Below are 115,343 nucleotides of genomic sequence, written 5' to 3'. Positions count from 1 at the left end.
TGGAGCCGTTCACGGACATGCAGGTGTTCGACCGTTCCGATGGTTTGTGCGCCGTGTGCGGTGGTGCCATCGATGTTGAGGTTGATGTGTTCGATCCGGATGGCTTGTCTTCGCAGTGGCTTGTGCCGGTCGATATGGGAGGGGTGCCGGCGTTGTCGAATCGTGTGCCGGTGCATAGGCGTTGCAAGGGAGGTGTGTCCGATGGCAGGAAACGGAAGAAAGTCGAAGAAGGGCGCGATTCCCGTGCTGAGAAGCGACGGTGAGAAACGCGGCCCTAATCTGCCGTCCACGCGGCCTGACGGAGAGGAATGGTTGGAGCGCACCGTCAAGGAGTATGAGGCGTGGCGGACGAGTCCGCAGGCGCAGCGTATGGGCACCGAACCGGACTGGTATGCGCTGCAGGATCTGATGTTCATCAAGGATCTCTTCTATAGGCGTCCTAGCGCCATTCTGGCTTCGGAGATTCGCATGCGCGAGGCGTTGTTCGGTGGCAGTCCGGCCGCGCGTCAGGCGTTGAAGTTCGATGCGCCGCAGCCTGACGATATGGCCGCGTCCACTGGATTGTCGGACACTCAGGGCGCTCGTAACGAGCGTGTGAACCATGTGCGCGCCGCCGCGTTGGGATTGAGGGTCGTTAACGGAGGTGGCTGATGCATGACCGCATTCCGAACCTTCAAGGCGAGGAACTGTCTCGTTCGATGGGTTGGTTTGCGGTCTGGTGGATCGAGACGTTCTTCCGTGTTGGGCGCGGTGGCGGCGTGGGTTTGCCTGAACGGTTCGACATGGACGAGACGGTGTTCATGCTGAACGCCTACGCGCTGACCAAAACGGGTTCACGCCGGTTCAACCGTGTGTTCTATTCGCGTGCCAAGGGCAAGAACAAAAGCGGTAAGGCTGCGGGCACCGCGGCTTTCGAGGGTCTTGCCCCGTGCAGGTTCGACCATTGGGCCGAAGAGGGCGAGACGTACGAGTTTCTAGGGGAAACATACCATTACCGTCCTGGCGAGCCGGTGGGTCGTATGGTGCAGATGCCCGAGATCATCTGCTTGGCGACCGCCGAGGGGCAGACGGGCAACATCTTCGATTCGATCTACTACAACTGCGACGAAGGCCCGTTGAGCCAGCTCAAGGGCGTCGGCTTGGACGTGGGGCGCACCCGCATCGGTCTGCCGGAGGGCGGCGAGATCATTCCGTCCACGTCCGGCGCGGCGTCGAAGGACGGCGGCTTGGAGACGTTCGCTTGCTGTGACGAAACGCACCTGTACAACACTCCGAAGCTGCGCAACATGTACAAGACGGTGCAACGCAACCTTGGCAAGCGTAAGGGCGATGCCGACCCGTGGATATTGGAGACATCCACCATGTACCGGCCGGGTGAGGATTCCGTGGCCGAATCCTCGTACAAGTACGCTTGGGACACCGCGTCGGGCAAGGTCAGGCATCGTTCGGGCATCTACTTCGACCATGTGTACGCGAACCTCGACATCGAGGATTTCGCCGACGAGAAGAAAACGTTGCGGGCCTTGCAGGTCGCGTACGGCGCTTCGGCGAAAAGCGATGACGGGAAGGATTATCTGATTCTCCCCGACGGGCGCATGACCGTGTTGGATGAGAACGGTTTCGACGCCGAGGGGCATTCGTATTGGGATGGCGAGCTTGGCCCGTCGAAGGACGGGTGGATCGACCTGAACGGGCAGATGGACCAGATCTATCAGCCGGACTCCGATCCGGCCGATTCCATCCGCTACTACATGAACAACCTTTCCAGCGTGCACGACTCATGGCTCACGGAGTCCGACATCCAATCGCACCTGCTGTACAGGGACGAGATGAGCGCAGCTCAGTCGAACTTCAAGCTCGACGACGCTTGGCAGTCCATCATCTCTCCGAAGGAGCCCATCACGTTGGGCTTCGATGGTTCCGTGTCGGACGATTCAACCGCGTTGGTCGGATGCAGGGTGAAGGACGGGATGCTGTTCCTCATCAAACTGCAGCAGTGTCCTGACGGGCCGGAGAAGGCTACATGGCGTGTGGACCGTGATTCATTCGACGGGAAGGCGCGTTGGATGCTTGAGCATTACAACGTGGTCGGTTTCTTCGCCGACGCCGCCCGTTTCGAGAGCATGATCGGCGGCTGGGAGTCGGACTACGACAAACAGCTCAAGATCGGTCCGCGCAAGAGCGGCGACAAGATCAAGTTCTGGACGAACAGTTGGACGCATGACATGCACCGCGCGTTGGAGAACGCGCACACCGGCTTCCGCTACCCGTACGAGAAGCCGACCGGACCGCACGTCAAGGGCGATATAGCGCTTCTGGCGGACCCGCGGCTGGTGAACCATTTCCGTAACGCGCGCCGCCGCGAACGCAGCTTCGGCTATCTCATCTTCAAGGAGACGCCGAACAGTCCCGACAAGATCGACGCGTGCATGGCGGGCGTGCTCGCCTACCACGCGCGATGCAAGTACTTGGAACTGGCCGAGGAAAAAGCGAAACCGAAGGCAGCGCCGCGAAGGCTCTACTAGGAAGGAACGGTCATGGACGCTTCCAATCTGGTCGTTCAGGAGGAATCCGAGGACGCTTTCGTTCTCACGAATCTGGCCCGCCAGCTCGGCCGCAACATTCCGCGTTTCGCCGAATTGAAGGCGTTCAAGGACGGGCGCGAGATGGTGGACGAGTCGAGCGTCCCGCAGGGTGTGGATCCCGATGCGGCACCCGTGTATCAGAAGATACGCCATTTCGGCTCGTTGAATCTGGCCCGCCGCATCAGCGAGGCGGTGACGGACCATCAGCAGCCGAATGGTTTCCGCCGCATAGGTGACGAGGATTCGGAGAGCGAAGCGGTGGACGGCATGTATCGCAGGTGCAGGATGGCGACCATGCTGCGACGCGACACGTTCCCCGACGCCGGCGACTACGGCTGCGCCTACGGATACGTCGGCAGAGGCATGGGAGGTCGGTATATCAGGTCCGTCAGCCCGTGGGAATGCGTGATGAGCGACGACGGAGACAGCGCCGTCATGTATACGTTCGACGCCATGAACCAGCGGGAGTGCATGGACTTGTTCAGGCTCTCCCGCGACGATAGCGGCTATCCGGTGAAAGTGTATTCGCGGACCGCGGTGCGCGAAGCGGAATCCCGTTCCCTGCTCGCCGAATCGGACGATGAGGGGATCGACAAAATACTCGATGACAACAAGGAATGGGACCCCGGCAACGATTGGGAATGGGAAGGCGACGAGAACAACGATTTCGACTACGCGCTCCGATGCGGCTCTCTTCCCATCGTCCAGTATTCGACGCCTGACGGTAAAGGGCTGTTCGAGCCGCATCTTCCCACGTTGAAGCGTATCGACCGGCAGTTGTTCGACCGGTTGTGCATCACGATGATGCAGGCGTTCCGCCAGCGCGCCCTCAAGGGCGAACTGCCGCAGGCGTATGCGGAGGACGATCCGCTCGTATTGTCCGGACAGGTGAACGCAGGCGACCCAATCGACTATTCGAACGCTTTCAGGATGGCTCCCGCGGCGATGTGGAATCTGCCGGAAGGCGTGGACGTGTGGGAGTCGCAGGTCACGGAAACGACCTCTCTGCAGGCCAACATCGTCGGCGACATCAAGCAGCTCGCGGCCACGTCCGGCATTCCGCTGGACGTGCTCAGCCCCGACGTGCAGGGTTCGGCGGCTGGCGCTGACCTGAAACGCGAGGGGTTGAAGTTCAAGGTCGAGAATCTGAACATGCTCGCCGCCGACGCGATCACGCTCATGCTTCGCATGGCCATGGTGCTTGACGGCGACGCTTCGGCCGCTGACGCGGATTTCGAGATGATGTGGAAGCCGGTTGACACGACTTCCCAGCTTGAACTCGCCCAAGCCGCCCAGCTCGAATATTCGACCGGGTTGAAGTCCCGCAAGACGATCCTCACCCACTCGTATGGATTCACGGCGCAGGACATCGCCGAGGACGACATGAACCGTCTGAGCGACCAGTTCAATCTACAGCCCGTCACGACGGGCGCGCAGCCTGCCACGTCGGCGGCGGCGACGCCCGCCACCGGATGGGACGTGGGAACGCTGGGGACGGATGACATGCAGGCCGTTGACGATGGTCTTCCGGAGGCGTTCTGATGGCGTCGGCGACGACACGGTTAGCGCAGCTGAGCGACATGCAGCAGCAGCTGCACAGCCAGCTCGTGGAGACGTACGTGGCCGCATGCCGGAAGATGTGGCTGAGCCTCACGCCGCAGGACTGGTGGAACGACGCGGTGGTCATGGGCGCGGCATCACGCACGGCGATGCTCGAACTGCAGATGGTCGCCGCCGCCCGACGCGCGGGAATCGAATACGCCGACCAGACGCTGCGACTCATAGGCCAATTGCCGCAGGGCGTCGTGCAGCAGCTCGTGTATCCGCGCGTGAACACGGACCCATGGCTCGTGGCCGCGCGTCCGGCCGACTCGTATCGAAGCGAGGCCGTCAAGAATCCGTCCGTAAGACCGGACGAATGGCCCTCCTCGGACGATGCCGCCTATGAGACGGTGAGCGAGTGGATACAGGCCGCGTTGGGCCGCATCGACGCCACGTCGTCAATAGACGTGCAGATGGCCGGAACGCAGGCCACTATAGACCGCTACCGCGGCAGCAAGGTCCTCTCATACAGGCGCGTCCTGCATCCCGAACTGTCGAAGTCCGGCTCATGCGGCCTGTGCATCGTCGCCGCGGACCGGTGGTATTCCACCGCGAACCTCATGCCGTTGCACGTGCGCTGCAAATGCGGCGTCGCGCCGGCCGGCTCAGACGAGGATCCCGGACTCGACCTGAACAAGGCAGACCTCGACCGCCTCTACGCGGAAGCCGGAAGCAACAAGGCCGAAGACCTCGTGAACGTGCGAGTCAAGACGATATCGCACGGGGAACTCGGTCCGGTGCTCACCGCGGCCGAGGCGAGGGAAACGGACAATCCGGTACCCGGCGTCGAATCGAAGGAATGGCGTACGCCCGACAGGGCGACGACCGTCGAACAGCTTCAACGCATGAAAAACCGCGCCATCGAATTCTCCAAACACTACAAGGAGGTTCGCGACGGCGGAAAAGAAGTCTCGTTCAGATACGAAGGCAGAACATACGTGTTCAAACCGTCGTCGCATCTGAACCAAGCGTGGGCGTACCAGCGCTCCATGCTCAACCAAGTCACGGCCCTGCTTGACAAGGCCGCATAACACAAAAGCAAAGGAATACAAATGTCTGGAATCGAAGAACCCGACAAGACGGAAACCGTCGAGAAGGCTGAGCCGGAAACCGGCAACGACGATACCACCCATACCGACGAGCCTGACACGGCCAAGAAGCCGGACCGGTCCGAGGATGCGGAAGGTCTGACCGACGAGGCCGCGAAGTGGCGCACCCTCAGCAGGAAGAACGAGGCGGAGAAGGTCGAGAACAGGAAACGCGCCGAAACCGCCGAAGCCAAGACCGCCGAAGTGGAGTCGCAGCTCGCCGCCGCCAACGCGCGTATCGCACGTCTCGAGGCGCAGGCCGCCTATCCGCAAATCAGCGACGAGGCATTCGAAGCCCTGTGCAAGGAGACCACCCCCGACGGCATCAAGGCGTGGGCCGAAGCGTATTCCCGAATCAATCCCGTCAACGTCGCCGCCGAACCCGAAACGGGCAAGCCCGACGAATCCCACACACAGTCGGGCGACAACCCGTCGCCCATCTCCCAGCGCGTGATGAGCAAGGGAATGCCCCAACCGACTCCGCCCGCAAAGGGCACGGAGAAGTCCGGGTACGACTACGCGGTCAAGCATTGCGCGCCAAACACCAACACTAAGAAGGAGTAAAACCATGGCAGAAACCGCCAACAATCTCGTGCAGTACGAGAACTCCGCCGCCCCCGCGGACAAGCAGGATTGGCTGCTGAACCGCATCACGGATGGGATTCAGGAAGCCACGTTCGACGTGAACCTGTTCCTCGGAGGCGACAACGAAAGCCTGTATTGGGCTTCCCTGACCGACACCGACACCGTTGGCTGGCTGCGTTCCGGCATCCCGGTCGCCCGCGCCGACAGCGGTTATTACGGTCCGTATGATCCGAACGCCACCGACGGCCGTCAGAACGGCGTGGCCGGCTTCCTCGAAAGCCAGCTCAAGGTCGAGTTCGGACGCAAGGGCGTCAAGCAGCCCATCGTGACCACCGGCGTGCGCTACATGGCCGTCATCAACAAGCGCAAGCTGCCCGTCACCCTTGCCGACGGCACCTCCATCGCCGGTCTGATCCTCGACTACGACAAGGAGGCGGGCGGCGCTGTCACCGTGCTTTCCGGTCAGGGAGGCGCTTCCACGGCTTCTGTCACTTGGGATCAGGTGCAGGACAAGCCGACCATCCCCGCAGCCGCGTCCAATGCGACCGCATCCAAGGCCGGTCTGGTGAAGATGGGCGCGAAGGTCGATGACGCGACCTCCGACACGCTGCTCACCCAGTTCAACGCGCTGCTCGCGTCGCTGCGCGCGTCCGGCGCTCTCGCCAAGTAGGCCAGCGAACCAACGTAAACAACCCGCCTTCCATGGCGGGTTTTCTCATATTAGGAAGGAAACACGATGGCCCTTATCAATCAGGACTTCATCACGCCGGCCGAAGCGTCCGGCATCGTGTTGGGAGCCTACCAGACGGTGACGGCCCAGTTGCCGTTCTCTCAGGTGCTTCCCGACATCAACAATCCGACCGGCCTGCGCGTCGATTGGATTCCGAATCAGGCCCGTCCCGAAGAGGACGAGATGCACTTCGGTGCTTGGGACGCCGAGGCCGAATACGGTCAGACCAAGGGCGGCGAGAAGATCGCGTACACGAAGATGCTGCCGCTGCGTAAGCGCATGCGCATCAGTGAATACGACATCGCCGAAGGCAAGGTCGATCTGAACGGAAGCAACGTCGCGGACTCTCTGCGCGAATACTTCCTGCAGCTCGGCAAGGAGCTCGCGTTCCGTTTGGAGCGCGCCCGTGTGACCGTTACGGTGGACGCCGCGCTGTCCGTTGACGAGCATGACGTGAAGGCCACTTGGGACTACCAGCGCGACGCATCCCTGACCGTCACGGCCGCGCAGAAGTGGAACGTCGACGGCGACCCGGTGGCCGACACCCGCCTGTGGGCCGATGTCATCGACGCGGTTGACGGCTACGCGCCGACCGTGATGCTCATGACCCGCAAGGTCATGCGCGCCCTTGAGGCGAACCCCGTCATCATCCGCTACGCGTTCCAAGGTCAGGGCGACACGCTGCCCAACCTCGTCGGCGAGAACGTCGTGCGCAACGTCATGCAGCAGATGGCCGGCATCGACAACATTCTCATCGTCGATGACGTGTACAAGAAGTACGCGCAGGCGCAGAAGATCCAGCTTCCGGGTGGCGTCAAGTCGTTCTTCCCGGAGGACACGGTTCTGCTGCTGCCCGACCTCGGCGGAACCGACATGGGCTACACGGCCCTCGGTCCGACCGCCGAAGCCAAGGCCAAGGCCAACGGCATCAGCCGCGAACACGACGCCGGCCCGGTCGGCTTGGTGACGGACATCGCCGCCAGTACGCCCGGCTACGAGGCGTACGCCACGGCCACGGCACTGCCGGTGCTCATCCAGTCGAACAGCACGCTCAAGGCGACCGTTCTGTAAAAGGAGACGCGCATGGCTGCGAACATCGAAAACATCGACTGGCTCAAGCACATGCGCGTCGCCGCACTGGTCGAACCCGAACTGTTCGACGAACGACTGCCGACCGAATGGGTGTTGCGCGAATGCAGGCTCGCCGCGGCGCTCGCGGTGTCCGAATGTCCGGCGGCGTCGGTGCGTTTGCGTGCCGGGCGGCTCACGGAGGACGAGTTCGCCGGTGTGGTGTGCGACATGGTGATGCGCGTCGCACGCTGGCATCGGATGAAAACCGAATCGAACGGGTCGTACTCGTACACCGAGCATGACCCGCAGTCGAACACTCCGGGCTACGATCCGTCTCCGCGCCTGTTCATTTCCAAGGGCGAACGAGCGTTGTTGAACGGATATTCGGGGTCGTCCGGTCGCATCGGAACCATCAGCATGGGCTTCGACACTGGCTTCGGAGGATAAGCATGGCGGGCGGTTTCCTATACGACGGCGAGGATATGACCTCGTTGGGCGGCGGTGGCCTGTACGACGGTGTGGACGTGCCCGAAACGGTGCCGGACACATTGCTGTACAGGGATCTGATCGTGGTGGAGCTGACCTCGTTCGAGCAGACTCCGTATGGGACGCGGGTCACGCCGACCGGTGAGGTGTTCGGCTGCTACTGCTCGGTGGAGGGCCGCACGCAGAAGAACAGCGTGTTCTCGGATAACTGGGCGCAGGATGATACGCCGACGAGCACGGGCGGTCTGCGTGAGGTGAACATGGTGAAGGTTCTCGCGCCGGAATGGCACGGGGACATCTACACGCGCTTCTGGACCGCTGACGGCTCCTGTTGGCAGGTGGACGGTTCACCCGTGGACATGCCGCATTCGACCGACGTGGCCCGTCATTGGGAGATGCAGGCGCGACGCGTCTACGCGCCCGAATTGGCGCGCAACAGGATCGACCCGCCTGCGATTCCCGAAGGGAGCCGCGTATGGGGTACGTGAAGCTCAAACCACAGAAGCAGTTGAACATCGAGGTCGCGCTGGCGTTCGGTGCCGAGGTGACGCGTCCGAAGGCGTTGAAGGTCGCCGCCAGGGCGAAGGCGTTGGCGGACGCGAAGGCGAAGCATTCGAGCGTGGCCGACCGTATCGACATCAGCGTGCACGGCGTGGGCATCCACCATGCGGTCGTGATGAGCGTCACGGGTCGTGACGGCAGTCAGGTCGCCGGCCATTTGGAGTTCGGCTACTTCAACAAATGGTTGGAGAACAAGTATGGAATCCGCAGCCCGCGCGCTTGGATGCCGGGCTTGTTCATCATGAGCGAGGCGAAATATGCGGCAGTCGGATAGTGACCTCAATGTGGTGCGCGTGGGCGTCGAGACCGTGGATTTGAGCATCCGTGAGGATTTGGACGCGGATGCGCTCGTGTACGACATGCTCCATCGCATCGACTTCGACGCGGCGGGCTTGCCGAACGTGGTCGTCCAGTCCGAAATCGATCCGGCGACGGAATCCCTGCTGCTCGACCATGACGTGGTGTTGTACTCGTGCGGTGCGCCCGAACAGCCCGACTGGAACCTCAAAGCGTGGATATGGCGGTTCACGCTCTCGCTGACCGTGCTCAGCAGCGATCCCATGCGCTGCCGGCGCATCAGCGCCCTGCTGAACCGTCGGATAGCCTCATGGCCGTATGAGGAACCCACCGATCATGGCAAGGTCGGCCGTCTCGTGGACAATCCCGGCTTCCGCAAGATAAGCGCTGGCGACATGACGACCAGCAAGACGATCACGGCGCGGACCAGCACGAAACTCGTTCAGGCCGCGTCCCCCACGAACACGACCATGCCCGCATAGGCGTGGCCCCGATATTCTTTCCCTTTTCCAAAACCACTCTCCGCATACGAAGCCCCGAAACCATCCGACGGTTTCGGGGCTTTCCCATTGCGGCATACCAGAAGGAGTTCATCATGGCAGTCGATCCCATCGGCATCCACGACAACGACGTACTGTCCTCAACGCGAGGCGCGATCTTCATTTCCAAGGCCGGCAACATTCCCGCCGTGTCCCTGCTCAAGCAGTTCGACATCGAGGTGGAAACCCTCGGCACCGACGACGACCTGTGGTCCAACATCGGCCACACGTCCAACGACACGCTGCCCGAGTTCGCTTTGGACGGCGGCGACGCGACGGAACTGTCCACATGGCTCAAGGCCCAGTTCCGCACCCGCTACGACGAAACCACCGGAACGGTGACGTTCAACTCGGTGCAGGGCGACGCGGCGAGCCTCGAACTGATCTACAACGGCGTCGTGGACACCGACGGCGGAGTCGCCCTCAGCTTGGAGAAGTCCAACAACCCGTACGCCGTGCTCATCCTGTTCAAGGACACCAACATCAACAAGAAGTTCGCGATCCTCATGCCCAACGTGGACCTGACGTTCAGCAACCTTCCCGCCCTGAGCAGCGGCGACGACGGCTTCGTGGAATACGGCGTGTCCGGCACGATCAAAACGTCCGACGCGCTGCCGAAGGACAAGTCCGGCAAGACCACTTCCGTCAAGCTGTACCCGCAGACCGCGCTCGCGGCCTGACGGTTCCTGATTCCTCCCACGGCCGCGGCGTTCCTCCATGCGCCCGCCGTGGGATTCCCTTTCTTTCGTTTCATGGAGGATTTTCTTTTCATGGAGGAACAATCATGGTTGCGAAGAACACCGCTAAGAGCACCGAAAACATTGAGAACGTTGAAGCCGTGGAGACGGAGGCTTCGAACACGTTCCCCGAGACGTGGAACGAACTGAAGGGGAATCCTCTGTTCGAGGGCGTGCCGGATATGGTGCAGGCCGCTGATTTCTCGCCGACCGTTTCGGCTCGTTTCGCGGTCATGCGCGCGCACGTGCAGGAGCGCGCGGACCTGCTGGATAAGATGGGCGCGTTGGGCGGCGATCATACCGATTCGTATGATGCGACCGCGGAGGTCATCGCCGTCGCCGAGACCATCGAATACGCCAACTATTTCTACGAGTCCATCGCCGTGAGCGAGGAAGCCTACCATACGTGGGTGAAGGGCCGCACCGCGGTGGACATGTTCTATCTGATGCTGCTGCTGACCCGATTCTATGAGCGCGCACTGGGAAAATCCAGCGCCTCGAAGGTGCGCTTCGAGACTGCCGAATAGAGGTCACGGCGGACTTCCGCCGTTTCTACAATCTCGACCTGCCGTTGATTCTGCATGATTACGACCCCTCGTATCTGTGCGACCTGTTGGACGGGTTGGAGGGGTATGACGGGAGCCTGTATCGGGCGTGGATGATGGAGCATCATCCCTTGTCCCCGAACGGCGGTGGGAACGCCGCGCGTCGTCAACTGGGGTGGCTCGGCTATTCGCAGACGAACATGCTGCTGTTGGATGTGGCGAACATGCTTGAGGTCATCCGCGTGCAGTTGGCCCGGTTGGGCGGCGACGGTAAGACGAAGCCCGACATGATTTTCCCGCCCGGCGTGGAACCCCCGTCGGAGCGTAGGCGTTCGGGCGTGGTCAAGACCGCGGGCATGGGTTTCGACGAACTGTACGAGACGATGCTGGCGATGTGGGGCGGCAACGGTTTGGCCGACTAGCCCCCTTTTCGTTCCGGTTTGAAGCGGTTCCGCAACCACGGTTGCGGGGCTGCTTGGAACCTTTTGGAACGGTTCTTCTCTCTTTCAGCCCCTCGAATTTCGAGGGGTTTTCTCATATTCCCTCATTCTCGCGAAGGCGGTGCTTCCATGGCCGGAAATCTGCTGAGCGCCGGTCAGGTCGGCGTCGATATCGTTCCCGACACGACGTTGTTCTGGGCGCGGTTGAACGGCGAACTCCATCGTCGTAATCCCGAGGTCGAGGTCGGGTTCGTGCCCGACACGACCCGCGTGTCCGCGGAGATGAAACGCATCGACTCGAAGGATGTCGATGTGGATGTGGAGTTCAAGGGCGACAGCAGGAAGATCGACCGCATCATCAAGGACTTGGACGATGCGAAGGTGTCGCCCGAGCTGGACGCGAAGAACATGCTCAGACAGCTCGACAAGGTGTCGAAGGAGCTGGACGAGACGCGCAGCAAGCTCAGCTGGCAGAAGTATTGGGACAAGAACGAGCAGGGCGTCGAGGACTACAACAAGCTGCTCGACAAGTCGAACAAGCTCGCCAAGGAGCAGTCGCGGCTTCTTGAGACGGAGGCGAAGCGCCGCGTCAAACTGTTGGACGACTACCAGCGGGCCATTCTGAGGCTCAAGCCGTTGGGCGCGGACAATCTGCTCGACCAGCAGGCCGCTACCGACATTCGCAAGCGTCTCGACAAGCTCGTGGCCGACTTCAACGACGGCAAGGTGTCCGCCGCGAAGGTGCGTATGGAGTTGGACGATTCGTCCTACCAGCACGTCGCGAACCATCTTGAACGGACGATGCGCGACATCAGGGAGGTGAACAGCACCGCGGCCCGCGTGCGCTTCTATGAAGAGGGCGCTGACCGTCTTGAACGTCGGCTCCGCCGGTTGAACGCCACCCATGTGGACATCCCGGCGAGCATCCAGCTCGATCAGGAAGACCTTATCAAACGGCTTCGCGAGACGGCTGAGATAGTCAGGCGCGATCCCGACTACGTGTTCGAGACGAATCTCGACCTCGACATGCGCCGCGCCGAGGAACGCATCAAGGACTTCCAGAAGAAGAACGACGAGCTGAAGATGGATCTCGATATCGAGACCCTGACGGCGCGCGCGCATCTGGCGTATTTCACCCGCCCCCGCACCATCGATGTCTTCGCCCGCTTCCGTGGTACGGACTTGGGCAAGATACTCAACGGCATCACGTCCGGTGCCACCGGTCTGAAGGGCGTGCAGAACCAGTTCGACAAGCTCGTGAACACGTTCGACAAACTCGACGACGTGGTGCCGAAGCTCAGCCTCGTCGGCGCGGCCATGACCACGTTGGGCGCTGGTGCGCTCAACCTGGGCCGCACCGTCGGCGGCGTCGGCACGAGCCTTGTGAGCCTGAGCAAGGCCGCGCTGGCCGCTCCCGCCGTGTTGGGCGGATTGGCTTCGGCCGGCTACGGCGTGTACGCGGCGGTCAAGACCGCGGGCGACGAGTTCGACATCACGAAGACGAAGCTCAACGGATTGCAATCCGAGGTCGGCACGGCGTTCTGGGACGAGTCGCGTGACGCGATCTACCGGATGGCCGACACCATCGACGGGAAACTGCGTACCGGCTTGGTTAACGTCGCGAAGGCCGAGGGCGAGGCCGCCGCGGGTTTAGCTGACCTCGTGTCGCAGGAGACAAGCCTGAGTCGCTTGGAAGGAATCTTCCAAAATACAGAGAAGGCCGTGGGCGAACTGTCGCCCGGCATCAGTGACGCGGCGAGGGCGATGCTCGACTTGGGTGACACCACGTCGCAGTATCTGCCGAGGGCCGCCGCCTACATGTCCGATCTGGCCGAACAGTTCGCGAACTGGGTGGAGCGCGCGCGTGAGACCGGCGCGATCACGCAGGCCATGGAAGGCGTGATCGAACAGGCCGGCTATCTGAAGTCCAGCATCAAGGACTTGGGTGGCATACTGTCCGGCACGTTCGGCACGCTCGCCGCCGAAGAGAACGGCTTGGAAGGCTTCGCCGACGCGATCCACAAGGCCAACGACGCGGTGCAGTCGGCCAAGTTCCAAGAGACGTTGAAGGCGTGGTCGAAGGGAGCGCAGGACGCGCAGGACAACATGCGCGGCTCGTTTGGCGCTATCGGCGACGCCGCGTATGAGCTGCGGGACGCGACGAGGCAGGTGTTCGGCGATTCGGGCGACATCATCGGCAACGCGGCGAAGAACATCAGCCGCGTGTTGGGCAATTCCGAACAGGGCGTCAGGAACTTCAGTTCCGGCGTGCGCGAGGGCTTCACGCAGGTGTTCGACGCTGTGGGTGACTCGTCCGATATGTTCGACCAACTGTTGACGATGGTCGGCAAACTGTCCAGCACGTTCGGCGGCACGTTCGCGAACACGCTGCGCGCGTCCGCGCCGCTCATCGAATCGTTGGCGACCGCTGCGGGTGCCGTGGCGGATGCGTTCGCTGCGTTGCCCGAACCCATTCAAGCGGCTATCGGCTTGTACGCCACGTTCGGCAAGGCCGGCATCAATGCGTTCGACGCATTGAAAACCGGCATGATGGAGAGCACCCTTCAGTCGATCCAATATCGTAGGGCGTTGGCCGAACTCGGCGTGGACACCACCGACACCATTCTGAGCATGCGGTACGCCGTGGATGGTTTCGTGGCGGCTCACCCGTCTCTGCAGAACGTGACCAACGGCGTTAAGGACGCGACCGGCGTGATGGGCAAGATGGGCGCGGCCGCTAAGGGCGCTGGCAGCGCTTTGCTGTCCGCGTTCGGAGGTGGCGCGGGTCTGGCCATCACGGCCGGTGTGGGAATGGCCATCACCGCGTACGCGGACTACAACCGCAAGGCGTCGGCCACGAAGCAGGCGTCCGAGGAACTGGCTTCGGCGATGCGTGAGATACCCGATTCCGCGCAGGCCGCGGCGGACGGCATCGGCGCTGTGGGCAAGGCCATTCAGGCGAACTTCGAGAACACGGACTTCGGAGAGACCGGTTTTGCATGGTTGAACGACCTGCGCACCGGTTTCGATGATGCCGAATCCGCGGCGAAGGAGCTTGGCTATTCCACGCAGGACCTCGCGAACATCGTCATGGAAGGCGGCACCGCCTACGAGAATCTGCAAGCGCATCTCGCTGACGTGGCTCAGGCCGGAACGTATTACGGCAACACGATTCTCGATGTGATTTTCCCGAGTATGACGAAGCAGGCGAAGGCCGCTGAGAAGCTGTCGAACGCTTTGGCTGAGAACGAGAAGCAGTATCGGGAGAATTGGGAGCAGGTCGCCGTCGCCAACGGCTATACCGCGGAGTACGCGGACGAGCTGATTGATGCGGGTGAGAGCGCCGAAGCGTTGAGTGTGATTCTCGGCACGACGGCGCAGCGTCAGGAGATGCTTTCCAAGGCGCAGCAGATCGCGACGGAATGGAGCCAACGTCAGGCGGACGCTCAGAAGAACCTGCTGAACGCAATGAGCGACTACGGCGAAACCTACTCGAATATGGGCGACGCGATATCGCACGTTCAGGAGCTGGTCGCCAACGGCGAGCACGTGTGGGATGAGACCGCGAACGCCATCAGCGGCGTGACCGGCTCGTTCGACGTGATGAGCGAGGCCGGACGGTACGCTCAGGAGGCCATCGCGAACCTTGGCGAATCCGGGCATGACCTGTTGGAAAGCATGGTCGCGTCGGGCGCTTCGGTGGACGATGTGAACGCGAAGCAGCAGGAACTCGCGAAACAGCTGTACGACACCGCGACCGCGTTCAAGGTGCCGGAAGAAGCCGCCGAACAGTTGCAGAAGGTGTACGGTCTCACCCCGGAAGAGGTGACGACCCTGTTCAAGGCCGAGGCTGAGGAATCGAAGCAGACGCTCACCCAATATTTGAGCTATCTGCGTGCGATATTCCCCGAAGAGGGCAATACGGCCGTGTTCCAGACGGTCCTCGAAGGCATCAACTCGGGGGCCATCGAAAGCACCGAGCAGGTGTACGACGAGCTGCAGAAGCTCACCGGCAAGGATTACGTGACCGTGTTGGACGCCGATGGCGATCAGGTGCGGATCAAGAAGTCCGATGCCGATAAGCTGGGCTTGGAGTTCGAGAACGAAAAGTACACGACCACGCTTGACGCCGAGGATCTCGCTTCAGGCAAGATCGAACAGGTCATCGCGCTCAAGGACAAGGGATTGTCCGACAGGGCGGTCACTCTGCTGCTCAACGCCGACGGCGACGCATTGTGGAAGACGGAGAACGTCGAGAAGAATCTCCAGAAACTCGGCATGAGCCAGAAGACCTACGAATGGCTGCTCAACGGCAGTGGTACCGCCGAAGAGCGGATGCAGAAGGTCCGTGAGGAACTGTCCGAGCTGAATCTGACTGACAAGCAGATTCAGTGGATATTGGACGCGGTCGACAACGCCAGCGAAAAGATGGACACCATTGAGAAAAACAAGGTTCCTCTTGCGAATGGCGTGAGCTTCATCATCGAAGCGGACAACCAGCCCGCGTTCGACAGTATGGATGAGGTGCGCGCCTACGACGGGAAGACCATTGCCGAGCCTTGGACTCGCGTGCAGGGCGAATGGGACGGTGCCAACACGGCCATCCAAGCGTCCGCCGCCTATGATGGCGTGACCGTTTCGGAACCTTGGGCGCGCGTTCAGGGTGAATGGTCGTCCGCCGACCGGGCGATTCAGGATACCGTTTGGTATGACAAGCGCACGATCTCACAGCCTTGGGGCCGCGTGCTGGGCGAGAACAACGGGGCGCGTCAGGCGTTCCGTGATACCGCCGCGTATGACGGGCGCACGATCTCCGAACCGTGGGGTCGCGTCAAGGGTGAGAACAACAGTGCGAGGAAGGCGTTCCAGGATACCGCTTGGTATGACAAGCGCACGATCTCACAGCCTTGGGGCCGCGTGCTGGGCGATGATTCGAATGTGTGGAACGTGTTCCGCAACATCGCGAACACGAACGGAAGCATCCTCGCGACCCGCTACGTGGATATCGTCACCCGTTCGTCGGGCACCGTGCAGGCCGCTACGGGCGGTCGTATCTACGGTGCTGGCACGTCCACGTCGGATTCGATTCCCGCGATGCTGTCGAACGGTGAGGCGGTGCTTCGCGCGGCCAGTTTGAAGAAGCTGGATGCGAAGTACGGCCGCGGCTGGTTCGACTATGTGAACCGGTACGGGGATGTTCCGGATGGTTCGAGGCCGAGCGCGACCGCGCTCTCGTATCGGCGTAATTCCTTCGCGTATGCCGATGGCGGGCGTGTTAAGGCGGTCGAGGGCATGGTGAACGTGACGGTGAATCCGGTGGTGAAGGTCGAGGTTCCGGGTATGGAGCGCGCTTCGACATCGAATTACAGCGTGACGGTGAACGGTGTGGGCGTCGGTTCCGACGCTCAGGCGATGGAGTTGGTCGATCGGCTCGTCGCGTATGTGGGGCGTCAGCGTCGTATGCGCTGACGTGGGACGGGGAGGACGTGTGTTCTCCCCGTTCGTTTTTCTCTTTCTTTTCCGATTGTCGTGAGGAGGCTCGTATGGCCGACGGTTATGGTGCGATTCAATATGGTGCGTGGCGTTTGCATTTGGCGGCGTGGGTCATCGCGTATACGGACACGACGGATACGATTCGAGTCGAGACGCGCTTCCAGTCGGTGAATAACTGGTACCACTCCGGCATGAACTGTTCGGTGAGTCTGAACTGCAACGGGCAGAAGGATTCGTGGAGCGGCACCGCTTCGACGAGCACGAACGGCGAGGCCACTATCCGCCGTTATGATTTCGTGGTCGCGAAGGCCGATACGGACAGGAATGTTTCGGTGAGCGCGTCGATGACCACGACCGGCTATCAGGCCGGTACGAGCTCGGCGAGCTGTCAGGTGTTCACCGGCGCGAAGACCTGCCGCAAGCCCGACGCGCCGAAGAACGTGTCGGTGGCGACTTCGGGCGACACGCAGATCAACATGTCGTGGCAGTCGGCGGCTAACGCGGGCGCGTTCAAACCGTGGGCGAACGTCATGGTCGATATCCAGACGTGCGACGGGGCCGGCAGCCAGAACGGTTGGGGTCATCTGACCACGTTGTCGGGGTCCGCGACGAGCCATAGCTTCACGGGACTCTCCGCGAACCACCGCTACTATCTGGCCGTGTACTCCAAAAACAGGGCGGGCGAGTCGGATCATGTGAATCTCGGCTGGGTGCAGATGACGCCCGCCGCGCCCACGATCAGCGCGACGAAGACCGGCGACACGAGCGTGAAGGTCAGCGTGAAGGGCACCACACGGTGGACGAACACGACCGACATCTACCGCAGCGCGAACGGCGGCGGCTGGACGCTCGTCGCCGGAGGATTGTCCGCGCCCGACGTGGAATGGACCGACAATTCGGCTCCAGGCGGCACGGTGCGGTACATGGCCCGCCAGTATGCCATCAAGTACACGTGGATAGGCTGGTCGGGCGGCAGCGTCCATTCCTCGGACGCGGCGACGGGCAGCATCACGACGACGCTTACGCCGGACCCGCCGAAGAACGTGACGTTCACGCGCGAGTCGGACAGCGCGATCAGCGTGTCGTGGCAGAGTGCGGCGAACGCGGGCGCGTCGAAGCCGTGGAGTCAGATCATCCTCGCGGAGCGGCGTTCGTCGGGCGGTGCGGACTGGGGCCAGTGGGCCGATCAGGGCGGCACGCCCGTCTACCTGTCCGGTACGACCATCAACTACCGGTTCACGAATCTGCAGGCGAACACGCGCTGGCAGTGCGCGGTCTACGCGCGTAACGCGGCCGGCGACAGCACGCACGTCGGCCATGATGTCATCTACACCACGCCGAAGGCTCCGACGGTCACGGCGGTGAAGGCGTCGAACACGAGCGTGCAGGTCGGCGTGAACTGTTCCGGCAGCTACGCGAACGGCTTCCAGATCGAACGCCTCGCGGCGGGCGGCTCGTGGACGCTCGTGCATACCGGCTCGTGGTCTTCGGGCACCGTGCATTGGACCGACACGAACGCTCCGGCCGGTCAGGTCACGTACCGCGCCCGCGCCACACGCCCCATCTACGGCGACGACTCGTCTAAGGGCGTCCTCTATTCGGCGTACACCACGTCGAATCAGGTGATGACGGCGACGCCTCCGCTCGCGCCGACCATCACCGCGCCGGCCAACGGCAGCGCATGGCCGACGGGTTCGACCGTGCGCGTCGCGTGGACGCCGAACCATCCCGACGGGTCGGGCCAGTCGGCCGCGCAGGGCGAGCTGACGAATCCGGACGGCACGACCACGACCATCGACCTCAACGGCACGGCCACGTCCACGACGGTCACGGCCTCGGTGATAGGCAAGTATTCGTTCCGTGTCCGCACGAAGGGCGTGCACGCCGACTGGGGCGAATGGTCCACGCTGACCACGGTCACGGTCGCCGACCCTCCGAACGTGGTCATCACCGGCCCGTTGACGGAGATACAGGAGAGTCCGTTCACGGTCGCGTGGAGCGTGCTCGACGATACGGGCGTTTCGGAACAGTCGTTGGAGATCGTGCGTTCCGGCAATGTGGTGTTCTCCACGCGCGTGGACGCCGGGGCGCGGAGCCTCACGGTCACGTCGGGCATGTTCCTTCCGTTGGATGGGGACCTGCTGACGTTCAGACTGACGGTGCGTGGCGGCAGCACGCTGTCGAGCACGGTGAGTTCCGACGCGCCCGTACTGTTCGTGGCTCCGCCCGAACCGCGCGTGTCGGTCACGTATGACGACGCTTACGCGGCGCATCTGACGGTCCTGTTCGGTTCCGGCGCGGACGTGCCGCCGACGCGGCGCATCCTCGTGTATCGGGTCATGCCGGACGCTTCCGAACTGCTGCTCGACGGGAACCTGTCTGACGGACAATCGACGATCGACCGTCTGCCGCCGTTGAACACGGACTATTCGTATCGCATCGTCGCCCAGGCGGAGTCGGGAGCGGTGAGCGACATCACGCAAGAGGCGCGTGTCGAAGCCCATTACGGGATTTTGAACTTCGGCCGTGACGCGAGCGTGGCCGTGACGCTCGGATTCAATATGAGCGCGCGTCACAATCGCGTGCATGCGTCCAGCGAGATGCATTTCGCGCGCGGCGACAACACGCTGCCGGTCAGCTATTCGATGCGCCAACTGCAATCGACGGCGACGGTGCGCGGATTGTTCGAATGGGATTCGGCGTTGTATTCGCGGCTTGTGGCGACGGCGGACGCCTACACGTACGCATGGTATCGGGAGCCGAGCGGGTTGCGCTGGTATGCGAAGGTCGATCAGGAATGGGCCGTGGACACCACGGAATATAAGGATATCGAGTATGCGGTCGATTTGACGCAGCTCGCATGGGAGGAACCGGTGAGGTAATGGCTGATTGGTCGAAACCGTATGAGGTGGCGTATCGGGTGATGCGCGTGAAGCGTGGCTCGTATGAAGAGACTGCCGTGTTGGACCGTGTGCTCACGGGCGGCAGCATCGAACGCAATCAGGACACGAGCGTCACGGAGTCCGGGTCGATCGTGTACGAGGGTTCGTTGGATTTGGGTACGGATTGGCTGCGCGTGTGGGCCGACTGCGAATGGCATGACGGCAGTGTCGAGTCGGTGCCGTTGGGCACGTTCGAGCCGTCGATTCCGTCGCGTGCGGTGAACGGTTCGGAGAGCCAGTCGCAGATCGAACTGTCCGGGCTGTTGCAGGATCTCGCGGATGACATGTTCGAGAATCCCATCACGATGGGCAAGGGGTTGAAGGCGGTGGACTGCGCGGCCCGCATATGCCGTGAGGCTGGTTTGCAGGTCGCCGCCTATGATCCCGGCTCGTATGTGTTGAAGGAGAATTGGACGTTCGGTTTGCGGTCGGACAAGGATCCCGGCCGGGGGTCGAGCAAGTTGGACGCGGTGAACGATTTGTTGGATTTGGCGGGGTTTTGGAACGCTCGCACGAATCCGTATGGGCAGGTCGTGTTCGCCCCGTATGCGGAGCCTTCGGACCGTCAGCCCGCGTGGAGTTTCGTGGAGGGTGAGAACGCGACGTTTCTGGCGGAGATGACCGACGAGTTGGACACTTCCGGTGTGAAGAACGTCGTGAAGGTCATCTATTACGACACGGACCGTGAGTATGTGGGCATCGTCGTGGATTCCGATCCGAAGAGCCGGTGGAGCACGGTGTCGTTGGGTCGTAGGAAGGGCACGACGGTCGAGTATTCGAGCATTCCGGAGTCGGTCAAGACGGACGCGCAGGGGAAGGCGTTGGCGGAGTCGAAGGCGCGTGAGTTGTTGCGCACGAGCCAGTCGGTCATCCATCGTGTGACGTTCACGCACGCTTACGCGCCTTGCACGATCAGCGACGCGGTGGAGGTCGAGTATCCCACGGGTGGCGTGTCGGGCAAGTATGCGGTTCGTTCGCAGCATATCGAATTGGATGCGGGCATTCCCACGCAGACCGAGGCGCGTATGTATCAGCGTCCCTCATAGGACAAGGGATTTCGTAGGGAGGTTTCATGGTTTCGGATATGGATGTCGCCCGTGCTGGCCGGTTGCTGGCGGAGGAATTGGACGATGAGAACGTGGAGGTGCCGGTCGTGTCGTTGGGCACGGTCACGGCCGTGTCGAACGCGCGTTGCACGGTGAGCGTGCAGGGTGGTTCGTTGGAGGATATTCCGATGACGACCGCGTGTTTGGGTGTGCGTGTGGGGTCGCGTGTGGTGGTCGAGACGAGCCGGCGTATCTCCGTCGTAACGGGCGTTATCGGCTCACTCGCGAACATAGGGCAACTGATATGGCTCCAGGATGGCGTCACGCCGGAATCCGTCGGCTATCACGGCACGTGGGCCATAGCGTACGTCAACATCGTGAGCGCGTACGACCCCGGCTATGCGATCGACATCGAAAGCGCTGTGTTATCAAGCGGGCAGAACATACAGTTGTACGAGTTCAACAACACCGCCGCGCAGCAATGGTGTCTCAGGGTCGGCGACCACACGTACCACGCATGGATACGCACCGCGTGAAATCACAGGTAGTCGTGCGTCTTCCATAGGCCGAAGCCCGTGTGGTAGGTGTTCACGGTGGATATGCCGCTGTAGTAGGTGATTTTGTAGCCGTTGTTGGTGTCCACGTTCAGTACGACCTCGTTCGCCGTTCTGTCGGTGCGCATCAGAACAGGCGGCAATTCGCCGTGCGGGGGCCTCCATCCAACGGGAACGGTCAGGTTCAAGGAATTGAATCCGTCGCCGGTGATGTTGTTCATCGTGGAGTAGCAGCATACGAGGTCGCCCATGCGTCGGAGGTCGAACCGGGCGAACCCTCCGGAGGTTGGATAGCCGGTGAGTGTGGTCTGCCGCGGCATCGTCCAGTCACTACCGATAACGCCCGTTATGTTCCCGCCAATAGGCGGGTTTTTCTTTACTTTTCTTTGAAAGCGAGGGGCAGATGCCGCCTTTCCAGCAATTGTTTTCGTCCAACGAGTTCTGGACCAGCGTCATCGTCGCATTGGTCAGCGGCGGCGGCGTCGGCGGACTGATAGGCGCGTGGTCCAGTCGCAGGAAGGACGCGGCCGATGTGGCGCGCATGGCTACGGACATCCTCACGAAGGATGTCGTGCAACCGTTGCGTGACCAATTGGACTATCAGGAGTCGCAGATCACGCATTTGGAGACCGTGCAGGAGCGGTATTTCAAAAGCGTCGCCTATACGCGGCGCTTGTTCCACTGGCTGCAGGATTTCTGCGAGCTGGTGAATCCGGATTTTCTGGCGCGTCATCCGAAACCGGCTCTGCCTGACGAGCTGCGCGCCGATGTAGCGCCGGAGACGATAGCGGCCGTCCATAAGGACATCCGCGGTAAAGATTCCATTCCCGTTATTAAGGAGGATTAGTCATGACGAACATTCATGTCAGCATCCGCGTGCCTGTTGATGGCGGTACGGAGGCGGCGGTGGGTAGGCTGCGTTTCTCGCCGGTGCGTCGCCATTACGACGCGGCGAAGAACGTGGTCGTCGCCCAGGGTTTCGACATCGCGTTGGCGGATGGTCAGGCGACGGTGGATTTGCTGCCCACGTCGAACAATGGGTTCGTGTGGCGTGTGACGGAGTTGGCGGACACGCCGCAGGCTTACGACCGGTATGTGGAGGTGCCGGAGTCGGAGGCGCTGTTGGAGTATGTGGATCTCGTGGATGTGGATCCGAAGACTCTTGTTCCGTCCGCGTTGGTGGATAATTCCGACATTCTGAAGGTGCGGTATGCGGCGGATTCGGTGGAGGCGGCGGCGTTGAGCGCGCAGTTTCCGAACGTGTTGGTGTTCTTCGGTGAGGATGGCACGGCGACCATGTTGAACGAGACGGTGGCGTTCGCTTTGCGTGCTCGGAGTGAGGCTGAGGATGCTGCCGTGGCGGCGAAGTCGGCCGCGAATGAGTCGCAGACTGTCGCGAATCAGTCCGCGAGCATCGTTCAGAAGACGACGCAGGATGCTGCGGCGGTCGCGGCGAAGACCGATGAGGTCGGGCGTTTGAGCGCGGCGGCGGTGTCGTATGCGCAGACCGCTACGAAGCGTGCCGACGAGTTGGTTGATGGGATGGGCACGCAGGCGGCTTCGGTGGAGACCGCGGCCACTGAGGCGGCGAATCGTATCAGTGAGTCCGTTTCGGATGTGGAGTCGAAGGCTTCGACCGCGGCTGCTGCGATTGACGCGGCGGCGGCGAGTGTGCCGACGGTGCTTCCCGAGACCGGTGAGACCGGGGACGGTGGCGAGACCGGAGACGCCGGTGAGACCGGTGAGACGGGTGACGCCGGGGATGTGACGGTGCCTGACGATGGCGAATCCCAGCCCGAAACGGAAACCGGCTCGAATACCGGAACGGACACCGGCGTGGATACCGAAACGAACACCGAAACAGGCACCGAAACGGAAGGCGACGCGGATGGCGACGCGAACGCCGACACGGATACCAGCGTGGCACCGGACACGGAGGCCGATAAGACCACCGGCACGGACAGTGAGGAAACCACCGACATGAACGCCGATGCCGACGTGAACCCGGACTCCGACGCGACCGCCGCCGAACCCGCCGAAACCGAAACGAAGGACACTACCCCGGCCGACGAGGCTGACGGAACCGATGCGAAGGAGGCGTGATGCCCGCGTATCTCAATGGCAAGCTGATCGAATCGCCGCCCCTGATGAACGGCGTGCAGGTCAACGCTTTGTACAACGGGCTGATGGTGTGGCCGTACCGTTTCCCCGCCTTGTTCATACGGGTCATGGCCCGCGTGGACGGTCAATCGTTGATGGTCGAACAGTCGGTCATGGCGAAATGCCATCGCCGCTATCTCATCACCGACGCCGGTTCCGAACCGATCGTGGAGTATGACACGGTGTGCCGTAAAGCGGACGGTTGGACCGACTGGCCCGAGAGCGGTGAGGTCAGCGGCGCTGAGGGTCAGATTGTGTCGGTGGTGGATTGCACCACGGCGGGCGCGAAGGCGCGAGCCTACGGTACCGCCGTCCTGCCGAAACCCCTGTCCCGCAACCTGCTGCAGTACGGTCCTGTCGCCGAGACCGATGGTGTGACGGTCGGCGTGGACGGTGAGGGCGCGGTCACGCTGACCGGCACCACCACCAAGACATGGCAGACCGTCAAATGGGATCTCGATAAAAGCAAGTTCGTTCCCGGAGGAACGTATACGCTTTCTCAGAATCCGAAGGTTGACGGGTATAGGAATATTCAGACGTGGATTTATGTGGACGGGGTTACTGTCGGCCGGACGGACTTGCTTTCCGGCGAGGAGGCTAAGGAACGCGACACTTTCACCTTGCCCGACGTGATCGGAACCATTTCGCTGAATCTGCGAATGATTAACAACAATACGGACCAAGGTGGAGTGGCCTACAAGCTCCAGCTCGAAGCCGGGGACGTTGCGACCGCTTGGCAGCGTCCGGACGTGACGGATTTGGACCAAGGAGTCATCGCTGCGGTCAATCTCCTGAGCGTCGGCCCTGTCGCTGACGGTGATAAGAGCGTGGCCGTGGCGGCTGACGGTCTGACCGCCACCGGATTGGCTGCGGGCGACAAGGCCGTATGGTCGAATCAGGTGAGCCTGCCGGCCGGCACGTACACGATGGGCAATCTCGCCCCGAGCGGCACGGTGGTATTGTCCGGCACGGGCATGGGCACGGAGATAGTCAACGGCGGCGCGAGCCGCACCATCACCATCGCCGAGGATGTCGCCGACGCCACGGCCGAGGTGCAGTTCTGGAATTTCGGCCAGCCGGTGAAGCCGTATCTCGTGTCCGGCGACACCGCGCCCGCGGAATACATCCGCCCGATTTCGGAAACGAACGGGGGGGGGGCTATTGATTTACGCACAAACCTCCTCCGATACGGAGACGCCACGGAAAACGGTCTGACATGCACGGTGTTGGACGATGGCGGGGTCCATATCACGGGAACCGCTGTCGGTTCGTGGGGCGGTGTGAGATGGTTCCTTGACAACGCTCTCTTTCAACCGGGCGCGACCTATACGCTCTCCGGTGGAGTCTATGACGCTCCGGCAGGCGCATTGCTGGGCAGCATCGTCGTGAAGACCACAAGCGGCGCAGCCGCTGTGGATACGAGTTTCTCATACGAGAGCAGATCGACGCGATTCACGATGCCGGATGACTTCTCGTCCATTGAGTTTCGGATTCGCAGCGGCAGCGCTCCAGCAAGTGTCGATGTGGTTCTCCATCCACAGCTTGAGATTGGCACAGTGGTAACGACGTGGGAGCCGGGCGAGGTCGTCGCGGGGGGGGGGGCAGGCGGTTAGCCTCAATCTCTTCCCCCACACGGATAGTGCCACCGTCAATGGAGTGACGTTCACCGACAACGGCGACGGCACCTTCTCGTCGGGCGGGACCAGCACCAACGGCGACTGGTGGATAATAGTCGCCGAAAGCGAGATAATCACGCTGCCGGCGGGGGATTACGTGCACTACTTCCGCGACATCGACGGACTGGGCCGTAATCCGACGTGCGAGTTCCGCAACGCCGACACGAACGCCGTCATAGCGTATTTCAGCGTCAACGCGCAGAAGATCACGCTCGCCCAGGACACCCGCATGCGCGCGCGGTTCGTCTGCCCTCCGCTCGGCACGTGGCCGGAAGGGCGCTACGAGCCCGTTCTCATTCCCGCCTCGCTCTGGGGGGGGGGCGTTGAGTTCGACGACCATAACCTCTTCCCCGTCGACGAGCTTCCCGACAGAACCGTCGACGGCGTGACGTTCGTCAACAACCATGACGGCACGTGCATGGTCGGCGGCACCAACACGGGCTCGAACCAATACAACGGCGTCGGAACGTTTTTTGCGTTGGAGGCCGGCTGGTATTCCATGGAGGCGACCACGGTCGATGGTGATTATTCCGACACCACGGTCGGCGTCACGGACAACACGAAGTATGCGTGCGAGTACGGCAGGTATAACTCCCGGTCGTGGCTGCCCGCGAACACGTACAACGCCGTGGTCCGCAGGGGCCTTTCCTCCGACGGTGGGGAAGTCACCATCCGGCCCGTGCTGGTCAAGCTCGCCGACGGGCCAAACCCAGAATCGGGGGAGCTTCTCGTTAACGGCGGATTCGAGTCCGGCGACCTGACCGGTTGGACGCAAACTGCCGGCAACGATTCGAACGTGGTCGGCGCTGCAGACGCGGACTGGATCGCCCCGCATTCGGGCGATTGGATGCTTCGTTCCTCGCAGGGTGGGCGTGCGGCGTCCTTCGACCAGACGGTCAAGGTGCCGACGGGTGTGCCCTTGCGTCTTACCCTGTGGTCGGCGCACTACAACTCCGAACGAACACTCGCGGTCGAGGTCGGGCCGGACGTGCAGCATCTCACGCGGATACTCTTCACGTCCGGCGATGGGCTCAACTGGCACGAGAGCATGGTGGACATCCCCGCGCAGGAGGCGGACGTTATGCTCCTGCGCATCATCACGGACAATGTGGTGCGCGTCGATGACGTGAGCCTCACGCAAACCATCCTCTAACCCACGGTCCCGCCCGATCACGGGCGGGACCGGTCTTGTATTCACAGCCCGCCGGCGCAAACCGGTGGGCTAACCCATTTAAGGAGGCATTATGCCGAGGCATTGGAATGGTCGGCGTAAACGTCCGCCGCCGCGGGATGACCCGGTGGAGGATGCCCGCCGTGACCGCTTGTGGGAGCGCTTGTTGTGCGCGCTTCTGGTTCTTCTTCTCACCCTTACGGGGTCCTATGCCGCCGCGTGTCTTATCACGTGGACGGTGTTCACATTATCCACCTGAGTATTTAAGGAGCAACAACAATGAATGTGGATCAGTTCGTAAACACGTATAACGGTCGCGTCGTGGACGTGGACGGAGCCTATGGAGGCCAGTGTTGGGATTTGTGGTCTCGTTATGCGCAGGATGTGTGCGGCGTGCCGCAGTCGGCCACGAACACGATGGTCGGCAGTGGTCTGGCCGATAGCGTCTACTATTCGACATACGGCCGTCAGCCCCAGCTGCAGGCGGCGTTCTCCAAGCTGGGGGCGGGTGAGTCGGCCCGTAAGGGTGATGTGGCGTTCTGGGCGGACAATAGTGCCGCCTATCCCGATTCGCACGTCGCGATCGTGTTGGAGGACAGGGGCAACAGTCTCTACTGTTTGACGCAGAATCCGGGCGCTACGAAGAAGGCGCTGTTGACGAAGAGCGGCCTGCTCGGGTATTTCCGTCCGAAGAAGGACGTGGGCGGAGGCACCACCGCATCCAACGGCAATAGCGCGTCCAGTAATCCGGTGGTCGTCGCCGGAAACTACCGGTGCGTGGTGGACGTGCTGAACGTGCGCGACCAGCCGACCGTGAAGGGTGCGACCGTGGCCCAATACAAGAAGGGCCAGACGGTCAACCTCGAAGGCTGGGGCGTGTACGCGGACGGCTACCTGTGGGGCCGCTACAAGGGCGGTTCAGGCAAGACCCGTTATATCGCCATCGGCACGCAGTCGGGCGAATGGTATCTCGCCCTCAACAAGTAACCACCCATCCATTCGGAACGCTGACGAACCACGTTGATTGAAAGGAACAGATTATGGCTGAGAACGACGGAAATCTCGACATCGAGGACGTCATCACCGGAAGCGAGGCGGAGAGGATCGTCTCATGGGGCAAGGCCGCGTTCGTGCGCGCGGTCAAGACCGCCGCGCAGACCGCGGTCGCGACCATCGGCACCACGGTCGTCGCCATCGGAGACGTGCAGTGGGGCATGGTGGCCGGAGCCGCCGCCCTCGCCGCCGTATTGAGCGTGCTGACAAGCGTCGCCGGCGTGCCCGAGGCGGACGACGGCAAGAGCCCCCTGACCGCGTGAACGCCTGACCGTCTGAACGACATAAACCTCTGAACGATGAAGCCCCTCCCTGAGCATGATGCTTGGGGAGGGGCTTTTCGTCGTTTGTATGGCATCTAGGAGGTAAGATTCAACCGTTCTCCGACTCGCTCCATCGCACGGAGTCGTTCGCCCGATCCCGCATGACGGTAGTGGGCGACCATCGCGTCTGACGAATGGCCGACGATTTCCTTGATGAGCTGGAAATCGACGCCGCATTGGGCGAGCAGCGTCACCATCGCATGACGTGTGCCGTGCCCTCTGTGGAGCTCGGGGTCGATTCCGCTCATCTCCATCAGCCTGTCGAAGCCTGCGCTGTCCTCTTTCGGGCCGAGAGGCGTTCCATCCGGCCGTCTAAATATCAGCCCGTGAGGATTGGGCCAATCACGGGTCGCTTTCTCGTACTGTCGCATCTTCGCCGCGAGCATGGGGATGATCGGCACCTTCTTGCCGGTCTTCGACTTCGGTCGCGCGAGGATCCACCGCCCCTGCAATTCAACGAAGGAATAGTTGTCCGGCAGCCTCCATTGCTTCAAGTCGCAGAACGCGGCCTTCTTGTATCCGCATGGATATACGCCGTCCACGTCCGGCTCACCGCAGCCGTGAACTCTCGCCGCCTCGTTGAGCTGCCATTCGACCGTGTATTCACCGACCGTCATCTTTCGCTTCACCGGTATGGTCTCCGTCGTCGTGATGGTACCCTGTCTGACGATGCCGTTTTCGTCGGTGAAATCGACGGTCTTTTCGACCTCGTGCTGTTCGAGAACGTCCATCGTGTCGGTGTAGGTGCGCAGGTGCGACCATTGCGCTCCCAGTATCTCCATCTGCCTCATGCCTGTGAGCAGACGCCACCACCATATCGCCCCTTGTTCCACCGGCATCCTGTCGGCGATTTGGAGCATCATCATCAGTTCGGCCGCGCTGAACGACTGGGCTTCGGCTTGTCGTTCGAGTTCGTACTGCATGTCTTTCGTCTTGCCTATCGTGATCGCCACGACCGGCGAATGGTTCACGAGACCGTCCCTTACGGCCATTTCGTAGACCTGTTTCACGACGGTAAGAATCTTCTCCTTCAGCGATACGCCCGCAGGACCGTTCTCCGTTCCGCGTTGCGTGTACGACTTCGCGTTGTCGATGAGGCTCTGCACCATGCCGGGCGTGATTTCGTTCAGCGGGTACGGGCGCAGGGGCGTGAGGTGGCGTGCGTTCACCGTCATGTAGCTTTCGTAGGTCTTGCGTCGCACCTCGTTGAACTTGTGTTCCAGCCATCGGTCGGCGTATTCGCCGAACCTTGGTGTGTCTGAACTGTTGACGGGCAGTCCCTTCTTGAGGGATTCCCTGAGTGCGACCATGTTCGTGCGGCATTCCTGTTTGCTGTTGCCGCGCGCGTACTTGTAGCGTTTGCGCCCGTTCGGGTATCTTCCGTTCTCGACGGCCCCTAGCCAGACGCCGCTTTCCGTCTTGAAGGGTTTGTATGCGCCGTTGACGCTTCTCTTCGACATTCCACGCCGCCTTCGATTGACAAATGATTGACAAATACATACCCAGTAAGTATTGGGTATGTACTTTCCAAGTATAGGAAAAGCGTTGGAATTTCAACGTTTCTTTCGCTTAAATGCTGAGTTTTCGAAGTGTGAAAAACAGTGTAGCAGATAATTGTGGTTCAGAAGGTCGCGCGTTCGAGCCGCGTTATCCACCCCACTAGGAAACCCAGTGTTTCCAACGATTAAGCCCCTCTTGGACGATATTCCAAGAGGGGTTTTTCCGTTTTCGATTTGATAAACGTTTGATAAACGATGCGACACGCGTTGCGCGGCAACGTCCTACATCGGATTTAAGACCCACATTTTGTCACTTAACCCGACCCACATTGGTCACTTAGTCCAACCCCTATCTGCGTTACCGGTAGTGGATTTGTGGGGTTGCGGAGGTCGATCTGCGTTAGCGGTAGTGCCTTATCGTTCCTGCCTCATCTAGCAAGCCCGGTATTCTGCGGTTTATACACGCCGCTGGTTCGAAAAGGCACTACCGCTAACGCAGATCGACCTCCGCAAACCTCTTCAGACACTACCACTAACGCAGTTATCCGCCGGCGGCCAGTTTGGATTACGCGAAAGCGTCGAACGAACTATCCGCGCTGGTGGCGGGGTAGAGTTGGGGGAGTGCGATTTCGGGGCGAGAGCGCGAAATCCGGGCGAAAAATACGGACGTATGGATTGGGAGGAGCCCTTCGATGCTGGCTTTTGAGAACGACTATTCGCGCGCGGCGCATCCCGCCATTCTTGAGGCGTTGGAACGCACCTCGGAGAACCTGTATCCGGGATACGGTTCGGACGAGATCTGCGTATCCGCCCAAGAGAAGATCAAAGCGGCGTGCGGCAGCCCTGACGCGGACGTATGGTTCCTGGCCGGCGGCACACAGGCCAATCAAGTCGTCATCGACGCGATCACCCCGGCCTGGGCCGGTGTGGTGGCGGTCGAATCCGGCCATCCGAACGTGCATGAGGCCGGCGCGATCGAATACGCCGGGCACAAGGTGCTCACCCTGCCGCACCACAACGGTCTGATGGACGCGCGCGAGCTCGACGACTACTGCGCCACGTTCTATGCGGACGCCAACCATGAGCATATGGTCTTCCCCGGCTGCGTCTATATCTCCCTGCCCACCGAATACGGCACGATGTACACCAAAGCCGAGCTGGAGGCGCTCGCCGCCGTGGCCCACAAATACGATATGCCGCTGTTCGTGGACGGCGCGCGTCTGGGGTACGGCCTGACCTCCACCGGCTGCGACATCACCCTGCCCGATCTGGCCGCCATCGCCGACGTGTTCTACATCGGCGGCACCAAGGTGGGCGCGATGTTCGGCGAGGCCGTGGTGTTCACGCGCGGCAATACGCCCAAGCATTTCCTCACCCTGATCAAGCAGCATGGCGCACTGCTGGCCAAGGGCTGGCTGTTGGGATTGCAGTTCGACACGCTGTTCACCGACGATTTGTACTTTCGCATCGCCCGCAACGCCAACGTCGCGGCGGACCGCATCCGCGCCGCGCTGCGTGAGAAGGGCTACACGCTCACCTTCGACGCGCCGACGAACCAGATTTTCGTCACCCTCGACCGGCCGACCATCGAGCGTTTGGAGCGCGACGTGCGGCTTGGGTTCATGGAGAAGGCCGACGACACGCATACGGTGATGCGTATCTGCACCAGTTGGGCCACGACCGAAGAACAGGTCGACCAGCTGATCGCGCTGCTCTAGTCCGTCGTCCACGCATGCTGGGTGGTGAACGGTCCACGATGTCCGCTGATCCTGCGTCCCGTCGTCTGTGCATGCTGGGTGGTGAATGTGCGGTACACTCGCGCTGTCTACGCATGTCGGGCGGTGAATGGCCGATCAGACCCGCAATCGCGCGATTCACGTGCGGTGCATGGGTCTCATTGGCTCGTCGCGACGTATCGCAGCCTGCCGGACGTCGGTTGCCGGGCATTGCCGTTCCGTTATTTGGCGGCGTCGGCGATCGCCTCGCGCTCCATGGCCACGAAGCGGCGCACGGAGGACTCCACCGAATAATGCGATTCGGTGTGTTCGGCGTACCGGGCACCCCATGCCGCCAGCTCCTCGGGGTGATCGAACCACCAGTCGATACGCCGGGCCAGCAGGGCCGCGTTGCGCACGGGGAACAACGATTCGTCCAGCAACGCGAACTGGCTGGCCGCGCTGAGCTCGGAGGCGGCAATCACCGGCACCAGGCCGCAGGCCATGGCCTCGATCACGCTCACCGATTCGATGTCGGCGATGGAGCAGTGCACGAATAGGTTGCACGACCGCAGCAGTGCAGGCATGTCGGAGTTCCTATGGAAGCCAATCTGCGCCTTGCGGGCCAGCATCAGGTCGGCGCGGAATTGCAGGTAACGCCGCAACGGCCCGGTGCCGGCGATGATGAGCTGGATGTCGCTGGCGTAGCGGCTCATGGACACGGCTTTGATCAGGGTGATCTGGTCCTTCTCATGGGCCAACCGTCCCGAGGCGACGATGCGCAGGGGCATGCGCACGGCCTCCTGTGCGCTGAGCGGCTCGCGCGCCTCGAAGCGTGGCGAATACCCGTTGGAGATCACATGCAGCGTGCCGCGGTATCCGTGGGAACGCAGCAGGCTCGCGGTCATCTCCGTGGGGGTGTGGATATGGTCGACGCGCCGGTACAGCCACAGGTGGAACAGGCGGTAGAGCAGGTTCTGCATGCCGGGGATGTGGCGCAGCGGCCCGGCCGAATACAGCACGTTCTCGGGTTGCAGATGGAATCCGGCAGTGACGGGGATGCCCATGTCACGCGCGATTTTGGCGGCGCGGCGGCCGAATTTGAACGGCATGTATATATGGACGACGTCCGCGCCGGCGAACGCGGTGCGGAACAGGGTATCGCTCGGCTCGGCGAACTGCATTTGCTGTTTGGCCGCCACCCAGGAGACCAACGGCACTTTGTTCACGCGGGCCGGATATTCCGGTGCTCCGACTCCGACCAGCCGCACATGATGGCCTTGCCGTTCCAGCTCCGAAGCCCATTGCAGGGCCGAGTTCGAAGTGCCGTTGCCCTGGTTGCCGATCGAATCGACCACCAAGGCGATGGTCAGCGGCTGCTCGACATGTTCCGACGCGTTCTTAAGCATTGCTCCATACTACTCCCGGCCTCTCCGCTTCGCTCTTCTCGCCGTCCTGAGCGGAAGAGTGTTACTTTCACCGTCATCCTGAGCGGAGCGCAGCGGAGTCGAAGGATCTCATGACTGTTGGCGGGCTGGCAGGCGTGAGATCCTTCGACTGCGGCTCCGCCTTCGCTCAGGATGACCTGAGAGGGGAGCGGATTCCATTTGAGAGGGGCATGTTGGGGAGACTGTTTTCCCTTACTGCGGATTGGCGTTTCGCGTGATCGCGAGCTATACTGAAAGTGCTGGAAGCGGCAAGGGTAGTACGGCAAAGAGGCCGGGCCGCAGCGGATATACAAGAAGAGCAGAGCAAAGATAACACAGAACAAGTGGATGTGGCGAAACGGAAAATCTCCCTCCTTCCCCGATAGCGGTGGCCCCGGGTGACATGGTCTCCCCGGGGCCACCTGCTGTGTGGGGTTGTGACGCGGTGTTCGATGTGATCGCAGTGTATGACTAGTTCTGCAATAGGGGGTTCTTTACTCGGCATGTAGGGGGTGCTGAGCTGGGATTAAGTGATAAAAACGGCGTCGTTTCAGGTATTTTGCGTGTTGTGTTTTTCGTAGAATCGCCCCGTGATATCGCGACAAGGGGGTATTGTTTTGTTGACAGTATGTCTATTGGCGCACTGCACGGAATGGCGATTGGTAATCGAGGGGCGACTCATGAATACTCGTTGGCTGCGGACTATCGGTGAAGCGGCATGCGTGGTGATGCGCAAGGCGGTGCCGTCCGTATGCGCGCTGGCGATGCTGGCCGGCGTCTTCCAAGGGGCGGTGGTCGCCAATGCCGAGGAGTCCGACGGCAGTGCGAGCGCGCAGACCGAGCAGACCACAGACCAAAACCAAACCGATACGCTTGCGAATGCCGACGAATGGGATCCCACTGACGCCTCGTCGTATACGAAGATTGAGGCAACAGAGATTCGGGAGGATGCCAATGCGGAAGCTACTGCTCCCGCTGATTCTACCGAGCAGAGCATAGCCGCGCGTAAGGAGTTCAGAACAGACACCTCGAACGCGGTGACTGGTGTGCATCTGTGGCTCGACAACAACGAAGCCTACGTCACACGGAACGATGACGGTACCTATTCATTCGCGGTCAAAAGCCCATATGATGGCACCTCGACTCAAACCACCGCATCAGCCAAGTTCGAATGCGGCCGTTTCATTCTGCCGGATAGCGCCAGCGTGTTGGATGCGTATCTGCTGGAGGAGAAGCAAGTCAGTGGCGCTGACGGCGCGTCATGGGTGCTGCAAAACTGTTTTTCATCAGACAATATCACCGATTTGAGCCAGGTCAAGTTGCCATCCACCGGCTATGAATACAACGGCGTGTGGATCACCTATAACGGCCAGCTGCGTACGCGCATCGCATGGATGGGCAAGATTGGCAACGATGTGTATGTGATGCCTTACGACGACACGAAGACGAGCACAGAACACAATTTCGGTACGACGACGCTGGAAACCAACTATTTCAACCAGTGCAAGCCTTGGGTTACTGCTGATGACTCGAACAAGTGCATGTTGACCAGGCTGCCCTCGAAGGACAGCAAGGTGTCCATCGCGGTGTCGTTCTCCAGCGCGGGCACATCGGTGTTCCGATACTGCACAACCGATCCGGATGTCACGGGCATGAGCGCCGAACTGCTGAATGGCTTGGAATTCGTGGGCAGCGGCACCTCCTCGGCGAGGTCGGACGGCAGCATCACCTACACCGTGCGCAAATCCACCGTGGCAAGCACGTTGGAGGTCTATGTCGTGCCCGAAGCGATCGCGGATTGCAGCAACGCTAATGTGAGCGCGTATCTGACTAGCGACAATCTGATTTTCAGTCAGGACACCACGGCCAATGCGACTGTGACCAAGAAGACCACGACCGCGGTCGCAGCCGACGATGGGCTTACGCAGACGCTGACCAGCAGCGCGACAGCAACTGACAGCGCCCCGAACGTTACCAAATGGGATAACACGATGACCATCATCGTGCGCGAAACGATGACCGCAGGCTCTTCGACGGTTACCGTCGGTGCGAAAGTGACGCCTGAGGCAATTGAAACAACCCCTTCAAGCTGGTCGGCCGGGCGAAACGGTGGCGGTTCCCGTGTGTGGGCACGAGCCTATTTGCCTGCTGCCAATACCGGCAACCGCGTCTCTGCCAGTGAGATCAGGGGACTTTATGACGAATTCAATGGCATCACTGCCAGCAATCCCAGCGGAAGTATAACTGAGAGCAGTCGGTATGAGTGGGACGGGCAGAATGCCAATGCCGACCGCAATAGTGAAGGGTTCGTCACTCAGCTTAATGACGCCATCAACGGTGCCGCTCTCGGCAACGGCGCGACATCTGGTACTGCCGTTCGCAATGATTCCGCCAAAACGGGGATGACAACGTCCAATACTGCGACATATCTGCGGACCCAATCTGAGCTTGTTTCAACGACATCGTTGAATGACAGCGTGGGTGTTGGTGGCACGGTGGCTCTGGTCTCGTACGTGGATACGTGGTATGTCGCGAATCAATCTGGCAACAATAAGAATCGACTCAGGCAAGGCTCCACACAGATTATGGCCAGTCTGACCGTATGCGCCCTATCAACTGCGGGTTCCGCGACCAACGCATGCGCGGGAGATGACGTCACCTCGGAGAAAGTCGCGATTCCCTCGTGGAAGGGCCAGCCAGGACAGTCCGGAAGTAATGGACTGCACAGTGGAGAGGTGATGACGTCCGCTGACTGGCAAAACGGCACGCAGTGCGCGACCCAGGAACTGACGACCGGTGCGTTGAGCGGCGCGATCGTTACCGTCTGCGAGATGGCCGCCCGCTGGCGTAATTATTCTCCGCGACTTGGCGGTTATGGTGACTATGACAATACGAACGTGGACAGAATCGCACCCACGAACGCGCTGAGTTCAACGCCATATCTGATCGTCATCGAGAACGTCGGCACTGATATGCAGGTGCAAGTGAACTATGCGTGGACCACAAACCGCGCCGTGCTGCTCGGTGGTGAGTCCGGCGTGTCGGATGTGCAGACCTATTTGAACGACAAGTGGACCCCTACCTCCGGCATCTATAGTGCAGGTTGGACTGCGAACAATGACGTGAAGTATTTCCGTATGAAAACGTTGTCCGGCTATTCGAACCTTAAAATCAGTTTCTCTAAGTATCACCTAGATACAGAGTTGGATTTCAGCTATCCGCAAGACACCTCCTCTTCAATTCAGGCTGCCAAATTTGCAAACGAGGATCCTGGAAACGCTGCTAATGAGAAGGTGTGGCAGAATGCTAGTGGTGATGGGGTTTATTGCGTGCAGGGTACATTCCCGGATTCCACAGTATGGCTGACTTGCCGACTTAGTGTCCAATATATTTCCGGCAGAAATGCGGGTACCGCTAATGACGATTATTATGCCGCATGGCAGCCGTTGACGTTGAATATCACGGCGGATATGGTCACCTATTACGTGCATTACGATGCGCCTGAGAGCGGAGTGGACTCCAACACGGTTCCCAGTGATATGACCTTGGGCTTGGCGGGCGTGGATGTGTCGACGGCATCCATGCAGGTGAATTATCTAAAACCGGAGCGCGCTAGCGACGAAGACGGCGCATGGTATTTCCATGGATGGAACCCCCATTGGTGCAGTTGGAATACCGACACCAGTTCGTGCACCGTGGATCAGGGAGAGGTGTTCACCACAGGCAATGGCTATGCCGGCAATCTGCTGCAGAACGGCGAACGGGTGCCATTGGCCAAACTCATGAGCATGATGCCCGCGAACGCCGACGGCATCATGCTGGTGGCCCAATGGTCGCAAGACGCATCGCTGCAGACCTCCACAGCCAAGTTCGGACGGGCCTACACGCAGACCTACAGTGCGGACGGCGGCTATGGATGGACTGAACTCAGTGACCAGTTGTCGAACTACACCGTGGATATGACGTATATTGTGCCGCTGGCCGCCACCTATGACAAAGGTTGGATAGCCAGTACCTACGACTACACCACGGTGCTTCAAGATGATCTGACTGTCAGCGGTGTCACCTACAAGCTGGTCAGCACCAAAACGTCGGACCAATTGCTCGCCGACGAGACGGATGTGAACAAAGCCGCTTGGAAGGCCATGAACGATCTGAATCGGATGAGCCCCAAGACGGCGACCAATCCGAGCACGGACGGCTACCTGACCTGCGCGATGTACCGGCAAGTGCTGACCGACGAGCAGAAGGTGAAATACAACACGAATAGGGACGGCATAGGATTCAATCAGGTGTCGATTGCGAACCCGAAGCTGGACGCCGCGCAGAGCGTGCAGCACACAGGCAAGTACTTGTATGACAAGTATCAGTTGCCTGCGGCACAGCTATCGGCCAACGCCGTCGAAGGCACGCTCACTTGGACGGTGAAAGATCTGTACAGCACCCAAACCGTCAAGCTTGGCGGCACAGACGGCAAAATCTGGGGCGACGCATCCACCAACCCCACCTCAACATATAATGCCGGGGATCAAGTGGTGATCACCGATGCTGCCGCTGACAAGACGATGTACGCACAGTACACGACGACGGGCTCGATCTATCCGCCGGTGTCGCAGCTGCCGCTGACCGGTACCAAGCCTTGGCTGATGAAGGTGATCGTGCCGTCCCTGCTGGTGGCGGCGTTGGGCGTGGCGGCCTGGCTCAAGCACCGCCGTACCGTCGCCGCATCCGTCAGGTCTCGGTTCTGACCCGGCCTTAGCTCGCCGGTCGGCAGTCGCCTCGGCCGCCCGGCGAGCCATTGTCCGAGGCGCGTGTATCATAGATATTTGTGTGTGCCAGCGGCATGCCTTATGTGACAGGCGTGCGCGTTGGGATATCCCGCCCGTCCGGCGAGAGCCACGCAGTAATGCGGCGGTTGGAGGACAGCGGGCCATCGGGCCGGTGGACAGTGGCTATCTTTTCCGATTCGGACCTATAGGGTCTCGGAGGCAAGGGGAAGTGTGGCTGCGGTGCGGCGGCCTCACGAAGCCAAGAGAAACCACTGAATCGGAGAATTCAAGTTGCCTACGATTGAACAGCTCGTCCGTAAGGGACGTCAGGCCAAGCCGAAGAAGTCGAAGACTTTGGCCCTGAAGGGCAGCCCGCTGCGCCGCGGCGTGTGCACCCGTGTGTATACCACCACCCCGAAGAAGCCGAACTCGGCTCTGCGTAAGGTCGCTCGTGTGCGTCTGAGCTCGGGCATCGAAGTCACCGCCTACATCCCGGGCGAGGGCCACAACCTGCAGGAGCACTCCATCGTGCTCGTGCGCGGCGGCCGTGTCAAGGATCTGCCGGGCGTGCGCTACCACATCGTGCGTGGCGCGCTCGATACCCAGGGCGTCAAGGACCGCAAGCAGGGTCGTTCCCTGTACGGAGCAAAGAAGGCGAAGTAAGAGATATGTCACGTAAAGGACCCGCTAAGAAGCACCAGCTGCTGCCCGATCCGATCTACGGCTCGACCGTGGTGGCCCAGCTCATCAACAAGATTCTGCTCGACGGCAAGAAGTCGATCGCCGAGGACATCGTCTACTCCGCGCTCGATATGGTCAAGGAGAAGACCGACCAGGAGCCCGTGGCCGTGCTCAAGCGCGCGCTGGACAACATCCGTCCGTCCCTCGAGGTGCGTTCCCGCCGTGTCGGTGGCGCCACCTACCAGGTGCCTGTCGAGGTGAAGCCCGCCCGCGCCAACACCCTGTCGCTGCGCTGGCTGACCGACTTCTCCCGCGCCCGTCGTGAGAAGACCATGGCCGAGCGTCTCGCCAACGAGATCCTCGACGCCTCCAACGGCCTCGGCGCTTCCGTGAAGCGTCGCGAGGACACCCACAAGATGGCCGAAGCCAACAAGGCCTTCGCCCATTACCGCTGGTAATCACTCGAACCACAAGTTTAAGGAAAAACAATGGCTGAAGAGGTGCTTTCGGACCTTAACCACGTCCGCAACATCGGCATCATGGCGCACATCGATGCCGGTAAGACCACCACCACCGAGCGCATCCTGTTCTACACCGGTAAGAACTACAAGATCGGCGAGACCCACGACGGCGCCTCGACGATGGACTTCATGGAGCAGGAGCAGGAGCGCGGCATCACCATCCAGTCCGCCGCCACCACCTGCTTCTGGAGCCGCCAGTCCCACGACACCAAGGACAAGTTCCAGATCAACATCATCGACACCCCCGGCCACGTGGACTTCACGGCCGAGGTGGAGCGCTCCCTGCGCGTGCTCGATGGTGCCGTGGCCGTGTTCGACGGCAAGGAAGGCGTGGAGCCCCAGTCCGAGACCGTGTGGCGTCAGGCTGACAAGTACGGCGTTCCGCGTATCTGCTTCATCAACAAGATGGATAAGCTGGGCGCGAACTTCTACTACTCTGTCGACACCATCAAGGACAAGCTGGGTGCCACCCCGCTGGTCATGCAGCTGCCGATCGGCTCCGAGAACGAGTTCACCGGCGTGGTCGACCTGGTCGAGATGAAGGCCTACGTGTGGAACGGCCTCGAGGAGCTCGGCGCCAAGTACGACACCACCGAGATCCCGGACGACCTCAAGGACAAGGCCCAGGAATACCACGAGCAGCTGGTCGAGGCCGCCGCCGAGGCGAACGACGACCTGATGAACAAGTTCTTCGAGGACGGCGACCTGTCCAAGGAGGACATCCGCGCCGGTGTCCGCGAGCTGACCATCAACAAGGAAGCCTTCCCGGTCTTCTGCGGCTCCGCGTTCAAGGACAAGGGCGTGCAGCCCATGCTCGACGGCGTGATCGACTACCTGCCGAGCCCCGAGGACGTGCCCGCCATCCAGGGCTACGATCCGAAGGACGAAACCGTTGAGATCGACCGCAAGCCGGTCAAGTCCGATCCGTTCTCGGCTCTGGTCTTCAAGATCTCCACCCACCCGTTCTACGGCAAGCTCGTGTTCGTGCGCGTCTACTCCGGCGCCGTCAAGCAGGGCGACTCCGTGCTCGACTCCACCCGCTCCAAGAAGGAGCGCGTCGGCAAGATCTTCCAGATGCACGCCGACAAGGAGAACCCGGTGGACGAGGCTTCGGCCGGCAACATCTACACCTTCGTGGGCCTGAAGAACGTCACCACGGGCGACACCCTGTGCGCCCTCGACGCTCCGATCACCCTCGACTCCATGACCTTCCCGGATCCCGTGATCCAGGTGGCCGTCGAGCCGAAGACCAAGGCCGACCAGGAGAAGATGGGCATCGCCCTCGCCAAGCTCTCCGAAGAGGATCCGACCTTCCAGGTCTCCACCGACGAAGAGTCCGGCCAGACGCTGATCGCCGGCATGGGCGAGCTCCAGCTCGACATCATCGTCGACCGTATGCGCCGTGAGTTCAAGGTCGAGTGCAACCAGGGCAAGCCGCAGGTCGCCTACCGCGAGACGATCCGCAAGGCCGTCATGGACCAGGGCTACACGCACAAGAAGCAGACCGGTGGTTCCGGCCAGTTCGCGAAGGTCCTGATGAACTTCGAGCCGCTCGACACCACCGAGGGCAAGACCTTCGAGTTCGAGAACGCCGTCACCGGCGGCCACATCTCCAACGAGTTCATCGGCCCGATCGAGGCCGGTGTCAAGGAAGCCATGGAATCCGGCATCCTCGCCGGCTTCCCGGTCGTGGGCGTCAAGGCCACCGTCACCGACGGCCAGATGCACCCGGTCGACTCCTCGGAAATGGCCTTCAAGCTCGCTGGCTCCATGTGCTTCAAGGAGGCCGCTCCCAAGGCGAAGCCGGTCATCCTCGAGCCCATCATGGCCGTCGAAGTGCGTACGCCCGAAGACTACATGGGCGAGGTCATCGGCGATCTGAACCAGCGCCGCGGCAACATCACCAAGATGTCCGACGCGACCGGTGTGAAGGTCATCGACGCCAAGGTGCCGCTGTCCGAGATGTTCGGCTACATCGGCGACCTGCGCTCCAAGACCCAGGGCCGCGCCATGTTCACCATGCAGATGGATTCCTACGACGAGGTGCCGAAGAGCGTCTCCGAGGAAATCATCAAGGCCCAGCGCGGCGAGTGACACGCGTAGCCGCAAAGGTGGCATCAGTCCCCAGTCAGCGGTAGTATGTTGTACCGCTGACTGGGTTCTGGCACCAATGTGGCACGAAACCCAGAAACCCAGTAAACCTACGAAACGTCCAGGAGGACAAAGTAATGGCAAAGGAAAAGTACGAGCGTACTAAGCCGCACGTTAACATCGGCACCATCGGCCACGTCGATCACGGTAAGACCACCCTGACCGCGGCCATCTCCAAGGTGCTGCATGAAGAGTACCCGGATGTCAACCCGGCTTACGACTTCAACCAGATCGATGCCGCTCCGGAAGAGCAGCAGCGTGGTATCACCATCAACATCGCCCACATCGAGTACCAGACCGCTGAGCGTCACTACGCCCACGTGGACTGCCCGGGCCACGCCGACTTCGTGAAGAACATGATCACCGGCGCCGCTCAGATGGATGGCGCCATCCTCGTTGTGGCCGCCACCGACGGCCCGATGGCCCAGACCCGCGAGCACGTGCTGCTCGCCCGCCAGGTGGGCGTGCCGCGCATCCTCGTCGCCCTGAACAAGTGCGACATGGTTGAGGATGAGGAGCTCATCGAGCTCGTCGAAGAAGAAGTCCGCGACCTCCTCGAGGAGAACGGCTTCGACCGCGACTGCCCGGTGATCCACACCTCCGCCTACGGCGCCCTGCACGACGAAGAGCCCAACCACGACAAGTGGGTTGAGTCCGTCAAGGAACTCATGAACGCCGTCGACGAGTACATCCCGACCCCGACCCACGATCTGGACAAGCCGTTCCTGATGCCGATCGAGGACGTCTTCACCATCTCCGGCCGTGGCACCGTGGTGACCGGCCGTGTGGAGCGTGGCCAGCTGGCCGTCAACTCCCCGGTCGAGATCGTCGGTATCCGCGAGACCCAGAGCACCACTGTGACCTCCATCGAGACGTTCCACAAGACCATGGACGCCTGCGAGGCCGGCGACAACACCGGTCTGCTGCTCCGCGGCATCAACCGTACCGATGTCGAGCGTGGTCAGGTTCTGGCCAAGCCGGGCACCGTCACCCCGCACACCAAGTTCGAGGGTGAAGTCTACGTGCTGACCAAGGACGAGGGCGGCCGTCACTCGCCGTTCTTCTCCAACTACCGTCCGCAGTTCTACTTCCGTACCACCGACGTGACCGGCGTCATCGAGCTGCCGCAGGGCGTCGAGATGGTGCAGCCGGGCGACCACGCCACCTTCACCGTTGAGCTGATCCAGCCCATCGCTATGGAGGAAGGCCTGACCTTCGCTGTGCGCGAGGGTGGCCACACCGTCGGCTCCGGCCGTGTCACCAAGATCCTCGCCTGATTTCCATCAGCGGATCTGACACGCGCTAGAACGTAGCGTTCGCGAGACCCCAGTCCCTTTCGGGCTGGGGTCTCGTCGTATAGCGCCTTTGTGCAAGGCTGCATGAGCGTGGGGCGTTTCACACATACTGGTGATTCATCCACGATGAGGTTCGTTGAGCGTGGGAGAATCGTCACTAACTGTCAATCCATCCATACTGACGCAGTTGTCATTGTGGACCAATCGTGACTCACTGCCATTTCGACCACGCTAGACATATTGAGTGTGGATGATATGGCATTTGCTGTCGATTCGTCCACGCTGACATGTCCTTTATCGTGGACGAATCGTAGATTACTGTCGTTCCATCCACAGTGAGCATGCCGAGCGTGGCCGACATGTTACTTATTGACGATTCATCCACGCTGACGCGACTGTTAGCGTGGATGAATCGCTATTAGCTGTCGTTTCATCCACGCTAAGAGGTATGCGGTGGGGACTAAAGGTTAGCCGGCAGGGTTAGCAAACCGTCAACTGAGGGATACGCCCTCCGCTTGGGATGGTAGGAAGAACGTTCTCCGCTTAGAATGACTGGCCCGGTGGCGGGGCGGTGACGCGGCGCGTGAGGGCGGCGAGTCGGGGATACTCCGGCCGGAGACGAGGAGTTCTAGGGGATATGGCATAATTGGCAAGGCATTTTTTAAGAGGTCGGCCCTATGCGGCCAGTAGATTAAGGTGACTCAAGTGGCACAGACTACCAATGACATCAAGAACGGTTCCGTCCTGAACCTTGACGGCCAGCTGTGGGCCGTCACCAAGTTCCAGCACGTCAAGCCGGGCAAGGGCCCCGCCTTCGTGCGTACCACCCTCAAGAACGTGCTCTCGGGCAAGATCGTCGACAAGACCTTCAACGCGGGCATGAAGATCGACTTCGAAACCGTGGACAACCGCACGCTGCAGTACTCCTACGAGGACGGCGACAACTTCGTGTTCATGGACATGACCACCTACGACCAGGTGATGGTTCCCAAGACCCTCGTGGGCGACCAGGCCAAGTTCCTGCTCGAAGGCACCGACTGCATCGTGTCGTTCAACAACGACGTGCCGCTGTCCGTCGAGCTGCCGGGCTCCGTGGTGCTGACCATCACCCACACCGAGCCGGGCCTGCAGGGCAACCGCTCCAACGCCGGCACCAAGCCCGCCACCGTGGAGACCGGCGCCGAGATCCAGGTGCCGCTGTTCATCAACGAGGGCGACCGCGTCAAGGTGAACACCACCGACGGTTCCTACACCGGCCGCGAAAACGGCTGATCGCCGGTCATCTGACCCACTCGCATCACGCGCCGCGAAAGCGGACGCGCGAACGACCACCGCACGGACGACTACACAAGGAGAAAGCCATTCATGGCACGTTCCACCGCTCGCAAAAGGGCTCTGAACACGCTGTATGAGGCGGACGAGAAGTCGCAGAGCTTCACGTCGCTGCTTGAGGAGCGCATCAAGGAGCCCGGCGCGCAGACGCCGCTTCCCGAATACGCCATCGAGATCGTACGCGGCGTGGCCGAGCACGGCCGCGACATCGACGCCACTCTGGACGAGCATTCCACCGGCTGGAAGGTGCGTCGCATGGCGGTTGTGGACCGCAACATCCTGCGCATCGCCGTGTGGGAGATCCTCTTCAACGAGGAGGTTCCCGACAAGGTGGCCATCGACGAGGCGCTGTCGTTGGCGAAAACGCTGAGCGACGACGATTCGCCGGCCTTCATCCACGGATTGCTGTCCGCCGTGTGCCACGCCAAGGATCATCCCGTGGCCGCTGCGGAGGATGTGGATGACGCGTCCGATGCGTCCGACGCATCCGAACCATCCGATTCGGATGAGCGGACGGACCCGTCCGCATCCGCAGATCCGGTGTCCGAGCCGTCCGAAGAGACGGCCGACTGATTGTTTGTATGAACGCCTCCCCGCAACACGGGAGGCGTTCTTTTGAGCGGTCGCAGCGTCTGCGCCGGCCGCTAGTCTTGGTACGAATACCCGAAATCGACAAGGGGGCTTTGGTGAGCCAGAACGCGAATTATTCGCAGGATGATGCAGTTCTTGTGTTGGAGGATGGGCAGGTCTATGTCGGCGAGCCGTATGGCGCGTTGGGCAGGACCACCGGTGAGATCGTGTTCGCGACCGGCATGACCGGTTATCAGGAGACGTTGACCGATCCCAGCTACGACCGCCAGATCGTCGTGCAGACCTTCCCGCATATCGGCGACACCGGCATCAACCAGGAGGACCCCGAGTCCGCCCGTATCTGGGTGGCCGGCTATGTGGTGCGCGATCCCAGTCCGAATGTGAGCAACTGGCGCGCCACCGGCAGCCTCGACGACGATCTCGTCGCGCAGGGCATCGTCGGCATCAGCCATATCGACACCCGCAAACTGGTACGACACCTGCGTTCGGCGGGCGTGATGCGCGCCGGCATCTACTCCGGCGAGGCGCTGCTCGACGAGTCCGGCGCGCCCAAAACCATCGACGCGCTGCTGGCCGACGTGAAGACCACCCCGCAGATGCAGGGGCTGAGCCTGTACGACGAGGTCAGCACCAACGAGACCTACACCATCGATCCGGCCGGCGAATTCGAAGGCAAGGAGCCGCTGTTCACCGTCGCCGCCGTGGATCTGGGCATCAAGGCGATGACCCCGCACCGCATGGCCGAACGCGGCTGCCGCGTGCACGTCGTGCCGTCCACCATCACCTTCGACGAGCTGGAGGACCTGCATCCCGATGGCGTGTTCTTCTCCAACGGCCCCGGCGATCCCGAGCAGGCCGATCCGGAGGTGGAGCTGCTGCGCCGCGTGCTCGACGCCGGCTACCCGTTCTTCGGCATCTGCTTCGGCAACCAGCTGCTCGGCCGCGCGCTCGGCTTCGGCACCTACAAGCTCAAGTTCGGCCACCGCGGCATTAACCAGCCAGTCAAGGACGTGACCACCGGCAAGGTCGAGGTCACCGCCCACAACCACGGCTTCGCCGTCGACGCTCCGATCGGCGACCCGGTGCCCGCCCCGCACGAACACGGCAAGTACGGCAAGGTGTTCGTCAGCCATATCGACTTGAACGACGACGTGGTCGAGGGCCTGCAGTGCGTGGACATCCCCGCGTTCTCCGTGCAGTACCATCCGGAGGCCGCGGCCGGCCCGCACGATGCCGCCTATCTGTTCGACCGTTTCGTTGATCTTATGAAGAGCAACAAGGAAGGTAAGTGATATGCCGAAGCGCACCGACATCAAATCCGTGATGGTCATCGGTTCCGGTCCGATCGTCATCGGACAGGCCGCCGAGTTCGACTATTCGGGAACCCAGGCATGCCGGGTGTTGCGTGAGGAAGGCATTCGCGTCATCCTCGTCAACTCCAACCCGGCCACCATCATGACCGATCCGGAGATGGCCGACGCCACCTACATCGAGCCGATCGCCACGCCCATTCTCGAGCAGATCATCGCCAAGGAACGTCCCGACGCGCTGCTGCCCACCCTGGGCGGCCAGACCGCGCTCAACGCCGCCATGGCGCTGGGCGAGGCCGGCGTGCTCAAGAAGTACGACGTCGAACTGATCGGCGCCTCGCTGGAGGCCATCGACCGCGGCGAGGACCGCGAGCTGTTCAAGAAGGTCGTGGACGAGGCCGGCGCCGAATCCGCCCGATCCTTCATCGCCCACTCGCTCGAGGAATGCGACCGCATCGCCGACGAGCTCGGCTATCCGCTGGTCGTGCGTCCGAGCTTCACCATGGGCGGCCTCGGCTCGGGCATCGCCCACGACGAGGAGGAGCTGCACCGTATCGCCGGCGCCGGCATCCACTATTCGCCCACCGACGAGGTGCTGATCGAAGAGGGCATCGAAGGCTGGAAGGAATTCGAGCTCGAGCTGATGCGCGACCGCAACGACAACGTCGTGGTCGTCTGCCCGATCGAGAACGTCGACCCGGTTGGCGTGCACACCGGCGACTCGATCACCGTGGCCCCCTGCTTCACCCTGACCGACCGCGAATACCAGAAGCTGCGCGACATCGGCATCGCCATCATCCGCGGCGTGGGCGTGGACACCGGCGGCTGCAACATCCAGTTCGCCATCCACCCGGACACCGGCCGCATCATCGTCATCGAGATGAACCCGCGCGTGAGCCGTTCCTCCGCGCTGGCGTCCAAGGCCACCGGCTTCCCGATCGCGAAGATCGCCACCAAGCTGGCCCTCGGCTACACGCTTGACGAGATCCGCAACGACATCACCCAGTCCACCCCGGCCTCCTTCGAACCGACCATCGACTACGTGGTCACCAAGGTGCCGCGCTTCGCCTTCGAGAAGTTCCCCGGCGCCGACCCCACCCTGACCACCTCCATGAAGTCCGTGGGCGAGGCCATGGCACTGGCCGGCAACTTCCAGGAGTCGCTCGGCAAGGCCATGCGCTCCATCGACAAGCGCCACATGGGCTTCAACTGGGACGGCGAGAAGCCCAACCAGGCCGAGGTCGACGCCCTGCTCGAGGCGATCAAGGTGCCGAACGAGAACCGTTATCTCGACCTGATGCGCGCCATCTGGGGCGGCGCCACCATCGAGCAGCTGTTCGCCGCCACCAAGATCGACCCGTGGTTCTTGAAGCAGCTCACGCTGATCAACGATATGGCGCTCGCCGTGCGCGCCTCCGAAACCCTGGACGCGCGCCTGCTGAAGAAGGCCAAGCTCGCCGGCCTGTCCGACCTGCAGATCGCGCATCTGCGCGGCCTGGGAGACGAGGGCGAGAACACCGTGCGCGAACTGCGCTGGAACTACGGCCTGCGTCCCGTGTACAAAACGGTCGACACCTGCGCCGCCGAATTCGACGCGGCCACGCCGTACTACTACTCCTGCTACGCGGACGAGACCGAGCTCAAGCAGCGCGAGCGCGAGGCCGTGATCATCCTCGGCTCCGGCCCGAACCGCATCGGCCAGGGCATCGAGTTCGACTACACCTGCGTGCATGCGGTGCAGGAACTCGGCAAGGACTATGACACGATCATGGTCAACTGCAATCCGGAGACCGTCTCCACCGACTACGACATCTCCGACCGCCTCTACTTCGAGCCGCTCACCTTCGAGGATGTGCTCGAGATCTACGAGGCCGAGAAGAAGATGGGGCCGGTCAAGGGCGTGATCGTGCAGCTCGGCGGCCAGACCCCGCTGTCGCTCGCCGCGCGCCTGAAGGCCGCGGGCGTGCCGATTCTCGGCACCACTCCGGAGGCCATCGACCTGGCCGAGAACCGCGAGCTGTTCGGCGAGGTGCTCAAGAAGGCGAAGATGAACGCGCCGCGCTACGGCACCGCGCTCAGCCTCGAGGAGGCGCAGACCGCCGCCCACAACATCGGATACCCGGTGCTCGTGCGCCCCAGCTACGTGCTCGGCGGCCGCGGCATGGAGATCGTCTACGACGACGCCCAGCTGGAGAAGTACGTGGAGCGCGCGCTCAACGAGGCCCAGGCCGACACGGTCGTCTCCGGTCGCCTGCCCTCGCCGCTGCTCATCGACAAGTTCCTGCAGGACGCCATCGAAATCGACGTGGACGCGCTGTTCGACGGCGAGGAGCTGTACATCGGCGGCATTATGGAGCATGTCGAGGAGGCCGGCGTGCATTCCGGCGACGCGGCCTGCACCCTGCCGCCCTCCACACTGTCCGACGACCAGATCCGCCGTCTGCGCGAAGGCACCTACGCCATCGCCAAGGGCTGCGACGTGCAGGGCCTGATCAACGTGCAGTACGCCTTCATGGCCAACACGCTGTATGTGATCGAAGCCAACCCGCGCGCCTCGCGCACCGTGCCGTTCGCCTCCAAGGCCACCGGCGTGGCGTTGGCCAAGGCCGCCGCGCGCATCATGGCGGGGGAGACCATCGCCGACCAGCGCGCCAACGGACTGCTGCTGCCCAAGGGCGACGGCGGTGTGATGCACCGCGGCCAGCAGGTGGCCGTCAAGGAATCCGTGCTGCCGTTCAAGCGCTTCCGCACGCCTGTGGGCAAGACGGTCGACGTGCTGCTCGGCCCCGAGATGCGCTCCACCGGCGAGGTGATGGGCTTCGATCGCGACTTCCCGCACGCCTTCGCCAAAAGCCAGCTGGCCGCCTATGACGGGGGCCTGCCGACCAGCGGCAACGTGTTCGTCTCCGTGAACGACACCGACAAGCGTCAGCTGCCGTTGGTGGCCGTGCGCATGATCGAGCTCGGCTTCACGCTGTGGGCTACGGAGGGCACCGCTTCGGTGCTCAGCCGTTACGGCATCGAGTCGAATATCGTAGACAAGATCACCACGCGCATCGATTCCGATCCCGACGCGCCGGTGAAGGTGGAACGCGCCGAGGGCTCCAGCGGCAAGAACGTGGTCGAGCTGATCGAAGAGGGCAAGATCGACATGATCATCAACACGCCCAACTCGCGCGGCTCGCGCTCCGACGGCTACGCCATCCGCGCGGCCGCCATCGCCGCCGACCTGCCGCAGTTCACGACCTTCACCGAATTCCAGGCGGCCTTGCTGGCCATCGAGGCTGTGAAGCATAATGATTATCAGATCATGAGCATTCAGGAACACTCGAAGCAGCTGTTCGCATTGGAAGAGCAGGGAGACTGACATGACCACGGCACCAACCAGTGAGGAGATCCGGGCGCTGCGCTCCGATTTCGGACTGCGTCTGAGCAATTCCATGGCCAAATACGGGCCGCTATGCGTCGGCATCGACCCGCATAGGAAGCTTCTCACCGATTGGGGCTACAACGTCGACGCCGACGGCGCGGAGATGTTCGCGATGCGTATGCTGCAGGCCGCGAACGGACGCGCCGCCGCCGTCAAATTCCAGATGCCCATGTTCGAGCGTTACGGATCCAAAGGCTTCGCCGCGCTCGAACGGGTGCTGTACGCGGCCCGCCAGATGGGCATGATCACCATCGTGGACTGCCTGCACGGCGGCCTGTCCACCACCATCTCCGCCATCGCCGACGCCTATTTCAAGCCGGGCGCGCCGCTGCTGGCCGACGCGATCACCCTGCTGCCGTACTACGGCGCGCGTTCGCTGGCCAATCTGATCGACGACGCGCTCGACAACGGCCGCGGCGTGTTCATCGCCTCCCTGACCTCGAACGAGGAAGGGCGCAGCCTGCAAAGCGCGATCCGCCAACGTGGCGAATACAACGGCAAGACGGTGGCGTTCGGCATCGCCAGCACCGCGCAGAAGCATAACGTCGGCATCGAAGGCATGGGCTCGGTCGGCCTGATCGTGGGCGCGACCATCGGCAAGTGGATCAAGGAGACCGGCATCGATCCGTCGAAGTTCACCGGTCCCATCCTTTCCCCCGGATTCGGGTGGCAGGGCGCCGAGGCCGAGGATCTGAAAACCGTGTTCAAAGGCACCCGCGGCAATGTGCTGGTCACCGTTTCGCGGTCGATCGCCTCGCAGGGGCCTGACATCGCCGATTTGGCCGCCGCCACCGAGTCGATCGCGCTCGACGTGCGTCAGGCGCTGATGGAGGCCATGGACGCCGATGACGAAGCCGCGTCCTCCGATGCCGATACATCCCGTGCCACAGCCTCCGATTCGGTTTCTGGTCCGGCCTTCAGCTCTGTCTCCGGTCCGGTCTCCGGCTCATCCTCCGCTGGAACGCATCGCTGATTGAACATTTATTTCTCCGTCATAAGGTGCCATCATGCGTAACGACAACCAGTCTCTGTCCGACATCGCCGGTCTTTCCCATGCCGGTGGTCGTCTAATCGTGCTGTCAGGCCCTACCGCGGTGGGCAAGGGCACGGTCGAGGCGAAACTGCGCGAGGATCATCCTGAGATTTGGATGTCGGTGTCCGCGACCACACGCGAACCCCGTCCAGGCGAGGTGGATGGCGTGAACTATCACTTCATGACCGAAGACGAGTTCGTCGCCAAGGAAGCGGCGGGGGAATTCCTGGAAACCGCGGTGGTGCATGGCATGGCGCATTATGGCACTCCGCTCGGGCCTGTCGAGGAGCATCTGGCCTCCGGCGTGCCCACGATTCTGGAAATCGACCTGCAAGGCGCGCGACGTGTGCGCGAACGTGCCGCCGAACTTGGATTGGATGTGGTGACCGTGTTCATCGCTCCGCCGAGTTTCGAGGAGCTCAAGCGCCGTCTGATCGGACGCGGCACCGAAACGCCGGAGCAGCAGGCCAAGCGTTTGGAGACCGCCAAGGTGGAGCTCGCCGCCGAACCGGAATTCGACATCGTCATCGTCAACGAGACCGTCGATAAGGCCGCCGCCGATTTATGGAACGTCATCGCCGACGAATACGGCATTCCGCGCGAATAACCGCACGAATAGGCGTCGCGCCACGAGGTAGCGCACCACGAATGGGCGTCGCACAAGCAGGTGACGCACGCGGTTCAGCAGCTTGCGACGAACGCGGAGAAGATCGCGCGGGCGTTGGCGTCGACCCGATGTGAGAACTCTGGATGCCATTGGACCGCCCAAACGAACTGCTTCCCCGGCATATACACTGCTTCGACGAGTCCGTCCGGAGCGTGGGCCATGGCGGCGAGCGACGGCGCGAGCCTGTCGATGCCCTGATGATGGTAGCTGTTCACGGCCAAGGTGTAGGGTGCCGGATGGAATTCATCGAACGGACCGCACTCGCTCTGCTCGTCCTGCTGCCGTTCGGAATCCCGCTCCTTCCAAAGAACGCTGGCCAAAGGCGAATCCGGAACGACCTGCACCGTGTGCACGGGGCGATCATAAGGCGGTTTGCCGTGATGCTCGATTTCGCAGGAGCGTTCGGAAGGCAGATCCTGCCACAGCGTGCCGCCCAACGCGGCGTTGAGGAATTGGATGCCGCGGCAGATGCCCAGCACCGGCTTATCCCGTTCGAGCGCCGCCCGCAGCAGCAGCGTTTCCATGCGGTCGCGGGCGGGGCATAACTCTGTGGTATGCGGCCCCGGAGCCGCGCCATACAGGGCGGGATCGACGTCATGGCCTCCGGTGAACAGAATCGCATCGCACATATCCGCCAGCTGTTCGACGCGTTCGCCGTCATCGGTCAACGGCAGCATCACCGGAGTGCCACCCGCTTCGATAACGCCGTCAAAATATCCGGGCAGCATCCACAAACTGTCCAATCGGTCATCCCACAATGGAGCCACGCCCACAATCGGCAGGGGCCGTTTCGACTGTCGCACAGAGCGCAATGGAAGCTCACCTCTTTTCAGACGGGGGTGTTGCAACCTCTATAGGTTTCGCATCAGTTTATGCGCTTGCTGTTACGGCGCAGGTTCGTCTGCGGACATAACAGAAGAGCCTCGCGCGATGGCGAGGCTCTTCTATACGTCCAGGCCTATACCCAGACCTATGCCCAAGCCTATTCCAGACCTATGTCAGATCTATATCAGATCCATGCAGGCCTATATCAGATCTATAAATCAGACCCATACCAGACTTGGAAGGACGAATCTCATTGTACCAGCTTATGCGAGGCCCGAAAGACGGTTGATCAGTTCGGGGTCGCGGGTGGCACCCTTGTCGGCGGAGCGGGCGAAGGCCGCGTAGGCCTTGAGCGCCTGGCTCACCTGACGGTCGCGATGCGCGCGGTATCCGTCGCCGGCCTCCAGTTCAGCGCGACGCTGGGCGAGCTCCTCATCGCTCAACTCCACATCCACCTTGCGGTTCGGAATGTCGATGTTGATGATGTCGCCGTTGCGCACCAGCGCGATCGGGCCCTTGTTCGCGGCTTCGGGGGCGATATGGCCGATGGATAGGCCGGAGGAACCGCCGGAGTAGCGGCCGTCGGTGAGCAGGGCCACCTCCTTGCCGATGCCCTTGCCCTTGACGAACGAGGTCGGATACAGCATCTCCTGCATGCCCGGGCCGCCCTTGGGGCCCTCGTAGCGGATGATCAGCGCCATGCCGGGCTTCAGGGTGTCGTTGAGAATGACTTCGATGGCCTGCTCCTGCGATTCGACGACCAGCGCCGGCCCGCGGAACGTCCAGATCTCCTTGGGCACGCCGGCGGTTTTCACCACGCAGCCGTCGGGGGCGAGGTTGCCGCGCAGCACGGCCAGACCGCCCTCGGTGACGGCCGGATGCTCGATGTCGTGGATGGCGCCGTTCTCGCGGTCGTAGTCCAGCTCGTCGAACAGGGTCTCGTGCGTCCACGGATCGGGGGAGATGATGTGGCCCGGCGCGGCGCGGTAGAGGTCCTTGGCCTTGTCGGTGCAGGTGTCGCGCATGATGTCCCAGTCGGCGAGCTTCGCCTCCAAGGTCGGGTAATCGATCGAGCTGACGTTGCGGTGCAGCTTGCCGGCGCGGTCGAGCTCGCCGAGAATGCCGGTGATGCCGCCGGCACGGTGCACGTCGGAGATCTCCCACTGGCCGGAGGGGCTGGCCTTGCAGATGCAGGGCACGGTGTGCGAGATGCGTTCGATGTCGTCGAGCGTGAAATCCACGTCGGCGGACTGCGCCATCGCAAGGATGTGCAGCACGGTGTTGGAGGAGCCGCCCATGGCCACGTCCATGGTCATCGCGTTCTCGAACGCCTCCTTGGTGGCGATGGAACGCGGCAGCACCGACTCGTCGTCCTCGTGATAGTAGCGGTTGGCGATATCGACCACCTGCTTGGCCGCGTCCTCGAACAAGCGCTTGCGATAGGCGTGCGAGGCGAGGATCGTGCCGTTGCCCGGCAGCGCCAGACCGATCGCCTCGGTCAGGCAGTTCATCGAATTCGCGGTGAACATGCCGGCGCAGGAGCCGCAGGTCGGGCACACGCTCTTCTCATAGGCGAGCAGGTCCTCGTCGGAGATGGAATCGTCGGCGGTGGCGTACATCACGTCAATCAGATCGGTGTTCTTCTTGACCGTGCCGTCGGAAAGCACAGTGGTGCCGGCCTCCATCGGGCCGCCGGAGACGAACACGGTGGGGATGTTCAGGCGCAGCGCGGCCATCAGCATGCCCGGCACGACCTTATCGCAGTTCGGGATGCAGATAAGCGCGTCGGCGCAGTGCGCGTTCACCTGGTATTCGACGGTGTCGGCGATGATGTCGCGGCTGGGCAGCGAGTACAGCATGCCGGTGTGACCCATGGCGATGCCGTCGTCCACGGCCATGGTGTTGAACTCGCGCGGGATGCCGCCGGCGGCCTTGACGGCCTCGGCGACCAGGCGGCCCACCTTGTTCAGATGCACATGTCCGGGAAGGAACTCGTCGAAGGAGTTGGCAATGGCGATGATCGGCTTGCCGAAGTCCTTGCCGTCGACGCCGGCGGCGCGGTAGAGGGAGCGGGCACCCGCGAATACGCGGCCATTCATGATTTTTGCAGATCGCATTTCCATACCCTCTATTCAATCGCCTCAGCGGGACACGAATCCTCCCCGCGATTCGTATGGCGGGACGGGGCGTATTGCGCGCCATGTGAGATCCCTCGACTCCGCGCTTCGCGCTCCGCTCGGGATGACGAGAAGGGTGCGTTCCTCTCCGTCGTCCCGAGCGGGGCCGAGGGGCGGGTGGCTATTCGTCATCCCGAGCGCAGTCGAGGGATCCCGACTGCTTGTCATGTGCGGGATGGCCGTATATTGCGCGGCGTCGGCCCTCGCGTCTATACTTGCTTCGGATTAGATGGATTCCCTATTGTTTGGAGAATAACACCATGGCTTTTGGCACCGCGCCTACCCCCACCGGACTTGCGAACCCGCCCATCGACGATCTTATGGAGCATGCCGACTCCAAGTACGCGCTGGCGATTTTCGCCGCGAAGCGCGCCCGCCAGATCAACTCCTACTTCACCCAGCTCAACGAAGGCCTGCTGCAGAACGTCGGCCCGCTGGTCGAATACCAGAACCAGGAGAAGCCGCTGTCCATCGCGTTCCGCGAGATCGACGAAGGCCTGCTGGAGGAGACCCTCGGCGAGGACGATCTGTCCGAAGGCAACTGACGCCCGTCGTCTCCGCCTGATAACCGGCTATCGGAACAACCAATAGCATCGGCCGGTGTGCGCCATTGCCAACCGGCCCGATATCGGGTACAACGAGACGTGGAATCTGGAGCGAACAAACCTGAAGGCTCGCGCCAACCTCCAAGGCTGGCACGAGCCTTTTCATATGACGCCCGGCGAACCGTCGCATGTTGGCGCAATCACCCGAGACATAAGGACCCAAGATGAGCGAACCACGACTGATCAGCGCCGAATCGGTGACCGAAGGCCACCCCGACAAGGTCTGCGACCAGATCTCCGACGCGATCCTCGACGACCTGCTGCGACAGGATCCGCAATCCCACGTCGCGGTGGAGACCTCCGCGGCGACCGGCACCTTCCTTGTGTTCGGTGAGGTGACCTCCGAAGGCTATGTGGACGTGCAGGCCAAGGTGCGCGAGGTGCTGCGCCGCATCGGCTACACCAGCTCCGCCATCGGCTTGGACGCGGACTCCTGCGGCGTGCTTGTGGCCATCAGCGAGCAGAGCGCCGAAATCAACCAAGGCGTGGCCCGTCTGAGCGGCGAGCGTGAATCCGCCGCCTCTCGCGAGGAGCGTTACGAGGCGCAGGGTGCCGGCGACCAGGGCGTGATGTTCGGCTACGCGACCGACGAGACCGATACGCTGATGCCGCTGCCGATCTATCTGGCGCATAAACTGTCCTATCGTCTGGCCCAGGTGCGTCATGACGGCACGGTGCCGCATCTGCGCCCCGACGGCAAAACGCAGGTCACCATCGAATACGACGAGAACAACACGCCCCGCCGCGTGGACACGGTGCTCATCTCCACCCAACATGACCCCGAAGCCACCCACGAATGGCTTGAATCCCAGCTGAAGCAGCATGTGATCGATCCGGTGCTTGACGAGGCGTTGGATGCCGGCGTGGAGCACGGCTCCTACCGCCAGCTGGTGAACCCCACCGGCTCCTTCGTGCTGGGCGGGCCGGCCGCCGACGCGGGACTGACCGGCCGCAAGATCATCGTCGACACGTATGGTGGTGCCGCGCACCACGGAGGCGGCGCGTTCTCCGGCAAGGATCCGAGCAAGGTGGACCGTTCCGCCGCCTATGCGACCCGTTGGGTGGCGAAGAACATTGTGGCGGCCGGGCTTGCGCACCGCGTCGAGGTGCAGGTCGCCTACGCGATCGGCGTGGCCGACCCGGTGAGCGTGAACGTGGAGACCTTCGGCACCGAGATCGGCGTGAGCCGCGACCAGATCGCCGCCGCCGTGCGGGCGGTGTTCGACCTGCGCCCCGCCGCGATCATCGACGAGCTCGACCTGAAGCGCCCGATCTACGAACGCACCGCCGCCTACGGCCACTTCGGCCGCACCGACGTGGAATTCCCGTGGGAGCGCGTCAACAAGGTCGAGGAGCTCAAAGCCGCAGTGCGCTAGCGGAGTAACCCCACCGGCGCACCGTGGCATCGCCCCATCCGAGCATCTCGGGTGGGGCGATGCCATGAGAGCGTATGAAAGTCGGTATGAATTCGCATGGTTTCGCGGGCGGAACATCGAATACGCGTGTGCAACGCGCCGGCTGATCGCCATGCGTGCGTGATTGGCGATGCGCGCGCGTTACAGTGGAGGGCATGAGTATGAGCGACGCCGAGCAGTTGGCGCTTGACGGGCTGGCCCCGCGCAAGCGCCGCCGCGCGCCCGCGGAGCACACGCCGGCGGCGCACGACCCCGTCGCCCATGTGGTGCTCGACGTGCAGGCCATGCATCTGGGGCAGACCTTCGACTATCTCATCGACGAAAAAGACTCGGACACGGCCGTGCCCGGCGCGTTGGTGCGCGTGCGTTTCGGCGGCCAGCGCGTCAACGGCGTGATTTGGGACAGAAGCGCTACAAGTGACACGCCGAGGTCCTCCCTGCGCTATCTTGAACGCGTGCTCGGCGGCGACGTGCTGGTGCCCGCCTCGATGCGTGACGACATCACCGCCATCGCCGAAGCGTACGGCGGCACGCGGGCCAATATTCTGCGTCTGGCGGTGCCGCCGCGCGTGGTCAAAATCGAACGCGAACAGCGTCTGGCCGCGTCCTTCAATCGCAGGCCTTCCCCGATTCTGTCCCAGGCCGTACAACGCCGCGGCGAGATGCTGGAGGCCTCATACGGCCAGTGGAACATGTTGCGCGACGCGCTTGCGGGAACGGGTTTCCGTCCGTTCGTCTTCGATTCGCTGCCCGGCATGGGGGAGCAGGCGCGCTGCGTCGCCTGGATGATCGCGCAGTCGTATTTGGCCGGGCATGGCGCGGTGGTGGTGCTGCCCACCATGCGCGAGGTGGGCGATGTGATGCTCGCCCTGCGGGAACTCGGCTTGCGTCCTTTCGGTCCCGCCGCGGGGGTGGGGGACGGCGCGCATGCGGACGACGAGCGGTCGGAACGGGGGATGGGCGCGTGGCGTGGCGACGTGGCGGTGCTGACCGCGTCCACCGCCCCCGCCGACCGATACCGCGCCTATTTCGCCACCGCCATCGGACAGGTGCGCTGCGTGATCGGCACGCGCGCCGCCATGTACGCGCCGGTCGACGGCCCAGCCCTGTTCGCCATCGTCGACGACGTCGCCTACCAGCAGGCCGACGGCATGATGCCCTACGCCCAGGCCCGCGGCGTGCTGCGTCTGCGCGCCGAACGCCACGGCGGCGTGTTCGTCGCCATCGCCAACGCGCGCAGCTCCATCAGCCACGCGGAGGTCGAAGGCATCGGCGCGGCCACCGCCACCGGCGGCCCTGCCACGGCGATCCACGCGCTGCCCACGGTGACCCGGGAACGCATGCCATGGGTGCGTTGGCTCAACCGCGACGAACTGGCCCGACTGGCGGATCCCTCCATCGGCGCGCGCGTGCCGCACACCGCTGTGAACAACATCCGGCAGGCGCTCGACAGTGGCCCCGTACTGTTCTCCATCCCCTCCGACGGCGTGAGCGAGGCGTTGAGCTGCGCCGCATGCCATCGTCAGGCGCGATGCCGTCGCTGTTCGGGCCCTTTGGCGACGGTGGCCGGCAACCGCACCCCCCGATGCCGTTGGTGCGGCGCGGCGGCGGTGAACTGGGTCTGCCCGGGATGCAAAGGCGAACGCCTGCGCGTGGTGCGCGTGGGCGCGGCCGGCACCGCGGACGAGCTGCGCAAACTGTTCCGCGGCGTGCCGATGCTGCTCTCCAGCCCCAGCCAGCCCAAAGGCGTGATCCACGAGATCACCGCGCAACGGATGATCGTGATCGCCACGCCCGGCGCCGAACCGCGCGTGAACCCCGTCACCGACGAGCAGGGCGCGGCCGGGCACGAGTACAGCGCGGTCGCGATTCTCGACGCGTGGACCAGCCTGTATTCGCCCGGCATGGACGCGCGCGTGGACACGTTGACCGCGTGGATGCGCGTGGCCGCCACGTGCGCGCCACGTTCGCGCGGCGGCCAGGTACTGATCCTCGGCGAGACGGATCCCGCCATCGCGCAGTCGATGATGATGTGGAATTCCGCGCTGCTCGCCGCCAAAGACGTTGAGGAGCGTGGCGAGATCGGACTGCCGCCCGTGGTCACCGCCGCCTGCGTGTGGGGGCAGCGCGATGCGGTGCGTTCGCTGCTGCTCAGCATCGGCGCGATGGACGGCGGCGATATGGCCGTATGCACTGCCCCCGACGGCAGGGAACTGCCGGCCGTGCTCGGTCCGGTGCCGATTCCGCCGCCGCGCACGGTGGACGCGCGCGAGCTGGAGGTCACCGCCGACCGCGTCAAAGCGGTGGTGCTGGTGCCGCGGTCGCGTCGCGGGGAACTCGCCCGGCGGCTGCATCTGCAGGTCGCCCGCCATGTGGCCGCCCGCAAGCCCGGCGAGCTGCGCTTCCAGATCGACCCCAAGGATCTGATCTGAGCCGGTTGCGCGAATCGGTTGCGTGAATCAGCTGTACGGATCGATTCTGCGAATCGGCCCCTCGCGAATCATCCTGCGAATCGTCCTCTTGGCATGGGACGATGGTTGCGGATATATGCCCGTGCGACTGAGGAGGAAACCATGAAGGGATGGCCCGGCGAGCCGGATATGGACTATGACGTGATGGTGGAGGATGGCGAGGCCGCGGCGAACGCCGGCAAGCCCGTCACCGACGTGATCTTCGACTTCGGCAATGTGCTGATCTACTGGGATCCGGCGGCCGTGCTGGTGCCCCGCTACAGCCAGGAGACCATCGACCAGTTCCTCGACAACGACATCTCCGGCTTCTACGACGGCAACGACATGATGGACGGCGGCATGACGACCACCGAGGGCATCGAGTGGATGCGCCGCACGCATGGCGACAAGTGGGCCGACATCCTCGAATACTACATCGCGAACTTCCGCGACTCCCTGACCGGCATCGTGCCGGGCGCTCGCGTGCTCGTCAACGATCTGAAAGCCGCCGGAGTGCGCGTGTGGGGTTTGAGCAACTGGGAGAAGGAACTGTTCTCCGTGGCCGAGGAGCAGTGCGACATCCTGCGCGAGCTCGACGGCAAAATCGTCTCCGGCTTCGTCGGCATGCGCAAGCCGCATAAGGACATCTACGAGCGCGCCTTGCAGGAGTTCGGCATCACGGCCGAAGGGGCCGTGTTCATCGATGACAAGGCGATGAACATCGTGGGCGCGAACGAGGCCGGCATCCGCGGCGTGCGCTTCCAGGACCCGGTGAAGCTGCGCGAACTGCTGATCGCCACAGGCGTAGGCATTCCCGCGGTGCGGTAAGGAGAATTATGCTCAGACTGGTGTTCGCCGGCACGCCCGACGTGGCGGTGCCGTCCCTGAAGGCCTTCGCCGCCGACCCGCGTTTCGAAGTGGTCGGCGTGATCACCCGCCCCGACGCCCCCACCGGGCGCGGCCGCAAGCTCATGCCCAGCCCGGTCAAAGCCGCGGCGCTCGAACTCGGCGTGCCGGTAATCGACCTCAAGCCCCGCAGCGACGAATTCCTCGAGGCCTTGCGCGCGTTGAACGCGGACATCGCGGCCGTGATCGCCTACGGCAACATCCTGCCCCGACCGGTGCTCGACGCGGTGCCGCTCGGTTGGTACAACCTGCACTTCTCGAATCTGCCCAAGTGGCGCGGCGCGGCCCCCGTGCAGCGTGCCATCTGGGCGGGCGACGCCACCTGCGGCGCCGACGTGTTCAAAGTCGGCGAAGGCTTGGACGACGGTCCTGTCATCGCTTCGATGAGTGTGGAGCTCACCGGACGCGAGACCTCCGGCGAACTGCTCGACCGTCTGGCGGCCGACGGCGCGCCGATGTACGTGGAAGCGCTGGCCGCCGTGGGGGAGGGAACCGCCGTATTCACGCCTCAGCCGGATGAGGGCGTGGAATACGCGCATAAGATCACCACCGAGGACGCGCATATCGATTTCGCCAACGATGTGGAATCCATCGATCGGCAGGTCCGCGCCTGCACGCCCGCACCCGGAGCATGGTGCGTGCTGCACGCCGATGGCACGGATGGCGAGGATGCCGCGGATGATGGGGATGGCGCGAGTGGCGCGGGCGCGACCCTGCACGTGCTGGCGGCGCGTCCCGCCGACCTGGACAATCCCAACACTCCGGCTGATCTTGCCGCCGGTGCGATTCACGCGGGCAAGAAAAACGTATGGGTCGGCACCGGCACCACGCCGTTGGAGCTGCTCGAGGTCAAGGCGCAGGGCAAGAAGTCCATGCGTGCCGCCGACTGGGCGCGAGGCGCGCGTCTGGCCGACGCCGCCTACTGCGTCTGACCCGCGAGATCGCACACACCGTGCCTGTCATCGAACGTTTTGCCTCCTCCAAACGGAGTCACAACGAGTTTGGTGTGCCGGTTTCGCGCGATCAGACCGATTTCGCACACCAAACTCGAGAATCAATCGTTCTACTTGGCCAAGGCCCAACAGCTCGACACACCAAACTCGAAAAGGGCGTTAATCGAGGTGGTCGAGCACCAGTCGCAGGTCGCGTTCGTTGATGGCGGCGGGCGCGGCGAGCTGTGTTTTCGGCTTGGCGCAGAAGGCGATGCCCAATCCGGCGGCCTGGATCATCGGGATGTCGTTCGCGCCGTCGCCCACCGCCACGGTCTGGGCCATGGGCACGCCGCACCGCCGCGCCCACTCGCGCAAGGCATGCAGTTTGACCGTCTTGCAGACGATCTCGCCCAACACGCGTCCGGTGAGACGTCCGTCCACCACTTCCAGCCGGTTCGCCATCCAATAGTCGATATGAGCCTCTTCGGCCAGATGATCCACCACCTCATGGAATCCGCCGGAGACCACGCCGACCTTCCAGCCATGCTCGTGCAGCGTGTCGATCAGCTCCAACGCGCCGGTGGTGAAGTGGATGCGTTCGCGCACCGCGTCGAACACCGACACATCCAGCCCCTCCAGCAGCGCCACGCGTGCGCGCAACGCCTCGCAGAACTCCAATTCGCCGCGCATCGCCCGCTCGGTCACCTCGGCGATCCGCTCGCCGCAACCCGCCGCCTCGCCCAGTTCGTCGATGACCTCCTCGTCGATCAGTGTCGAATCCACATCCATCACCAGTAGGCCGGGTTTCGACAGCGTAGGGGGTGCAAAGTACTGGTCGGGGGAGGGCGTCTCGTCAACAAACTGCGCATATTCTTCGGACATGCTTTTGATTGTCGGAAAACATTGGGACAATGGCGGGTATGGTTTTTTCCGCTTCCTCAGCTTTCGTCCTCGCCAACGCCACACCGGCCCCGATCTGCACCACGGAAAGCAGCGGCCTGATAGGCGCGATCACCGATTGGCTGGTGGGGTTGATGGAGACGGTCGGAGGCCTCGGCGTCGCGTTCGCCATCGCCTTGGAATCCGTCTTCCCACCCATTCCCAGCGAGGTGATTCTGCCGCTGGCCGGATTCACCGCGGCTCGCGGTTCGCTCAATCTGATCGAGGCGATCATCTGGGCCACCATCGGCTCCGTCTTGGGCGCATGGGCGCTGTACGGCATCTCCCGTTGGGTGGGATTGCGGCGCATCAACCGCGCCGCCGACAAAATCCCCGGCGTCAGCCGCAAGGACGTGGGCAAAGCGAACGACTGGTTCACCAAGTACGGCACCTGGTCGGTGTTGCTCGGCCGTGTGATTCCCGTGGTGCGCTCGCTGATCTCCATTCCCGCCGGCTTCAACCGTATGAACTTCCTGCAATTCACAGGCTGGACGCTGCTCGGTTCGGCCGTGTGGAACACGATTCTCGTCTCGGCCGGATATCTGCTCGGCGACCAGTGGTGTTCGATCCAAGGCGCGTTGGGCGTGTTCGAGGATGTGGTCATCGCCGCCGTGGTTGTGGTCATCGTATGGTATGCGGCGCGCAAAGTGCGTAGTGTGGTGCTGAACAGACGCGCGGCCGCACAGGCCGACGCGACGGAAGGCACCGAGGAGAGCGATGACTGACACCGAAATGGCGGCCGACTACGACCGTCTGCGCGAGAAGAACCACGCATTGGCGCAGGCGCTGAACCGCGCCGGCAAGGAACTCGCCAAGGCCAAGGCCCAGCTGGCGCAGATCGCCCAGCCGCCGCTGACCTTCGCCACCATGGTCAAAATCGACCGCGCCACAACCGACGAGCAGGGCGTCCAGCACGCGTCGGCGGAGGTGATCGCGGGCACGCGCCGTATCGTCGTGCCGGTCGCCGCGAATCTCAACGCCGAACGGTTGCGCTCCGGCGCGACCGTGGTGCTCAACGAGCAGATGGTGCTGGTCGAGCAGCGCGACGTCGATACCGTGGGGCAGATCCGCACGATCCGTGAGATTGTGGACGATGGCCGCATCGTCGTGCAGGATGGCGGCGGCAATCCCGTTGTGGTGCGCCGGTCCAGCGCGTTGGCGAACGCCGCCATGCGGCAGGGCGACCGCGTAATCGTCGACCCGTCCGTGCGTCTGGCGCTGGAACTCCTGCCCGCCGAGGACGACCAGAATCTGGTATTGGAGGAGACCCCGGACGTCTCCTTCGCCGACATCGGCGGCCTCGACGCCGAAATCGAACGCATCCGCGACGCCGTGCAACTGCCGTTCCTGCATCGCGCGCTGTTCGAACGCTACAATCTGCAACCGCCCAAAGGCGTGCTGCTCTATGGCCCTCCCGGCAACGGCAAAACGATGATTGCCAAAGCCATCGCCAACGCGCTGTGCGAAGGCAGCGGCGACGGCACGGGCGTGTTCCTGTCGGTCAAAGGCCCCGAACTGCTCAACAAATTCGTCGGCGAATCCGAACGTCTGATCCGCCAGATCTTCCAACGCGCCCGCGAACGCGCCGCCGACGGACGGCCCGTCATCGTGTTCATCGACGAGATGGACTCGCTGCTGCGCACGCGCGGCTCCGGCGTCTCCAGCGATGTGGAGACCACCATCGTGCCGCAGTTCCTCGCCGAACTCGACGGCGTGGAGAATCTCGCCAACGTGATGGTGATCGGCGCCTCCAACCGCGTGGACATGATCGACCCCGCCGTGCTGCGCCCCGGGCGGCTCGACGTGAAGATCCGCGTGGACCGTCCCGACGCGGAACAGGCGGTTTCCATCATCCGCCACTACCTCACCGACGATCTGCCCCTGCAATCCGGCCTGGACGCGGCCGCGCTCGCCGGCGTGCTGGCGCATGACATCTACGCGCGCGACGAACGCCGCCAGCTGGCCGACATCTGCGACGAACACGGCCAATGGTCCGCGCTGTTCCTCGCCGACGTGGTCTCCGGCGCGATGCTCAAGAACATCGTGGACCGGGCCAAAACACGGGCCGTCAAAGCCTCCATCACGTCAGGCTCCGACGTGGCATTGGATGTGGACCTGCTCGCCGCCGCCGTAGAAGAGGAATTCCGCGAGACGCGCGATTCCGTGCTCGACGCCGACCCCGCGCAATGGGCCCGCGTCAACGGCATGGATGCCGGCCGAGTCTCCCGCATCCGTTCCGTCGCCGCCTGACCTAGGCCTCCGCTCTGTGGAGCGGAGCGGCCCTTCTCCGTCATGCTGAGCGGAGCGTAGCGAGGCGCAAGCATCTCATACTGATTTGTGGCGAAGAGATCCTTCGACTACGCGCTACGCGCTTCGCTCAGGATGACGGGGGTGTGTTGTCTACGGCCTTCGCTCAGGATGACGGTGGGTGGAGAGGTTGTGTGTTCCGCCAGGATGACGCTGGGCGGAGCGGCAGAACCACGTGGGTGATCCATACTTCGTCCTCGTGCGAGGTGTCGAGCGTGCCGCCGAATCGTGCGGCGGCCGACCGGTGCATGTCCAATCCTTTGCCGGACGGGCCGATGACGGCGTGATGCTGCGAATGCCGTAGCGTGTTCATCTGCGTGATGGCGATTGATGCTCCGTCTATGACGATTTCGCAGGAGTAATCCTCCGACGTGTCGCAATGGCGGCGAATATTGGCGAACAGTTCATCGATCAGGCGCAACGCTTCGTCGGCCACGCTACCATCCACCAACGCGTTCCGGTCCCGCGTGGCGGTGAGCGAGTTCGACCCATGGAATCCCAGTCCGTCGAGCTCTGTCGTATTGCGGGCTACTGCTGTGTTCACCTGCTCGATGAATGCTTCCGTGCGGATGGACCCGTCATGGTCGGTTTGACCAGCGGTCCCATCACTAGGGTGCTCGTCTGTGGGCCGCGCCGATGCGGATACGCGCAGCACGTCGATGATGGTATGCGTTGTCGCGAACGATTTGTCCACGCGGTCGATGACGCTCCGCCAAGCCGCCCGTTGCTGTTCGGATTCGGCGTTGTCCATTTCGTTTGCCGCGTGCATGAGCAGGTAGGACAGATCGTTGGACAGCCCGTCATGCAGACGACTGGCGAGCGCCGCGTCCCGTTGCAGACGCGCCAGTCGTTCTTGCTTGACGGCCAGTTCCGCCTTCAGACGGCGGGCGTCGATAACCGCGTGCGATTGTTTGATCGCCAGTCCGACGATGGCCGACACCGATAAGCCCAGAACCGCGAGCAGCACCGACGATAATACCTCGCCGCTCAGAGCGGGATAACGCATGGCGATCACGGCATAGTCGGCGGCCAGTATCAGTGAGGTCGAAGCCAGCACGCCAAACGGATAGGCGACCGGCATGTTGGCGAACAGCAAGGAGACCGCGCTGTACGCGGTGATGGCATAGACCGCGCCATCGAATCTGGGAAGCAGTTGCGCCAGCCCCCAACATATGGCAATGAGCGGGCATACCGCCTTCGGCTTTGCGGGAATCAGCAAGGTCAATATGTCAAATATGATGAGGGCCGCTACGCTCAGCCATGTCTCGAATCCCGCAAGCGCCGCGGAAAGCGTTTGGACTCCCAACAGCGCCAACGCCAGAGCCCAAAGTGTCCCTTTTCCCATAACAACCCCAACTGTGTTCGACGGAAGGTATGTGTCTCGCATGGAAAAGCTATCTTCTCGGTGGGTTGTGCTGTAGCCAAAGGGCGACCAGATGCACGCGGTTGCGGGCCCCTACTTTGCAACAGGCCCGTTTGAGATGCGTGTTCACCGTTGCGGCGTTCATGTCAATCATCCGGCCGATTTGCGATGAAGTGAACCCCTGCCTGCAATACTCCAGAATATCTCGCTCCAAGTGGGTCAATTGCTCAAAGCCGGTTGGCCGGGCGGCAAGAATCCTCCGATGCGCTGCCTGCGCCGTGTCGAACGGAACGGTCGTATCGTGCGAGATGACCGCTTCCCCTCGCGCTGCGGAACGAAGCACCTCGATGATATGTGTGGGGTATCGTTTGGACGCAATGGCTTGGGCTCCGGCGTCGGCGGCGTCCTGCGCGTATTCGGATACGGGGAACGAAGTCATCGCGATGATGACGGTTTTTCCGTCACGCTGCCGGATGTTTCGGATTAGTGAGGGTCCGTCCATATCGGGCATGGACATATCGACGAGGAGGACATCCGCGTTTTGGCGCAAGTGCAGTTCAAGTCCACCGTTTGAGTCGCTTGCGGTCCAAAGGCTTGAGACCGGAACTCGTTTTCTGATGTACGAGGACAGGGCGGCAAGCGCCATCGGATCATTGTCGATAATGCCCAGTCGTGATATCGAACGATTCACAGACATCATCCATTCCATTCCCATCTGACGCATTTCCCAGGACGATTATATGGGCCGTTCGCCGGGTGCAAGCGCCGGTGTAATGAAAATCGTACATCCGCTCATTGGGAGGAACGCATCCGCATTAGTCTGATGAGGCTGTCGGGGAAACGCTTCGATATTGATCGATAAGGAAACGTAATGGAACTCATGGATACACATGCCTCTGCGGCCTTGCGCGTCGCTCCATGCGGATGCCAGGACATGGTGAAGCGCTGGTGGGCCTGATGGGCGGCATCAACGGTATACGTAAACTTTCTGCCCTGTATCGGGCATTTCTTGCCGAGGAACGCAATAATCTCGCTGGATTCGTCATCACCTTGGTTTTGCCGTCGCTACTGTTCGTCATCAACAACATCGCCTATGCGGGTAGGACGGTGGATCCGCTCGCGGTGTTGGACGGACTGTCGGCATATCTGTCGTATATCGTGTTCGTTTCAGTTTGGAACGGCGTCGCGGTTCGCGCGCTGGTATTCAGGGAGGATGGCGCGCTGCAGCGTCTGGCATATGCGTCCGGATCATGGCGTGTGGTGCTGTTCGCCAACGCCTGCGCGCAGGTGACGATACTGGCCGCGCAGACGGTGGTGTTCGTCTGTGTGGCGCAGCTGACCATGCGTGCGCTGGACGGGAGGTTCGTGCTCTTGTCGTTCGTCGGCGCGTTGCTTGGGGTTGCCATCGTTCCGCCTTGCTTGGCGGTGTTGCGTCTGCGTGTGCCGCCGCAGACGGCGAATATGGCCATGAGTGTCGCCATCGCCTGCATGTTCGTGTTGGCCGGTGTTCCCGCGCGAGGCTTGTGGGTGCCGTTGGCGATGATGCTCGATCCCATCCGATGGTTGTGGACGGGTATGGCCACGGTTACGGCGATGCTTTGCGGGATGCCGTTCGCCGTGTCGGATGTGTGTTGGGTCGCGGCGGTTGGCTTGGTATACGCCGTCGCCGGTGCCGTATGCCTGTATGGGATTGACATCAGGCCGATCGCGCGGCATCACTCCGCACCGGCTTCGCTGGTGGACGCGATATCGCGGTGCTTGGTTGGGGATAGTGGAGTCTCGGTGTTGCTCGGCGCCAATGGTGCAGGAAAGACGATGGTGCTGGATGCGTTGGCCGTTCGATCGGCGCGTGTTCCCGATGGTTCGCCGAGCGTCGCCTATCTGACGCAGCGTGCCGATGGATTCGCCGGATTAAGGGTGGGTCAGATGGTTGCGTTGTATCGTGGCATGGCGGCCGGGGAGAGCGAGTCTGAATCCGTTGAGATGCGACGGCTGCGGCAACGGCATCTCACGCCGATATGGGATAGTCCTTGCGCGCGTCTGTCCGGCGGGGAACGGCAGACGACCATGCTCTACTGCACCTGCCTGTTGAGCAGGGACGCGTATCTGTTCGACGAACCTACGCAGGGCATGGACCCGGCCAGCCGCGCCGACGCGATGGCGGTTATTCGTGCGCTGGAACGGCAAGGCAAATGCATCGTCATGGTGACGCACATACAGACGGATATCGAAGACCTCGACAATCCGCGTATCATCGTGATGCGCGATGACGGTTCCATCTGGCCTGATGTCCTGCGCTCAGGATGACCGGGTTATATAGTGTGAGCAGTTGAGTCGGGTGGAGCGGGCCTTGCTGGTCGCATGCTTTGGGAAGGAGGACGCGGGATGAGCGTCAGACGGGTGATGGGCACGGAAACCGAATATGCGGTGTCGCAGCCGGGCGTGGCCTACTATCAGCCGGTGCAGTTGTCGTTCGACGTGGTCAAGGCGGCGTCCAATCCGAACACCGCGCATATCCGCTGGGACTACCGGCAGGAGGATCCGGTCAACGACGCGCGCGGCACCCGTCTCGACCGCGCCGCCGCCCGCCCCGACATGCTCACCGACGAGCCGCAGCTCAACATCACCAACGTGATCGCCCCCAACGGCGGACGCATCTACGTGGACCACGCGCATCCCGAATATTCCGCGCCGGAGACCCGCGACCCCTTCGAAGCCGTGGCGTACGACCATGCCGGCGACCGGCTGATGCTCGCCGCCGCCCAAGCCGCCAGCGTCGCCGCCGAACGTCCCATCGTGCTGCATCGCAACAACGTGGACGGCAAAGGCGCGAGCTGGGGCACGCATGAGAACTACATGATGAGCCGTTCGGTGCCGTTCGAGAAGGTGTCTCGCCTGATGACCCTGCACTTCGTCTCCCGGCAGATCTACGCTGGCTCGGGGCGCGTGGGCCTGGGGGAGCGTGGCGAAACGCCCGGCTACCAAATCAGCCAGCGGGCCGACTACATCCAGTCGAAAATCGGCCTGCAAACCACCTTCGACCGGCCGATCATCAACACGCGCGACGAACCGCACGGTCCCGCGGCCAGCCGCCGTCTGCATGTGATCGTCGGCGACGCGAACCGTATGGAAGTGCCGCAGGTGCTCAAACTCGGTGTCACTTCCATGCTGCTGTGGCTGCTCGAACATGCCGAAGAGACCGGATTCGAACTCGACGCGCTGCTGGACGAACTCGCGTTGGCCGATCCGGTCGCGGCCCTGCATACCGTGTCTCGCGACCTGTCTCTGGCGGCCGAACTGCCGCTCGAATCCGGCGGAACCACCACCGCGTGGATCATCCAAGTGCGGTTGCGTATGGCCGTGTATCAGGCGGCGGCGGTCGCGTACGGCATCGATACGGCCGGAGAGCCGGCATGGCCGGACAGGGCCACCCGCTCGGTGATGGCGATGTGGGGGCAGGCGCTCGCCGACACGGCCTCCATCCGCCATGCCGATGACGACGCACGGCTTGCGATGAGCGACGAGGCCTCGCGTGTGGAATGGCTGCTCAAATGGCAGCTGTTGGAGAAGCTGCGGCGCAAGATTGCGGCATCCTCGACGTCTGTGGGCAGCGGTTGGAATGATCCGCGGATCGCCGCCATCGATTTGAAATGGGCGGCGCTCGACCCCGCGGACAGTGTGTTCGAACGGCTTCGCGCCCGCACCGAACGGGTGCTGACGGACGGCGAGGTGGCGCGTGCGGCGGCCGAACCGCCCGAGGACACGCGCGCCTGGCTGCGTGCCATGATGGTGCGCCGGTATCCCGGGCAGATGGTGGCGGCGAGCTGGTCGCATCTGACCGCACGAGACGAAAACGCCGCGTCGGCGGGCGAATCCTACGGCAATGCCAGCCGCGCCCCGCGCCCTGCCTCGGATCTGTTCTCGTTGGATACCGCCGATCCTGAAGCGTTCACGCGCGCGGATTGTGAGCCTGTGATGGAGCGATGCGAACAGGCCGTGCAGGTCTTGCGCAGGCTCGCCGAGACGCGCGCCTCGACCGTTTAGAACATCACCGGCAGCCGGTAGAATCCTGAACCATGGAAACCAGAGAGGAAACACCCAACGACCTGCGCGCTCTGGCGATGCAGGTCGCGAAGATTCTTGAACAGGCCGGCAAACACGCCCTGCAGGATCAGCTGAACCCCCATGACCTGCATCTGCCCGACATCAGCAACGGCCGCCGCCAGCATGTGGAGACGGACACCCGCGTGCTGCGTTATGTGAGCGCGCGCATCGCCGACACCATGCGTTTCGACGGCTTCTGGAGCGCGCGTCCCGCGACCAGCCGCCCCGGCCAGCGCTACTGGTACATCGGCAAAGTCGACGGCGTGATCAACTTCATCCGCAATATGAGCGAATGGTCGCTGACTACGGCGCTGTTCGAATTCAACGAGGAATGCCGTCCCGTGCCCATCCTCGGCGTCGTGCACGCCCCGGCGTTGGGTCTGACCTATCTGGCGGCCCGCGGCGCCGGCGCCATCCGCATCCGCACCAGCTCGATCGGCGAGAAGCGCGAGAAGGTCGTGCCTTCGGTGACCCCCTCCTTGGACGGCGCCGTGATCAGCTACGGCATGTCGTTCATCCCCGAGGAGTCCAAGCGCGCGCTGGAGACGGTGGTCGCCATGGCCGGACGTCCGGCCGACATCAAACGCGTCGGTCCCGCCTCGCTGGATCTGTGCAAGGTGGCGGACGGCACCTACGACGCCTATTTCGAGCCGATGCTGCACGATTGGGATATCCCCGCCATCGCCGCCGGCACCGTGGTGGTGTGGGAGGCGCAGGGCACCCTGCATCGTTGGAACGGCGACTACATCCACTGGCGTCACGACAACGACGTGGTGGCCACCAACGGCCTGATCTACCGCGATCTCAAACAGTATCTCAGCTGATCTCAACGCTTAAAGAAGAGGCCACGGCGGGAAACCCCTGGAATATGCGGTTCCGTGGCATCCCGTCGTGTGCCTCTCGTCTGAGACGATTCATGCCGCCAACCCGACGGCCGCGCTAGACTTGCGTCACATACCCAGCAGGAATGAGGAGGGCGTATGCCTCAGGAATTTGAACAGGCGCAGACTGCGGCCGAAGCCGCCGCCGAACAGGAGTCCACGGCGGTCGTATCGCAGGAGACAAGCGATCAACTCGACGCGTTGGACGCGGTGCTCGACGACATCGAATCGACCTTGGCCACCAACGCCGAGGAATACGTGAGCAGCTTCGTGCAGAAAGGCGGCGAGTGATGCCGCAGCTGCGCGACAGCTCCACCAGCGCGAACGCACAGGAACCCGTATCATCCGCCGCGATGAACGGGTTCTGCCGTATTTTCGGCGTGGAAACCGAATATGGCGTATCCGTCACCGGTGCGGATAAACCCGTGGACGCGGGGCAGGTGGCGATGACGATGTTCCAGCCGGTCGTTTCGCGTTCGCGCTCCACCAACACCTATCTGACCAACGGGTCGCGGCTGTACCTCGACGTCGGCTCGCATCCGGAATACGCCACCGCCGAAGCGCGCGACCCGATGAACGCGCTGATCCAAGACCTGGCGGGGGAGCGCGTGATGCGCCGGCTCGCCATGCAGGCGCAGGAACGACTACGCGAATCGCATGGCGCGAACGCCGCCATCCACGTGTTCAAAAACAACGTGGACTCGGCCGGTCACGCCTTCGGCTGCCATGAGAACTATCTGGTGCGCCGTTTCGTGCCGTTGGAGAATGTGGAACGCGAGCTGCTGCCGTTCCTCATAACCCGCCAGCTGTTCACCGGCGCTGGTCGGGTCACCGACGAGGGATTGCAGATCACGCAGCGCGCGGATTTCCTCGACGAGGCCGTCTCCTCGGCCACCACGCGCGCCAGACCCATGGTGAACACACGCGACGAACCGCACGCCGACCCGGACAGCTTCCGCCGCCTGCACGTGATCATCGGGGACTCCAACCGTTCGCAGTGGGCCACATGGATGAAGCTCGCCACCACGCATCTGGTGCTGTGCGTGATGGAGCACGCCGCGCGCGCGGGCGAACCGTCGGGATTCGAGCCGATGGCGCTGGCCGATCCGGCCGCGGCGAACCGCGCCGTCAGCCGGTACTTGATGCGCGGCGATATCGCGTTGGAGACCGCCGACGGCATGATGTCGCCGTTGGTCATGCAGCGGAAGTACCTGAGCGTGGTCGAAGCCTTCGCCGCCGACCACGCGGATGAGCTGAACGAAGTGAACGATGCGTCGCATGTGTTGGAGCAGTGGCGCGAAACGTTGGACGTGCTGGAATCCGGTGATTTCGACGCGCTCGCCGACCGTGTGGATTGGGCGGCGAAACGGCGCTTGTTCGCGGCGCTTGAGGCCCGGCATCCGGGAATAGACCGCACGCAGCTGGAACATCTCGAACTGGATTATCACGACGTGGCCAATGGCCGTGTCTACGAGTCGCTGCTCGCCCGCGGCCAGATGCGCGTTCTGGTGGATGATGGGACCGCGTTCCGCGCGATGAGCGAGCCGCCTGCGGATACCAGGGCCGCGTTGCGTGGCGCGTTCGTCGGTGCGGCGCTGAACTCCGGCGCGCAGTTCTCCTGCGATTGGACGCGGCTGACGATCAACGCTCCGGAACGCCACGAGGTCGCGCTGCTCGACCCGTTCCGCGCCGAACCCACCGAGGAATACCTCCGCATGATGCGTTCGTTGGGCTGATCGAAGCCATACCTCGTCATCCTGAGGGAGGTGAAGCCATACCTTCCCTACGTCATCCTGAGCGAAGCACGAAGTGCGTAGTCGAAGAATCTCATAACTTGCAATACCAAAGGTCATGAGATCCTTCGACTCCGGCCTACGGCCTCCGCTCAGGATGACAATACGGAGCAAGGCGTGCGTTGGGCTGAGATCGCCGACAACGGAAAATCCCCCCGAGTCCACATAGAATCGGGGGGATTTTGCTATACGTCAGTAGACGATGCCAAACTGGCCGATCTTACTTGGTGACGGCCTTCTTGAGCAGGGAGCCGGCGGAGATACGGACACCGTAGGAAGCCGGGATGTTGATGGTCTCGCCGGTGCGGGGGTTGCGGCCGGTGCGGGCGGCGCGCTTGACGCGCTCAGCGGAGAAGAGGCCGGTCAGCTTCAGGCCTTCGCCGGACTGCATGGCCTCGACGAACACATCCTGGAAAGCGTTGACGGCGGCTTCGGCCTGGGCCTTGGTCAGGTTGGACTTCTGAGCGATCTTCGAGACGAGATCAGACTTGTTGTATGCCATAAAGCATCCTTCTTTGTTTCCGGGGACCCGCTCTATTCGTTGCAAGGTCCATCGTCAATCAATGATATTAGCGCACGGTCTACCGAAAACCCGCATTGCGTAAGGGTTTTTGCCGCATAATCACAGGTTTTGGCCCCTACATGCCCCTTGAAGGGCAAAATCAGACGAGATTGCGTCTCGCAAGCCACCGCATCGCCAACGCTCCCAACGGAATACGCAGCCAGTAGAACACGACGCGGTACAGCAGCGTGGCCGACAGAGCCACGCCTTGGGGAACGCCCACGGCCACGAACGCGAAGGTCAATGCCGCCTCCACGCCGCCTAGACCGCCCGGCGTGGGCACGGCCGAACCGAGCGCGTTGGCGAGCATGAACACGAACATCGTCTCGATGGGATTCGTGGTGGTGCCGAACGCCAGCAGCGCCGCCCAGAACGCCAAGCCAAGCGCCACATTCTGGATCAGCACGCCGATGGCGCTGCACGCCAGCGCGCGGGGCTGGGAGAGCACATCCCACAACTGACTGGTATACGACTTGACGATGGGCACCAGCCTGCGTGCGATCAACCGGCGAACCGGCGGGATCATCATCGCCACCGAACAGACGATCACCACCACGCCCAGCACGATGATCAGCGTATTGGTGGGGATCATGCCGGAGAGCATGTCACGTCCGGTGAACAGGCCGATGACCACCAGCATCATCACATACACCACGTAATACACCACCAGCACCGCGCTGATGATGGCGGTGGCGGGAGTGTTGCGGTAGCCGCTGCGGCGCAGGAACTGCAGGTTCACGAACGAGGGACCCACGCCGGCCGGCATGGATACGGTAGCGAATCCGGCCGCCACCTGCGACATGAACACGCCCATGACATTGCGTCGGTCGCGGTCGATGAACGCGCCCAGGGACAGCGACGAGCCAAGCCAAGCGACGACGCTGAGCAGCAGGCAGAAGGCGGCCATGGACGGTCGTGCGTTGGTGACCGCGGCGATTACCTCGTCCGGCTTGAGCTGGGTGAACACCACGGCCACGGCCACGATCAGCAGCGCCATCGCGATGAACGAGCGCGGCGAGAAGCGGGCCAGCGCCACGGGTTCCATCGATTCGACCGCCTCCTGCGGGCCCAGCGCGAGCAGCCGCTTGCGCAGGCGGTCGATCAGCTGGCGATCCCACGAGGGCAGCGCACGGGTGTCGGAGGGGACGGCGACCTTTTGGACGAAGGGCGCGAGTTCGACCAGCGTGTCGAGTCCCCAGGCGACCTGCGCGGCCTCGATGGTGCGGTCGACGCCGATCAGCGCGCTCATCAGCGCGAGCATCTGCACCTTGTCCAATGCGACGTTGGCGGGCATCGAGGCGTTGTCGCCGTTATGCCATCCGGCGATGATCGGCGTGCCGTCGTCCAGTCGGGCGAGCGTGTCCGGAGTGATGCGGCGATGCGTGTAGCCGCGGCGGTTGGCGACGTCGAGATAGCGCATGTAGGCGGTGGCGTCGGCGTTGGTCAGCGTGTTGAGATTGCACGGCAGCGCTTGGGTGTTGGCGTCGAGCACCAGCACCGAGGAATCCTCGGTGTCAGCGACGCCGTAGGGGCGTGAGACCGGCAATCCCGCGTGCTCCAGACCCATCAGCATGGCCTGATGATGCTGGGTGGCGTCGCGTGTGGAACGGTCGCGGCGCATGGAGACGCCGGTGAACCGCATCCACTGCCAGAGCTGCTTGAGATAGCCGGCGGTGTGGCGTTGGCCGTCGAGTACGGAGACGAGATAACGTCTGCCGTTGCGGGTCTCCACATCGTAGATGCGCGAACCTTCGACCAGATCGTCGTCCAGAACGGCGGTCAGGGCGTTGCCGGTGGCGACGGGGTCATGGCGTCGCACCAGTGAGACGGGGTTGAGTCCGATGCCTTTAAGCGCGACCACCAGCTGCTCGCCCCACACACCGGTGTTGCGGGTGCCGATGGCGAAGCGGATCAGCATGCCGATCATACGGCCGGTGGCCAGCGCCACCATCATGCCCGTCACCGAATGCCAAGACAGCACCACCATAATCGCGGCCAGCGCGTAGAGCATATTCCACGCCCACTTGACGGTGGAGCGGATGCGGCGCGGGCCGGCGACGGTGAGGAACGCGCCGATGCCCGCGTAGACGTCCGGCAGCAGTCCGATGCCGTATGCGGTCGCCGCGGACGACATCGCGGCGACCAACGTCGGGCCACCGTTGCCGCTGATCAGTGCGGAGATCCCCCAGATTGCGCCATAGCCGGCCAGCATGCCGACGGCCGAAACGGCGGCCTGAAACCATTCGCGCGAAAGCAGCAGTTGCGCGAGCACCATCACCACGATCACGATGGTGGCCAGCTGCTGCAACACGGACGACGGCACGTCGGCCAGCCATTCAATGGCCTGCGCCGCGGTATGCGCGTCGGATTCCACACCCGAGGTGAGGCCGCGCATCGTGGCCGCGCACACCACCGCGACAAGCGCGACGATCACGGCCAGCGCCGCGCGCATCAGATCACCGAAATCGCGGGTGCGACGCGGCGCGATGTCATCGATATGCACGCCGCCCGTGGAACGCGTGGACTGCGGCCCCGCCCCTTCCTCGGGGGATCCGGTCGTTGCCGAAGCGCGTCGATTGCTTGCGATGCCGTTCGTCATGCTGTGAACAGACTGCTCCTTATGCAGAGGATTTCAGATGGGCCGGGTGCGGAAGCCGCGGGCCATAACGCCATTGAGATGCGTGGGGCGATCTCAATGGCGTCGGTTATGCGTGCGGTCGGCGGACGTCAACGGACGTCAGCGGTCGAAGGCGACCAGCCGATCGGCGACGCCGGTGTAGGTGGCGGGGGTGAGGGCCTTGAGATAGGCGGCGGTCTCCTCGTCGAAGGCGAGGGAATCGATGAAGGACTCCACATCCTTCTGGCTGATCTCGTGGCCGCGCATCAGCTCCTTGACCTTCTCGTAGGGCTTCTCCATGCCGGGCAGTCCCTTGAGCTCGCAGGCGCGCATGGCGGTCTGGATCGGCTCGCCGAGCACCTCCCAATTCTCGTCGAGTTCGCGCGCGATGACGATGTCGTTCGGGTGGATGGACTTGAGGCCCCCCATGAGATTGTTCAGGGCGAGCAGGCTGTAGCCCAGCGCGGAGCCGATGTTGCGCTGCGTGGTGGAATCGGTCAGGTCGCGCTGCCAACGGGATTCGACCAGCGTGGCGGCGAGCGTGTCGAGCAATGAGCAGGAGAGCTCGAAATTCGCCTCGGCGTTCTCGAAGCGGATCGGATTCACCTTGTGCGGCATGGTGGACGAGCCGGTCGCGCCCTTGACGGGCACCTGCGCGAACACGCCGCGTGAGATGTACATCCACACGTCCACGCACAGGTTGTGCATGATGCGGTTGGCGTGCGCCACCGTGGAATACAGCTCGGCCTGCCAGTCATGGCTTTCGATCTGCGTGGTCAGCGGATTCCAGGTCAAACCCATGCGGTTGGTGACGAACTCGCGGGAGACGGCCACCCAATCGACGTTCGGCAGCGCGGCCAGATGCGCGCCGAAAGTGCCGGTCGCGCCGTTGATCTTGCCCAGATACTCCTGAGCCTTGAGATGCTTGAGCTGGCGGTTCAGACGGTACACGTAGACGGCGAGCTCCTTGCCCAGCGTCGTCGGCGTGGCCGGCTGGCCGTGGGTGAGCGAAAGCATGGCCTTGTCTTGGTATTCCTCGGCCTTGGCGGCGAGATGGTCGATGATCGCCTCGAAATTCGGCAGCCACACCTGCTCCATCGCGTCCTTGACGCAACGGGCGGTGGAGAGGTTGTTGATGTCTTCGGAGGTGCAGGCGAAATGCACGAGCGTCTTGATGTTCGGCAGCTGCGTGTCGGCACCGAGGGTTTCGGGTGCCTTGTCGAGCTGGTCGTCGATGTAGTATTCCACGGCCTTGACGTCATGGTGGGTCACGGCCTCGTGCGCGGCATGGGCCGCGATGCCCTCGGCACCGAAGTTCTCGGGGATGGCGCGCAGGAACGCGATCTCGGCTTCGGTGAAGGGTTTGACGCCCTCGACGATGGGCTGGTTGCCGTTGGCCTCGAAGCCGTTGGCGAGCAGGATCATCCACTCGACCTCGACGCGCATGCGCTCGCGGTTCAGGGCGGGTTCGCTCAGGTATTCTACGAGATCGGCGGTCTGCGCGTGGTAGCGGCCGTCAAGCGGGGTCAATGCGATTGCGGGGGAGATGTCAGTAAGCTTCATAACTCCCTAGGGTACTTCCAGCCCACGAATTGGAAAAGCGGTCCGTCGTCATCCTGAGCGAAGTCGAGGGATCTCATAATCTTGTGGGAGAGACGTCCTTGAGAGGGTCGGAGGAGACGGCGATGACGGACACGCGAATTCTGGTGGTGGAGGACGACGCGGACATCAATGAGGTGGTATGCGCTCGGCTCGCCCGCGCCGGATACGGCATGACGTCCGCATACTCGGGCTCCGAGGCGCGCATGGTGCTGGAGCGTGAATCCTTCGACCTGATCGTCACCGACCTGATGCTCCCTGGCGTTCCAGGTGAACGACTGATCGCCGACCTGCGGGAGCATGGCTCCGGCGCGCCGATTATCGTGATCTCCGCGCGCGGCACGGTGGGCGACCGTGTGTCCGTGCTGGCGATGGGCGCGGACGACTATCTGGTCAAACCCTTCGATCTCGATGAACTCGCCGCCCGCGTCGAATCCCAGCTGCGCGGCCGATCCTATGCCGTAAGAGGCGCGGCCCCGGGCGCGGCACCCGCGCGAGACGGCGACGGCGGTCGTATGGTCCGCGGACGATGGACGATCGACTCCGCCGCCAGAGCGTTCACCGTCGACGGCGAACCGGTGCCGCTGACCAACATCGAATTCAACATCGTCGAACTGCTGGCCGCCCACCCCAACCAGGTGTTCACCAAACAACAGGTGTACGAGCTGTGCTGGGGCGAATCGTATCTGATCGACGACAACACCGTCACCGCGCATATCTCGAAGATCCGCGCCAAACTCAAAGCCTCCGGCACGGACTCCTACATTCGCACCGTCTGGGGTCTGGGCGTCAAATTGGCCGTCGAATAACCCGATGCGGAGTTTGGTGTGTCGTGGTGCGGAGAAAACGTCTATGTGAACGCTGCCATTGCGACAGCAATCGTTTGATGCGGTTTTGTCTCGAAAGTCAGACACACCAAACTCAAAAAGCGTTCGTTCAGCAGGCTGGAAACATCACACTTTGGTAAGAAAGTGGCGCTGATTGCGCAAGAAACGCACCGTAGCGTGAAACCATCGGCAATGAACGCGATATGAATGGAGCGACGGCTATGGAAGTGGTGGCGATTCGCGCACTCGCCAAGCGATACGCGGGCAGACGGGTGATCGACGGCTTCGAGATGCATGTGCCGCAAGGCGCGATCTACGGATTCGTCGGCAAGAACGGCGCCGGAAAATCCACGGTGATGAAGATGATCGCCGGACTGGTGACGCCGACCGACGGGGAGATCACGCTGTTCGGTGGGCAGACGCCCGACGTGCGGCGCATTGGCGTGCTGATCGAGCATCCGGGCCTGCTGCCGAATCTGAACGCCTACGACATGATGATGACGCAGGCGATCGCGTTCGGCGTGACCAAGCCCAAAACCGCCTGCCGTGATCTGTTGGCGCAGGTGGGACTCGGCGAGACCGGTCGTAAACCGATCAAAGGCTTCTCGCTGGGCATGAAGCAACGCCTCGGTATCGCCTTGGCGTTGTTGGGAGGCCCGGATCTGCTGCTGCTCGACGAACCGTTGAACGGACTTGACCCCGAAGCGGCACGGGCCATGCGCAACTCTCTGGTGGAACTCAACCAGACCCGCGGCATCACCATCGTGATCAGCTCGCATGTGCTCGACCAGCTGGAACGTATGTGCACGCATTACGGCGTGATCGCAAGCGGACGTATGACGCGCGAGATGACCGCCGGCGACGTGGAGCGAGAATGCGGCCAAAGCCTTCGCGTGCGCACCGCCGAACCCGCGAAAAGCCTGGCGTTACTCGAGGATGCGATCGGCGCGGACGGCGTTCGCTTCGTCGCCGAGCCGGACGGCTCCATCATCGTCTCCGGCGCGTTCAGCGCCGATCGAATAGCCGCGATTCTGCACGAACACGGTCAGGAGGTTCGGGAGATGTCGAGGCAGGCCAAAGACATGGAGGACTATTTTGTGTCGCTGATGGAACCGTCGGCGCGGTGAGCGGTCGCGAAGAGAACACGAAAGGAAAGTGGGCAGAGGATGATCAACTTATTCAAATCCGATATGTACCGCCTGATTCACGGACGCAAACTGTGGATGATGACCGCGCTGATCACCGTGATGAATATTGGCCTGACCGCCTTGAGCTTCTATATGGTCCGCCATGTGGAAGGCGAATTCGATGCCGATACCGCGATGTTCGCCACCATGCGCTTCGACAGCCACGTCATGATGCTCAGCGAACTGGGCATCACCACGACCACGCTGAGCTTCCTGACGCTGATTTTCGCGGTGCTGGTCGTCAACGAGGACTTCGAGACCGGCTTCGTCAACAACCTTGCCGCAGGACGGCATATGGGAGGCTACTACGTCGGCAAACTGTTGACGCTGGCGGCGCTGACGGTGTGGCACACGATGGTGTACATCGTATCCGCGGAGATCGGATTCGCCATCTTGGGATTCCGCTATGACCAGCGGGAGGACTGGGGCATCTACTTCGCCTTCGTGGGATTGGTGATGCTGGGCGTGTTCGCGATGGCGACCGTCGTGGCCTTCGTCACCTGGCTGAGCCGCAACAGAGTCGTGGGTGTTTTCGCGGCGATCGCGGTGCAGCCCATGGGGCCTGTGGACATGGTGATGACCACGGCGGCGCAAATGCTCGACAAGCCGGACTCGCCATGGTTCGAGACCGTGCTGGAATGGCTGCCTTCATATAATTTCTCGCAGCTCGCCGCCACTGCCACGATCGGCGGCATGCCGGTGTGGTTGCATGCGCTGATTGCCTTCGCCGGATGGGTCGCGCTCGCCGGCGGTGCCGCGGTGCTGGTCAACCGTCGCCGCGACGTGTGCTGAGATCTCTCGACTCCGCTACGCTCCGCTCGAGATGACGAAGAAAACAGACTGTGTCCATCATCCCGAGCGGAGCGTAGCGGAGTCGAGGAATCTCATGCTGAAGCGGGCGGAATGTCTTGCGGTGGTTAGGATGGGCGTATGGGATATGTGCTGGCGTTGATTGCGGGAATCGCGTGCGGCGTGCTTGGCGTGGCGGCGGTGGTCGCCCATGAGCATCGGCGTGCGGCGCGGTTCCTCGCGCATCGCCCGTCCGACGGCAACGCCCGTCTGGATGTGCGTATGCCGGGAAAATCATGGAGCGATCTGGCCGCTTCGATCAATGCCGCACTCGATGAGATTCAAGCGGAACGTATCCAATCGATCGGTGAACGGCAGGAGTTCCAGCGGGGCATGTCGGCCCTCGCCCACGATGTGCGCACGCCGCTGATGGGCGCGCAGGGCCATATCCAACTCGCGCTGGATGATCTTGCCGGCAAGCATTATGCCGTTTCGTCCCATGGAGACGCAATCAAACCCGATTCCGTCGAACGAAGCGAAGACGCGACGGTGACGCTCCGTAATGATGACGATAGTCCTGCCGGGTTCGTGAATATGTCGCAGACCGGTCGGCATTTGACCGCGGCTCTCAACCGTCTGGGCGATATGCGTGATCTGCTTGACCAGCTGTTCTCCTATGCGCGCGCCAACGACCCCGATCGGGCGCTCGACATCGCATCCGTGGCCGTGCATTCACTGGTCGCCGACGTTCTGGTGGGGCATTACCCCGAATTCGAGGAGCGCGGCTGGGAACCGGTCGTGGATTTCGCGGTCGAGGCGTTCGCGGTCGAGGCGGACAGGGCCGCGCTGGTGCGTGTCGTCGATAATCTGGTCGTCAACATGTTGCGTCATGGCGTGGGCGCGCCGACGATCGTCCAGCGCGGGGGAGTCGTCTCCTTCTCCAACGCCGTGGATGGACGGGCTGCGGAGAATCTTGACCCGGACCGGTTATTCGCCCGGTTCTACCAAGCCGATGACGCCCGTTCGTCCGGTGGTTCCGGATTGGGTCTTTCGGTCGCCCAATCGCTGGCCCAATCCATGGGGATGTCCCTGACGGCGCGGCTGGAGCGCGAAGGTGGCGACGGCGCTGGCGCGGACGCTCCGCCCCAGTTGGTGATCGACCTACGCGTTCACTAATTGGTGCGCGCGTTGGCGGGATACGCCGAGGATGTCGCCGATCTGCTGCAATGCCAGTCCAAGTCCGTGCAGCTCCTGCACGGCGGCTCGGGTTTCGCGGGCGGCGGCCGCGCGGGCTTCGGCTTCGCGTTCCCTCAATCGTTGCGCCTCGTCCAAGTGATGCCGCACCGACTGCGGCAACCGCATGGTGAATTCCAATTCGACATCCGTCGCAGCCGATGTATCCGTCGCATCGGTCATCACCGCGATGAGATCGCGCGCCATCGTCTCGATTTCCCGACTGGTGCGCGCCTGGGTGACGCCGACGCCGGGAATCTCAAGAATCCAATACTTCTCACCAGGGCGTACGGTGACCTGATAGCTGCTCATGGACGTTTCCATCCTTTCCAATTTCGTCATTGTAATGTCAACTCTTTTATTGACAAAATTGGCAAGTGTGGGATTGACGGTTTGGTGGGCGGGGCTTAGGCGGGGGAGTCGGATTCGGCTGGGGCTAGGGTGGCGGAACGGGTCATGCGGCCTTCGAAGTAGCGGGTCTCCTTGAGTTCGCCGGCGATGGTTTCTTGGAAATGTTGTTCGTGCCGTTGCAGCGCGGGCGAGCCCAAGTCGGTGGCGTTCTGGTAGGCCGCCTGATGGTATTTGAGCCAATGGCTCAGTTCGCGTTGCGTGGTGGACCCCAAGACGGGTGCCGCGTCGAACGGCGTCGACCCGGCGACCGGCGTGGAGCCCGGCGTGCACGACCCGTTCTCGTCGACGCTCGCTTCGGTTGCGGCCGGCGCAAGGGAGACGGTCCCGCGCACGGTCAGCCAGTTGTCGGTGGCGGGATTCTCCGCCCCGTCCAAGGCGGCCACGAGCTCGTCGTCGACTTCGATGCTGGTGACCCATGTGTGCTCGCCGATGGGATGGTTGGCCACCGGTGAACCGGCCGTCACCACATGCTGGATGTTGTAGTCGTCGGCCTTGTCGGCGGCGATGGCAGCGGCCACGATGCCGCCCTGCGAATGTCCAATCAGCGCCACCGGTTCGTCGGCTCCGATGCCCGCCTGCTCCATCGCCTCCACGACCATGCGGGCGCTGTCCGCGCGCATGCGCCGCTCGGCGTCGGCACTCATCAACTCCACGTTCTGCGCCCATCCGAACGGCGAATCCGGCTTCCCATCGGTGCCGGGGATCGTGACCAGCCAGGCGTTCGACCCGTCGGCCCGCTCATAGCGCTGGATGGCGATGGTGGCGTATTCGAGTCCGCTGTCGAGATCCACCTTGCCCAGCCGCTCCTCGGCGAGCCTCCGCAGATTCTCCAAGGATTCGCCCACCGACGCGCTGGCGCGCACCACCGGCGTGCGTGAGGCGACCTCGCGCACATGCAGTCGGTCGCCTTGGGCGAGGTTCTTCACCGGTGCGGATACGCCGGCGATGCGCCCCGCCGCCGTGTTGACCTCGTTGGTGCGGGCCAGACCCATGCCGACCGGCACGCCGCCGACCTTCGCGCCGATGCCCGACATCACGCCCTCCTGGAACCGCGAGGTGGTGGTGGACATCCATGCGGGATTCGGCCTGCCTTCAACGGCCCATCCGGCGAGCAGTCCGCCGGCCGCCAGCGCGCCCGTGCCGGCGGCCGCGTAGCCGGGTTTGAGTTGGGTGCCCACCTGCACCACTTCGGTGAGGATGCGGCGCGAGGCGAGTTCGGCATCGGCGTACAGTGAGTGGGCGCGGATCAATAATTGCGCCATATCGGCCAGGGTGTCGCCCAAGCGCCGGCATTCGACGGCATGGTCCGAGCAGCGCGCGGCCAAGGTCGTGAAGGGCAGTGTCGTATGCCGCGCGTCCACGACCGTGATATCGCCCGAGGCGAGCGTGGGGCACATCGGCGCGCTGGCGCGATGCGAACCGAGCTGCACACCCGTGGAACTCCATGAGGCCGACAGCGCACCCAACGCGCAGGCCTCGCTGTCCAACGCGCGGGCGATGCGGGCGTATTCCTCCACGGTGGCGGGCGCGAAGCCTTTGCCGCCGTAGATATGCGAAGTGACTTGCCAGCTCATGGCGCACCCGCCGACAGCGAAATCCGTATGGTGGCGTCTATTTCGTCCGATAGCGCGGCGGCCTCGCGCGCCACGCTATCGAGCCGCATGCGGAACAGCGTGGCCGCGTGGCCCTGCCATGAGATGTCGCGTGATTGCGCGATGGCCGTCGCGGCGCGTTCGATCGCGGCTTCTGTGGAGCGCACCGCGACGGCGATGAGATCCCGGCTGGACTGGACCGCCGCATGGCACGGGCATGAGGAGTCGAAGGGCGTCACCGTGTTGCCTGCGAGTCCCGACCAAGGCGAATACGACTGGGGTATGGGTAAGGCGTTCATGATTCCAGTCAAAAGGGAAACGGGTGCCGTTGTCCAGCCGGAACGGGTTATGTGGTCCGAGCCTCGAAGTTATCCACATCGTCGCCATGACGTACTGTCACGCGTCTTGGAATTGCGTGAGCGGGATCATCCCCAATGCTTCGGCGCGTATGGTGTTGGATGAAAGATTGAACGCATGAAACATCAATCCTCAGCAAGGCCACGAAACGCGGTTTTCGTATGGATGTTGACGTTAACATCATCAACATGTTAACGTCAACATCAATGGAAGGGACGATTCTTCCAAGGGAACGGGGAACTCCGTGGTCGTGGTTGATCTCTGCGGCGTTCCCGCCGCAGCGTTCCATCCGAATAATCGAGCATTCAAAGGAGAAGATGAAAGTCCGTCAATGGCAAAGCGATTATCGCAGCGGCTGCGACGGCATTTTCGGCATCCCGCGGAATCGGGCGCCGATCGCCGCATGGTGCCGTACCGGCATCCTCGAGCGGCGTGGCATCGACATTCCGACCACATGAAAGGCTTCATAATGACAACAGTGACCATGTCCGGCGTCCGTCTGGCGCATGACGACCGTGGGGAGGTCGCCCAGCTCCACGGTTTGGGCATCCAACGGTTCGGCGACCTGTACTACGCCTACGGCGAGAACAAGGTGAAGGGCAATCTCTTCCAAGGCGTCGTCTGCTACACCTCGCCGGACTTGCAGGATTGGACGAATCGGGGCATCGTGCTGCCGGTTCGTGACGAGGGACTGCTTGCGGCGGACACCATCGCGGAACGTCCCAAAGTGTTGCGGTGCCCGTCCACCGGCGAATACGTGATGTACGTTCACGCGGAACGCCATGACTACAGCTACGCGCATGTGGCCGTGGCCGTGGCCGACGATCCGCTCGGTCCGTTCCGATTCCTGTTCTCGATGCAGCCGTTCGGCAACATCAGCCGCGACATCGGTGTGTTCCAAGACGAGGGCGGCGAAGGCTACCTGTTGTCCGAGGACCGCGAACACGGCACGCACATCTATCGTCTGTCCGCCGACTACCACAGCGTGGTCGAGGACGTCGTGTGCCTCAAAGGCACCGACTATGCGTTTGGGTACGAATCTCCGACCATGATCCGCCATGAAGGGCTGTACTACTGGTTCGGCTCGCAGCTGACCGGCTGGGATTGCAACGACAATATGTTCGCCACCGCGCCGGCCATTGAAGGCCCGTGGAGCGATTGGAGGCCGTTCACTCCGGAAGGCTCGCGCACTTTCGACTCCCAATGCGATCTGGTGCTGCCGTTGCCCGATGGGCAGTTCCTGTACATCGGCGATCGTTGGAATCCCGACGATCTGGGCAATTCTCCCACGCTATGGCTGCCGATTCGCATCGGCGGCGGCAATGCCAGTCTCGAATGGCATGACGAATGGCATTACGAGGCGTGACGCGTCATAGACCTTGGTGCGCATGATGCCGTGGGCGACGGGCGCCCGTCATCCACGGCATCATGCTATGCGGGTGAAATCACGACATCGAGTGCTCACCATGGCTTGGCGGTTTGCGTGCCGGTGGTGCCGTCGGTCTCGTCGGATGAGCCGTCGGAATCCGAAGCGTCTGAATCCTGGGATCCGCTGGACGACTGATTGGATTGCAACAGCTCCTCCACCTGGGCCCGCTGCTCCTCGGTCAGACCGCCGCCCTGATTGGTGCTCGACGAGTCCTGATCCGACGAGTCGGTGTCGGCATCGTCGGAGGAGCCGTTCTGCTGCTGGTCGAGCTGCTCGCGGGCGTGGACCGTCAGCGCGTACGAGGTCTCGCTGTTCGCGTCGATGGCCTCGCGGATCTGGCTGAGCAGCAACGGACGGAAGGTGTTCGCCTCGTCGAATTGGGCGTCGGTCTGCTCCTGCAGGGCGCTGAGCGTGTCGTAGTCGACCGTCTCCTCGGAGGCCGAGGCGAGGTTCTCCTGCAGGCTGCGGGTGGCCGCGTTGAAGGTGAGCACGGCGGCGAGATTCACCGCGGCCACGCAGGCGGCGACGGCCAGCACCGCCGCCGCCGCGATCAGCGCGATGCGTACGCCCAACGGAGCGCGGGACACCTGCGACGCACGGGACGCCTGCGACTCACGCTGCGAAGGGGAAGAGGACTTGCCCATATGGCTCATATCAGCCTCCTTGAGGTGGCGATCCACGCGCCGGCCTCCATGGCCAGCAACGCCAGCAGCACGATCGCCTCGGGCCACACCACCGGAGTGGTGCGCAGGCGCTCCTTGGTGGTGCTGGTGACGCGCCACTGATCCGACGCTTCCGCCGAAACGCCGTTCGCCAATGTCTGCTCGGCGGACAGGATGATGACGCTGCCGCTCATCTCGTCCGCGAGTTCGGCGAGTGTGGCCTCGTCCATGGCGGAGATGCCGGGCTCTCCCGTATCCGGGTCGGTGACCCAGTTCTCAGTATCCGAATCGACGTCGCCCACGCCGTCGGAGACCAGCGGGATGCGCCCGCCTTCGGTGGATCCCACGCCCACGGCGAAGGCGTCGTCCAAATATTGGCGCAGCGACGAGAAGGTGCGTCGGGTCGTGGTCGAGGTCTGCTCGCCGTCGGTGATGAGATACAGGATGATGGCGTCATCGGGATGCTGGTCGTGAATCGATTTCAACGTGAGCAGCAGCTGGTCGATCGGCGCGTCGAGACTGGAACCGGCCGAAACCGAAGTGGATTCCACCGACAGAGTGTCGGCCCAGTTGTCGATCGCCAGCGAGTCGGGCGTCAGCGGCACGTCCAACGTCGCGGACGCGCCGAACCGCAGGGCCGCGAAGCTCGCGTCGGCATACTGTTCGGTCAGGTCATGCACGGCCTGTTTGGCCGCGTCCAGCCGGCTGACCGTCTCGTCGGACCCGTAGTGCGCGTCCGTGACGGCCATGGACCCGGTCACATCGACGGCGACCACCACATCGGTGGCGTTCACCGCGCGGCTGGTGGTGGAGGAGACCACGCTGGGGGTGAGCACCATCACCGCCAACGTCAGGCAGATCAGCACGCGCCGCACGCAGGCGAACAGCGTCTCGTCGCTGTCCTTACGCCGCACATGCAGCGTCACCTGAACCACGGCCATCACGCACAGCAGCGCGACCAGCGCGATCGCGACCGGCCAGCCGAGCGCGGGGGAGAAGGTGAACTGACTCATCGACGCAACCTCCAAGCCGCCAGCAGCCACAGCACGACCATCACCACCAGGGCCAGCACCCACCAGCCGGGCGCGTCGACCATGGCGGCTTTGCTCGCCTCGTCGCTTTGGGCGTCGCGGCGCTGCTGGATCTCACGCACCAACTCCTCGACCGAGGAGCCGTTGGACTGGGTGAGGAACACGCCGCCGTGCGCTTCGATCTGCTCGCGCATGGCGAGGGTGTCCTCGTCGCCTTCGCTGGAGCTCGGCCCGGAATACAGGCCGTCGACCGTGATATCCGCGCTGCTGGTCAGATCCAGCGCCTGCTCGAGCGTGTAGGTGGGATCTCCCGACACCACATTGTCGGTGGCGAGCACAATCGACGCGGCGCGCTGGCGTTCGGCGTTCGTCTCGTTCGCCTCGCCGTAGGCGAATCCGGGCAGCATGGCCGCGCAGGAGACCACGCCGTCGCCGATCAGCGAGGTGGCGTTCTGCTTGTTCTGCGTGCCCTCCAGCCAGTCGGCGACGCTCTGGTATTGGCTGTCGGTCATCTGATCGATGTCGTCCTGCGACTGCACGCCCTCAAGCACTTCGCTCGCCTTGGTAAGTTGGTCGGTGACCAGTTCGTAGTCGTCGGTCAGCGGGAACACGGTGCGCGAGGTCGAATTGAAAATACTCAATCCGATGCGCTCGCCCTCGAAGTTCTCCACCAGACTCAAGTAGGTGTCGATCACCTCGCGGTCGTAGGGCAAGGTGGATCCGGACACGTCCAGGCACAGCACGATGTCGCGCCCGCTGGTCTGTTCCTGCCCTTGGTCGACGCGCAAGGGGCGCGCGACCAACACAACCGCCACCGCGATCATCATGGCGAGCAGTGCGACGCCGATCCGGCCGAGCAGGCGCCATTGACCCATCAGACGCGAGGCTTCGTCGGTGGCGAGATCGTCGTCCAGCGAGAACACCGCATCGTCGTGCGCGTCGTCGGGTTTCGTGCGCGTGGCGAACACCACGGCCAGCACGATGACGGCCACGGCGGCCAGTACGGCGGCCAGCGCGGCCCACGGCCACTGCCATTGCATGCTCATCGCCGCCACCTTTCCACCAGATTCGACACCCAACCGGCGGCCTCGTCCACCTCGACGCCGCGCGCGCGGCTGTTCACCGCGGCATCGGCGAATTCGGGCGGATACAACGCCTCGATGGTCTGGCGCAGCAGTTGCAATCCCTCACGCGCGGAACCGGCGCGTTGCACGGCCAGATCGGTCAGCGTGCTCGCGACCAGGTCACGGCCGCTGGAGAAGGACGCGAATTCACGGGCGATCTGCGCCAACGACACAAACGCCTCCTCACGAGACAGCTCGCCCGCGTCATACGCACGGGTCACCTCGTCGATGCGTTTGCGCCACTCCGCCTTGTCCGTGGCGTGGGTGTGCGCCCCGCGGGCGGATTTCGCCGTGGCCCGGCGTGGGCGCGACAGCACCACCGCCGCAACCAGCAGCACGGCGGCCGCCAGCAGACAGGCCATCAGAGCCGCCAGCAGCGGCGCGGTCAGCGACAATTCGCCGACGGTGTCGAGTTCGTTCAGATCCGCGGCGACGACCCTCATGCCCGACCTCCCGATGTGACGGCCGCGCCGGCCAGATTCAGCGCGGGTGCGGCGTTGAGATGGTTGCGCGTGGAATACGACAGCGCGCGGGACATCATCGCCACAAATGCGGAGAACATCTGCTCGCTGGAGACGGCGCGGATCATATGCGATCCCGTTTTGCGCAGTTCGCGCTCCAACGCCGCGGCCATATACTCGCGATGCGTGTCGACCTCGCGCGCCGCCCGGGCGTCGCGCAGAAACGCGGGCACCCGACGTCCGCTTGTGCCGTCCAACGGAGACTTGCGGCCCTCGTTTAACGGTTGGAAGGGATTCATCGTGGCCACGTCGATCAGCACGATCGGATGCGTGCGCGCGATGCGGCGGATCTGCTCCAGATGGCGTTCGGCCAGCGCGTGCTCGTCGGTGGCGAACACCACCAGCGCCTCGCGGTCCTTGATGCGGCGCGCGTAGTCCAGCATCGCGTCGATATTGCGCCCATGGTTCCACTCGCGGTCCAGCGCCTGGTCCAGTGTGCGTTCGAATTGGGCGAATCCGCCGTTGAACGGCATGCGGGTGATGCTCGCCTCATGGCATACCACCAGCGACACCTCGTCGGATCGGCGCAACGACAAGGCCGCGAACATGCGCAGCGCGTTGGCCGCCACCTCGTAGGCGCGTTCGCCCGAGGCGCAGGTGCCGCGCATCTGGACCCCCACATCCAGCAGCAGCCACACATGCGAGGTCGAGGGCCTTTCGCGCTGCACCACCATGGGGCGGCCCATGCGCGCGCTCGACTTCCAGTCGATGAGGCGGGATTCGTCGCCGGGCTCATAGACGCGCACATCCAGCGCGTCGTCCGCGCCGCCGCGCTGGTCGGAGGAATGCTCGCCCTCCAGCACGCCCAACGCCCGTCGGACCGTGGGCAGGCTCAGTTGGGTGCCGAGGGCCTCGATCTTCCTGCGGATCGGGTCGTCGTTACCGGTTGGACTCATGGAACGGGAACCGTTTCGACGATGCGGTCGACGATCTGGTCGGTGCTTACGCCGTCGGCCAGCGCCTCGAAGGTGAGTATGATGCGGTGGCGCAGCACCTCGTGGGCGAAGGCCTTGACATCCTCCGGCACCACATAGTCGCGTCCTGCCAGCAGCGCGTTGGCCTGGCCGATGCGCGTGAGCGCGATCGAGGCGCGCGGGCTGGCGCCCAGACGCACCAGCGACGCGAGGCCTTGAATCGGGCGGGATCCCGCGCCGCGCGAGGTGGCGGCCAGATCGACCGCGTAGCGCATAATCGCGTCGGAGACGTGCACGCGTCGGGCCGCCGTGCGCAGGAACTCCACATCGTTCAGGGAGATGCGCTCACCGGTGATGGTGTCGGGGCCGATCATGTCGGATCCGCGTCGGGTGAGCATCGCCAGCATGCGCGCCTCGTCCTCGGCGGAGGGGTAGGTCATGACGGCTTTCATCATAAAGCGGTCCATCTGGGCTTCGGGCAGGTTGAAGGTGCCCTCCTCCTCGATGGGGTTCTCGGTGGCGATCACCATGAACGGCCGTGGCAGGGCGATGCGCTGGCCTCCGACGGTGGTGGCTCCTTCGGCCATCGCCTCAAGCATGGCGGACTGGGTTTTCGCGTTGGATCGGTTGATCTCGTCCAACAGCACGAAATTCGCGTGGATCGGGCCGATCTGCGTGGTGAACTTCTGGGTGGAGAAGTCGAATACCTGTGTGCCCACCAGGTCGGATGGCATCAGGTCGGGCGTGCACTGCACGCGCTTGAACGTGCCGGAAACGCATGTGGCCAGCGTCTGCGCCGCGGTGGTTTTGGCCAGACCGGGAACGGATTCGATCAGCACATGGCCGCCGGCGACCAAGGTGACGATCAGGGACTCTCGCAGACTCGTCTGTCCGACCAGTGTAAGCGCGAAACGCGAGCGGATCGTGTCGGCCAGCGCGCGGGCTCGTTTGACGTCGGCGGGGGTAAGCGCGGCGGCGGTTTGCGCCGCGGGCGCGGGGGCCGGTGCCGCGACGGCCGGTTTCGGGGGCATCTGCGGTTGCGTGGGGAATAAAGCCATGCCCACCACGGTAACAAGTCTTGCTGACGGAAGCTGAAAAATGGCGGAATACTACCGTTTCAGTCCGTTCTGCGGGCGCTTCAGGCGGCCGGCAGCGACCAGTCCACCGGTTCGGCTCCCATGGCGGCCAGCGCGGCGTTGGCGCGTGAGAACGGCCTGGATCCGAAGAATCCTCGCGAGGCCGACAGCGGGCTCGGATGCGGGGATTTGATGATGGCGGCATTCGTCAGCAACGGTTCGAGACTTTGCGCGTTGCGTCCCCACAGGATCGCCACCAGTGGGCGAGGGTGTCCCTGCTCGTCGACCCGGGCGTTCAACGCGCGGATCGCGGCCTCGGTGACCTCCTCCCATCCCTTGCCCTGATGGCTGTTGGGACGTCCGACTCCGACGGTGAGGCATCTGTTGAGCAACATCACCCCGCGTTCGGTCCATGGCGTCAGATCGCCGTTGGCGGGCGCGGGCAGCCCCAGGTCGGCGTCGAGCTCCTTATAGATGTTGATCAGGCTTTTCGGCAGCGGCCGCACGTCGGGGGCCACGGAGAAGCTCAGCCCCACCGGATGGCCGGGGGTGGGGTAGGGGTCCTGGCCCACGATCAGCACCTTGATCGAGTCGAGGGGGATGGTGAACGCGCGCAGGATATTCGAGCTCGCCGGCAGCCAGGGGCGTCCGGCGGCGGTCTCCGCGCGCAGGAAGTCCCCCATGCGGTGCACCGTGGGTTCCACGTCGGCCAGGGCCTGGGCCCAGCCCGGTTCGATCAGCTGCCGTAACGACTTGACATGCGCGTTCATACGCTCCACTGTAGAAGAGGCATCGGGCAAAACGTGCATATCCGGTGCATGCCGCGTGCCGTGAGATGATGATTTCGGCCAAGCCGGTTACACTCGTGGATAGTTTGAACGGAAGGGTGACGATTATGGCACGCACTGATAAAACGACGTATGAGGACTACAACAGGGACGCGTTCGACAATCCGCCGAAAGGTCCGGTCGGCGTGCACCGCGGGCCGCGTTCGTTGGCCTCGCGCGTGATGCCGTATCTCATCGTCGTGCTGGTCGCGGCTCTGTGCGGCCTGGGCGCGTGGGGCGTGTTCTCGGGCGAGCTGGCGAATGTGCGCTTCCCATGGCAGTCGGCCGACACTTCGCAGACCGCCGATGACCAAAGCGACGCGGATTCCTCGAACGACGCGGATTCCTCGGATGCCTCGGACACCACGGACAGCACGGACTCGAGCACGACCGGAACGGACACCGACTCCTCCGACGACGCGCAGCAGGACCAGTCCACCACCGATGACCAGACCCAGGCCACGGTGAACAAAGACACCGCCGTGAGCGTGGTCAACGCCACCGGCATCCAGGGATACGCCGCCCAGCAGGCGGCCGTGCTGCAGACCGCCGGATACACCAACGTCACCGCGGAGAATCCGTCGGGCACGGTTCCGGCGTCCACGGTGGTGTGGTACCAGAACGAAACCGACCGCGCCACCGCCGAGGATGTGGCGGCCACGCTGGGCATCTCCACCGTCGAACAGGCCGACGGCCTCGCATCCCCCATCGCCGTGATGCTGCTGAGCTGAGGCCTCACGCAAGGGGTCCCGCTCCCGTTTATCCCGACACGCCCGAGGTTCGTCATTAATAAGTGAGCGCGTAATCGTTGTTCGTTTGTCGTAATGGGTGAGCGCGAAACGGTGCCTGCGATCTATTTGTCGTTTTGTCCGGCGTCGGCGCGCATGCGTTCGATCGCCTTTCCCAAGTATCCCATGTCCAGGCCGGCGCGGCGGGCCATCGCCTCGGTGCGGTCCCGGCTGACGCGTTCGAGTTCGTCCTGGATGACGGCGATCTCGCGGTTGAGGCGGGCGGGGTTGGTGGCGGCGATGATCCCCTCGATGCGGCGGCGGGCGTCGTCGACGACGTATCCGCCGCCCCCGGCGGCGCGGTCGGCGGCGTCGTGCTCCAGCACGCGCGCCCACGGGGTGCGGGGCTCGTCGTACACGGTCTTCCTGCGCCCGTCGCGCCCCTGGTCGACGCGCACGGGCTTGCGGGTGGGCGTGAACAGGTTCAGCAGCACGTAGGTCTTCGCCCACAGCCGGTTGAGCAGCTCGCGCTGCTGCGCGGTGTCGTAGCGCCAGTGGAACGCGTATTTCCTGACGACGTGGTTGTTGCGCGACTCGACGGTGGCCTGGTCGTTCTTCCTGTACGGGCGGCTGCGGGTCTGTTCGATGTCCTGTTCGAGCAGCCAGTCGACGAGCTCGTCGTTGATGAACTCGACGCCGTTGTCGGAGTCGAAGCAGGTGACGGGAAACGGGAAGAGCGGCAGGGCGGTGGCGACCGCTGCCTTGATGTTGGATTTGGCATTGTTGCGGGCGGTGACGTTCACGGTCCAGTTCGTCGCGTAGTCCACCATCGTCAGGGTGCGGGCGAACTCGCCCTTCATGCTGGGCCCGCAGTGGGCCACGGTGTCTGCCTCGGCCAGGCCGGGAACGCGGATTGTCTCGTCGGTGCATTTGCGGATCCTGATCGAGTTGCGCATGTGCTCCGCGGCCGGCCGGGTCAGCGACGCGCCCTTCGGCATGGCGGCCTGTTTGAGCGGTCTGAGCCGCCGGTCGATGGTCGACGGACTCATCGCCAGCACCTGGTCCAGCGCGTCGCCGTCGATGCCGTCGAGCTCGCCGTTCGCCAGGAGCGCGGGAATCCACTGGTCGAACATGGCCTTCATGTACGGGCCGCACGGCATGCCCATGAGCAGCCACAGGCGCTCCAGCAGCCGCTGCGCGCCCGCGTCGTACTTCGGCCGCCTGCCCCGCGCCGCGCCTTTCACGGGTTTCTCCCTCTCCGCCTGCGTGAGCAGCCGCCGGGCGGTGGACCTGCCCATCCCGACGGCCTCGAGGCGGTCGAGGATCTCGCCCTTCTGTTTCTTGTCGCCCTTGGCGTACTCCGCCTTGAACCTGTTCGTCAGCCGTTTTCTCGTGGCCATGTCCAGTCTGCCTTCCATAAGGCAAGCATCCCCGCGAACGACGCGGGCCGCGCGGGATTTCGCGCTCATTATTTATGACGAACGGAATCCAATTTCGCGCTCAAACATTACGACGAACGTCGCGCCCGGTGATGCGTCATGAGACACGCTACAATGGGGCATCAGTCGCGAGGTAGGGGGAGCGCGATGCGGTTCTTTCTACGTTCCCTGACATTGGTCGCGCAACATGGGAACGAAGGAAAGATCAACTATGACGCAGGGAACCGTGAAATTCTTCCTAGCCAAGAAGGGGTTTGGATTCATTCAGCCTGACGACGGCGGCGAGGACGTGTTCGTGCACTACTCGGAAATCAAGGATGACGGCAGCGACAATAGGTTCAAAATGCTCTACGAGGGCGACCGCGTGGAATACAAGCCCGCGGCCGGAGGCAAAGGCACGCAGGCCGAGGACGTCGTCAAAATCGGGTCCGCCGAAGGCTCTCAGCTCTGATCGTCGGTTGTTCTCGACGGATATGGACTTTTTGTATGGTCCCGGTTCGCGCGAAGGCGGGCCGGGACCTTTCTTTTCCGGCGTTTTCATGCCCTCGGCGCAATCGCCGTCGGCGATGTTGGCACTCGAGCATCGAGAGTGCTAATCTCCTCAATTAGCACTCGAGGCGTGAGAGTGACAACCGGCAGCTGACGGTCGGCGGCCACGGCCCACGGTCCATCGGGTGAGAACCAGTCCATCAGCCATTTGGAGGAACAGACACACCATGGCAAAGATCATTGCGTATCAAGAGGATGCCCGTCAGGGAATGCTCGCGGGCCTCGACAAGCTCGCCGACACCGTGAAGGTCACGCTGGGACCCAAGGGCCGCAACGTCGTGCTCGACAAGTCCTACGGCGCGCCGACCATCACCAACGACGGCGTCTCCATCGCCAAGGAGATCGACCTGGACGACCCGTATGAGCGCATCGGCGCCGAGCTGGTCAAGGAAGTCGCCAAGAAGACCGACGACGTCGCCGGCGACGGCACCACCACCGCCACCGTGCTCGCCCAGTCCCTCGTGCATGAGGGCCTGAAGAACGTGGTCGCCGGTTCCAACCCGATCGCGCTGCGTCGCGGCATCGAGAAGGCCACCGAAACCATCGTCAAGGAACTCGTCGCCGCCGCCAAGGACGTCGAGACCAAGGAACAGATTGCCGCCACCGCGACCATCTCCGCCGCCGATCCGGAAGTCGGTGAGAAGATCGCCGAAGCGCTCGACAAGGTCGGCCAGGATGGCGTCGTGACCGTCGAGGACAACAACCGCTTCGGCCTGGACCTCGACTTCACCGAGGGCATGCGCTTCGACAAGGGCTACATCGCCCCCTACTTCGTGACCAACGCCGAGGACCAGACCGCCGTTCTGGACGATCCGTACATCCTGCTGACCTCCGGCAAGGTGAGCTCCCAGCAGGACATCGTGCACGTGGCCGAGCTGGTCATGAAGTCCGGCAAGCCGCTGCTGATCATCGCCGAGGACGTCGACGGCGAGGCGCTGCCGACCCTGATTCTCAACAACATCCGCGGCACCTTCAAGTCCTGCGCTGTCAAGGCCCCGGGCTTCGGCGACCGCCGCAAGGCCATGCTGCAGGATATGGCCATCCTCACCGGCGCCCAGGTGGTGTCCGACGAGCTGGGCCTGAAGCTCGACTCCGTCGACGTCTCCGTGCTCGGCTCCGCCAAGAAGGTCATCGTCTCCAAGGATGAGACCACCATCGTCTCCGGCGCCGGCTCCGCCGAGGACGTCGCCGCCCGCGTGGCCCAGATCCGCGCCGAGATCGAGAACACCGACTCCGACTACGACCGCGAGAAGCTGCAGGAGCGCCTGGCCAAGCTGGCCGGCGGCGTGGCCGTCATCAAGGTCGGTGCCGCCACCGAGGTGGAGGCCAAGGAGCGCAAGCACCGCATCGAGGATGCCGTGCGCAACGCCAAGGCCGCCATCGAGGAAGGCCTGCTGCCCGGCGGTGGCGTGGCCCTCGTCCAGGCCGCCAAGAAGGCCGAGTCCGATGCCGCCGTCACCTCGCTGACCGGCGAGGAGGCCACCGGCGCCGCCATCGTGTTCCGTGCCGTCGAGGCCCCGATCAAGCAGATCGCCGAGAACTCCGGCGTCTCCGGCGACGTGGTGTTCAACAAGGTGCGCGAGCTGCCCGAAGGCACCGGCTTCAACGCCGCCACCAACGAGTATGAGGACCTGCTGGCCGCCGGCGTCGCCGACCCGGTCAAGGTGACCCGTTCCGCCCTGCAGAACGCCGCCTCCATCGCAGGCCTGTTCCTGACCACCGAGGCCGTGGTGGCCAACAAGCCGGAACCGCCGGCCGCCGCCGCCGCTCCGGGCGCCGATATGGGCTACTAAACCCCAAGCGTCTGCCATGCCGTGCGGTTGTGCGACGCGGCGTGGATGAACGAATGATGAGGCCCGCCTTTGCCGTTTGACGCAAAGGCGGGCCTCATCGTATCCGGCGGAGGATCCGGCGTCGGACGGCCGTCTTCACACGGGCCGTTCGCCTGCGGATCATCCGACCGTGAACAGGCGCGAGGCCTGGGTCTCCGCGTCGGCGTATACGGCGGAGGCTTGGGTGAGCGCGCGTTGGATGGATTCCAGCGAGGTCTCCATCTGCTGTTGTGCGGTACGCCATTGCGCCGCCACGGCGGTGAACTGCGTGGCCGCCGAGCCTCGCCAGACGTTCTGCAGTTCGTTGAGGTTGGCGTACATGCCGCCCACCGCCTGTCTGATCTGCGCGATCGAGGCGTAGACCGCCGCCGATGAGGATTGGATGCGTTCCGAATCCACCTGATACTGGGGCATGACCGTTCCTTTCCGTGCCAAAGGTCGTTTTCGGCGGCCGGCGTTGGCATCACCGGCCGCTAAGGTGGAGGATATGACAGAAACGATTCGCACGGTGGAAAAAACGACCATGGTGGTTCCAGCCTCGCCCTTCGGCGTGTCCCGTCAAGGCTCGGGGGCTGCGAAATGGCTGTATATGGCCGTTTGCGCGCTGTTGGTGGCGCTGCTGTGTATGTGGATAACTCCCGGCGCACTCGCGGACGAGTCGACGGAGGGCACGGAGGGGTCGGAGGACGTCCAGAGCGGCATCACGGTGACGGAGAACATCACCGATACGGGAAACCTTTTGGGCTCGCATGTGGCCGAGGTCACCGACGCCATCGCGCAGGTCAAGGAAACCACCGGCGTGACGGTGCGTCTGATGTACCTGTCGAGTTTCAACAGCGAGGAGGATCCCGCCACCTGGGCCGGCGATGTGCTGGAATATCTCGATCCGGACCCCAACACGGTGATGCTGGCCGTCGCCTCCAACGACGGCAATCTCGTGGTGGCGGTGTCGTCCAACTCGGAGGATTGGCTTAAAAACCAGACCTCCGTGGACGCGCTGTCCGACGCCGCGCAGCAGCCGCTGATGGAAAGCACACCCAACTGGTCGCAGTCGGCCATCGCCATGATGGATGAGATCACCGTTCTGTACACCAGCAAGTCCAATGAGCCGATCGTGCTCGGTGTGGCCATCGCCGCGTGCGTGGTGGCGGTGCTGGCGGTGGCGGTCGTGGCCGTCGTGCTGGTGCGTCGCCGCAATGCGAAGCGGAGTCGCCATTCGGCGAAACGCCGCCGTCATTCGGCGAAGCGGCATCGGGGGAGCGGCCGGAGCAAACACGGCGAACGGAAGGAGCGGGAGGATTCCATACCCCCGTCCGGCGATGCGGGATCGGACGTCAAGAAGGAAGATACGGAACTTCAAGACGGCATTCAGGAAACGCTCAGTCAGACGGACCACTCTTGATTCCATGAGCAAGCCTATTGAAGCATCGATTGTAGTTGTAGACGACGAGCCGTCCATCCGTGAGCTGCTGGTGGCCTCCCTGCATTTCGCGGGATTCGAAGTGAGCACCGCCGCCTCCGGTTCCCAGGCCATCGAAGTGATCGAGAAGGTCCAGCCCGACCTGATTGTGCTCGACGTGATGCTCCCGGATATCGACGGATTCACCGTGACCCGCCGCATCCGCCAGGAGGGCATCGACGCGCCCGTGCTGTTCCTCACCGCGCGCGACGACACCCAGGACAAGGTGATGGGCCTGACCGTCGGCGGCGACGATTACGTCACCAAGCCGTTCAGCCTTGAAGAGGTTGTGGCCCGCATCCGCGCCATCCTGCGCCGCACCCGCGAGCAGATCGAGGACGATCCGATCATCCGCGTGGCCGACCTGGAGATCAACGAGGACTCGCACGACGTGACGCGCGCCGGCCAACCCATCGACCTGAGCCCCACCGAATACAAGCTGCTGCGCTACCTGATGGACAACGAGGGCCGTGTGCTGTCCAAAGCCCAGATCCTCGACCATGTGTGGCAGTACGACTGGGGCGGCGACGCGGCCATCGTCGAAAGCTACATCTCCTACCTGCGCAAGAAGGTCGACGGCGTGGAGATCACCGACGACAACGGCGAAAAGCGCAAGGTGACTCCGCTGATCGAAACCAAACGTGGCATCGGCTACATGATCCGCGAACCCAAGAGCTAAGGCGAGCACCGTGACGACGCCGCAGCAGCAGCCAACTCCGGACGAGGCGACCAAGCAGCGGCCGCGCACGCCCAACTGGTTCCAGCGTTTGTTCCTCGGCCATTTCGACCGGGTGTCGCTGAGCACCAAGCTTGTGGTGTGCACGGTTGTGGTGATGCTGGTCGGCATCTCCGTCATCACGCTGTCGATCCGCACGTTGGTCGGCAGCTACGTGTTGGAGCGCACCGACCGGCAGTTGGTGCAGCAGCGCGATCTGGTGTTCCGCAACATCGATCTGCTCAGCCAATCCAGCAGTGGCACCAGCGGTCTGAACTCGTATTTTCTGCAGATCCAATACACCGACGGCACCGTGGATGACAACGGCAATCCCAAAACGGTGATCGCGCTGCTGCCCCGCCTGAAGGACGATATCGTCTCCATGCCGTCCCTGCCGAGCAACGGCGACACCTCCGGCATCACGCTCGGCGAGCCGTTCACCACCTCGGCGATCGTGCAACGCATCATCTTCCCCGGCACGGACACGGACGAATCCGACAGCGAGACGGACGGCACCGAAAGCTCCAATCTGCTGACCAGCGTCCTCGGCTCCGTGGACCGCTCCACCCTCAACGCCGCCAGAGCGCCATGGCGCGTGCTGGCCATGCAATGGGTGGAGAACAATCAGGTGCGCGGCATCGTCTACATCGGCCTGTCCTTAAGCGACCAGATCGACACGATGAACACGCTCACCCGATACTGCGTGATCGTCGGCATCGCGGTGATGCTGCTCGGCGGATCCATCGCCACGCTGGTGATGCAACGCACGATGGCACCACTGAAGCGCATCGAGAAAACCGCCGCGAAAATCGCCGCCGGCGACTTAAGCCAACGCGTGCCCGAAGCCCCGGAGAACACGGAGGTCGGCTCGCTCTCCGCCTCGCTGAACACCATGCTCACCCGCATCGAATCAAGCTTCCGCGAGCAGGAGGAGACCACGGAGAAGATGAAACGTTTCGTCTCCGACGCCAGCCACGAGCTGCGCACCCCGCTGGCGGCCATCCACGGTTACGCGGAGCTGTACACCATGCAGCGCGACCTGCCAGGGGCGTTGGAACGCGCCGACGAATCCATCAGCCATATCGAAAAATCCAGCGCGCGTATGACCGTGCTCGTCGAGGACCTGCTATCACTGGCCCGTCTCGACGAAGGCCGCGGCATCGACGTGACCGGCACAGTGAACCTCACCTCCGTGGTGGGCGACGCCACCGACGATTTGCATGCCCTCGACCCCGAACGCGGCATCACCCTCGGCTCGCTGCGCCTGGACACGACGGAGGCGGGGAAGAAAGCGCATCTGGCGTTCGACGAGGGGACGATGCCCCAGGTGACGGTGCCCGGAGACGCCTCGCGTCTGCGCCAGGTCGTCACCAACATCGTGGGCAACATCCATCGCTACACGCCGGCCGATTCCCCGGCCGAGGCGGGATTGGGCGTGCTCGCGGCCGCCATCGACCCGGAGCAGCTGGCGAGGCTGACCTCCAGCGACCAGTCGCTGCAACGTTTCGTCGAAGCCGCCGAAGTGGCCGACACCATGCCCATCGGCTACCGTTACGCTGTGATCCGCTTCTCCGACCATGGTCCGGGCGTGCCGGACGAGTCGCGCTCGCAGATCTTCGAACGCTTCTACACCGCCGATCCCTCGCGCGCCCGCGACAAGGGCGGCACCGGTCTGGGCCTGGCCATCGCGCAATCGGTGGTCAAGGCGCACCGCGGCTTCATCTGCGCCACTGCCACCGAAGGCGGCGGCCTGACCTTCACCGTGGTGCTGCCCATCGAACGGGTGGTGCCGAGCGCCGCCGTGACCGCCGCCGCGGTTCGCCCAAAGCGTCGACGTGGCGCCGGTCAGGAGATGTGAGGTAGAATAGCCTGTCGGTTCTATTCGCATCGAGATAAGAGAGGTCTGGACATGCCCACCGGTCGAGTTCGTTGGTTCGACGCAGCCAAAGGTTATGGCTTCATCACCAGTGAGGAAGGCAAGGATGTGTTCCTGCCGGCGACCGCGTTGCCCGCCGGCGTCACCACGCTGCGCAAGGGCGCCAAGGTGGAGTATTCCGTCGTGGAAGGCCGCCGCGGTCCGCAGGTGATGGGGATGACGCTGGTGGCGTCCGCCCCTTCGCTGGTCAAAGCCACGCGCCCCAAGCCCGATGATATGGCCGCGATCTGCGAGGACCTGATCAAGCTGTTGGACGACGCCGGCAACACGTTGCGCCGCCACCATTACCCCAACGCCCAAGAAAGCAAGAAGCTGGCCACGCTGTTGCGCGCCGTGGCGGATAACTTCGACGTACAGGACTGAAACGTATGACCGATACCGCACTCGACCCCCAGTCCATCGCGCGGGCGGTGGCGATTGAGGTCGCCGACGAGCCCGAGCATGTGGGCGACTTCGTCACCGCCGTGCCGCTGGACGACCATGTCACCGACTATCGGTTCCAGTCGAATATCCGCGGGTATGAGGGCTGGCAGTGGTCGGTCACGCTGTACCACGACGAGGAGCTCGGCAACTGGACCGTGAACGAATCCTCGCTGGTGCCCACCGACCAGGCGCTGATGCCGCCGGCGTGGATTCCGTGGAAGGACCGTTTGGAGCCCACCGATCTTTCGCCGACCGATGCGATCGGCACCGACCCCGACGATTCGCGTCTGGAGGCGGGAGCTGCGGGGGAGAGCGCGGATGAGGGCCCGGTTGCGGACGATTCCGGATCCGCGGATGAGACCGCAGGTGATTCCGAGACTGCGGGTGAGGCTGAATCCGTCACTTCTCCCGAGGATGTGGCCGAGGCCGTCGAGGCCTTCGAATTGTCTCGCCGTCGCGTGCTTACCCCGTTGGGGCGCGCCCAAACGGCCAAACGCTGGTATGAGGGGCCGCGCGGCCCCAAATCGCTGTCGACCAAAACCGCCAGCGGCAATCTGTGCTCCACCTGCGGCTTCTTCGTGCCGTTGCAGGGTGAGCTGAATCTGATGTTCGGCGTATGCGCCAACAAGTGGAGTCCGGATGACGGACGTGTGGTCTCGCTCGACCATGGCTGCGGCGAACATTCCGAGATCGAGCCGCCCGAACCGGGGCGTTTGTGGGTGCAGTCCAAACCCGCCTACGACGATCTGCATATCGACGTGGTGGCCCAGGCGCCGCGTGAGGAACGCGCGCAGGTCGAGTTGATCGAGGAGGAGCTGGACGAGGAGGCCACCGAGGCCACCGAAGCGGATATCGAGGCGCAGGCCGTGCCCGCCTCCGCCGTGGAGGATGAGGACGCGCCCGAAACGGACGGCGACGAGCCGGCCGTGGAGGCCATCATCGACCTGGCTGAAAACGATGAATCTTCCGATGGATCCGATGAAGCCGACGATTCTGGCGAATCCGATGAGACTGACGATTCTGATGAGCCGGTCGAGTTGGATAAGTCCGATGAAATCGACAACTCCGACGAGTCGGATGAAATCACCCCTGAAGCTGATGACGAGACGGCTTCGGTGGAGGATCCCGACACGGCGACCGAAGAGTAACCGCCTTCTCGCTTGGGACGATGAAAGAGGAAGCGACGCCCTCGCCTAGAATGCGAGGGCGTCGTTCTGAGCGTCAGTGGACGACGGTGACTGTGCACTCGGCGAAGTTCACGATCTGCTTGGACACCGAGCCCAGGAAATGCGCGTCCAAGCCGGACAGGCCACGCGAGCCGACGATCAGATGGCTCGCATAGCGCGAGGCCGCGATCAGGCCCTTGGACGCCGGAATATGGAAGGCGTTCGTCGTGACCCGCACATCGGCGGGGATCTCGGTCTGCGCCACCATGCGGGTGAGGATCTCCTCGGCGCGGTGCTGCCCGGCCTCGACCGGCGCGACCGCGTTCTCATAGCCGGGCACTGTGCCCAGATCCTTCAACTGCCAGCAGAACATGACGTTCAACGGCGCATGGTGCAGATGCGCCTCATTGGCGGCAAAACGCAACGCGTGATGCGAGGTGGGCGAACCGTCCACACCCACCACCACGGGGCGCACGCCCTCGATCGGCGGCTGCTGGGGCTGCACATGATGCACGGTCACGTCCGTGGGGGTCAGCGCGTTGGCGATCTCATCCTGCACCGAGGCGTCCTCGTCGTCCATGATGCGCACCACCGTCACCGGCACCTGCGCCTCCTCCGCGAGTGAAGCCGACAACGAACCCATGAACCAGCGCATCACACGCCCCAGCGAACGGCGACCCACCACGATCTGCTGGGCGTTCGCGCCGATCTGCAGCAGCGCCGACGTGCCCGACGCCTTCACCGACGTGAGCTTGAGGTTCTCCGGATCGAAATCGATGCCGGCGGAGGCCTTATCGACCCACTCGCGCAGCTCCGCGGCGATCTCATGGCGGATCTTGGCCCACGCCTCGTCGCTGTCCGGCTCCGAACCCATATCCCACGAATGCGTCCAGCCGAACACGGCGTTGACCTTCTGGCCGGACAGACCGGCCTCCTTCAACGCCCATTTCAGCGCGGCGAAGGATTCATCGGACCCATCCACACCGACGACGATGTCGGCCATGGCGTTGGTTAGCTCACTCATCATGCCCTCCCTAGAACACGTCACTTACCCCAAGCATAACGTTCCTTGGGGCCGCTTCTTTGCGTTGTCAGCGCAATTCGTGAAATAGCGGGAAGAAACGTCACCGCGAATCGGTAGAGTAAGACGGAATGTCATTTGAGGAAGGACAAGCATGTTCGAACGGTTTACCGACCGTGCACGGCGCGTGATCGTGTTGGCGCAGGAGGAGGCTCGCACCCTCCAGCACAACTACATCGGCACCGAACACCTGCTGCTCGGTCTGATCCGCGAGGGCGAGGGCGTGGCCGCCAAGGCGCTCGCCTCCAAGGGCGTGGATCTCGAAGCCACCCGCAAGCAGGTCGAAGAGATGATCGGCAAAGGCAATGCCACGCAGAACGGGCACATCCCCTTCACACCGCACGCCAAGCAAGTGCTGGAGTTCTCGCTGCGCGAGGCGCTGCAGCTGGGGCACAGCTACATCGGCACCGAACACATCCTGCTCGGTCTGATCCGCGAGGGCGAGGGCGTCGGCACGCAGGTGCTTATCAAAATGGACGTCGACCTGGGCGAGCTGCGCAGCGCCACCATCGACCTGATCCGCGGCAACTCCGGCAACGGGGCGGACGGCAAGGGCGAACTCGCGAACGCGGGCGGCGTGTCCGACAAGAGCAATAAAACCGGTTCCGCGATCCTCGACCAGTTCGGACGCAACCTGACGGCCGAGGCCGCCGACGGCAAACTCGACCCGGTGATCGGCCGCACCAACGAGATCGAACGTGTGATGGTGGTGCTCTCCCGGCGCACCAAGAACAATCCCGTGCTGATCGGCGAGCCCGGCGTGGGCAAAACCGCCGTGATCGAAGGCCTTGCGCAGAAGATCCAGTCCGGCGACGTGCCGGAGACGCTGAAGGGCAAGCAGGTTTACTCGCTGGATCTCGGCTCCATGGTGGCCGGCTCGCGCTATCGTGGCGACTTCGAGGAGCGCCTGAAGAAGGTGCTGAAGGAGATCAAGACGCGCGGCGACATCGTGCTGTTCATCGATGAGATCCACACCATCGTGGGCGCGGGCTCCGCGGACGGCGCTTTGGGCGCCTCCGACATGCTCAAGCCCATGCTGGCGCGCGGCGAACTCCAGACCATCGGTGCCACCACCACCGACGAGTACCGCAAGTACATCGAGAAGGACGCGGCGCTGGAGCGTCGATTCCAGCCCATCCAGGTGCAGGAGCCGACCATCGCCGAAACCATCGAGATCCTTAAAGGCCTGCGTTCGCGCTACGAGAACCATCATCACGTGACCATCACGGACGGTGCGATCCAGTCCGCTGCGGAACTCTCGTCGCGTTACATCCAGGACCGCAACCTGCCGGACAAGGCCATCGACCTGATCGACGAGGCAGGTGCGCGCCTGCGCATCAAGCGTCTGACCGCCCCGCCCGAGCTCAAGGAGCTCGACGACAAGGTGGCCAAGCTCTCCAAAGACAAGGATGAGGCCATCAAGAACCAGGACTTCGAGAAGGCCGCCGAACTGCGCGACAGCCAGGAGAAGCTGGAGCAGGAGCGCAAGGAGAAGGAGAACGCCTGGCGCGAAGGCGAATCCGACGTCAAGATGGTTGTGGACGAGGACGTGATCGCCGAGGTGATCTCCGCCACCACAGGCATCCCGGTGTTCAAGCTCACTCAGGCCGAGTCCAAGAAGCTGCTCGGCATGGAGGCGGAGCTGCACAAGCGCATCATCGGCCAGGACGAGGCCGTGAGCGCTCTGAGCCGCTCGATCCGCCGCACCCGCGTGGGATTGAAGGACCCGAAGCGCCCCTCCGGCTCGTTCATCTTCGCCGGCCCCACCGGCGTGGGCAAAACCGAGCTGGCCAAGACGCTCGCCGAATTCCTGTTTGACGACGAGGACGCGCTGATCCGCGTTGACATGTCGGAGTTCTCCGAGAAGTACGCGGCCTCGCGACTCTTCGGCGCGCCTCCGGGATACGTCGGCTACGAGGAGGGTGGCGAACTCACCGAGAAGGTGCGTCGCAAGCCGTTCTCCGTGGTGCTGTTCGACGAGATCGAAAAGGCTCATCCGGATATTTTCAACACGCTGTTGCAGGTGTTGGATGACGGTCATCTGACCGACGGCCAGGGACGCAAGGTGGACTTCAAGAACACCATCATCATCCTGACCACCAACTTGGGCACGCGCGACATCGCGAAGGCCGCCAACACGGGCTTCAATCTGGGCGCGAACACCGAGTCGAGCTACCAGCGCATGAAGGATCAGGTCTCCAGCGAACTCAAGCAGCAGTTCCGCCCCGAGTTCCTCAACCGTCTGGACGACATCATCGTGTTCAAGCAGCTCACCGAGCCCGAAGTGCGCCAGATCGTCGACCTGGACGTCAAGCAGCTCAACGACCGCTTGTTCGACCGCCACATGTCGCTGGAACTGACCACCAGCGCCAAGGACCTGCTCGCACAGAAGGGCTTCGACCCGCTGCTCGGCGCGCGCCCGCTGCGCCGCGTGATCCAGCGCGACATCGAGGACGCCATCTCGGAGAAGATCCTCATGGGCGAGCTGCAGGACGGCCAGCGTGTGCTGGTCGACGCGGAAGGCGAGGGTATCCTCGGCGAATTCGTCTTCAAGGGCGAGGCCTTTGAGGAGGCCACTCCGGTGGATGGTTCCGCCGATGACGGTGCCGTTGGTGGCGCGGCCGCCGAAGCGAGGGAGGGCACAACGCCCGAACTCGTCGGTGCCTCCGCCGGCGATGACCCGGCTGAAACGCCTCAGGAATAAGGCCATTCCCGCACCGCGCCTATACGGCTGGTACGAAGCCTTACATAACGGGAGTCCCCCGCGTGGATTTAATCGCCACGCGGGGGACTCCCGTTATATGAGTGCCATCCCTTCGGGCGGTTACGGCATCCTTTGGGCGGTTGCCATCACCTTTCGGGCGGTTTCAACACCTTTCGGGCGGTTATGGGTGGCCTCGGGCGGTAGTCGGCATTGCACGGGCGGTTTCAATATCCTTCGGGCTGCTGTCATCACCCCTCGGGCGGTTTCAAATGGCTTCGGGCGGTTACCGAATCGGTGGTTCTTGGCTATCTGATCATGTGATGAAATCAAGAATGGCGGAATTTCAACGTTTCTGACTCTTGCTGCGAATCGATGACAGGGGATGTCCGTAAACGGCAACCGCCTGTAGCCATTCGTAACCGCCCGAAACCATCCAAAACCGCCCGAGGGGTAATGGCGGCTGTCCGAGGGTTGACGTCAGTCGCAAGTAGCGGCGCGCACCAGCCGCCATGGTGATGGCATCCGCCAGAGAGGATGTAACCGCCCGATGAATTGAGACAGACCCGTCTTGAAGATCGGCGTGATTACGGTCTGCGCGCGATTCCGTTGAAGAGGTCGTCGGGGTCGGTGTCGGTGATGTCCGTGCGTTGCGCGGCCAATGCGCGCAGGTCAGGCAACGGCTCGTCAGCGCCGAACAGAACGTGCTGTTCGAAGGTCTGCAGCTCATCCGACGAGCGGAGTATGCGCGAGCTGGCGTTGCACAAGGCCAATGCGTCGCGGAAGTATTGAGCATGATCCTGAAACGGGCGGTTATCGACGGTGAACCCGAGGAATCGCAGATACTGGATGGCGAATACGGCGCAGGTGCGGGTGTTGCCTTCACGGAACGGATGGATCTGCCAGATGCCGGAGACGAACGCGAACACGCTGTCCGCGGTCTGTTGGTCGCTGAGCCGGTCGTAGTCGCGTTGGCGTTTGCGCTCCTCCTGAAAATCGTAGTCGAGCGTCGGCTCGATGTCCGCGGGTGCGGCATAGGCAACGGATTTGCCCAGCAATACTGGCTCTTGTTTGACGATGACCTCGTTGCGCCATACCCCCACCCAATCCGGGTTGAGTGCATCGGCGAACAAAAAACGGTGGATGGTGCGCAAAGCGGCGGGAGCGAAGGAGAATGTGGGGGATTGCAGGAGCTGGCTGATGCGCGACGCGACGATATCGGCCTCCATGTGCGACCGCTCGTCGGGATTGGCCGCATGATAGTCGCGAAGCATCGCGCCGACCGTCTGGTAATCGATTTCGCCGACGATGTTGGCCTGCGCGGTCGAGCGTGCGTATTCGGACGGCATGAGCCCATCCGCCCGCTGCAAGCCGAAGCCGACTGACCAGCCGTATGCGCGGCTGCGCTCGGTGCCCTTCGACGGTTGCACGATGTAATCGTCGTTATCCATATGATTTTCCTTAAATTGATGAGGGCCGACATCCATGCATATGATGCCGGCCCTCATCGGTTGACGCAACGGAGATGGCGACTACTTGATGGCGTTGAGCCACTGCTCCTTGGTGGCCTTCTCGGCCTCGAGCTTGGCCTTCTTCTTCTCGTCGGTTTCGGCAGCGATCTTCTCATCCAGCTCAGCGAGCTGGGCGGTCAGCTGCACTTCGAAGCTGGACTTGCGGGCGTCGGCCTCCGGATCGGCCTGCTTCCAAGCGGCGTCCTCAACGGCCTTGATCTGCTTGTCGACCGCGTCGAGACGGTTCTCGATGCGGCGCATATCGTCGCGCGGCACGTAGCCGATCTGGTCCCACTCCTCCTGGATGGCGGCGAGGGCCTGGCGCGCCTGCTTGGCGGCCTTCTCATCAGCCACCGGCACCAGCGCCTCGGCCTTGGCCAGCAGCGCCTCCTTCTTGGCGAGGTTCTCCTTTTCGGAGGATGAGATCTGATCGCGGTCGGCCTGGCGAGCGTTGAAGAACGCGTCGGCGGCCTCGCGGAACTTGGCCCACAGGGCGTCGTCCTCGTTGCGGCCGGCGCGGCCGGCCTTCTTCCAACGATCCATCAGATCGTTGAACTTGCGCGAGGTCTCGCCCCAAGCGGTGGAATCCTTCAGTTCGTTCGCCTCGGCGATGATCGCCTCCTTGACCTCCTTGGCCTGGTTGCGCTCGTTGTCGCGCGTCTGGGCCCACTTGCGGCGGGCCTGGTTGAAGGTGGTGCGGGCGGAGGAGAAGCGCTTCCACAGCGCGTCCGCGTCGGCCTTGTCGATGCGGACGGTGGAACGCTGATGCTGCTGCCACTCGTCGAACAGGGCGCGGAACTTATCGGCGGTGGAACGCCAGTTGGTGCTGTCGCCAAGCGAGGCGGCCAATTCCTCGGCCTTCTCGACGATCTTCGTGCGCTCCTCGACGGCCTTGGCCACCGCGGCCTTGCGGGCTTCGGCGATTTCGGTCTTCTTGGCCTCGGCCGTGGCCTTCAGTTCCTCGAACTGGGCCTTCAGCGAGGCGATGTCGCCCACGACTGCCGGCTCGGCGGTCTCCTCGGCCAGCGTCTTGAGCGAATCGTCGATCTCACGCGTCTTGACGTTCGGGGAGTTCAGACGGGTTGCCAGCAGATCGAGCTTGGCTTTCAGATCCAGGAAGCGGCGGGCATACAGCGCCAGCGCCTCCTCCTTGGAAGCGTCGGGGAACTGGCCCACCTCGCGCTCGGTCTCGCCCTCCTTGACGAAGACGGTGCCGTTGTCGTCCACACGACCGAAAGCCTCGGCCTCCTTCACCTGCGCGTCGGTATACGTGCCGGTGGCAGGAGCGGCGACATGCGCGACGGCGGCCGGCTTCTTCGCGAACGCGGCCGGGGAGGGCGCGTGCGGCTTGGGCATGGCGGCGGGCGTCGGCACGGCGGGCGACGTTGCCTGCTCGGCGGTCTCAGTGGTGTTCTCGGTTTCGGTGACGTTCTCGTCGGCCATGGGGTCAGCTCCTTTAAGGCTTGAGCGGTGTGTGCGGCTGCGAATCGCATCATGGGAAACCCGTGATGTTTTCCGTAACCTCACCTATTATATTGATACCGTGGCTAAAGGTGCATCAATATCAGGATTTCCAGAGTGGCTCCCCTCTGAACGCGTAGTGGAGCAGCGTGTTATCGACACGCTTCGTGAGGTTTTCGAACTCAACGGATTCATAGGAATCGAGACGAGAGCCGTGGAAACAGGCGCAAGTCTGCTCAAAAAAGGCGAGACCAGCAAAGAGATCTATCTGCTGAGCCGTCTGCAGGAGGTCGGCCACGAATCCGACACTCCGGTGGAGGAGCGACTGGGTCTGCATTTCGATCTGACCGTGCCGCTGAGCCGGTATGTGGTCGAGAATTCCGGCGCGCTCGCCTTCCCATTCAAGCGCTGGCAGATCCAGAAGGTGTGGCGTGGCGAGCGCCCGCAGGAGGGGCGCTTCCGCGAGTTCGTGCAGGCCGATATCGACGTGATCGGCAACGGTGATCTGCCCGACCATTACGAGGTGGAGCTGCCGCTGGTGATGGTCGCCGCGTTGGAGCGCCTGCGCGAGTACGGCCTGCCCAAGGCGACCGTGCATGCGAACAACCGCAAGCTCTCCGAAGGGTTCTATCGAGGACTGGGCCTGACGGACGTCGAAGGCGTGCTGCGCGAGATCGACAAGCTCGACAAAATCGGTGCCGACGAGGTGGCCAAGCTGCTGGTCAGCGAATGCGGCGCGAACGAGGATCAGGCGCGCGCCTGCCTCGAACTCGCCTCTCTGACCGCGGCGGACGGCGCGGAGCTGACCGAACGCTTCGATGCGCTCGCCGCGGCCCACGGCATCACCTCCGAAGGCGAGACGGCCGAGGCATACGCGCTGGCCAAGCAGGGACTCGACACGCTCGCCATGATTGTGGACGAGGCCGCCGCCATCCGCCCGGGCTCCGTGATCGCGGACCTGAAAATCGCCCGTGGACTCGACTACTACACCGGCTCCGTCTACGAGACCTTCCTCGACGGTGCGGCCTCGCTCGGCTCGATCTGCTCAGGCGGCCGCTACGACAACCTCGCCTCGCAGGGTAATAAGAAGTATCCCGGCGTGGGCCTGTCCATCGGCCTGTCGCGACTGGTGTCGTATATGCTGCACACCGCCGGCGCGCACGCCAGCCGCGTCTCCCCGGCCGTGGTGATGGTGGCCGTGTGGAGCGAGGACGAGCGCGCGGCCTCCAACCGCATCGCCAACACGCTGCGTTCGCGCGGCATCGCGGCCGATGTGGCGCCCACCGCGGTGAAAATCGGCAAGCAGATCAAATACGCCGACAAGCTCGGCATCCCCTACGTGTGGTTCCCCGGCCAGGAGGGCGCGGGCGACGAGGTGAAGAACATCGTCTCCGGCGACCAGCTCGAGGCCGACGCCACGTCGTGGGAGCCGGATACTGTTAATGCCCGGCAAACCGTTGTAATGTGACAACTTTTCGCCGTCGCGCATGCGGCTCGCGCCTTCGCGTTTGCAGGGCTCGGCCGACGCGCGGCGGCGTATCAGGTTCAAAGGAAAACGAGGAAGCATGAGCCAGACGGCTTACAGAACACATCACGCCACCGAGGTGACGGAAGCCCTCGCCGGCGACAAGGTGACGCTAAGCGGTTGGGTCGACCGCCGTCGCGACCATGGCGGCGTGGCCTTCATCGACCTGCGCGACACCACCGGTCTGGTGCAGGTCGTCATCTACGACGAGGAGATGGCCCGCCCGCTGCGTTCCGAATTCGTGATCCAGGTCACCGGTGAGGTGCGCCTGCGTCCGGAAGGCAACGAGAACGAGCATCTGGCCACCGGTAAGATCGAGGTCGTGGCCGAGAGCATCGACGTGCTCGCCAAGTCCGACGCGTTGCCGTTCCAGGTCTCCACCGCGCTCGAGAACGAGTCCGAGAACAAGCTGCCCGGCGAGGAAGTGCGTCTGAAGTACCGCTACCTCGACCTGCGCCGCCCCTCCATGCAGCGCAACCTGAAGCTGCGCTCCGACATGAGCAAGGCCGCCCGTCAGGCCCTCGACGAGATGGGCTTCACTGAGGTGGAGACCCCCACCATGATCAAGTCCACGCCTGAGGGCGCGCGCGACTTTGTGGTGCCGGCCCGTCTGGTGCCTGGCTCCTGGTACGCCCTGCCGCAGTCCCCGCAGCTGCTCAAGCAGCTGCTCATGGTCTCGGGTGTGGAGCGCTACTACCAGCTCGCCCGCTGCTACCGTGACGAGGACTTCCGCGCCGACCGCCAGCCCGAGTTCACCCAGCTCGACATGGAGATGGCGTTCGTCGACCAGGAGGATGTGATGGCCATGGCCGAGAAGGTCATCGCCGCCATCTGGAAGGCCGCCGGCTATGAGATCCAGCTGCCGATCCAGCGCATCACCTGGCAGGAGGCCATGGACAAGTACGGCTCCGACAAGCCGGATCTGCGCTTCGGCAACCCGCTGGTCGAGCTCACCGATTTCTTCAAGAACACGCCGTTCCGCGTGTTCCAGGCCCCCTATGTGGGCGCCGTCGTGTTCAAGGGCGGCGCGGCCACCCCGCGTCGTCAGTTCGACGCCTGGCAGGAGTGGGCCAAGCAGCGCGGCGCGAAGGGCCTGGCCTATGTGGTGTTCGCCGAGGACGGCGAGCTGAAGGGCCCCGTGGCCAAGAATCTCTCCGACGAGGAGCGTGCCGGTCTGCGTGAGGCCGTCGGTGCCGAAGAGGGCGACGCCGTGTTCTTCGCTGCCGGCGCCCGCACCACCGCGCAGGCGCTGCTCGGTGCCGTGCGCGTCGAGCTCGCCGACCGCGCCGGCCTGCTCAAGCCGGACGAGTTCGCCTTCACCTGGGTGGTGGACTTCCCGATGTTCAAGTCCACCGACGATCCGGATGACGACGATGTGGCGATCGGCCACTCCAAGTGGACCGCCATGCATCATCCGTTCACCATGCCGTCCAAGGATTGGATCGATTCCTTCGACAAGGATCCCGAGCACGCCATGTCCGACGCATACGACATCGTCTGCAACGGCAACGAAATGGGCGGTGGCTCCGTGCGTATCCACCGCGACGACATCCAGGACCGCGTGCTCGACGTGCTGGGCATCACCGACGAGGAAGCCGCCGACAAGTTCGGCTTCCTGCTTGAGGCGTTCAAGTACGGCGCGCCCCCGCACGCCGGCATCGCCCTCGGATGGGACCGCGCCGCGGCCATCCTCGCCGGTGCCGAATCCATCCGCGACGTCATCGCCTTCCCGAAGGCCGGCGGCGGCCGTGATCCGCTGACCGGTGCCCCGGCCCCGATCTCGGCCGAGCAGCGCGCCGAAACCGGCGTCGACTACGAGCCGGACGATGAAGAGTGACGCGATAACCGTGTGAGATGATGGGCTTCCTCCAATCGGAGGAAGCCCATTGTTTTTGAGGCTTGAAGGCCTCCTATTTCTAGACACGAGAATGGGAGGCTGTTCAGATAAAGGTGATGGGGCCCGGATGGATCCAATCTACGTTACGGGTAGTGGATTGGACGCCCTGCGGACATCGATCTGCGTTACTGGTAGTGCCTTGACGTTGTATCGGCAAGTAGGCGTGGCGGAATATCAAGGGCGCTTGCCTTGGAAAGAGCGATCGCACACTACCCGTAACGCAGATCGATGTTCGCGAACTCCCGAATCCACTACCGGTAACGCAGATAGCCTGGTGGACAGGCTCTTGTGCGGGATTGGCGGAGCGAGGAATTGGCAGAGCGTTCATCTGATGTTCGCCTAGGAGTGGATTGGTGATCGCTTTGCCGCTCTAGCGTGGAAGCATGAGTGGACGAACATGGTATCGACGGATGCGCGACTGGTTCAAGGACAATGTTCCGGAACGCTTGGTGTTCGACGGAATCGCGGTGCTTGTGGTGATCGCCGTGCTGGCGATCGAACTGCCTCGCCTGTTCGGGTGAATGGAAGGCGGATAGGCGGAGCCGCCATTGCGGATAACGCTTCGGCGCCTGTTCGGGATGGATGGGGAGGGGAATTGTATACCCCCGAGAAGCAATCAGATAATCTTCAGATATTGTTTACGAAACATTTGCAGGTATACTGACCTGTTATGTCTGAAATGAAGAACAACGAAACCGCACGTCCGCTGGCGCCGCTGGTGCCGGGGCGGGACGACCCGAACAAACCGCTTGTCGAGCTGGCCCACGTGGAGAAGCATTTCGGCGACCTTCACGTCCTCAAAGACATCAACCTCACCGTCACCAAGGGCGAGGTGCTCGTGGTGGTCGGCCCGTCCGGCTCCGGCAAGTCCACGATGTGCCGCACCATCAACCGCCTGGAGACCATCGACTCCGGCGTGATCCGCATCGACGGCAAACCGCTGCCCCAGGAAGGCAAGGAGCTCGCCGCCCTGCGCGCCGAAGTGGGCATGGTTTTCCAATCCTTCAACCTGTTCGCCAACAAGACGATCCTCGAGAACGTGACGCTCGCCCCGATCAAGGTGCGTCATATGGACAAGAAAGAGGCCGAGGATCTGGCCATGGACCTGCTCGCCCGCGTCGGCGTGGACAGCCAGGCGAGCAAGATGCCCAGCCAGCTTTCCGGCGGCCAGCAGCAGCGCGTCGCCATCGCCCGCGCGCTCGCCATGCGCCCCAAGGTGATGCTGTTCGACGAGCCGACGTCCGCGCTCGACCCGGAGATGGTCAACGAGGTGCTCGACGTGATGGTGGAGCTCGCCCGCGAAGGCATGACGATGATCTGCATCACCCATGAGATGGGATTCGCCCGTAAAGCCGCCAACCGCATCGTGTTCATGGCCGACGGCCGCATTCTCGAAGAAGGCACGCCCGACGAGTTCTTCGACAATCCGAAAACCGACCGCGCCAAGGACTTCCTGTCGAAGATCCTCACGCATTAGGCCGCCATTCGCACTCCGTCACCATCCTGCCGTCATGTGCGGCCGTCGCCGTTTCGGCCGCGCCGGCCGCGCCAAAGGAAGAGTTATGAAGAACACACTGATCAAACGGTGCGTCGCCGCCGTCTGCGCGCTCGCGTGCGTGGCCTCTCTGGCCGCCTGCGGAGCCGAGAGCGAGGCCGGCAAAATCCGCATCGGCATCAAATTCGACCAGCCGGGTCTGGGATTCAAGAAGTCCGGCACCTACGTCGGTTTCGACGTGGACGTCGCGACGTACATCGCCCGCCAACTGGGCTACTCCCGAGGTTCGTCATTAATAAGTGAGCGCGTAATCGTTGTTCGTTTGTCGTAATGGGTGAGCGCGAAACGGTGCCTGCGATCTATTTGTCGTTTTGTCCGGCGTCGGCGCGCATGCGTTCGATCGCCTTTCCCAAGTATCCCATGTCCAGGCCGGCGCGGCGGGCCATCGCCTCGGTGCGGTCCCGGCTGACGCGTTCGAGTTCGTCCTGGATGACGGCGATCTCGCGGTTGAGGCGGGCGGGGTTGGTGGCGGCGATGATCCCCTCGATGCGGCGGCGGGCGTCGTCGACGACGTATCCGCCGCCCCCGGCGGCGCGGTCGGCGGCGTCGTGCTCCAGCACGCGCGCCCACGGGGTGCGGGGCTCGTCGTACACGGTCTTCCTGCGCCCGTCGCGCCCCTGGTCGACGCGCACGGGCTTGCGGGTGGGCGTGAACAGGTTCAGCAGCACGTAGGTCTTCGCCCACAGCCGGTTGAGCAGCTCGCGCTGCTGCGCGGTGTCGTAGCGCCAGTGGAACGCGTATTTCCTGACGACGTGGTTGTTGCGCGACTCGACGGTGGCCTGGTCGTTCTTCCTGTACGGGCGGCTGCGGGTCTGTTCGATGTCCTGTTCGAGCAGCCAGTCGACGAGCTCGTCGTTGATGAACTCGACGCCGTTGTCGGAGTCGAAGCAGGTGACGGGAAACGGGAAGAGCGGCAGGGCGGTGGCGACCGCTGCCTTGATGTTGGATTTGGCATTGTTGCGGGCGGTGACGTTCACGGTCCAGTTCGTCGCGTAGTCCACCATCGTCAGGGTGCGGGCGAACTCGCCCTTCATGCTGGGCCCGCAGTGGGCCACGGTGTCTGCCTCGGCCAGGCCGGGAACGCGGATTGTCTCGTCGGTGCATTTGCGGATCCTGATCGAGTTGCGCATGTGCTCCGCGGCCGGCCGGGTCAGCGACGCGCCCTTCGGCATGGCGGCCTGTTTGAGCGGTCTGAGCCGCCGGTCGATGGTCGACGGACTCATCGCCAGCACCTGGTCCAGCGCGTCGCCGTCGATGCCGTCGAGCTCGCCGTTCGCCAGGAGCGCGGGAATCCACTGGTCGAACATGGCCTTCATGTACGGGCCGCACGGCATGCCCATGAGCAGCCACAGGCGCTCCAGCAGCCGCTGCGCGCCCGCGTCGTACTTCGGCCGCCTGCCCCGCGCCGCGCCTTTCACGGGTTTCTCCCTCTCCGCCTGCGTGAGCAGCCGCCGGGCGGTGGACCTGCCCATCCCGACGGCCTCGAGGCGGTCGAGGATCTCGCCCTTCTGTTTCTTGTCGCCCTTGGCGTACTCCGCCTTGAACCTGTTCGTCAGCCGTTTTCTCGTGGCCATGTCCAGTCTGCCTTCCATAAGGCAAGCATCCCCGCGAACGACGCGGGCCGCGCGGGATTTCGCGCTCATTATTTATGACGAACGGAATCCAATTTCGCGCTCAAACATTACGACGAACGTCGCTCCGAGGACGAGATCATATGGAAGGAAGCGCCGTCCAAGCAGCGTGAGGCCATGCTGCAGAACGGTGATGTGGACATGATCCTCGCCACCTACTCGATCACCGACGAGCGCAAGAAGGCCGTTTCCTTCGCCGGCCCCTATTTCGTGGCCGGTCAGGATCTGCTGGTGCGCGAGGACGACGACAGCATCAAGGGCCCGGAGGATCTCAACGGCAAACGCCTGTGCTCCGTGACCGGCTCGACCTCCGCCGCCACCGTCAAGGAGAAGTTCGCCTCCGAAGTGCAGCTGATGGAGCAGCCGGGCTACGCCGAATGCGCCACCGCCCTGTTCTCCGGCATTGTGGACGCGGTCACCACCGACGACATCATCCTCGCCGGTCTCGCCTCCGCCTCGCGCGGCAAACTCAAGGTCGTGGGCGCCCCGTTCACGCAGGAATACTATGGCGTGGGCATCCAGCAGGGCAACACCGAGTTCGCCAAGCAGATCAACGACGCGATCGAGCAGATGATCGAGGACGGCTCCTGGCAGCGCGCGATCGAAGAGAACACCTCCGGTACGGGATATTCGCCGAACAGCGAATACAATCCGCCGGAACCGACCGAGGGGGAGGAGTGAGATGAACGGATTCGTCGAACTGTTCAGCGAATACGACGTGGTCGGCGCGTTCCTGGTGAACATCGAAATCACCCTGTGGTCGGCCCTATTCTCGCTGGTGCTCGGCGTGGTGCTGGTGATGATGCGCATTTCGCCGATCTCCTCGATGCGCACTGTGGCCGGCGCGTATGTGGAGCTGTTCAAGAACCTGCCGCTGACCATCATCATGGTGTTCATGGTGCTGGGTGCCTACGCGCAGCTCAAGCTCACCTTCTCCGACATCTTCGCCACGAATTTCTTCTGGCTGGCGGTGACAGGCCTGAGCCTGTATACGGCGGCGTTCGTGTGCGAGTCGCTGCGCAGCGGCATCAACACCGTGCCGATCGGTCAGGCCGAGGCGGCGCGCGCATTGGGCTTGGGCTTCATGCAGTCGGCCAGCCAGATCATCCTGCCGCAGGCCTTCCGCGGTTCCGTGGCGCCTCTCGGCAACACGCTGATCGCTCTGCTCAAGAACTCGACGGTCGCGGCCGCCGCGTCGGTCTCCACCGAAACCTCCTCGCTGATGAGCGAGATGATCGAGTTCCGCCCCGACGTGATCGTCCAGATCTTCCTGATCTTCGCCATCGGCTATGTGATCCTCATCATTCCGATCGGCATGATCACCACGTTCCTGTCCAACAAGCTCGCCGTGAGGAGGTGACCCATGGCCGCAAACGAAAGCGCCGTGCTGTTCGACCAGCCTGGTCCCAAGGGCCGCAGAACCATCCGCATCGTCAACTGGATCGCCGGGGTGGTCTTCGCGATCGTGGTGGTGCTGATTCTCATGCGCCTGCACAATCCGCCGGATGGTGAGAACCAGCTGAGCTGGGAATTGTGGAAGCCTGCGCTCGAACGCGAGGCGTGGACCGATTTCTATTTGCCCGGCCTGTGGATGACCGTGCAGGCCTCCGTGGTGGCCGTGATCGGCTCGGTGGTGTTCGGCTTGGTGTTTGGCATTGGCCGTCTGCTGCCGAATCCGCTGCTGCGCGCCGTCTCCGCGGTGATCGTCGAGTTCTGCCGCGCCGTGCCCGTGCTGCTGATGATGATCTTCTTCTGGCGGTGGTTCGCGTTCGCGGGGATGTCCAGTCCATCCTATTGGGCGGTGGTGATCGCGCTGGTGCTGTACAACGGTTCCGTGGTGGCCGAGTTGGTGCGCTCGGGCGTCGGCAATCTGCCGAACGGCCAGCGTGAGGCCTCGCTGGCGTTGGGCCTGACCGAAACGCAGTCGTTGATGCAGATCGAGGTGCCTCAGGCCGTGTTCGCCATGCTGCCCGCAGCCGTGACCCAGCTGGTCGTGGTGGTCAAGGACACCGCGCTCGGCTCGATCATCATGTATACGGATCTGCTGCAGGAGTCGCGCCGACTGGGATCGATGTACTTCAACATCCTGCAGACGCTGGTGGTGGCCGCCGTGGTGTACTTTATCGTCTGCTGGCTGCTGTCCCGTCTGGCGGAATGGCTGCCCGAGCATATGC

General features: G+C 63.1%; 96 protein-coding genes and 3 pseudogenes (2 of these 99 only partly in view). 71 read left to right on the top strand and 28 right to left on the bottom strand.

From position 1 onward, the window contains the following. Positions 1 to 19, bottom strand: partial view of a hypothetical protein gene (locus BE0216_RS03780; RefSeq protein WP_094636854.1) — the 5' portion only. Its footprint begins 170 nt before the window's first position; only the first 19 of its 189 coding nucleotides appear in the window; the start codon lies at positions 17 to 19; its stop codon lies beyond the left edge, outside the window. Between the two features lie 182 nt (positions 20 to 201). Here BE0216_RS03780 and BE0216_RS03775 point away from each other — a divergent pair, with 182 nt between their 5' ends. The 18 genes from BE0216_RS03775 (at position 202) to BE0216_RS03690 (ending at position 21,283) form a co-directional block, all read left to right on the top strand. Then, on the top strand, positions 202 to 651 hold the full coding sequence (locus tag BE0216_RS03775) for a phage terminase small subunit (protein ID WP_169714264.1): 450 nt from the start codon (positions 202 to 204) through the stop codon (positions 649 to 651). A 47-nt stretch (positions 652 to 698) separates the two neighbouring features. After that, a complete protein-coding gene (locus tag BE0216_RS03770; RefSeq protein ID WP_226805691.1) occupies positions 699 to 2,525 on the top strand; it encodes a hypothetical protein in 1,827 nt (608 codons plus the stop codon). Between the two features lie 12 nt (positions 2,526 to 2,537). Continuing rightward, positions 2,538 to 4,127 carry a hypothetical protein gene (locus BE0216_RS03765; RefSeq protein WP_094636856.1) on the top strand — a complete coding sequence of 530 codons (1,590 nt, stop codon included), beginning with the start codon at positions 2,538 to 2,540 and terminating at the stop codon, positions 4,125 to 4,127. After that, on the top strand, positions 4,127 to 5,218 hold the full coding sequence (locus BE0216_RS03760; protein WP_226805690.1) for a hypothetical protein: 1,092 nt from the start codon (positions 4,127 to 4,129) through the stop codon (positions 5,216 to 5,218). The genes BE0216_RS03765 and BE0216_RS03760 overlap by 1 nt, the downstream gene beginning before the upstream one ends. A 21-nt stretch (positions 5,219 to 5,239) precedes the next feature. Then, positions 5,240 to 5,839 (top strand): hypothetical protein, encoded by a 600-nt coding sequence (locus BE0216_RS03755; RefSeq protein WP_094636857.1) that lies wholly within the window; start codon positions 5,240 to 5,242, stop codon positions 5,837 to 5,839. A gap of 4 nt (positions 5,840 to 5,843) precedes the next feature. Then, positions 5,844 to 6,530, top strand: a complete 687-nt coding sequence (locus BE0216_RS03750) for a hypothetical protein (RefSeq protein ID WP_094636858.1) — start codon at positions 5,844 to 5,846, stop codon at positions 6,528 to 6,530. Positions 6,531 to 6,596: 66 nt separating this feature from the next. Beyond that, entirely contained in the window at positions 6,597 to 7,661 is a 1,065-nt protein-coding gene (locus BE0216_RS03745; RefSeq protein WP_094636859.1) for a major capsid protein, read from the top strand. A gap of 12 nt (positions 7,662 to 7,673) precedes the next feature. After that, positions 7,674 to 8,108: a hypothetical protein gene (locus BE0216_RS03740; RefSeq protein WP_094636860.1), complete on the top strand. Its 435-nt coding sequence runs from the start codon at positions 7,674 to 7,676 to the stop codon at positions 8,106 to 8,108. A gap of 2 nt (positions 8,109 to 8,110) precedes the next feature. Beyond that, positions 8,111 to 8,635 (top strand): hypothetical protein, encoded by a 525-nt coding sequence (locus BE0216_RS03735; protein WP_226805689.1) that lies wholly within the window; start codon positions 8,111 to 8,113, stop codon positions 8,633 to 8,635. After that, complete coding sequence (locus tag BE0216_RS03730; RefSeq protein ID WP_094636861.1) at positions 8,623 to 8,982, top strand: hypothetical protein; 360 nt, start codon at positions 8,623 to 8,625, stop codon at positions 8,980 to 8,982. Before BE0216_RS03735 ends, BE0216_RS03730 begins: the two co-directional genes overlap by 13 nt. Next, complete coding sequence (locus BE0216_RS03725) at positions 8,966 to 9,487, top strand: hypothetical protein (RefSeq protein ID WP_094636862.1); 522 nt, start codon at positions 8,966 to 8,968, stop codon at positions 9,485 to 9,487. Before BE0216_RS03730 ends, BE0216_RS03725 begins: the two co-directional genes overlap by 17 nt. 113 nt (positions 9,488 to 9,600) lie before the next feature. Continuing rightward, complete coding sequence (locus tag BE0216_RS03720) at positions 9,601 to 10,224, top strand: phage tail tube protein (protein ID WP_094636863.1); 624 nt, start codon at positions 9,601 to 9,603, stop codon at positions 10,222 to 10,224. Between the two features lie 104 nt (positions 10,225 to 10,328). Next, on the top strand, positions 10,329 to 10,808 hold the full coding sequence (locus BE0216_RS03715) for a hypothetical protein (RefSeq protein WP_094636864.1): 480 nt from the start codon (positions 10,329 to 10,331) through the stop codon (positions 10,806 to 10,808). Between the two features lie 44 nt (positions 10,809 to 10,852). Further along, a complete protein-coding gene (locus BE0216_RS03710; protein ID WP_143249305.1) occupies positions 10,853 to 11,248 on the top strand; it encodes a hypothetical protein in 396 nt (131 codons plus the stop codon). 147 nt (positions 11,249 to 11,395) lie between these two features. Then, the gene (locus tag BE0216_RS03705) at positions 11,396 to 16,735 is read left to right on the top strand and encodes a hypothetical protein (RefSeq protein WP_094636866.1); all 5,340 of its coding nucleotides are present in this window, start codon (positions 11,396 to 11,398) and stop codon (positions 16,733 to 16,735) included. Between the two features lie 74 nt (positions 16,736 to 16,809). After that, complete coding sequence (locus tag BE0216_RS03700) at positions 16,810 to 19,641, top strand: fibronectin type III domain-containing protein (protein ID WP_094636867.1); 2,832 nt, start codon at positions 16,810 to 16,812, stop codon at positions 19,639 to 19,641. Continuing rightward, the gene (locus tag BE0216_RS03695) at positions 19,641 to 20,747 is read left to right on the top strand and encodes a hypothetical protein (RefSeq protein WP_094636868.1); all 1,107 of its coding nucleotides are present in this window, start codon (positions 19,641 to 19,643) and stop codon (positions 20,745 to 20,747) included. The genes BE0216_RS03700 and BE0216_RS03695 overlap by 1 nt, the downstream gene beginning before the upstream one ends. Positions 20,748 to 20,773: 26 nt before the next feature. After that, a complete protein-coding gene (locus BE0216_RS03690) occupies positions 20,774 to 21,283 on the top strand; it encodes an RICIN domain-containing protein (protein ID WP_094636869.1) in 510 nt (169 codons plus the stop codon). A 2-nt stretch (positions 21,284 to 21,285) separates the two neighbouring features. Here BE0216_RS03690 and BE0216_RS03685 read toward each other — a convergent pair whose 3' ends face one another. Further along, positions 21,286 to 21,621 carry a hypothetical protein gene (locus BE0216_RS03685; RefSeq protein ID WP_094636870.1) on the bottom strand — a complete coding sequence of 112 codons (336 nt, stop codon included), beginning with the start codon at positions 21,619 to 21,621 and terminating at the stop codon, positions 21,286 to 21,288. 83 nt (positions 21,622 to 21,704) lie between these two features. On the opposite strand from BE0216_RS03685, the gene BE0216_RS03680 reads away from it, so the two are divergent. From BE0216_RS03680 to BE0216_RS03655, 6 genes are all read left to right on the top strand, one after another. Continuing rightward, on the top strand, positions 21,705 to 22,148 hold the full coding sequence (locus BE0216_RS03680; RefSeq protein WP_094636871.1) for a PRTRC system protein E: 444 nt from the start codon (positions 21,705 to 21,707) through the stop codon (positions 22,146 to 22,148). A 2-nt stretch (positions 22,149 to 22,150) separates the two neighbouring features. Beyond that, a complete protein-coding gene (locus BE0216_RS03675; RefSeq protein ID WP_094636872.1) occupies positions 22,151 to 23,404 on the top strand; it encodes a hypothetical protein in 1,254 nt (417 codons plus the stop codon). Then, positions 23,404 to 25,074, top strand: a complete 1,671-nt coding sequence (locus BE0216_RS03670; RefSeq protein ID WP_094636873.1) for a hypothetical protein — start codon at positions 23,404 to 23,406, stop codon at positions 25,072 to 25,074. The genes BE0216_RS03675 and BE0216_RS03670 overlap by 1 nt, the downstream gene beginning before the upstream one ends. A gap of 43 nt (positions 25,075 to 25,117) precedes the next feature. Then, positions 25,118 to 26,290 carry a hypothetical protein gene (locus BE0216_RS03665; RefSeq protein WP_193042829.1) on the top strand — a complete coding sequence of 391 codons (1,173 nt, stop codon included), beginning with the start codon at positions 25,118 to 25,120 and terminating at the stop codon, positions 26,288 to 26,290. A gap of 297 nt (positions 26,291 to 26,587) precedes the next feature. Then, positions 26,588 to 27,295 carry an SH3 domain-containing protein gene (locus tag BE0216_RS03660; RefSeq protein ID WP_094636876.1) on the top strand — a complete coding sequence of 236 codons (708 nt, stop codon included), beginning with the start codon at positions 26,588 to 26,590 and terminating at the stop codon, positions 27,293 to 27,295. Between the two features lie 53 nt (positions 27,296 to 27,348). Beyond that, positions 27,349 to 27,624, top strand: a complete 276-nt coding sequence (locus BE0216_RS03655; protein WP_094636877.1) for a holin — start codon at positions 27,349 to 27,351, stop codon at positions 27,622 to 27,624. A gap of 95 nt (positions 27,625 to 27,719) precedes the next feature. On the opposite strand, the gene BE0216_RS03650 is transcribed toward BE0216_RS03655, so the two are convergent. Beyond that, positions 27,720 to 29,144, bottom strand: a complete 1,425-nt coding sequence (locus BE0216_RS03650) for a tyrosine-type recombinase/integrase (protein WP_094636878.1) — start codon at positions 29,142 to 29,144, stop codon at positions 27,720 to 27,722. A gap of 731 nt (positions 29,145 to 29,875) precedes the next feature. Between BE0216_RS03650 and BE0216_RS03645 the strand changes: the two genes are divergently transcribed. Beyond that, the gene (locus tag BE0216_RS03645; RefSeq protein WP_094636879.1) at positions 29,876 to 30,901 is read left to right on the top strand and encodes a threonine aldolase family protein; all 1,026 of its coding nucleotides are present in this window, start codon (positions 29,876 to 29,878) and stop codon (positions 30,899 to 30,901) included. 239 nt (positions 30,902 to 31,140) lie between these two features. Here the strand turns inward: BE0216_RS03645 and BE0216_RS03640 are convergent, their stop codons facing one another. Beyond that, positions 31,141 to 32,307, bottom strand: coding sequence for a glycosyltransferase (locus tag BE0216_RS03640; protein WP_094636880.1), 1,167 nt, complete (start codon positions 32,305 to 32,307; stop codon positions 31,141 to 31,143). Positions 32,308 to 33,005: 698 nt separating this feature from the next. Here BE0216_RS03640 and BE0216_RS03635 point away from each other — a divergent pair. The 11 genes from BE0216_RS03635 to gmk all read left to right on the top strand — a co-directional run bounded on the left by BE0216_RS03635 (position 33,006) and on the right by gmk (position 50,045). Then, complete coding sequence (locus tag BE0216_RS03635) at positions 33,006 to 37,073, top strand: hypothetical protein (RefSeq protein WP_094636881.1); 4,068 nt, start codon at positions 33,006 to 33,008, stop codon at positions 37,071 to 37,073. Positions 37,074 to 37,385: 312 nt separating this feature from the next. Then, positions 37,386 to 37,757 carry a 30S ribosomal protein S12 gene (rpsL, locus tag BE0216_RS03630; RefSeq protein WP_003813881.1) on the top strand — a complete coding sequence of 124 codons (372 nt, stop codon included), beginning with the start codon at positions 37,386 to 37,388 and terminating at the stop codon, positions 37,755 to 37,757. 5 nt (positions 37,758 to 37,762) lie between these two features. Then, positions 37,763 to 38,233 carry a 30S ribosomal protein S7 gene (gene rpsG / locus BE0216_RS03625; RefSeq protein WP_003813834.1) on the top strand — a complete coding sequence of 157 codons (471 nt, stop codon included), beginning with the start codon at positions 37,763 to 37,765 and terminating at the stop codon, positions 38,231 to 38,233. 30 nt (positions 38,234 to 38,263) lie between these two features. Further along, positions 38,264 to 40,390: an elongation factor G gene (gene fusA, locus BE0216_RS03620; protein ID WP_094636882.1), complete on the top strand. Its 2,127-nt coding sequence runs from the start codon at positions 38,264 to 38,266 to the stop codon at positions 40,388 to 40,390. Between the two features lie 134 nt (positions 40,391 to 40,524). Continuing rightward, complete coding sequence (gene tuf, locus BE0216_RS03615) at positions 40,525 to 41,724, top strand: elongation factor Tu (RefSeq protein ID WP_072726493.1); 1,200 nt, start codon at positions 40,525 to 40,527, stop codon at positions 41,722 to 41,724. Positions 41,725 to 42,447: 723 nt separating this feature from the next. Further along, positions 42,448 to 43,014, top strand: a complete 567-nt coding sequence (gene efp, locus BE0216_RS03610; RefSeq protein WP_094636883.1) for an elongation factor P — start codon at positions 42,448 to 42,450, stop codon at positions 43,012 to 43,014. 93 nt (positions 43,015 to 43,107) lie between these two features. Further along, complete coding sequence (gene nusB / locus BE0216_RS03605) at positions 43,108 to 43,647, top strand: transcription antitermination factor NusB (RefSeq protein WP_094636884.1); 540 nt, start codon at positions 43,108 to 43,110, stop codon at positions 43,645 to 43,647. A 113-nt stretch (positions 43,648 to 43,760) separates the two neighbouring features. Further along, entirely contained in the window at positions 43,761 to 44,957 is a 1,197-nt protein-coding gene (carA, locus tag BE0216_RS03600) for a glutamine-hydrolyzing carbamoyl-phosphate synthase small subunit (RefSeq protein WP_404801807.1), read from the top strand. A 1-nt stretch (position 44,958) separates the two neighbouring features. Then, on the top strand, positions 44,959 to 48,342 hold the full coding sequence (gene carB / locus BE0216_RS03595; RefSeq protein ID WP_094636886.1) for a carbamoyl-phosphate synthase large subunit: 3,384 nt from the start codon (positions 44,959 to 44,961) through the stop codon (positions 48,340 to 48,342). A 1-nt stretch (position 48,343) separates the two neighbouring features. Further along, positions 48,344 to 49,378, top strand: coding sequence for an orotidine-5'-phosphate decarboxylase (gene pyrF / locus BE0216_RS03590; RefSeq protein ID WP_094636887.1), 1,035 nt, complete (start codon positions 48,344 to 48,346; stop codon positions 49,376 to 49,378). 34 nt (positions 49,379 to 49,412) lie between these two features. Beyond that, positions 49,413 to 50,045, top strand: coding sequence for a guanylate kinase (gmk, locus tag BE0216_RS03585; RefSeq protein WP_404801806.1), 633 nt, complete (start codon positions 49,413 to 49,415; stop codon positions 50,043 to 50,045). 74 nt (positions 50,046 to 50,119) lie between these two features. On the opposite strand, the gene BE0216_RS03580 is transcribed toward gmk, so the two are convergent. Both BE0216_RS03580 and ilvD read right to left on the bottom strand, forming a co-directional pair. Next, complete coding sequence (locus BE0216_RS03580) at positions 50,120 to 50,908, bottom strand: gamma-glutamyl-gamma-aminobutyrate hydrolase family protein (RefSeq protein WP_449727639.1); 789 nt, start codon at positions 50,906 to 50,908, stop codon at positions 50,120 to 50,122. 285 nt (positions 50,909 to 51,193) lie between these two features. Next, positions 51,194 to 53,053 carry a dihydroxy-acid dehydratase gene (gene ilvD / locus BE0216_RS03575; protein ID WP_072726470.1) on the bottom strand — a complete coding sequence of 620 codons (1,860 nt, stop codon included), beginning with the start codon at positions 53,051 to 53,053 and terminating at the stop codon, positions 51,194 to 51,196. Positions 53,054 to 53,367: 314 nt separating this feature from the next. Here ilvD and rpoZ point away from each other — a divergent pair, with 314 nt between their 5' ends. The 5 genes from rpoZ to fmt all read left to right on the top strand — a co-directional run bounded on the left by rpoZ (position 53,368) and on the right by fmt (position 59,415). Further along, positions 53,368 to 53,652, top strand: coding sequence for a DNA-directed RNA polymerase subunit omega (rpoZ, locus tag BE0216_RS03570; RefSeq protein WP_072726508.1), 285 nt, complete (start codon positions 53,368 to 53,370; stop codon positions 53,650 to 53,652). 224 nt (positions 53,653 to 53,876) lie between these two features. Then, complete coding sequence (metK, locus tag BE0216_RS03565) at positions 53,877 to 55,088, top strand: methionine adenosyltransferase (protein WP_094636889.1); 1,212 nt, start codon at positions 53,877 to 53,879, stop codon at positions 55,086 to 55,088. A 194-nt stretch (positions 55,089 to 55,282) separates the two neighbouring features. Next, the gene (locus BE0216_RS03560) at positions 55,283 to 57,559 is read left to right on the top strand and encodes a primosomal protein N' (protein WP_094636890.1); all 2,277 of its coding nucleotides are present in this window, start codon (positions 55,283 to 55,285) and stop codon (positions 57,557 to 57,559) included. 141 nt (positions 57,560 to 57,700) lie between these two features. After that, the gene (locus BE0216_RS03555) at positions 57,701 to 58,405 is read left to right on the top strand and encodes an HAD family hydrolase (protein WP_094636891.1); all 705 of its coding nucleotides are present in this window, start codon (positions 57,701 to 57,703) and stop codon (positions 58,403 to 58,405) included. An 8-nt stretch (positions 58,406 to 58,413) separates the two neighbouring features. After that, positions 58,414 to 59,415, top strand: coding sequence for a methionyl-tRNA formyltransferase (fmt, locus tag BE0216_RS03550; protein ID WP_094636892.1), 1,002 nt, complete (start codon positions 58,414 to 58,416; stop codon positions 59,413 to 59,415). Positions 59,416 to 59,595: 180 nt separating this feature from the next. Here the strand turns inward: fmt and serB are convergent, their stop codons facing one another. Beyond that, a complete protein-coding gene (gene serB, locus BE0216_RS03545; RefSeq protein ID WP_169714265.1) occupies positions 59,596 to 60,297 on the bottom strand; it encodes a phosphoserine phosphatase SerB in 702 nt (233 codons plus the stop codon). Positions 60,298 to 60,335: 38 nt separating this feature from the next. Here serB and BE0216_RS03540 point away from each other — a divergent pair, with 38 nt between their 5' ends. Together BE0216_RS03540 and arc are read left to right on the top strand one after the other, a co-directional pair. Beyond that, positions 60,336 to 61,079: a DedA family protein gene (locus BE0216_RS03540; RefSeq protein ID WP_094636894.1), complete on the top strand. Its 744-nt coding sequence runs from the start codon at positions 60,336 to 60,338 to the stop codon at positions 61,077 to 61,079. Positions 61,080 to 61,083: 4 nt separating this feature from the next. Then, a pseudogene (gene arc, locus BE0216_RS03535) lies at positions 61,084 to 62,604 on the top strand (proteasome ATPase); the annotation flags it as partial. Between the two features lie 163 nt (positions 62,605 to 62,767). Here the strand turns inward: arc and BE0216_RS03530 are convergent. Continuing rightward, positions 62,768 to 64,006 carry a sensor histidine kinase gene (locus tag BE0216_RS03530; protein ID WP_143249306.1) on the bottom strand — a complete coding sequence of 413 codons (1,239 nt, stop codon included), beginning with the start codon at positions 64,004 to 64,006 and terminating at the stop codon, positions 62,768 to 62,770. A gap of 49 nt (positions 64,007 to 64,055) precedes the next feature. Beyond that, positions 64,056 to 64,724, bottom strand: a complete 669-nt coding sequence (locus tag BE0216_RS03525; RefSeq protein WP_158217211.1) for a response regulator — start codon at positions 64,722 to 64,724, stop codon at positions 64,056 to 64,058. A gap of 257 nt (positions 64,725 to 64,981) precedes the next feature. Here BE0216_RS03525 and BE0216_RS03520 point away from each other — a divergent pair, with 257 nt between their 5' ends. The 5 genes from BE0216_RS03520 (at position 64,982) to pafA (ending at position 70,745) form a co-directional block, all read left to right on the top strand. Further along, positions 64,982 to 66,331 (top strand): ATP-binding cassette domain-containing protein, encoded by a 1,350-nt coding sequence (locus tag BE0216_RS03520; RefSeq protein ID WP_158217212.1) that lies wholly within the window; start codon positions 64,982 to 64,984, stop codon positions 66,329 to 66,331. Between the two features lie 78 nt (positions 66,332 to 66,409). Further along, positions 66,410 to 68,068, top strand: a complete 1,659-nt coding sequence (dop, locus tag BE0216_RS03515) for a depupylase/deamidase Dop (RefSeq protein ID WP_094636899.1) — start codon at positions 66,410 to 66,412, stop codon at positions 68,066 to 68,068. Positions 68,069 to 68,100: 32 nt separating this feature from the next. Further along, the gene (locus BE0216_RS03510; RefSeq protein WP_094636900.1) at positions 68,101 to 68,952 is read left to right on the top strand and encodes an inositol monophosphatase family protein; all 852 of its coding nucleotides are present in this window, start codon (positions 68,101 to 68,103) and stop codon (positions 68,950 to 68,952) included. Positions 68,953 to 69,108: 156 nt separating this feature from the next. Next, complete coding sequence (locus BE0216_RS03505) at positions 69,109 to 69,300, top strand: ubiquitin-like protein Pup (RefSeq protein ID WP_094636901.1); 192 nt, start codon at positions 69,109 to 69,111, stop codon at positions 69,298 to 69,300. Then, positions 69,300 to 70,745, top strand: coding sequence for a Pup--protein ligase (gene pafA, locus BE0216_RS03500; RefSeq protein ID WP_094636902.1), 1,446 nt, complete (start codon positions 69,300 to 69,302; stop codon positions 70,743 to 70,745). Before BE0216_RS03505 ends, pafA begins: the two co-directional genes overlap by 1 nt. A gap of 277 nt (positions 70,746 to 71,022) precedes the next feature. On the opposite strand, the gene BE0216_RS03495 is transcribed toward pafA, so the two are convergent. From BE0216_RS03495 to purB, 3 genes are all read right to left on the bottom strand, one after another. Continuing rightward, complete coding sequence (locus tag BE0216_RS03495) at positions 71,023 to 71,304, bottom strand: HU family DNA-binding protein (protein WP_072726362.1); 282 nt, start codon at positions 71,302 to 71,304, stop codon at positions 71,023 to 71,025. Positions 71,305 to 71,464: 160 nt separating this feature from the next. Beyond that, positions 71,465 to 73,963: a lysylphosphatidylglycerol synthase transmembrane domain-containing protein gene (locus tag BE0216_RS03490; RefSeq protein WP_094636903.1), complete on the bottom strand. Its 2,499-nt coding sequence runs from the start codon at positions 73,961 to 73,963 to the stop codon at positions 71,465 to 71,467. 138 nt (positions 73,964 to 74,101) lie between these two features. After that, positions 74,102 to 75,544 carry an adenylosuccinate lyase gene (purB, locus tag BE0216_RS03485; RefSeq protein WP_094636904.1) on the bottom strand — a complete coding sequence of 481 codons (1,443 nt, stop codon included), beginning with the start codon at positions 75,542 to 75,544 and terminating at the stop codon, positions 74,102 to 74,104. A gap of 122 nt (positions 75,545 to 75,666) precedes the next feature. Here purB and BE0216_RS03480 point away from each other — a divergent pair, with 122 nt between their 5' ends. The 4 genes from BE0216_RS03480 (at position 75,667) to BE0216_RS03465 (ending at position 79,559) form a co-directional block, all read left to right on the top strand. Next, complete coding sequence (locus tag BE0216_RS03480; protein ID WP_094636905.1) at positions 75,667 to 76,389, top strand: response regulator transcription factor; 723 nt, start codon at positions 75,667 to 75,669, stop codon at positions 76,387 to 76,389. Between the two features lie 221 nt (positions 76,390 to 76,610). After that, complete coding sequence (locus BE0216_RS03475) at positions 76,611 to 77,534, top strand: ATP-binding cassette domain-containing protein (RefSeq protein WP_211279929.1); 924 nt, start codon at positions 76,611 to 76,613, stop codon at positions 77,532 to 77,534. Positions 77,535 to 77,573: 39 nt separating this feature from the next. After that, entirely contained in the window at positions 77,574 to 78,386 is an 813-nt protein-coding gene (locus BE0216_RS03470; RefSeq protein WP_094636907.1) for a hypothetical protein, read from the top strand. A gap of 138 nt (positions 78,387 to 78,524) precedes the next feature. Next, a complete protein-coding gene (locus tag BE0216_RS03465; protein WP_211279930.1) occupies positions 78,525 to 79,559 on the top strand; it encodes a sensor histidine kinase in 1,035 nt (344 codons plus the stop codon). Here the strand turns inward: BE0216_RS03465 and BE0216_RS03460 are convergent. The 3 genes from BE0216_RS03460 to BE0216_RS03450 form a co-directional block, all read right to left on the bottom strand. Next, positions 79,545 to 79,928, bottom strand: coding sequence for a hypothetical protein (locus BE0216_RS03460; RefSeq protein ID WP_094636908.1), 384 nt, complete (start codon positions 79,926 to 79,928; stop codon positions 79,545 to 79,547). The genes BE0216_RS03465 and BE0216_RS03460 overlap by 15 nt on opposite strands. 95 nt (positions 79,929 to 80,023) lie before the next feature. Continuing rightward, the gene (locus tag BE0216_RS03455) at positions 80,024 to 81,601 is read right to left on the bottom strand and encodes an alpha/beta fold hydrolase (protein WP_094636909.1); all 1,578 of its coding nucleotides are present in this window, start codon (positions 81,599 to 81,601) and stop codon (positions 80,024 to 80,026) included. Continuing rightward, positions 81,598 to 81,918 carry a hypothetical protein gene (locus BE0216_RS03450; protein ID WP_094636910.1) on the bottom strand — a complete coding sequence of 107 codons (321 nt, stop codon included), beginning with the start codon at positions 81,916 to 81,918 and terminating at the stop codon, positions 81,598 to 81,600. The genes BE0216_RS03455 and BE0216_RS03450 overlap by 4 nt, the downstream gene beginning before the upstream one ends. A 375-nt stretch (positions 81,919 to 82,293) precedes the next feature. On the opposite strand from BE0216_RS03450, the gene BE0216_RS03445 reads away from it, so the two are divergent. Together BE0216_RS03445 and BE0216_RS03440 are read left to right on the top strand one after the other, a co-directional pair. After that, entirely contained in the window at positions 82,294 to 82,434 is a 141-nt protein-coding gene (locus tag BE0216_RS03445) for a hypothetical protein (protein WP_158217213.1), read from the top strand. A gap of 11 nt (positions 82,435 to 82,445) precedes the next feature. After that, positions 82,446 to 83,342: a family 43 glycosylhydrolase gene (locus BE0216_RS03440; RefSeq protein ID WP_094636911.1), complete on the top strand. Its 897-nt coding sequence runs from the start codon at positions 82,446 to 82,448 to the stop codon at positions 83,340 to 83,342. A 95-nt stretch (positions 83,343 to 83,437) separates the two neighbouring features. On the opposite strand, the gene BE0216_RS03435 is transcribed toward BE0216_RS03440, so the two are convergent. The 7 genes from BE0216_RS03435 to BE0216_RS03405 form a co-directional block, all read right to left on the bottom strand. Beyond that, the gene (locus BE0216_RS03435; protein ID WP_094636912.1) at positions 83,438 to 84,058 is read right to left on the bottom strand and encodes a DUF6466 family protein; all 621 of its coding nucleotides are present in this window, start codon (positions 84,056 to 84,058) and stop codon (positions 83,438 to 83,440) included. Then, positions 84,055 to 85,080 carry a VWA domain-containing protein gene (locus tag BE0216_RS03430; RefSeq protein WP_094636913.1) on the bottom strand — a complete coding sequence of 342 codons (1,026 nt, stop codon included), beginning with the start codon at positions 85,078 to 85,080 and terminating at the stop codon, positions 84,055 to 84,057. Before BE0216_RS03430 ends, BE0216_RS03435 begins: the two co-directional genes overlap by 4 nt. Then, positions 85,077 to 86,144 (bottom strand): vWA domain-containing protein, encoded by a 1,068-nt coding sequence (locus BE0216_RS03425; protein ID WP_094636914.1) that lies wholly within the window; start codon positions 86,142 to 86,144, stop codon positions 85,077 to 85,079. Before BE0216_RS03425 ends, BE0216_RS03430 begins: the two co-directional genes overlap by 4 nt. After that, complete coding sequence (locus BE0216_RS03420; protein WP_094636915.1) at positions 86,141 to 86,665, bottom strand: hypothetical protein; 525 nt, start codon at positions 86,663 to 86,665, stop codon at positions 86,141 to 86,143. Before BE0216_RS03420 ends, BE0216_RS03425 begins: the two co-directional genes overlap by 4 nt. After that, entirely contained in the window at positions 86,662 to 87,639 is a 978-nt protein-coding gene (locus BE0216_RS03415) for a DUF58 domain-containing protein (protein WP_094636916.1), read from the bottom strand. The genes BE0216_RS03420 and BE0216_RS03415 overlap by 4 nt, the downstream gene beginning before the upstream one ends. Next, positions 87,636 to 88,715, bottom strand: a complete 1,080-nt coding sequence (locus BE0216_RS03410) for an AAA family ATPase (protein WP_094636917.1) — start codon at positions 88,713 to 88,715, stop codon at positions 87,636 to 87,638. Before BE0216_RS03410 ends, BE0216_RS03415 begins: the two co-directional genes overlap by 4 nt. An 80-nt stretch (positions 88,716 to 88,795) precedes the next feature. Beyond that, a complete protein-coding gene (locus BE0216_RS03405) occupies positions 88,796 to 89,503 on the bottom strand; it encodes a uracil-DNA glycosylase (RefSeq protein ID WP_094636918.1) in 708 nt (235 codons plus the stop codon). Between the two features lie 125 nt (positions 89,504 to 89,628). Here BE0216_RS03405 and BE0216_RS03400 point away from each other — a divergent pair, with 125 nt between their 5' ends. After that, positions 89,629 to 90,291 (top strand): LytR C-terminal domain-containing protein, encoded by a 663-nt coding sequence (locus BE0216_RS03400; protein ID WP_094636919.1) that lies wholly within the window; start codon positions 89,629 to 89,631, stop codon positions 90,289 to 90,291. A gap of 122 nt (positions 90,292 to 90,413) precedes the next feature. Here the strand turns inward: BE0216_RS03400 and BE0216_RS03395 are convergent, their stop codons facing one another. Beyond that, complete coding sequence (locus BE0216_RS03395) at positions 90,414 to 91,688, bottom strand: integrase catalytic domain-containing protein (protein WP_226805655.1); 1,275 nt, start codon at positions 91,686 to 91,688, stop codon at positions 90,414 to 90,416. A 250-nt stretch (positions 91,689 to 91,938) separates the two neighbouring features. On the opposite strand from BE0216_RS03395, the gene BE0216_RS03390 reads away from it, so the two are divergent. Together BE0216_RS03390 and groL are read left to right on the top strand one after the other, a co-directional pair. Next, positions 91,939 to 92,178 carry a cold-shock protein gene (locus tag BE0216_RS03390; RefSeq protein WP_094636957.1) on the top strand — a complete coding sequence of 80 codons (240 nt, stop codon included), beginning with the start codon at positions 91,939 to 91,941 and terminating at the stop codon, positions 92,176 to 92,178. 265 nt (positions 92,179 to 92,443) lie between these two features. Next, on the top strand, positions 92,444 to 94,069 hold the full coding sequence (gene groL, locus BE0216_RS03385) for a chaperonin GroEL (RefSeq protein ID WP_094636956.1): 1,626 nt from the start codon (positions 92,444 to 92,446) through the stop codon (positions 94,067 to 94,069). A gap of 159 nt (positions 94,070 to 94,228) precedes the next feature. On the opposite strand, the gene BE0216_RS03380 is transcribed toward groL, so the two are convergent. Continuing rightward, complete coding sequence (locus tag BE0216_RS03380; protein WP_094636955.1) at positions 94,229 to 94,522, bottom strand: WXG100 family type VII secretion target; 294 nt, start codon at positions 94,520 to 94,522, stop codon at positions 94,229 to 94,231. Between the two features lie 73 nt (positions 94,523 to 94,595). On the opposite strand from BE0216_RS03380, the gene BE0216_RS03375 reads away from it, so the two are divergent. The 5 genes from BE0216_RS03375 to BE0216_RS03355 all read left to right on the top strand — a co-directional run bounded on the left by BE0216_RS03375 (position 94,596) and on the right by BE0216_RS03355 (position 99,789). Continuing rightward, on the top strand, positions 94,596 to 95,510 hold the full coding sequence (locus BE0216_RS03375) for a TPM domain-containing protein (protein WP_094636954.1): 915 nt from the start codon (positions 94,596 to 94,598) through the stop codon (positions 95,508 to 95,510). 4 nt (positions 95,511 to 95,514) lie between these two features. Continuing rightward, positions 95,515 to 96,246, top strand: a complete 732-nt coding sequence (locus tag BE0216_RS03370; protein ID WP_094636953.1) for a response regulator transcription factor — start codon at positions 95,515 to 95,517, stop codon at positions 96,244 to 96,246. Between the two features lie 154 nt (positions 96,247 to 96,400). Then, a complete protein-coding gene (locus BE0216_RS03365) occupies positions 96,401 to 98,140 on the top strand; it encodes a HAMP domain-containing sensor histidine kinase (RefSeq protein WP_094636960.1) in 1,740 nt (579 codons plus the stop codon). Between the two features lie 51 nt (positions 98,141 to 98,191). Further along, positions 98,192 to 98,581 (top strand): cold-shock protein, encoded by a 390-nt coding sequence (locus tag BE0216_RS03360; protein WP_094636952.1) that lies wholly within the window; start codon positions 98,192 to 98,194, stop codon positions 98,579 to 98,581. Between the two features lie 5 nt (positions 98,582 to 98,586). Further along, positions 98,587 to 99,789, top strand: coding sequence for a DUF3027 domain-containing protein (locus BE0216_RS03355; RefSeq protein WP_094636951.1), 1,203 nt, complete (start codon positions 98,587 to 98,589; stop codon positions 99,787 to 99,789). 73 nt (positions 99,790 to 99,862) lie between these two features. Here BE0216_RS03355 and BE0216_RS03350 read toward each other — a convergent pair whose 3' ends face one another. Further along, positions 99,863 to 100,831 carry a universal stress protein gene (locus tag BE0216_RS03350; protein ID WP_094636959.1) on the bottom strand — a complete coding sequence of 323 codons (969 nt, stop codon included), beginning with the start codon at positions 100,829 to 100,831 and terminating at the stop codon, positions 99,863 to 99,865. A 151-nt stretch (positions 100,832 to 100,982) separates the two neighbouring features. Between BE0216_RS03350 and BE0216_RS03345 the strand changes: the two genes are divergently transcribed. Further along, a complete protein-coding gene (locus BE0216_RS03345) occupies positions 100,983 to 103,592 on the top strand; it encodes an ATP-dependent Clp protease ATP-binding subunit (RefSeq protein ID WP_169714270.1) in 2,610 nt (869 codons plus the stop codon). A gap of 584 nt (positions 103,593 to 104,176) precedes the next feature. Here BE0216_RS03345 and BE0216_RS03340 read toward each other — a convergent pair. After that, a complete protein-coding gene (locus BE0216_RS03340; RefSeq protein WP_158217215.1) occupies positions 104,177 to 105,040 on the bottom strand; it encodes a Fic family protein in 864 nt (287 codons plus the stop codon). A gap of 81 nt (positions 105,041 to 105,121) precedes the next feature. Next, the gene (locus BE0216_RS03335; RefSeq protein WP_094636949.1) at positions 105,122 to 106,543 is read right to left on the bottom strand and encodes a DUF349 domain-containing protein; all 1,422 of its coding nucleotides are present in this window, start codon (positions 106,541 to 106,543) and stop codon (positions 105,122 to 105,124) included. 100 nt (positions 106,544 to 106,643) lie between these two features. Between BE0216_RS03335 and hisS the strand changes: the two genes are divergently transcribed. The 5 genes and pseudogenes from hisS to BE0216_RS03310 form a co-directional block, all read left to right on the top strand. After that, positions 106,644 to 108,029, top strand: coding sequence for a histidine--tRNA ligase (gene hisS, locus BE0216_RS03330; protein ID WP_094636958.1), 1,386 nt, complete (start codon positions 106,644 to 106,646; stop codon positions 108,027 to 108,029). A gap of 97 nt (positions 108,030 to 108,126) precedes the next feature. Beyond that, on the top strand, positions 108,127 to 109,923 hold the full coding sequence (gene aspS, locus BE0216_RS03325; protein ID WP_094636948.1) for an aspartate--tRNA ligase: 1,797 nt from the start codon (positions 108,127 to 108,129) through the stop codon (positions 109,921 to 109,923). Positions 109,924 to 110,366: 443 nt separating this feature from the next. After that, positions 110,367 to 110,504: a hypothetical protein gene (locus tag BE0216_RS03320; protein WP_169714269.1), complete on the top strand. Its 138-nt coding sequence runs from the start codon at positions 110,367 to 110,369 to the stop codon at positions 110,502 to 110,504. A gap of 149 nt (positions 110,505 to 110,653) precedes the next feature. Continuing rightward, positions 110,654 to 111,460 (top strand): amino acid ABC transporter ATP-binding protein, encoded by an 807-nt coding sequence (locus BE0216_RS03315; protein ID WP_094636947.1) that lies wholly within the window; start codon positions 110,654 to 110,656, stop codon positions 111,458 to 111,460. An 85-nt stretch (positions 111,461 to 111,545) separates the two neighbouring features. After that, positions 111,546 to 111,758 (top strand): annotated as a pseudogene (locus BE0216_RS03310) (ABC transporter substrate-binding protein); the annotation flags it as partial. A gap of 79 nt (positions 111,759 to 111,837) precedes the next feature. Here the strand turns inward: BE0216_RS03310 and BE0216_RS03305 are convergent. After that, entirely contained in the window at positions 111,838 to 113,112 is a 1,275-nt protein-coding gene (locus tag BE0216_RS03305) for an integrase catalytic domain-containing protein (RefSeq protein ID WP_226805655.1), read from the bottom strand. Positions 113,113 to 113,235: 123 nt separating this feature from the next. Here BE0216_RS03305 and BE0216_RS03300 point away from each other — a divergent pair. The 3 genes and pseudogenes from BE0216_RS03300 to BE0216_RS03290 form a co-directional block, all read left to right on the top strand. Further along, positions 113,236 to 113,850: pseudogene (locus tag BE0216_RS03300) on the top strand (glutamate ABC transporter substrate-binding protein); the annotation flags it as partial. Position 113,851: 1 nt separating this feature from the next. Then, on the top strand, positions 113,852 to 114,529 hold the full coding sequence (locus BE0216_RS03295; RefSeq protein WP_094635980.1) for an amino acid ABC transporter permease: 678 nt from the start codon (positions 113,852 to 113,854) through the stop codon (positions 114,527 to 114,529). 3 nt (positions 114,530 to 114,532) lie between these two features. Beyond that, positions 114,533 to 115,343: the 5' portion of an amino acid ABC transporter permease gene (locus tag BE0216_RS03290; RefSeq protein ID WP_094635981.1), read on the top strand. 257 nt of this gene lie beyond the right edge of the window; 811 of the gene's 1,068 nt are visible here — the first part of the coding sequence; its start codon is at positions 114,533 to 114,535; the stop codon falls past the right edge of the window.

Source organism: Bifidobacterium eulemuris, assembly GCF_014898155.1.
In the GTDB taxonomy this organism is placed as follows: domain Bacteria; phylum Actinomycetota; class Actinomycetes; order Actinomycetales; family Bifidobacteriaceae; genus Bifidobacterium; species Bifidobacterium eulemuris.
This window is presented reverse-complemented; position numbering and strand designations above follow the sequence as displayed.

Coding starts and splice junctions, on each gene's coding strand:
- BE0216_RS03715 (WP_094636864.1), top strand. CDS start 10,329: ATGGTTGCGAAGAACACCGCTAAGAGCACCGAAAACATTGAGAACGTT.
- BE0216_RS03730 (WP_094636861.1), top strand. CDS start 8,623: ATGGGGTACGTGAAGCTCAAACCACAGAAGCAGTTGAACATCGAGGTC.
- BE0216_RS03660 (WP_094636876.1), top strand. CDS start 26,588: ATGAATGTGGATCAGTTCGTAAACACGTATAACGGTCGCGTCGTGGAC.
- BE0216_RS03440 (WP_094636911.1), top strand. CDS start 82,446: ATGACAACAGTGACCATGTCCGGCGTCCGTCTGGCGCATGACGACCGT.
- BE0216_RS03680 (WP_094636871.1), top strand. CDS start 21,705: ATGCCGCCTTTCCAGCAATTGTTTTCGTCCAACGAGTTCTGGACCAGC.
- BE0216_RS03705 (WP_094636866.1), top strand. CDS start 11,396: ATGGCCGGAAATCTGCTGAGCGCCGGTCAGGTCGGCGTCGATATCGTT.
- BE0216_RS03655 (WP_094636877.1), top strand. CDS start 27,349: ATGGCTGAGAACGACGGAAATCTCGACATCGAGGACGTCATCACCGGA.
- BE0216_RS03745 (WP_094636859.1), top strand. CDS start 6,597: ATGGCCCTTATCAATCAGGACTTCATCACGCCGGCCGAAGCGTCCGGC.
- BE0216_RS03340 (WP_158217215.1), bottom strand. CDS start 105,040: ATGGATAACGACGATTACATCGTGCAACCGTCGAAGGGCACCGAGCGC.
- BE0216_RS03765 (WP_094636856.1), top strand. CDS start 2,538: ATGGACGCTTCCAATCTGGTCGTTCAGGAGGAATCCGAGGACGCTTTC.
- pyrF (WP_094636887.1), top strand. CDS start 48,344: ATGACCACGGCACCAACCAGTGAGGAGATCCGGGCGCTGCGCTCCGAT.
- carB (WP_094636886.1), top strand. CDS start 44,959: ATGCCGAAGCGCACCGACATCAAATCCGTGATGGTCATCGGTTCCGGT.
- BE0216_RS03770 (WP_226805691.1), top strand. CDS start 699: ATGGGTTGGTTTGCGGTCTGGTGGATCGAGACGTTCTTCCGTGTTGGG.
- BE0216_RS03335 (WP_094636949.1), bottom strand. CDS start 106,543: ATGGCCGACGAGAACGTCACCGAAACCGAGAACACCACTGAGACCGCC.
- rpoZ (WP_072726508.1), top strand. CDS start 53,368: ATGGCTTTTGGCACCGCGCCTACCCCCACCGGACTTGCGAACCCGCCC.
- BE0216_RS03390 (WP_094636957.1), top strand. CDS start 91,939: ATGACGCAGGGAACCGTGAAATTCTTCCTAGCCAAGAAGGGGTTTGGA.
- BE0216_RS03365 (WP_094636960.1), top strand. CDS start 96,401: ATGCTGGTCGGCATCTCCGTCATCACGCTGTCGATCCGCACGTTGGTC.
- BE0216_RS03635 (WP_094636881.1), top strand. CDS start 33,006: ATGAATACTCGTTGGCTGCGGACTATCGGTGAAGCGGCATGCGTGGTG.
- BE0216_RS03465 (WP_211279930.1), top strand. CDS start 78,525: ATGGGATATGTGCTGGCGTTGATTGCGGGAATCGCGTGCGGCGTGCTT.
- BE0216_RS03530 (WP_143249306.1), bottom strand. CDS start 64,006: ATGGGAAAAGGGACACTTTGGGCTCTGGCGTTGGCGCTGTTGGGAGTC.
- BE0216_RS03295 (WP_094635980.1), top strand. CDS start 113,852: ATGAACGGATTCGTCGAACTGTTCAGCGAATACGACGTGGTCGGCGCG.
- fmt (WP_094636892.1), top strand. CDS start 58,414: ATGCTCAGACTGGTGTTCGCCGGCACGCCCGACGTGGCGGTGCCGTCC.
- BE0216_RS03430 (WP_094636913.1), bottom strand. CDS start 85,080: ATGAGTCAGTTCACCTTCTCCCCCGCGCTCGGCTGGCCGGTCGCGATC.
- BE0216_RS03400 (WP_094636919.1), top strand. CDS start 89,629: ATGGCACGCACTGATAAAACGACGTATGAGGACTACAACAGGGACGCG.
- purB (WP_094636904.1), bottom strand. CDS start 75,544: ATGAAGCTTACTGACATCTCCCCCGCAATCGCATTGACCCCGCTTGAC.
- gmk (WP_404801806.1), top strand. CDS start 49,413: ATGCGTAACGACAACCAGTCTCTGTCCGACATCGCCGGTCTTTCCCAT.
- BE0216_RS03540 (WP_094636894.1), top strand. CDS start 60,336: ATGGTTTTTTCCGCTTCCTCAGCTTTCGTCCTCGCCAACGCCACACCG.
- BE0216_RS03490 (WP_094636903.1), bottom strand. CDS start 73,963: ATGACGAACGGCATCGCAAGCAATCGACGCGCTTCGGCAACGACCGGA.
- BE0216_RS03375 (WP_094636954.1), top strand. CDS start 94,596: ATGACAGAAACGATTCGCACGGTGGAAAAAACGACCATGGTGGTTCCA.
- pafA (WP_094636902.1), top strand. CDS start 69,300: ATGCCGCAGCTGCGCGACAGCTCCACCAGCGCGAACGCACAGGAACCC.
- BE0216_RS03670 (WP_094636873.1), top strand. CDS start 23,404: ATGCCCGCGTATCTCAATGGCAAGCTGATCGAATCGCCGCCCCTGATG.
- serB (WP_169714265.1), bottom strand. CDS start 60,297: ATGTCCGAAGAATATGCGCAGTTTGTTGACGAGACGCCCTCCCCCGAC.
- BE0216_RS03355 (WP_094636951.1), top strand. CDS start 98,587: ATGACCGATACCGCACTCGACCCCCAGTCCATCGCGCGGGCGGTGGCG.
- BE0216_RS03650 (WP_094636878.1), bottom strand. CDS start 29,144: ATGTCGAAGAGAAGCGTCAACGGCGCATACAAACCCTTCAAGACGGAA.
- metK (WP_094636889.1), top strand. CDS start 53,877: ATGAGCGAACCACGACTGATCAGCGCCGAATCGGTGACCGAAGGCCAC.
- BE0216_RS03460 (WP_094636908.1), bottom strand. CDS start 79,928: ATGAGCAGCTATCAGGTCACCGTACGCCCTGGTGAGAAGTATTGGATT.
- BE0216_RS03735 (WP_226805689.1), top strand. CDS start 8,111: ATGGCGGGCGGTTTCCTATACGACGGCGAGGATATGACCTCGTTGGGC.
- BE0216_RS03640 (WP_094636880.1), bottom strand. CDS start 32,307: ATGCTTAAGAACGCGTCGGAACATGTCGAGCAGCCGCTGACCATCGCC.
- BE0216_RS03435 (WP_094636912.1), bottom strand. CDS start 84,058: ATGAGCCATATGGGCAAGTCCTCTTCCCCTTCGCAGCGTGAGTCGCAG.
- BE0216_RS03455 (WP_094636909.1), bottom strand. CDS start 81,601: ATGAGCTGGCAAGTCACTTCGCATATCTACGGCGGCAAAGGCTTCGCG.
- nusB (WP_094636884.1), top strand. CDS start 43,108: ATGGCACGTTCCACCGCTCGCAAAAGGGCTCTGAACACGCTGTATGAG.
- BE0216_RS03720 (WP_094636863.1), top strand. CDS start 9,601: ATGGCAGTCGATCCCATCGGCATCCACGACAACGACGTACTGTCCTCA.
- BE0216_RS03410 (WP_094636917.1), bottom strand. CDS start 88,715: ATGGCTTTATTCCCCACGCAACCGCAGATGCCCCCGAAACCGGCCGTC.
- aspS (WP_094636948.1), top strand. CDS start 108,127: ATGAGCCAGACGGCTTACAGAACACATCACGCCACCGAGGTGACGGAA.
- BE0216_RS03495 (WP_072726362.1), bottom strand. CDS start 71,304: ATGGCATACAACAAGTCTGATCTCGTCTCGAAGATCGCTCAGAAGTCC.
- BE0216_RS03510 (WP_094636900.1), top strand. CDS start 68,101: ATGGAAACCAGAGAGGAAACACCCAACGACCTGCGCGCTCTGGCGATG.
- BE0216_RS03505 (WP_094636901.1), top strand. CDS start 69,109: ATGCCTCAGGAATTTGAACAGGCGCAGACTGCGGCCGAAGCCGCCGCC.
- BE0216_RS03305 (WP_226805655.1), bottom strand. CDS start 113,112: ATGGCCACGAGAAAACGGCTGACGAACAGGTTCAAGGCGGAGTACGCC.
- rpsG (WP_003813834.1), top strand. CDS start 37,763: ATGTCACGTAAAGGACCCGCTAAGAAGCACCAGCTGCTGCCCGATCCG.
- BE0216_RS03560 (WP_094636890.1), top strand. CDS start 55,283: ATGAGTATGAGCGACGCCGAGCAGTTGGCGCTTGACGGGCTGGCCCCG.
- BE0216_RS03370 (WP_094636953.1), top strand. CDS start 95,515: ATGAGCAAGCCTATTGAAGCATCGATTGTAGTTGTAGACGACGAGCCG.
- fusA (WP_094636882.1), top strand. CDS start 38,264: ATGGCTGAAGAGGTGCTTTCGGACCTTAACCACGTCCGCAACATCGGC.
- BE0216_RS03520 (WP_158217212.1), top strand. CDS start 64,982: ATGGGCGGCATCAACGGTATACGTAAACTTTCTGCCCTGTATCGGGCA.
- BE0216_RS03420 (WP_094636915.1), bottom strand. CDS start 86,665: ATGAGGGTCGTCGCCGCGGATCTGAACGAACTCGACACCGTCGGCGAA.
- BE0216_RS03380 (WP_094636955.1), bottom strand. CDS start 94,522: ATGCCCCAGTATCAGGTGGATTCGGAACGCATCCAATCCTCATCGGCG.
- ilvD (WP_072726470.1), bottom strand. CDS start 53,053: ATGGAAATGCGATCTGCAAAAATCATGAATGGCCGCGTATTCGCGGGT.
- BE0216_RS03395 (WP_226805655.1), bottom strand. CDS start 91,688: ATGGCCACGAGAAAACGGCTGACGAACAGGTTCAAGGCGGAGTACGCC.
- BE0216_RS03360 (WP_094636952.1), top strand. CDS start 98,192: ATGCCCACCGGTCGAGTTCGTTGGTTCGACGCAGCCAAAGGTTATGGC.
- groL (WP_094636956.1), top strand. CDS start 92,444: ATGGCAAAGATCATTGCGTATCAAGAGGATGCCCGTCAGGGAATGCTC.
- tuf (WP_072726493.1), top strand. CDS start 40,525: ATGGCAAAGGAAAAGTACGAGCGTACTAAGCCGCACGTTAACATCGGC.
- BE0216_RS03555 (WP_094636891.1), top strand. CDS start 57,701: ATGAAGGGATGGCCCGGCGAGCCGGATATGGACTATGACGTGATGGTG.
- BE0216_RS03675 (WP_094636872.1), top strand. CDS start 22,151: ATGACGAACATTCATGTCAGCATCCGCGTGCCTGTTGATGGCGGTACG.
- BE0216_RS03695 (WP_094636868.1), top strand. CDS start 19,641: ATGGCTGATTGGTCGAAACCGTATGAGGTGGCGTATCGGGTGATGCGC.
- BE0216_RS03345 (WP_169714270.1), top strand. CDS start 100,983: ATGTTCGAACGGTTTACCGACCGTGCACGGCGCGTGATCGTGTTGGCG.
- BE0216_RS03740 (WP_094636860.1), top strand. CDS start 7,674: ATGGCTGCGAACATCGAAAACATCGACTGGCTCAAGCACATGCGCGTC.
- BE0216_RS03405 (WP_094636918.1), bottom strand. CDS start 89,503: ATGAACGCGCATGTCAAGTCGTTACGGCAGCTGATCGAACCGGGCTGG.
- BE0216_RS03350 (WP_094636959.1), bottom strand. CDS start 100,831: ATGAGTGAGCTAACCAACGCCATGGCCGACATCGTCGTCGGTGTGGAT.
- BE0216_RS03725 (WP_094636862.1), top strand. CDS start 8,966: ATGCGGCAGTCGGATAGTGACCTCAATGTGGTGCGCGTGGGCGTCGAG.
- BE0216_RS03480 (WP_094636905.1), top strand. CDS start 75,667: ATGACGGACACGCGAATTCTGGTGGTGGAGGACGACGCGGACATCAAT.
- BE0216_RS03775 (WP_169714264.1), top strand. CDS start 202: ATGGCAGGAAACGGAAGAAAGTCGAAGAAGGGCGCGATTCCCGTGCTG.
- BE0216_RS03685 (WP_094636870.1), bottom strand. CDS start 21,621: ATGCCGCGGCAGACCACACTCACCGGCTATCCAACCTCCGGAGGGTTC.
- BE0216_RS03690 (WP_094636869.1), top strand. CDS start 20,774: ATGGTTTCGGATATGGATGTCGCCCGTGCTGGCCGGTTGCTGGCGGAG.
- BE0216_RS03700 (WP_094636867.1), top strand. CDS start 16,810: ATGGCCGACGGTTATGGTGCGATTCAATATGGTGCGTGGCGTTTGCAT.
- BE0216_RS03315 (WP_094636947.1), top strand. CDS start 110,654: ATGTCTGAAATGAAGAACAACGAAACCGCACGTCCGCTGGCGCCGCTG.
- dop (WP_094636899.1), top strand. CDS start 66,410: ATGAGCGTCAGACGGGTGATGGGCACGGAAACCGAATATGCGGTGTCG.
- BE0216_RS03645 (WP_094636879.1), top strand. CDS start 29,876: ATGCTGGCTTTTGAGAACGACTATTCGCGCGCGGCGCATCCCGCCATT.
- BE0216_RS03415 (WP_094636916.1), bottom strand. CDS start 87,639: ATGAGTCCAACCGGTAACGACGACCCGATCCGCAGGAAGATCGAGGCC.
- BE0216_RS03750 (WP_094636858.1), top strand. CDS start 5,844: ATGGCAGAAACCGCCAACAATCTCGTGCAGTACGAGAACTCCGCCGCC.
- BE0216_RS03755 (WP_094636857.1), top strand. CDS start 5,240: ATGTCTGGAATCGAAGAACCCGACAAGACGGAAACCGTCGAGAAGGCT.
- BE0216_RS03445 (WP_158217213.1), top strand. CDS start 82,294: ATGAAAGTCCGTCAATGGCAAAGCGATTATCGCAGCGGCTGCGACGGC.
- BE0216_RS03450 (WP_094636910.1), bottom strand. CDS start 81,918: ATGAACGCCTTACCCATACCCCAGTCGTATTCGCCTTGGTCGGGACTC.
- BE0216_RS03760 (WP_226805690.1), top strand. CDS start 4,127: ATGGCGTCGGCGACGACACGGTTAGCGCAGCTGAGCGACATGCAGCAG.
- BE0216_RS03425 (WP_094636914.1), bottom strand. CDS start 86,144: ATGAGCATGCAATGGCAGTGGCCGTGGGCCGCGCTGGCCGCCGTACTG.
- BE0216_RS03475 (WP_211279929.1), top strand. CDS start 76,611: ATGAATGGAGCGACGGCTATGGAAGTGGTGGCGATTCGCGCACTCGCC.
- BE0216_RS03470 (WP_094636907.1), top strand. CDS start 77,574: ATGATCAACTTATTCAAATCCGATATGTACCGCCTGATTCACGGACGC.
- BE0216_RS03320 (WP_169714269.1), top strand. CDS start 110,367: ATGAGTGGACGAACATGGTATCGACGGATGCGCGACTGGTTCAAGGAC.
- BE0216_RS03525 (WP_158217211.1), bottom strand. CDS start 64,724: ATGATGTCTGTGAATCGTTCGATATCACGACTGGGCATTATCGACAAT.